The 114,360-nt window shown below is 70.8% G+C and carries 97 protein-coding genes, 2 tRNA genes and 2 pseudogenes (2 of these 101 cut by a window edge); 50 read left to right on the top strand and 51 right to left on the bottom strand.

The features are described 5' to 3' along the window. The 3 genes from AB0C82_RS11715 to AB0C82_RS11705 form a co-directional block, all read right to left on the bottom strand. Positions 1-1,263, bottom strand: the 5' portion of a protein-coding gene (locus AB0C82_RS11715; protein WP_362839260.1) for a cation acetate symporter. Its footprint begins 228 nt before the window's first position; 1,263 of the gene's 1,491 nt are visible here — the first part of the coding sequence; it begins with the start codon at positions 1,261-1,263; its stop codon lies beyond the left edge, outside the window. After that, complete coding sequence (locus tag AB0C82_RS11710) at positions 1,260-1,622, bottom strand: hypothetical protein (RefSeq protein ID WP_362839257.1); 363 nt, start codon at positions 1,620-1,622, stop codon at positions 1,260-1,262. Before AB0C82_RS11710 ends, AB0C82_RS11715 begins: the two co-directional genes overlap by 4 nt. 62 nt (positions 1,623-1,684) lie before the next feature. Further along, positions 1,685-2,437 (bottom strand): LytTR family DNA-binding domain-containing protein, encoded by a 753-nt coding sequence (locus tag AB0C82_RS11705; protein ID WP_362839255.1) that lies wholly within the window; start codon positions 2,435-2,437, stop codon positions 1,685-1,687. 81 nt (positions 2,438-2,518) lie between these two features. Here AB0C82_RS11705 and AB0C82_RS11700 point away from each other — a divergent pair, with 81 nt between their 5' ends. After that, positions 2,519-3,175 (top strand): zf-HC2 domain-containing protein, encoded by a 657-nt coding sequence (locus AB0C82_RS11700; protein ID WP_362839253.1) that lies wholly within the window; start codon positions 2,519-2,521, stop codon positions 3,173-3,175. An 18-nt stretch (positions 3,176-3,193) separates the two neighbouring features. On the opposite strand, the gene AB0C82_RS11695 is transcribed toward AB0C82_RS11700, so the two are convergent. From AB0C82_RS11695 to AB0C82_RS11670, 6 genes are all read right to left on the bottom strand, one after another. Then, positions 3,194-4,054, bottom strand: a complete 861-nt coding sequence (locus AB0C82_RS11695) for a DNA-formamidopyrimidine glycosylase family protein (RefSeq protein ID WP_362839251.1) — start codon at positions 4,052-4,054, stop codon at positions 3,194-3,196. Between the two features lie 53 nt (positions 4,055-4,107). After that, positions 4,108-4,971 (bottom strand): amidohydrolase family protein, encoded by an 864-nt coding sequence (locus AB0C82_RS11690; RefSeq protein ID WP_362839249.1) that lies wholly within the window; start codon positions 4,969-4,971, stop codon positions 4,108-4,110. A gap of 152 nt (positions 4,972-5,123) precedes the next feature. After that, positions 5,124-6,173 (bottom strand): aldo/keto reductase, encoded by a 1,050-nt coding sequence (locus AB0C82_RS11685; RefSeq protein WP_362839248.1) that lies wholly within the window; start codon positions 6,171-6,173, stop codon positions 5,124-5,126. 133 nt (positions 6,174-6,306) lie between these two features. Further along, on the bottom strand, positions 6,307-7,713 hold the full coding sequence (locus AB0C82_RS11680; RefSeq protein WP_362839246.1) for a wax ester/triacylglycerol synthase family O-acyltransferase: 1,407 nt from the start codon (positions 7,711-7,713) through the stop codon (positions 6,307-6,309). Positions 7,714-7,870: 157 nt separating this feature from the next. After that, entirely contained in the window at positions 7,871-9,940 is a 2,070-nt protein-coding gene (locus AB0C82_RS11675) for a SpoIIE family protein phosphatase (RefSeq protein ID WP_362839243.1), read from the bottom strand. Between the two features lie 96 nt (positions 9,941-10,036). Next, positions 10,037-11,173 (bottom strand): DUF6777 domain-containing protein, encoded by a 1,137-nt coding sequence (locus AB0C82_RS11670; protein WP_362839241.1) that lies wholly within the window; start codon positions 11,171-11,173, stop codon positions 10,037-10,039. Between the two features lie 248 nt (positions 11,174-11,421). Here AB0C82_RS11670 and AB0C82_RS11665 point away from each other — a divergent pair, with 248 nt between their 5' ends. Together AB0C82_RS11665 and AB0C82_RS11660 are read left to right on the top strand one after the other, a co-directional pair. Beyond that, positions 11,422-11,931 carry a DUF1990 domain-containing protein gene (locus AB0C82_RS11665; RefSeq protein ID WP_362839238.1) on the top strand — a complete coding sequence of 170 codons (510 nt, stop codon included), beginning with the start codon at positions 11,422-11,424 and terminating at the stop codon, positions 11,929-11,931. Between the two features lie 27 nt (positions 11,932-11,958). Further along, the gene (locus tag AB0C82_RS11660; RefSeq protein ID WP_362839235.1) at positions 11,959-13,389 is read left to right on the top strand and encodes a lipase maturation factor family protein; all 1,431 of its coding nucleotides are present in this window, start codon (positions 11,959-11,961) and stop codon (positions 13,387-13,389) included. A gap of 60 nt (positions 13,390-13,449) precedes the next feature. Here the strand turns inward: AB0C82_RS11660 and AB0C82_RS11655 are convergent, their stop codons facing one another. Both AB0C82_RS11655 and AB0C82_RS11650 read right to left on the bottom strand, forming a co-directional pair. Beyond that, positions 13,450-13,623 carry a hypothetical protein gene (locus AB0C82_RS11655; protein ID WP_362839233.1) on the bottom strand — a complete coding sequence of 58 codons (174 nt, stop codon included), beginning with the start codon at positions 13,621-13,623 and terminating at the stop codon, positions 13,450-13,452. Between the two features lie 387 nt (positions 13,624-14,010). Beyond that, positions 14,011-15,507 (bottom strand): SDR family NAD(P)-dependent oxidoreductase, encoded by a 1,497-nt coding sequence (locus tag AB0C82_RS11650; RefSeq protein ID WP_362839231.1) that lies wholly within the window; start codon positions 15,505-15,507, stop codon positions 14,011-14,013. Positions 15,508-15,711: 204 nt separating this feature from the next. On the opposite strand from AB0C82_RS11650, the gene AB0C82_RS11645 reads away from it, so the two are divergent. Together AB0C82_RS11645 and AB0C82_RS11640 are read left to right on the top strand one after the other, a co-directional pair. Then, complete coding sequence (locus AB0C82_RS11645; RefSeq protein ID WP_362839228.1) at positions 15,712-16,626, top strand: RNA polymerase sigma factor SigF; 915 nt, start codon at positions 15,712-15,714, stop codon at positions 16,624-16,626. A gap of 129 nt (positions 16,627-16,755) precedes the next feature. Then, the gene (locus AB0C82_RS11640) at positions 16,756-17,211 is read left to right on the top strand and encodes an ATP-binding protein (protein ID WP_362839225.1); all 456 of its coding nucleotides are present in this window, start codon (positions 16,756-16,758) and stop codon (positions 17,209-17,211) included. 1 nt (position 17,212) lies between these two features. On the opposite strand, the gene AB0C82_RS11635 is transcribed toward AB0C82_RS11640, so the two are convergent. Continuing rightward, positions 17,213-17,932 carry a (2Fe-2S)-binding protein gene (locus AB0C82_RS11635; RefSeq protein ID WP_362839223.1) on the bottom strand — a complete coding sequence of 240 codons (720 nt, stop codon included), beginning with the start codon at positions 17,930-17,932 and terminating at the stop codon, positions 17,213-17,215. 198 nt (positions 17,933-18,130) lie between these two features. Between AB0C82_RS11635 and AB0C82_RS11630 the strand changes: the two genes are divergently transcribed. Beyond that, positions 18,131-19,324 (top strand): DMT family transporter, encoded by a 1,194-nt coding sequence (locus tag AB0C82_RS11630; protein ID WP_362839220.1) that lies wholly within the window; start codon positions 18,131-18,133, stop codon positions 19,322-19,324. Here the strand turns inward: AB0C82_RS11630 and AB0C82_RS11625 are convergent. From AB0C82_RS11625 to AB0C82_RS11610, 4 genes are all read right to left on the bottom strand, one after another. Beyond that, on the bottom strand, positions 19,294-20,556 hold the full coding sequence (locus tag AB0C82_RS11625) for a transglycosylase family protein (protein WP_362839217.1): 1,263 nt from the start codon (positions 20,554-20,556) through the stop codon (positions 19,294-19,296). The genes AB0C82_RS11630 and AB0C82_RS11625 overlap by 31 nt on opposite strands. Positions 20,557-20,712: 156 nt before the next feature. After that, positions 20,713-22,221 carry a carboxylesterase family protein gene (locus AB0C82_RS11620; RefSeq protein ID WP_362839214.1) on the bottom strand — a complete coding sequence of 503 codons (1,509 nt, stop codon included), beginning with the start codon at positions 22,219-22,221 and terminating at the stop codon, positions 20,713-20,715. 147 nt (positions 22,222-22,368) lie between these two features. Beyond that, the gene (locus AB0C82_RS11615; RefSeq protein ID WP_362839211.1) at positions 22,369-23,844 is read right to left on the bottom strand and encodes a UDP-N-acetylmuramoyl-L-alanyl-D-glutamate--2,6-diaminopimelate ligase; all 1,476 of its coding nucleotides are present in this window, start codon (positions 23,842-23,844) and stop codon (positions 22,369-22,371) included. 239 nt (positions 23,845-24,083) lie between these two features. Further along, positions 24,084-24,236, bottom strand: coding sequence for a hypothetical protein (locus AB0C82_RS11610; protein WP_362839208.1), 153 nt, complete (start codon positions 24,234-24,236; stop codon positions 24,084-24,086). A gap of 163 nt (positions 24,237-24,399) precedes the next feature. Between AB0C82_RS11610 and AB0C82_RS11605 the strand changes: the two genes are divergently transcribed. The 6 genes from AB0C82_RS11605 to AB0C82_RS11580 all read left to right on the top strand — a co-directional run bounded on the left by AB0C82_RS11605 (position 24,400) and on the right by AB0C82_RS11580 (position 34,102). Beyond that, positions 24,400-24,909, top strand: coding sequence for a DUF5709 domain-containing protein (locus AB0C82_RS11605; protein WP_362839205.1), 510 nt, complete (start codon positions 24,400-24,402; stop codon positions 24,907-24,909). Positions 24,910-24,984: 75 nt separating this feature from the next. Beyond that, positions 24,985-26,478, top strand: a complete 1,494-nt coding sequence (gene gndA / locus AB0C82_RS11600) for an NADP-dependent phosphogluconate dehydrogenase (RefSeq protein WP_362839202.1) — start codon at positions 24,985-24,987, stop codon at positions 26,476-26,478. A gap of 925 nt (positions 26,479-27,403) precedes the next feature. Beyond that, positions 27,404-30,223 carry a PQQ-dependent sugar dehydrogenase gene (locus tag AB0C82_RS11595; protein ID WP_362839200.1) on the top strand — a complete coding sequence of 940 codons (2,820 nt, stop codon included), beginning with the start codon at positions 27,404-27,406 and terminating at the stop codon, positions 30,221-30,223. After that, entirely contained in the window at positions 30,220-31,974 is a 1,755-nt protein-coding gene (locus AB0C82_RS11590; RefSeq protein ID WP_362839198.1) for a ThuA domain-containing protein, read from the top strand. The genes AB0C82_RS11595 and AB0C82_RS11590 overlap by 4 nt, the downstream gene beginning before the upstream one ends. A gap of 260 nt (positions 31,975-32,234) precedes the next feature. Beyond that, complete coding sequence (locus AB0C82_RS11585; RefSeq protein WP_362839195.1) at positions 32,235-33,308, top strand: Dyp-type peroxidase; 1,074 nt, start codon at positions 32,235-32,237, stop codon at positions 33,306-33,308. Beyond that, complete coding sequence (locus AB0C82_RS11580) at positions 33,305-34,102, top strand: family 1 encapsulin nanocompartment shell protein (protein WP_362839192.1); 798 nt, start codon at positions 33,305-33,307, stop codon at positions 34,100-34,102. The genes AB0C82_RS11585 and AB0C82_RS11580 overlap by 4 nt, the downstream gene beginning before the upstream one ends. Before the next feature lie 22 nt (positions 34,103-34,124). Here the strand turns inward: AB0C82_RS11580 and AB0C82_RS11575 are convergent, their stop codons facing one another. Further along, on the bottom strand, positions 34,125-35,525 hold the full coding sequence (locus AB0C82_RS11575) for a M64 family metallopeptidase (RefSeq protein ID WP_362839190.1): 1,401 nt from the start codon (positions 35,523-35,525) through the stop codon (positions 34,125-34,127). A 201-nt stretch (positions 35,526-35,726) separates the two neighbouring features. Here AB0C82_RS11575 and AB0C82_RS11570 point away from each other — a divergent pair, with 201 nt between their 5' ends. The 5 genes from AB0C82_RS11570 (at position 35,727) to AB0C82_RS11550 (ending at position 41,320) form a co-directional block, all read left to right on the top strand. Continuing rightward, complete coding sequence (locus AB0C82_RS11570; RefSeq protein WP_362839188.1) at positions 35,727-37,130, top strand: tetratricopeptide repeat protein; 1,404 nt, start codon at positions 35,727-35,729, stop codon at positions 37,128-37,130. Next, the gene (locus AB0C82_RS11565; RefSeq protein ID WP_362839185.1) at positions 37,127-38,812 is read left to right on the top strand and encodes a helix-turn-helix domain-containing protein; all 1,686 of its coding nucleotides are present in this window, start codon (positions 37,127-37,129) and stop codon (positions 38,810-38,812) included. Before AB0C82_RS11570 ends, AB0C82_RS11565 begins: the two co-directional genes overlap by 4 nt. Positions 38,813-38,899: 87 nt before the next feature. Beyond that, positions 38,900-40,261: a diaminopimelate decarboxylase gene (locus tag AB0C82_RS11560; RefSeq protein ID WP_362839183.1), complete on the top strand. Its 1,362-nt coding sequence runs from the start codon at positions 38,900-38,902 to the stop codon at positions 40,259-40,261. Positions 40,262-40,450: 189 nt separating this feature from the next. Further along, positions 40,451-40,870 carry a MarR family transcriptional regulator gene (locus AB0C82_RS11555; RefSeq protein WP_362839854.1) on the top strand — a complete coding sequence of 140 codons (420 nt, stop codon included), beginning with the start codon at positions 40,451-40,453 and terminating at the stop codon, positions 40,868-40,870. 3 nt (positions 40,871-40,873) lie between these two features. After that, on the top strand, positions 40,874-41,320 hold the full coding sequence (locus tag AB0C82_RS11550; protein WP_362839180.1) for a hypothetical protein: 447 nt from the start codon (positions 40,874-40,876) through the stop codon (positions 41,318-41,320). A gap of 559 nt (positions 41,321-41,879) precedes the next feature. Here AB0C82_RS11550 and panD read toward each other — a convergent pair. Continuing rightward, positions 41,880-42,305, bottom strand: a complete 426-nt coding sequence (panD, locus tag AB0C82_RS11545) for an aspartate 1-decarboxylase (protein WP_362839177.1) — start codon at positions 42,303-42,305, stop codon at positions 41,880-41,882. 337 nt (positions 42,306-42,642) lie between these two features. Further along, positions 42,643-42,756 (bottom strand): annotated as a pseudogene (locus AB0C82_RS11540) (IS5/IS1182 family transposase); the annotation flags it as partial. Between the two features lie 650 nt (positions 42,757-43,406). Here AB0C82_RS11540 and AB0C82_RS11535 point away from each other — a divergent pair. The 5 genes from AB0C82_RS11535 to AB0C82_RS11515 all read left to right on the top strand — a co-directional run bounded on the left by AB0C82_RS11535 (position 43,407) and on the right by AB0C82_RS11515 (position 50,270). Continuing rightward, complete coding sequence (locus AB0C82_RS11535) at positions 43,407-43,739, top strand: alpha-amylase (RefSeq protein ID WP_362839174.1); 333 nt, start codon at positions 43,407-43,409, stop codon at positions 43,737-43,739. A gap of 501 nt (positions 43,740-44,240) precedes the next feature. Continuing rightward, positions 44,241-45,380 (top strand): substrate-binding domain-containing protein, encoded by a 1,140-nt coding sequence (locus AB0C82_RS11530; RefSeq protein WP_362839172.1) that lies wholly within the window; start codon positions 44,241-44,243, stop codon positions 45,378-45,380. 17 nt (positions 45,381-45,397) lie between these two features. After that, positions 45,398-46,186 carry an ATP-binding cassette domain-containing protein gene (locus AB0C82_RS11525; RefSeq protein WP_362839169.1) on the top strand — a complete coding sequence of 263 codons (789 nt, stop codon included), beginning with the start codon at positions 45,398-45,400 and terminating at the stop codon, positions 46,184-46,186. A gap of 157 nt (positions 46,187-46,343) precedes the next feature. Continuing rightward, positions 46,344-47,543 carry a sugar ABC transporter permease gene (locus tag AB0C82_RS11520; protein WP_362839166.1) on the top strand — a complete coding sequence of 400 codons (1,200 nt, stop codon included), beginning with the start codon at positions 46,344-46,346 and terminating at the stop codon, positions 47,541-47,543. A 225-nt stretch (positions 47,544-47,768) separates the two neighbouring features. Next, complete coding sequence (locus AB0C82_RS11515; RefSeq protein ID WP_362839163.1) at positions 47,769-50,270, top strand: SpoIIE family protein phosphatase; 2,502 nt, start codon at positions 47,769-47,771, stop codon at positions 50,268-50,270. A 182-nt stretch (positions 50,271-50,452) separates the two neighbouring features. Here AB0C82_RS11515 and AB0C82_RS11510 read toward each other — a convergent pair whose 3' ends face one another. Both AB0C82_RS11510 and AB0C82_RS11505 read right to left on the bottom strand, forming a co-directional pair. After that, on the bottom strand, positions 50,453-50,599 hold the full coding sequence (locus AB0C82_RS11510) for a hypothetical protein (RefSeq protein WP_362839160.1): 147 nt from the start codon (positions 50,597-50,599) through the stop codon (positions 50,453-50,455). Positions 50,600-50,741: 142 nt separating this feature from the next. Further along, positions 50,742-51,284: a DapH/DapD/GlmU-related protein gene (locus tag AB0C82_RS11505; RefSeq protein WP_362839157.1), complete on the bottom strand. Its 543-nt coding sequence runs from the start codon at positions 51,282-51,284 to the stop codon at positions 50,742-50,744. 433 nt (positions 51,285-51,717) lie between these two features. Between AB0C82_RS11505 and AB0C82_RS11500 the strand changes: the two genes are divergently transcribed. The 4 genes from AB0C82_RS11500 (at position 51,718) to AB0C82_RS11485 (ending at position 54,744) form a co-directional block, all read left to right on the top strand. Next, positions 51,718-52,164 carry a hypothetical protein gene (locus AB0C82_RS11500; protein ID WP_362839154.1) on the top strand — a complete coding sequence of 149 codons (447 nt, stop codon included), beginning with the start codon at positions 51,718-51,720 and terminating at the stop codon, positions 52,162-52,164. A gap of 144 nt (positions 52,165-52,308) precedes the next feature. Continuing rightward, positions 52,309-52,764 (top strand): DUF4383 domain-containing protein, encoded by a 456-nt coding sequence (locus AB0C82_RS11495; RefSeq protein WP_362839151.1) that lies wholly within the window; start codon positions 52,309-52,311, stop codon positions 52,762-52,764. A 92-nt stretch (positions 52,765-52,856) separates the two neighbouring features. Continuing rightward, positions 52,857-53,645, top strand: a complete 789-nt coding sequence (locus tag AB0C82_RS11490) for a VOC family protein (RefSeq protein WP_362839148.1) — start codon at positions 52,857-52,859, stop codon at positions 53,643-53,645. A 262-nt stretch (positions 53,646-53,907) separates the two neighbouring features. Next, positions 53,908-54,744, top strand: coding sequence for a class II fructose-bisphosphate aldolase (locus tag AB0C82_RS11485; protein ID WP_362839145.1), 837 nt, complete (start codon positions 53,908-53,910; stop codon positions 54,742-54,744). A 123-nt stretch (positions 54,745-54,867) separates the two neighbouring features. On the opposite strand, the gene AB0C82_RS11480 is transcribed toward AB0C82_RS11485, so the two are convergent. Further along, on the bottom strand, positions 54,868-55,392 hold the full coding sequence (locus AB0C82_RS11480) for a DoxX family protein (RefSeq protein WP_362839142.1): 525 nt from the start codon (positions 55,390-55,392) through the stop codon (positions 54,868-54,870). Between the two features lie 197 nt (positions 55,393-55,589). On the opposite strand from AB0C82_RS11480, the gene AB0C82_RS11475 reads away from it, so the two are divergent. Together AB0C82_RS11475 and AB0C82_RS11470 are read left to right on the top strand one after the other, a co-directional pair. Further along, complete coding sequence (locus tag AB0C82_RS11475; protein ID WP_362839139.1) at positions 55,590-57,605, top strand: NADPH-dependent 2,4-dienoyl-CoA reductase; 2,016 nt, start codon at positions 55,590-55,592, stop codon at positions 57,603-57,605. A 34-nt stretch (positions 57,606-57,639) separates the two neighbouring features. Beyond that, positions 57,640-58,203 (top strand): PadR family transcriptional regulator, encoded by a 564-nt coding sequence (locus tag AB0C82_RS11470; RefSeq protein ID WP_362839137.1) that lies wholly within the window; start codon positions 57,640-57,642, stop codon positions 58,201-58,203. A 208-nt stretch (positions 58,204-58,411) separates the two neighbouring features. Here AB0C82_RS11470 and AB0C82_RS11465 read toward each other — a convergent pair whose 3' ends face one another. Beyond that, positions 58,412-59,368 (bottom strand): hypothetical protein, encoded by a 957-nt coding sequence (locus AB0C82_RS11465; protein WP_362839134.1) that lies wholly within the window; start codon positions 59,366-59,368, stop codon positions 58,412-58,414. Beyond that, entirely contained in the window at positions 59,365-60,237 is an 873-nt protein-coding gene (locus AB0C82_RS11460; protein WP_362839132.1) for a phosphatase PAP2 family protein, read from the bottom strand. The genes AB0C82_RS11465 and AB0C82_RS11460 overlap by 4 nt, the downstream gene beginning before the upstream one ends. Positions 60,238-60,400: 163 nt before the next feature. On the opposite strand from AB0C82_RS11460, the gene AB0C82_RS11455 reads away from it, so the two are divergent. The 5 genes from AB0C82_RS11455 to AB0C82_RS11435 all read left to right on the top strand — a co-directional run bounded on the left by AB0C82_RS11455 (position 60,401) and on the right by AB0C82_RS11435 (position 64,737). Then, positions 60,401-61,036, top strand: coding sequence for a TetR/AcrR family transcriptional regulator (locus AB0C82_RS11455; RefSeq protein WP_362839129.1), 636 nt, complete (start codon positions 60,401-60,403; stop codon positions 61,034-61,036). 257 nt (positions 61,037-61,293) lie between these two features. Continuing rightward, positions 61,294-62,091 carry an SDR family oxidoreductase gene (locus AB0C82_RS11450; protein WP_362839126.1) on the top strand — a complete coding sequence of 266 codons (798 nt, stop codon included), beginning with the start codon at positions 61,294-61,296 and terminating at the stop codon, positions 62,089-62,091. 60 nt (positions 62,092-62,151) lie between these two features. After that, positions 62,152-63,165: an SPFH domain-containing protein gene (locus AB0C82_RS11445; RefSeq protein ID WP_362839851.1), complete on the top strand. Its 1,014-nt coding sequence runs from the start codon at positions 62,152-62,154 to the stop codon at positions 63,163-63,165. Further along, a complete protein-coding gene (locus tag AB0C82_RS11440; RefSeq protein WP_362839123.1) occupies positions 63,162-64,058 on the top strand; it encodes a hypothetical protein in 897 nt (298 codons plus the stop codon). The genes AB0C82_RS11445 and AB0C82_RS11440 overlap by 4 nt, the downstream gene beginning before the upstream one ends. Before the next feature lie 271 nt (positions 64,059-64,329). Next, a complete protein-coding gene (locus tag AB0C82_RS11435; RefSeq protein ID WP_362839120.1) occupies positions 64,330-64,737 on the top strand; it encodes an SHOCT domain-containing protein in 408 nt (135 codons plus the stop codon). Positions 64,738-64,928: 191 nt separating this feature from the next. On the opposite strand, the gene AB0C82_RS11430 is transcribed toward AB0C82_RS11435, so the two are convergent. From AB0C82_RS11430 to AB0C82_RS11420, 3 genes are all read right to left on the bottom strand, one after another. Continuing rightward, on the bottom strand, positions 64,929-65,783 hold the full coding sequence (locus tag AB0C82_RS11430) for a carbohydrate ABC transporter permease (RefSeq protein WP_362839117.1): 855 nt from the start codon (positions 65,781-65,783) through the stop codon (positions 64,929-64,931). Further along, entirely contained in the window at positions 65,780-66,772 is a 993-nt protein-coding gene (locus AB0C82_RS11425; protein ID WP_362839114.1) for a sugar ABC transporter permease, read from the bottom strand. The genes AB0C82_RS11430 and AB0C82_RS11425 overlap by 4 nt, the downstream gene beginning before the upstream one ends. An 83-nt stretch (positions 66,773-66,855) precedes the next feature. After that, positions 66,856-68,175 carry an ABC transporter substrate-binding protein gene (locus tag AB0C82_RS11420; protein WP_362839111.1) on the bottom strand — a complete coding sequence of 440 codons (1,320 nt, stop codon included), beginning with the start codon at positions 68,173-68,175 and terminating at the stop codon, positions 66,856-66,858. Between the two features lie 279 nt (positions 68,176-68,454). Here AB0C82_RS11420 and AB0C82_RS11415 point away from each other — a divergent pair, with 279 nt between their 5' ends. Then, a complete protein-coding gene (locus AB0C82_RS11415) occupies positions 68,455-70,860 on the top strand; it encodes a glycoside hydrolase family 2 protein (protein WP_362839108.1) in 2,406 nt (801 codons plus the stop codon). Then, the gene (locus AB0C82_RS11410) at positions 70,857-71,888 is read left to right on the top strand and encodes a LacI family DNA-binding transcriptional regulator (protein ID WP_362839106.1); all 1,032 of its coding nucleotides are present in this window, start codon (positions 70,857-70,859) and stop codon (positions 71,886-71,888) included. Before AB0C82_RS11415 ends, AB0C82_RS11410 begins: the two co-directional genes overlap by 4 nt. Before the next feature lie 56 nt (positions 71,889-71,944). On the opposite strand, the gene AB0C82_RS11405 is transcribed toward AB0C82_RS11410, so the two are convergent. Further along, a complete protein-coding gene (locus tag AB0C82_RS11405; protein WP_362839103.1) occupies positions 71,945-73,567 on the bottom strand; it encodes a cellulase family glycosylhydrolase in 1,623 nt (540 codons plus the stop codon). Positions 73,568-73,985: 418 nt separating this feature from the next. Beyond that, positions 73,986-74,963, bottom strand: a complete 978-nt coding sequence (locus AB0C82_RS11400; RefSeq protein WP_362839848.1) for an ROK family protein — start codon at positions 74,961-74,963, stop codon at positions 73,986-73,988. A 222-nt stretch (positions 74,964-75,185) separates the two neighbouring features. On the opposite strand from AB0C82_RS11400, the pseudogene AB0C82_RS11395 reads away from it, so the two are divergent. Beyond that, positions 75,186-76,580, top strand: a pseudogene (locus AB0C82_RS11395) (GH1 family beta-glucosidase). A gap of 201 nt (positions 76,581-76,781) precedes the next feature. Here AB0C82_RS11395 and AB0C82_RS11390 read toward each other — a convergent pair. Together AB0C82_RS11390 and AB0C82_RS11385 are read right to left on the bottom strand one after the other, a co-directional pair. Beyond that, a tRNA-Pro gene (locus AB0C82_RS11390) sits at positions 76,782-76,855 on the bottom strand. A gap of 50 nt (positions 76,856-76,905) precedes the next feature. Further along, positions 76,906-79,557, bottom strand: coding sequence for an AAA family ATPase (locus AB0C82_RS11385; protein ID WP_362839100.1), 2,652 nt, complete (start codon positions 79,555-79,557; stop codon positions 76,906-76,908). Positions 79,558-79,668: 111 nt separating this feature from the next. Between AB0C82_RS11385 and AB0C82_RS11380 the strand changes: the two genes are divergently transcribed. The 3 genes from AB0C82_RS11380 to AB0C82_RS11370 all read left to right on the top strand — a co-directional run bounded on the left by AB0C82_RS11380 (position 79,669) and on the right by AB0C82_RS11370 (position 82,142). After that, positions 79,669-80,154, top strand: a complete 486-nt coding sequence (locus AB0C82_RS11380; protein WP_362839098.1) for a DUF309 domain-containing protein — start codon at positions 79,669-79,671, stop codon at positions 80,152-80,154. 53 nt (positions 80,155-80,207) lie between these two features. Next, complete coding sequence (locus tag AB0C82_RS11375) at positions 80,208-80,600, top strand: hypothetical protein (RefSeq protein ID WP_362839095.1); 393 nt, start codon at positions 80,208-80,210, stop codon at positions 80,598-80,600. Positions 80,601-80,813: 213 nt separating this feature from the next. Continuing rightward, entirely contained in the window at positions 80,814-82,142 is a 1,329-nt protein-coding gene (locus AB0C82_RS11370; RefSeq protein ID WP_362839093.1) for a hypothetical protein, read from the top strand. Between the two features lie 315 nt (positions 82,143-82,457). On the opposite strand, the gene AB0C82_RS11365 is transcribed toward AB0C82_RS11370, so the two are convergent. Beyond that, entirely contained in the window at positions 82,458-83,189 is a 732-nt protein-coding gene (locus AB0C82_RS11365) for an NAD(P)H-binding protein (RefSeq protein ID WP_362839091.1), read from the bottom strand. A gap of 228 nt (positions 83,190-83,417) precedes the next feature. On the opposite strand from AB0C82_RS11365, the gene AB0C82_RS11360 reads away from it, so the two are divergent. Continuing rightward, positions 83,418-84,020, top strand: coding sequence for a TetR/AcrR family transcriptional regulator (locus AB0C82_RS11360; protein ID WP_362839845.1), 603 nt, complete (start codon positions 83,418-83,420; stop codon positions 84,018-84,020). On the opposite strand, the gene AB0C82_RS11355 is transcribed toward AB0C82_RS11360, so the two are convergent. The 3 genes from AB0C82_RS11355 to AB0C82_RS11345 are packed head-to-tail and all read right to left on the bottom strand — an operon-like array spanning position 84,007 to position 88,147. Continuing rightward, the gene (locus AB0C82_RS11355; RefSeq protein WP_362839088.1) at positions 84,007-85,272 is read right to left on the bottom strand and encodes an FAD-dependent oxidoreductase; all 1,266 of its coding nucleotides are present in this window, start codon (positions 85,270-85,272) and stop codon (positions 84,007-84,009) included. The genes AB0C82_RS11360 and AB0C82_RS11355 overlap by 14 nt on opposite strands. Beyond that, the gene (locus tag AB0C82_RS11350; protein WP_362839843.1) at positions 85,269-86,684 is read right to left on the bottom strand and encodes an NAD(P)/FAD-dependent oxidoreductase; all 1,416 of its coding nucleotides are present in this window, start codon (positions 86,682-86,684) and stop codon (positions 85,269-85,271) included. The genes AB0C82_RS11355 and AB0C82_RS11350 overlap by 4 nt, the downstream gene beginning before the upstream one ends. A gap of 29 nt (positions 86,685-86,713) precedes the next feature. After that, complete coding sequence (locus tag AB0C82_RS11345; RefSeq protein WP_362839085.1) at positions 86,714-88,147, bottom strand: FGGY family carbohydrate kinase; 1,434 nt, start codon at positions 88,145-88,147, stop codon at positions 86,714-86,716. A gap of 361 nt (positions 88,148-88,508) precedes the next feature. On the opposite strand from AB0C82_RS11345, the gene AB0C82_RS11340 reads away from it, so the two are divergent. Continuing rightward, on the top strand, positions 88,509-89,516 hold the full coding sequence (locus AB0C82_RS11340) for a hypothetical protein (protein WP_362839082.1): 1,008 nt from the start codon (positions 88,509-88,511) through the stop codon (positions 89,514-89,516). A gap of 97 nt (positions 89,517-89,613) precedes the next feature. Continuing rightward, positions 89,614-91,143 carry an amino acid permease gene (locus AB0C82_RS11335; protein WP_362839080.1) on the top strand — a complete coding sequence of 510 codons (1,530 nt, stop codon included), beginning with the start codon at positions 89,614-89,616 and terminating at the stop codon, positions 91,141-91,143. A 31-nt stretch (positions 91,144-91,174) separates the two neighbouring features. On the opposite strand, the gene AB0C82_RS11330 is transcribed toward AB0C82_RS11335, so the two are convergent. Next, entirely contained in the window at positions 91,175-91,948 is a 774-nt protein-coding gene (locus tag AB0C82_RS11330) for a sulfite exporter TauE/SafE family protein (protein WP_362839077.1), read from the bottom strand. Between the two features lie 228 nt (positions 91,949-92,176). On the opposite strand from AB0C82_RS11330, the gene AB0C82_RS11325 reads away from it, so the two are divergent. Next, positions 92,177-94,063: a DUF2264 domain-containing protein gene (locus tag AB0C82_RS11325; RefSeq protein WP_362839075.1), complete on the top strand. Its 1,887-nt coding sequence runs from the start codon at positions 92,177-92,179 to the stop codon at positions 94,061-94,063. Between the two features lie 58 nt (positions 94,064-94,121). Here AB0C82_RS11325 and AB0C82_RS11320 read toward each other — a convergent pair whose 3' ends face one another. The 4 genes from AB0C82_RS11320 to AB0C82_RS11305 form a co-directional block, all read right to left on the bottom strand. After that, positions 94,122-94,766, bottom strand: coding sequence for an LUD domain-containing protein (locus AB0C82_RS11320; protein WP_362839072.1), 645 nt, complete (start codon positions 94,764-94,766; stop codon positions 94,122-94,124). Next, on the bottom strand, positions 94,763-96,298 hold the full coding sequence (locus AB0C82_RS11315) for a LutB/LldF family L-lactate oxidation iron-sulfur protein (protein WP_362839070.1): 1,536 nt from the start codon (positions 96,296-96,298) through the stop codon (positions 94,763-94,765). Before AB0C82_RS11315 ends, AB0C82_RS11320 begins: the two co-directional genes overlap by 4 nt. After that, positions 96,295-97,062 (bottom strand): (Fe-S)-binding protein, encoded by a 768-nt coding sequence (locus AB0C82_RS11310; RefSeq protein WP_362839068.1) that lies wholly within the window; start codon positions 97,060-97,062, stop codon positions 96,295-96,297. The genes AB0C82_RS11315 and AB0C82_RS11310 overlap by 4 nt, the downstream gene beginning before the upstream one ends. Before the next feature lie 195 nt (positions 97,063-97,257). Then, a complete protein-coding gene (locus AB0C82_RS11305; protein WP_362839066.1) occupies positions 97,258-97,998 on the bottom strand; it encodes an FCD domain-containing protein in 741 nt (246 codons plus the stop codon). A gap of 187 nt (positions 97,999-98,185) precedes the next feature. On the opposite strand from AB0C82_RS11305, the gene AB0C82_RS11300 reads away from it, so the two are divergent. Further along, positions 98,186-99,079, top strand: coding sequence for a DUF2510 domain-containing protein (locus tag AB0C82_RS11300; protein ID WP_362839841.1), 894 nt, complete (start codon positions 98,186-98,188; stop codon positions 99,077-99,079). 87 nt (positions 99,080-99,166) lie between these two features. Here AB0C82_RS11300 and AB0C82_RS11295 read toward each other — a convergent pair whose 3' ends face one another. Together AB0C82_RS11295 and AB0C82_RS11290 are read right to left on the bottom strand one after the other, a co-directional pair. After that, positions 99,167-100,612 (bottom strand): glyceraldehyde-3-phosphate dehydrogenase, encoded by a 1,446-nt coding sequence (locus tag AB0C82_RS11295; protein ID WP_362839063.1) that lies wholly within the window; start codon positions 100,610-100,612, stop codon positions 99,167-99,169. 438 nt (positions 100,613-101,050) lie between these two features. Further along, the gene (locus AB0C82_RS11290; protein ID WP_362839060.1) at positions 101,051-102,559 is read right to left on the bottom strand and encodes a DUF4246 domain-containing protein; all 1,509 of its coding nucleotides are present in this window, start codon (positions 102,557-102,559) and stop codon (positions 101,051-101,053) included. Positions 102,560-102,804: 245 nt separating this feature from the next. Here AB0C82_RS11290 and AB0C82_RS11285 point away from each other — a divergent pair, with 245 nt between their 5' ends. Together AB0C82_RS11285 and AB0C82_RS11280 are read left to right on the top strand one after the other, a co-directional pair. Further along, a complete protein-coding gene (locus AB0C82_RS11285; protein WP_362839057.1) occupies positions 102,805-103,245 on the top strand; it encodes a hypothetical protein in 441 nt (146 codons plus the stop codon). A gap of 178 nt (positions 103,246-103,423) precedes the next feature. Next, positions 103,424-103,621 (top strand): hypothetical protein, encoded by a 198-nt coding sequence (locus AB0C82_RS11280; protein WP_362839054.1) that lies wholly within the window; start codon positions 103,424-103,426, stop codon positions 103,619-103,621. Positions 103,622-103,718: 97 nt separating this feature from the next. Here the strand turns inward: AB0C82_RS11280 and AB0C82_RS11275 are convergent. Then, positions 103,719-103,792: transfer RNA gene (locus AB0C82_RS11275), tRNA-Pro, on the bottom strand. A gap of 128 nt (positions 103,793-103,920) precedes the next feature. On the opposite strand from AB0C82_RS11275, the gene AB0C82_RS11270 reads away from it, so the two are divergent. Together AB0C82_RS11270 and AB0C82_RS11265 are read left to right on the top strand one after the other, a co-directional pair. After that, entirely contained in the window at positions 103,921-104,619 is a 699-nt protein-coding gene (locus tag AB0C82_RS11270) for a transketolase (protein WP_362839051.1), read from the top strand. A 53-nt stretch (positions 104,620-104,672) separates the two neighbouring features. After that, positions 104,673-105,572 carry a transketolase C-terminal domain-containing protein gene (locus AB0C82_RS11265; protein ID WP_362839049.1) on the top strand — a complete coding sequence of 300 codons (900 nt, stop codon included), beginning with the start codon at positions 104,673-104,675 and terminating at the stop codon, positions 105,570-105,572. A 29-nt stretch (positions 105,573-105,601) separates the two neighbouring features. Here the strand turns inward: AB0C82_RS11265 and AB0C82_RS11260 are convergent, their stop codons facing one another. The 8 genes from AB0C82_RS11260 to AB0C82_RS11225 all read right to left on the bottom strand — a co-directional run bounded on the left by AB0C82_RS11260 (position 105,602) and on the right by AB0C82_RS11225 (position 112,713). After that, positions 105,602-105,955 (bottom strand): MmcQ/YjbR family DNA-binding protein, encoded by a 354-nt coding sequence (locus tag AB0C82_RS11260; RefSeq protein WP_362839047.1) that lies wholly within the window; start codon positions 105,953-105,955, stop codon positions 105,602-105,604. 363 nt (positions 105,956-106,318) lie between these two features. Then, a complete protein-coding gene (locus AB0C82_RS11255; RefSeq protein WP_362839044.1) occupies positions 106,319-106,894 on the bottom strand; it encodes a GAF domain-containing protein in 576 nt (191 codons plus the stop codon). Continuing rightward, a complete protein-coding gene (locus tag AB0C82_RS11250; RefSeq protein WP_362839041.1) occupies positions 106,891-107,520 on the bottom strand; it encodes an ATP/GTP-binding protein in 630 nt (209 codons plus the stop codon). Before AB0C82_RS11250 ends, AB0C82_RS11255 begins: the two co-directional genes overlap by 4 nt. Then, positions 107,498-107,869, bottom strand: coding sequence for a DUF742 domain-containing protein (locus AB0C82_RS11245; RefSeq protein ID WP_362839838.1), 372 nt, complete (start codon positions 107,867-107,869; stop codon positions 107,498-107,500). The genes AB0C82_RS11250 and AB0C82_RS11245 overlap by 23 nt, the downstream gene beginning before the upstream one ends. Positions 107,870-107,871: 2 nt before the next feature. Next, the gene (locus AB0C82_RS11240) at positions 107,872-108,306 is read right to left on the bottom strand and encodes a roadblock/LC7 domain-containing protein (RefSeq protein ID WP_362839038.1); all 435 of its coding nucleotides are present in this window, start codon (positions 108,304-108,306) and stop codon (positions 107,872-107,874) included. 7 nt (positions 108,307-108,313) lie between these two features. Continuing rightward, positions 108,314-110,473, bottom strand: coding sequence for an ATP-binding protein (locus AB0C82_RS11235; protein WP_362839036.1), 2,160 nt, complete (start codon positions 110,471-110,473; stop codon positions 108,314-108,316). A gap of 446 nt (positions 110,474-110,919) precedes the next feature. Beyond that, positions 110,920-112,161: an MBL fold metallo-hydrolase gene (locus AB0C82_RS11230; protein ID WP_362839033.1), complete on the bottom strand. Its 1,242-nt coding sequence runs from the start codon at positions 112,159-112,161 to the stop codon at positions 110,920-110,922. A gap of 111 nt (positions 112,162-112,272) precedes the next feature. Beyond that, a complete protein-coding gene (locus AB0C82_RS11225) occupies positions 112,273-112,713 on the bottom strand; it encodes a PPOX class F420-dependent oxidoreductase (RefSeq protein WP_362839031.1) in 441 nt (146 codons plus the stop codon). Positions 112,714-112,818: 105 nt separating this feature from the next. On the opposite strand from AB0C82_RS11225, the gene AB0C82_RS11220 reads away from it, so the two are divergent. Next, entirely contained in the window at positions 112,819-113,070 is a 252-nt protein-coding gene (locus tag AB0C82_RS11220) for a hypothetical protein (RefSeq protein ID WP_362839028.1), read from the top strand. 144 nt (positions 113,071-113,214) lie between these two features. Next, positions 113,215-114,360, top strand: partial view of a Glu/Leu/Phe/Val dehydrogenase dimerization domain-containing protein gene (locus AB0C82_RS11215; protein WP_362839836.1) — the 5' portion only. It continues 42 nt past the right edge of the window; the window shows 1,146 of its 1,188 coding nt (coding positions 1-1,146); the start codon lies at positions 113,215-113,217; the stop codon falls past the right edge of the window.

The raw sequence follows: 114,360 nt of genomic DNA, 5'->3' as shown, positions 1-114,360 counted from the left end.
GCCGAGCAGCAGTCCGGCGATCGCACCGGGCGGGGTGAGCCGGCGCCACCAGATGCCGAGCACGAGCAGCGGGCAGAAGGAGGACGCGGAGACGGCGAACGCCATCCCCACCGCGTCCGCCACCGGCACCCGGCTGACCAGCAGCGAACCGGCCAGCGGCACGGCCATCGCGAGGAGGGTGGCCAGCCGGAAGTGGCGTACTCCGCGCGAGGGCAGCACATCCTGGGTGATCACTCCGGCGACGGCCATCGTGAGTCCGGAGGCGGTCGACAGGAAGGCCGCGAAGGCGCCACCGGCGATGAGCGCGCCGAGGAGGTCGCCGCCCAGGCCGCCGATGACCCGGGCGGGAAGGAGGAGTACGGCCGCGTCGGCGTCCCCGCCGTGCATGAGCTCGGGGGCGTACAGCCGGCCCAGGGCCCCGTACACGGGCGGCAGGAGGTAGAACCCGCCGACCAGGGCGAGGACGGCGACGGTGGTACGGCGGGCGTCGCGCCCGTTGGGGCTGGTGTAGAAGCGGACGACGACGTGGGGCAGCCCCATGGTGCCGAGGAAGGTGGCCACGATCAGCCCGTACGTCGCGTACAGCGGATGGTCGGCGCGGAAGACGGATAGCTGCTCGTCGAAGGAGACTCGGGGCTGTCCGTCGCCCCGCCAGGCCAGCACGAGGAAGATCGCGGGCACGAGGAGGGCGGTCAGCTTGAGCCAGTACTGGAAGACCTGGACGAAGGTGATGGAGCGCATTCCGCCCGCGGCGACGGCGATCACCACGACGGAGGCGACGAGCACGTCGCCGAGCCAGCCCGGCGCCCCGGTGAGGATCTTGAGGGTGAGTCCGGCGCCCTGGAGCTGCGGTACGAGGTACAGCCAGCCCGCGCCGACGACGAACACGCTGACGAGTCTGCGCACCTGACGGGATTCCAGCCGCCCCTCGGCGAAGTCTGGCAGGGTGTACGCCCCCGAGCGGCGCAGCGGCGCGGCGACGAACACCAGCAGGACCAGGTATCCGGCGGTGTATCCGACCGGGTACCAGAGCATGTCGGGACCGTGGACGAGGACGAGCCCCGCGATGCCCAGGAAGGAGGCGGCGGAGAGGTACTCGCCGCTGATCGCCGCCGCGTTGAGGCGGGGCCGTACGGTCCTGGAGGCGACGTAGAAGTCTGAGGTGGTCCGGGAGATCCGCAGCCCGAATCCGCCCACCAGGACGGTGGCGAGCACGACGAGCGCGACCGCCACCACCGACGCCGGATGGTCGGGTGTGCTCACTGTGCGGGGCGGCCTTCCACGAGCCTGGCGAAGTCCCGTTCGTTGCGCTCGGCGCGGCGTACGTACCACCAGGCGATCAGCGTGAGCGGCGGGCACGTGGCGAAGCCGAGCACCACCCAGACGACAGCGGCACTGTCCAGGGCCGCGAAGACCAGGGGCAGCGTGCCGGCGACCAGGGCGAGCACGCCGAACGCGGTCAGACCGGCGCGGAGCTGGCTGCGCATCAGCGAGCGCACGTAGGCGCCGCCGAGCGCCGTCTGCTCGTCGATCTCCGACTGGGCGCGGTAACGGGGCAGCGGGCGGACCCGCCTGGGCTCTCCCGTCACCACTTCGCGCCGGGGTGTGGGCTCTGCGGACATGGGCTCGGAGTGTAGGCGTCGCGGGAGTGCTCTGGGAAGGGTGGTCGCGGGGTCGGTGCTGGTCAGCGGCCGGTCTGGCGCATCAGGAGGTCCCTCAGGGAACGGCTGTGGCGGCGGCTCACGGCGAGCTCCGCCTCACCGACACGGACGCTCATGGTGCCCGCGTCGAGGCGGAGTTCGTCGATGCGGTTCAGGGCCACCAGGTGGCGGCGGTGGATGCGTACGAAGCCCCGGGCGCGCCAGCGTTCTTCGAGGGTGGTCAGCGGAATCCTGACGAGATGACTGCCGGAGACGGTGTGGAGCCGGGCGTAGTCGCCCTGGGCCTCGGCGTAGGTGATGTCGTCTATGGGGACGAATCGGGTGACTCCGCCCAGCTCGACGGGTATCTGGTCGGTGGCGGCGTCGTGGACGGGCCCGGACCGGTCACCGACCTGTTCGGCGACGCGGCGTACGGCCTCGGCGAGGCGCTCGCGGCGCACGGGCTTGAGCACGTAGTCCACCGCCTTCAGATCGAAGGCGTGGACGGCAAAGCCTTCGTGGGCGGTGACGAACACGATGAGCGGGGGCGCGGCGAACCCGGCCAGCAGCTGGGCGACGTCCAGTCCGGTGAGGCCCGCCATGTGGATGTCGAGGAAGACCACGTCGATGGCGGACGGGTCGTCGGGTCCCGCGTCGACGGCGGCCCCGATGCGGCGCAGTGCCTCGGTCGCCCCGGTGGCTCCTTCGGCGCTGCGGATACGGGGATCGGCGCGCAGGAGGTAGAGGAGTTCCTCCAGGGCGGGTTGTTCGTCGTCGACGGCGAGTACGCGCAGCATGAGGCCGGAGTTTAGGGCCCCGGGAGCGTGTCCGGGCGGGGCGGGATGAGTGATTCCCGCGCGGTTCCCGTACCTGAGTACATGCATTCCCCGGAACTCCGTCGCGCCTCGGGCGCCTATGCGCTCGGCGTGCTCGGTGCCGCGGGCGCCTTCCGTTTCGAGGAACACCTCGCGGAGTGCCCCGCGTGCCGGTGTCAGGTCCATGAGTTCCGGGCGGTGGCGGCCCTGATCGCGGAGCACGGCCGCCCGACGGCCGAGGACGTCGAGCCGGTGCGGGAGCCCGGACCCGGGCTGCTGCACCGGACGGTCGCCGCGGTGGCGGCCCTGCGCCGGAGGGCGCGGTGGCGGCGGGCGGCCCTGGTGACGGCCGCCGCCGTCCTCGCGGTGGGCGGCCCCTGGATGGCGGGAGGTCCGCCGGACGCCCCGGCGCAGGCGCGGGCCGAGCGATGGGGCGGGCGGGACCCGGCGTCGGGGGTGGTGGCCGCCGTGACGACCGGGGCACGGGAATGGGGGACGGACGTGGACCTGCGCGTGGAACGAGTTCCGGTGGCGGGGGTGTGTGCGCTGGTCGCGGTGGCACGGGACGGCAGCGAGCAGACGGTGAGCACCTGGTCGGCCGGCCGGGCGGGCGGGGAGCCGGTACATGTGAGCGGGGGCGCCGCCATCGACCCCGGCGCCATCGACCGGTTCGAGGTGCGGACCGAGCACGGGCAGCGCCTCGTCACGCTCACCCGCTGACCACGCGTCAGCGGGCGGTCACTTCAGCAGGCGTGAGAGGCGTCGGTCGGCGAGCGGCTTGCCACCGGTCTGGCAGGTGGGGCAGTACTGGAGCGAGGAGTCGCTGAAGGAGACCTCCAGGATCGTGTCGCCGCAGACGGGACACGGCAGGCCGGTGCGCCCGTGGACCCTCATGCCGCTCTTCTTCTCAGCCTTGAGCTTGCCCGCCTCCAGACCGCTGGAGCGTTCGACGGCGTCGGTGAGGGTGGTGCGCAGCGCGGTGTACAGCGTGGTGACGTCGTCCTCGCTCAGATTCGCGGTGAGTTTGAACGGGGACATCCTGGCCACGTGCAGGATCTCGTCGCTGTACGCGTTGCCGATGCCCGCGATGAGGGCCTGGTCACGCAGGGCGCCCTTGATCCGGCGGCGTTCCCCGGCGAGCAGGGCGGCGAACGCCTCGCGGCCGAAGGCCTCGTCGAGCGGATCGGGACCGAGGCGCGCCACGCCGGGCACCTCGGCGGGGTCCCGCACCAGGTGGACGGAGAGCCGTTTCGTCGTACCCATTTCGGTGAGGTCGAAGCCGTCGCCTGCGGCGAGGACCACGCGCAGCGCCAGGGGGCCCTTGCCGGGCCGTGGCGGGGTGGCGGGGAAGCTCTCCTTCCACTGCAGCCAGCCGGCCCGTGCCAGGTGCGTGACCAGATGGAGGTCACCCGCGCCGATGTCCAGGAACTTGCCGTGCCGGGTCACGCCTGTGACGGTCGCGCCTTCGAGGGCGGACACCGGCGGGTCGTACGTCTTGAGGACACTGATCGCGAGCGGCAGGACACGGGCGATCTCCTTGCCGACCAGGTGGTCGTCGAGGAAGACCCGCAGAGCTTGGACCTCCGGCAGTTCGGGCATGACTCCAGCCTGCCGCAGCACCGCGGCGAATGCCTCCCCTGGCGCCGGAGCCGTCAGCGCAGGCCGTACACGCGAGTGGCGGTGCCCGCGAAGACGGCCCGTTGTTCCGGTCCCGAGAGGGCGGCGGTCAGCGTGCGCGCGGCGTCGACGACCTCGGCGTAGCTCGCCGCCAGCCGGCACACCGGCCAGTCCGAGCCGAACATCAGCCGGTCGGGGCCGAATGCCTCGATGACCGTCTCCGCGTACGGCCGCAGGTCCTCGACGCTCCAGTGGCGCGGATCGGCCTCCGTGACCAGGCCGGAGAGCTTGCAGACGGTGTTGGGGCGGGCCGCCAGCTGCCGCAGACCGTCCGCCCAGGGCTGCGTGCGCCCCTCGGCGACGGGTGGTTTGCCGGCGTGGTCGAGTACGAAGGTGAGGCCGGGGAGCAGCGCGGCGGCCTTCGCCGCGGCGGGCAGCTGGTGCGGCCGGACGATCAGGTCGTAGACCAGTCCGGCGTCGGCGAGGGCGGTCAGACCGCGTCGGACCTCGGGGCGCAGGAGCCACTCGGGGTCGGGCTCGCCCTGCACCTGGTGCCGGATGCCGACGAGCCGGTCGCCGCCGGGCAGGGCGCGGAGAGCGGCGAGGGTGTCGGTGATGCCGGGGGCGGTGAGGTCGGTCCAGCCGACGACTCCGGCCACCAGGCCGCTGTCCCGGGCGAGTGCGAGGAATTCGGGGGTCTCCTCGGCGACGGTGACCGTCTGGACGAGGACGGTGGAGGTCACACCGGCCGCCCGGGCTTCGGGCCGCAGGTCGGCAAGGGTGAAATCACGCCTGAGCGGTGCCAGTTCCTCGCCGGTGATCCAGTCCTGGTCCCGCATGGAGAGGTCCCATACGTGGTGGTGGGCGTCGACCACGCCCGCCGGGGCGGAAGGTGTCACGTCACACCTCCCGGGCGATCGGCAGTCCCGCCGAGGCCCCCCGTACGGTCGGCGCGGACCTTGGTGTCCAGGCCGGCCTCGGTGTGCGGGCCGATCCTCATGTCAGCAGTGCCCTTCCCGCTGCCCCGTGTCCGTCCTCTCCCCCCGCAGCATCACGACCGTTCCCTCCGCTCAGCCTCATGCCGGTTCCCTTCGCGGCGGCCGTCGCCCTTCTCGTCGGTCAGGAGTCCCTCGGCGCGCAGCTCGTCCCAGAGGGCGTCCGGGATCTCCGCGCGCAGCAGGGCGGCCGCGTCCCGTACCTCGTCCGGGGAGCGGGCGCCGACGAGCACTCCGGCGACGGCCGGGTGGGCGAGCGGGTAGTGCAGGGCGGCGGCGCGCAGCGGGACGCCGTAGCCCTCGACCACGGCCTTCATGCGCAGGGCACGATCGAGGAGCCTGAGCGGGGCTGCCGCGTAGTCGTACGTCGCGCCTGGTCGCGGGTCGGCGAGGAGGCCCGAGTTGAAGACACCGCCGACGACGACGCTCCGGCCGCGCGCGGCGGCCTCCGGAAGGAGAGCGGTCAGGGCGCTGTGGTCGAGCAGCGTGTAGCGCCCCGCGCAGAGCACGGCGTCGACGTCGGTGTCACGCAGGAAGCGGGTCAGCATGGCCGTCTGGTTCATGCCCGCGCCGATGGCTCCGACGACGCCTTCGGCCCGGAGCCTCTCCAGGGCCGGGTAGGCCTCACGGAAGGCGGCTTCCTCGTGGTCGTCGGGGTCGTGGAGGTAGGCGATGTCGATGCGGTCGAGACCGAGGCGCCCGAGGCTGTCCTCGATGGAACGGCGTACGCCGTCGGCGCTGAAGTCCCAGCGGCGCCTGTGCGTGGCGCGCACCGCGAATCCTTCGGACAGCCCGTCGGCGGCCGGGAAGCCGACGTCGGGAACGGGGTCGAGCAGTCGTCCGACCTTGGTGGACACGACGTAGGTGTCGCGGAGCCGGGGGCGCAGCGCCTCGCCGAGCCGCCGCTCGGAGAGGCCGAGGCCGTAGTGCGGTGCGGTGTCGAAGTACCGGATGCCCTCGTCCCACGCCGCGTCCACGGCCGCGGCCGCCTGTGCGGGGTCCACGGCGGTGAAGAGGTTGCCGAGGGCCGCTGCCCCGAAGGACAGCCGGGTGATCTCGACCGCGCTGCGTCCGAGTGCGTTCCGTTCGATGTCCCTGCCGTGCATGTGTCTGCCGTCCCTGCCGGTGATCGCTGGGCATTCACAGCGAATATTCATCGGATCACTGGGCCGCGTCAACATCTGGAACACGACAGGAACAGGGCGGACAGCCCGCGTTCCCGGGAATCAGTCCGACCTATCAGGCCGTGACGGTGGCCTTCCGGTCGAGGAGACCCTCCGGAGCCGCGACCGGGGAAGTGATCAGCGACCGCAGTTCCGCCAGCTCCTCCTCGATCGCGGACGCCAGCCGGTCGAGGTCTGGCAGCGCCTTGCCGTCGGCGACCAGGCCGACCTGGACCCGCCCGCCGTAGGTGGACAGGGCCACGGCGAGGGCCTGTCCGCGGGCCAGGGGCGCCATGGGGTAGACAGCGCTCAGGGGGCAGCCGCCGAGCGACAGCGCCGAACGCGGCAGGGGCACGCTGGTGACCAGGACATCGAACAGGATCCGGGCCGCGCTCCCCGCCAGTGGTGCGCCGAACCGGTGGACCAGTGGCGGCAGTTGATCGGCCAGTACGGCGACGGCTCCGGCGCCTCGCATGGGCCCCGCCGCCTTGTTGCGGTCCATGGCGGTCCGTACGGCCCACAGGCGCGCGCGGGCGTCCGGTTCGCCGACCGGGAGACCGAGCAGATACGCGGACAGCCTGTTCCCGTTGTTCGCCGTCGCGCGCGGCCTGCGACGGGAGACGGGGACCAACGCGCGGGGGTCCGCCCCCGGCAGTTCGTCGCCGCGTTCGAGCATCCACCGGCGCAGGCCCCCGGCGACGACGGCGAGCAGCACGTCGTTGGCGGTCCCGCCCTCGGACCGGCGGACGTCCTGCACCACGTCTGCGTCCAGTTCCGCCGTGGCCAGCCGGCGGGTGCCGCTGGAGCCCGCGGTGAGCGCGGACGAGACGTGCAGGTCCAGACGGCTGTTGCGGACGACAGACGCACCCACCCCCAGCGCCCGCCCGACCTCGCCGATCCGGTCCAGTGCCATCCCCGCGACCTGGCGCGGTCCCGGCATCCAGGAGCGTGGCGGCACGGGCACGCGCCGCCGTACCGCGCCCCGCCCGGCCGCGGCGCCGGCGGCCGCGGCGATCTGGTCGAAGATCCCGGCGCCGATGGCGACGGCACGCATCCCGTCGGCGAGGGCGTGGTGCAGTTTCACGAGGACGGCGAACTGCCCGTCGTCGGCGCCGCTCAGCAGGTACATCTGCCAGGGCGGCAGTCCGCGTTCGAGCGGCTGCTCCATCAGCTCCCCGGCGAGCCGGGTCGCCCCGGCCATGAAGTCGCCCTCGTCCAGGACCACGCGCACGACGTGGCGGTGCACGTCGAACTCCTTGTGCGCCGACCAGGCCGAGCCGCCGACGGGCAGCAGGACGTCCCGTACGCGCATCCGCAGCCGGGGAATGGCGGCGGCGCGTGCGCCGAGGAGATCCAGGATGTCGTCCGGGCCGACGCCGGGCACCGGGGAGAACACGGCGAGTGCGCCGAGGTGCATCGGGTGCGCGTCGGATTCGAGGTGCCAGAAGGCGAGGTCAAGCGGTGCCAGGAGCTCGGTTCCCAAGGGGTCCTCATGTCGTGGAAGCAGAAGAGCAGGACCGGGAGGCGGTACGGAGCGGGGCGGTTGACCCGTGCTCTCCGCCGCACCCCCGCAGTCAATCGCCGACGCGTGGTTACGGTCAAGCACAGACATGTTACGTAACGTTACTTTCAGGTAGGGGCTACCTTCGATCAGGGACGAGGAACTCGCACCACACGCACTTGCCGGTGCCGCGGGACTCCACACCCCAGACATCGGCCAGCCGGTCGACCAGCATGAGCCCGCGCCCCGAGACTCCCGACTCCCCCGCGTCCCTGCGCCGGGGCAGCGCGCTGGACCGGTCCTCGACATCGACCCGCAGCCGCCGCTCGGGCGCCGCGAGGACCCGGATCGTCACGATCGCCCCGCCGTCGGTGTGCATCAGCGCGTTGGTGATCAGTTCGTCGGCCGCGAGTTCGATCTCGTCGGCCCGCTCCGCGGCGCCCCAGGCCCGCACCGCGGCCCTGATCATGTGACGGGCGGAGCTCAGCGCCTCCGGGTCGTTCTGCGCGACGTGCTGCCGGAGCCGGCCGCCGGGCTGCGGCGCGTGGACGGCGTTGCGGCGGAGCAGGAGGATCGCCACGTCGTCCTCGCCGCCCCGCTCGTCGACGGCCTCGCACAGGCGGTCGGCCAGGGAGTCGAGGTCCCGGGGCCCGTTGGTCACGAGGTCGACCACGAGCTGCATGCCCTCGTCGAGATCGGAACCCGGTAGTTCCACCAGGCCGTCCGTGTACAGCACCATCGTCTGGCCGGGGTCCAGCTCGACGGTGCTGACCGGGTAGTCGAGCCGTCCGAACTCGGCGGAGAGGCCCAGCGGAAGACCGCCTTCGACCGGCAGCCGGCGGCAGCTCCCGTCGACGTCCCGGACGAGCGGGTCGACGTGGCCGGCACGGACCAGCTGCACGACCCCGGTCCGCAGGTCGACCTCGGCGTAGCTGCACGTCGCGAAGCGGTCGGTGTCCAGCTCGTGCAGGAAGACGGAGGCCCGCGCCATGACCGTGGCGGGGCTGTGGCCTTCGGCGGCGTAGGCGCGCAGCACGATCCTGAGCTGCCCCATGACCGCGGCGGCGTGTGTGTCGTGGCCCTGGACGTCCCCGATGACGGCGCCGACCCGGCCGCCCGGCAACGCGATGACGTCGTACCAGTCCCCGCCGATGTCACGGCCGAGCCGCGCGGAACGGTAGCGGACGGCCACCTGGGCCCCCGGCACGTCGGGGATCCTGCGGGGCAGCATCGCCTGCTGGAGGCCTTCGGCGAGGTCGTGCTCCTGCTCGTACAGCATGGCGCGCTGGAGGCTCTGGGCGATCGAGCTGCCCAGGGCCACCAGCAGATTCCGCTCGTCGGCGGTGAAGCCCGCCTTGTCGCTGTAGAGGAGCCCGAGCGCCCCGATGGGCCGGGCCTGCGCGATCAGGGGGAGGTAGGCCGCCGCGGTGATGCCGAGGTCGCTGATGTGCGGCCAGAGGATGGGGTACGAGGTGGCGAAGTCGGCGGCCGACTCGATGAAGCGGGGCGCGAGCGTACGGATGACCTCACTCATCGGGTACGGCTCGTCCGTGCGGGTGTACCGGGTGCCCGGGACGAAGGCACCCTCCGGCCCGTCGGCCACCAGGTGGATGCGCCCGGACTCCAGCAGACCCATGACGAGGCTGGCGGCGCCGAGGTTCGCCAGGCCGCCCTGGGAGTTCTTCAGTACGTCCGTGACGTCCCTGACCGTCCGGGCGTGGGCGAGGGCGGCGGTGGTGCCCTCCACGATGCTGGTCCGCTTCCGGCGCTCCTCGTCCAGCTCCCTGCGGGCCGTGGACTCGGAGAGCTCCTGGGTGGCGTCGCGGACGATCCCGATGATGCGGCGGGGCCGGCCGGTGCCGTCCCGGCGGATGAAGCCCTGGGTGTGGGTCCAGCGCAGCGTCCCGTCGCGCCGCAGGATGCGGAAGTACGCGCCGTAGTTGCTGAGCCCGCTCTTGAGGGCCTGGGAAACCATCCCGTCGAGCCGTACGCCCTCGTCCGTCGGCACCCGGACGGAAAGGGTGACGGGCCGGTTGTCGTACTCCTCGGCGGACATGTCGAACACGTCGAGTGCGGGCTGGTCCATATGCATGAGTCCGCTGTCCAGATCCCAGTCGAAGCTACCCATCCGGTTCAGGGCCAGGCTGAGGTCCGGGTGGGCGGGCCAGTCTTCCGGGAGTGACAGGGCACCCGCTACCCGATCATCCATATGGGCCACTCTGTCATCAATTGTCAGATTCTTCGAGCGATTCGGCCGCCGTCGCCCCATCGCTCCTCCTCACCTCTCCACACCTCTCCACGGCCCTCATCCCGCGGGGAGCTCGGCGGCACCGGGCTCCCCGGACACCGGCGGCGCCGCCCCGTCGGGGTACGGCCCTTCCCCGGAGGTCTCGTCCACCGGACCGCCGGAGCCGCCCGGATCACCCTCGGGCCCCGCGTCGCCGGACAGTACGGGCGGGTCCGCGGGGGCCTCGTACACCTCGTCGGCGGGCGCTTCCATGACCTCTTCCCGCGGCACGTCCGCGGGAGCTTCCCCGACCTCATCCGTCGGCTCACGGGTGGGCACGGAAGAGGGAGGAGCGGGAGCGGTGGGCTCCGAAGGATCCGGGGCGGCCGTCGAGGCACCCGGCGAGGGCATGATGCCGTCACCGGGCTCGAAGGGGGGCGGGTTCTCGGGTGCCCTGTCCCCCGCCCCGTCGTCGCCGGCCGAGCGCTCGATCCAGGTCTCGTCCGCGACGTCGACGATGACGAAGCTCGTGACCGCCCGGATGCTGGGCTCGATGACCAGGACGCGGTTCGGGTCGTAGCCCTCCCACTCCTTGCCGCGGTACACCAGGGAGCCCTTCATGACGACCGGCGCGCCGAGCGGACTGCCGCTCACGCAGCGGACCCGGGGAGTGCCCTGGGTGTCGGCCAGGACGGCGGTGCCCGCCTGGAGCAGGGCCTGGAAGGCAGTGGGCGCCGCCGCCCCCTTCTCGTACCCGTGGCCGGTCACGCGGATGTCGGTCCTGAGCAGGACAGGGGTGAGCCCGCGCAGGAACGCGGGGATCTCCTTCTGCCGGATCCCCGCGGCTTCGGCGAAGACGCGGGCCTTGTCCGGCTCCTGGGCCAGGAATCCGGCCTGCTCCTCGACGTCGCAGCTCGCCACGGACCTGACGCCGCCGTAGAGGCCAGGGGTGGCCCCGGAGACGGCGCGCGCGGTCACTCCGGCGATGACGGCGGGCGACGCGGTGGCCGCGGGGGGCGGGGAACCCGCGGTCGACGCGGTGAACGGATCGGGGCCGGGCGCGACCGCCGACTGGAGGAGGAGCTCCTTGACCCCCGATGTGCCCGGGGTGCCGTTCTCACCGCCCCCCGCACCCTGGGAGCAGCCGGCGACGAAGAGGACACCGGCGGACAGGACGACGGATGCGGTACGCCGCGGACGCTGGGGTGAGCGCACTGAGCTCTCCTGCTTCACCTCGAACCGATGGGTCCCCCTCATCTGTGCCGCACGTCGCGCCGCTCCGCAAGCCGAACGATCGGCCGCACGGCGCACACCCGAACGAGCTTGAACGTGTTCAAGAAACGCTCTACGCTCGGCGTGCTGGTTGAACGTGTTCAAGGGCGGGGTGCAGTCGCCGGGCTTCGCACCCCATCCGTCACCCGGCACCGGCTCCAGGACCGCACCGCTCCGGAAAGCAGGACCGCATGAGCACCTTCACCTATCCCGAGGTCGGCGCCACACTCCTCGGCCCCCTCCCCGAGGGCTACCACCACCTGCACCACCGCACCCGGGTCGGCAGGGGCCGGGAGGACTTCGAGGCGGCGGGCGCCGCCGTCACGGACTGGCGTATGCACCGTGCGGCGGGAGCTGGGGTCGACGCCACATCGGCACGGGCCGAGGCCGGAACGGGCGTCACGGTCTCGCTGGGCATCGGCCCGCTGCGGGTCAGCGCCCCGTGCGAGGTGGTCTGGGCGGCGTACGGGAACGAGCGCACCGGCTTCGCCTACGGCACCCGGGACCGGCACCCCGAGCGCGGCGAGGAGTGTTTCGTCGTGGACCTCGCCGACGACGGGACCGTGTGGTTCACGGTCATGGCCTTCTCCCGCCCGGCCAGCTGGTACGCCCGCCTCGCGGGGCCGCTCGTGCCACCCGTCCAGCTCTGGTACGCGCGCCGCCTCGGCCGGACCCTGGGCAGGATCGTCGCAGCCCGCTGAGCGCGGCCGTGGCCGATACTGGAAGCGATGGAGTGGTTCACCGCAGAGGGCTACTGGCTGGGCCGGCTGATCTTCCAGCGGGCCCTCGCCGTCCTGTATCTGGTCGCGTTCATCGCCGCGGCGCTCCAGTTCAGGGCGCTGATCGGCGAACGCGGGATGCAGCCCGTTCCCACTCTCCTGCGCCACACCTCCTGGCGCGCCGCCCCCGGTCTCTTCCGGCTCCACTACTCGGACCGCTTCTTCGCCCTCGTCGCCTGGTCCGGCTGCGCCGTCGCACTGGCGCTGGTCGCGGGCCTGGACGCGCACCTCCCGCTCTGGGCGGCGATGCTCCTGTGGGCGCTGCCCTGGGTGCTCTACCTGTCGATCGTCCAGGTGGGTCAGGTCTGGTACGGGTTCGGCTGGGAGTCGCTGCTCCTGGAGACGGGATTCCTGGCGGTCTTCCTCGGCAGCGGCGAGACGGCGCCGCCCGTACTCGTTCTCTGGCTGCTGCGCTGGCTCCTGTTCCGCGTGGAGTTCGGAGCGGGGCTCATCAAGATCCGCGGCGACTCCTGCTGGCGGCGGCTCACCTGTCTGGACTTCCATCACGAGACCCAGCCCATGCCGGGCCCGCTGAGCTGGTTCTTCCACCGGCTGCCGAAGCCGGTGCACCGCGTGGAGGTGGCCGCGAACCACGTCACGCAGCTGCTCGTCCCGTTCCTGCTCTTCACCCCGCAGCCGGTGGCGAGCGCGGCGGCGGGCCTGATGATCGTCACCCAGCTGTGGCTGGTGCTGTCGGGCAACTTCGCCTGGCTGAACTGGCTCACCATCGCGCTCGCCGTGCCGGCCGTCGACTGGTCCTTCGTCGCCGGGGAGCCGCCGGCACAGTCCGCGGCGCCCCTCTGGTACGAGGTGGTGGTCATCGCCGTCACGGCCCTGGTCCTGACCCTCAGCTACCGGCCCGCCCGCAATCTGCTCTCCCGCCGCCAGGTGATGAACCGGTCCTTCGACCCGCTCCACCTCGTGAACACCTACGGGGCGTTCGGGAGCATCAGCCGGGTGCGCCTGGAAGTGGTCGTCGAGGGGACCGCCGAACCGGTGATCCACCCGGGCACGCACTGGCAGGAGTACGGCTTCCACGGCAAACCCGGCGACGTGCGGCGGCTGCCACGCCAGTTCGCCCCGTACCACCTGCGGCTCGACTGGATGATGTGGTTCGCCGCGCTCTCCCCCGCGTACGCCCGCTCGTGGTTCGGGCCGTTCGTCGAACGGCTCCTGGAGAACGACCGCGACACCCTGCGACTGCTGCGGCACAACCCGTTCCCCGACACTCCGCCCGCGCACATCCGGGCCCGCGTGTACCGCTACCGGTTCACCTCGTGGCGTGAGCTGCGGGAGACCGGATGCTGGTGGCACCGCGACCACGTGCGCGAGTTCATGCGGCCCACCTCACCGGCTCGCGGGCCGGGGGCGCAGCACTGAGTCCCGCCCTTCCGCCTGTGCGGAGGGGCGGGACCCGCGGAGCGAGAACCGTGCGAGAGGTCAGTCGATCCCGGGCAGGATGTGCGGCTCGGCGAGGTCGTCCTCGTAGCCGGCCAGCCGGATCGGTGCGGACCTGGCCCAGACTTCCAGGTTCCGGAGCGCTTCGGGCTTGCGGGCCCGCTCTCCGTACCGTTCGTCCGGTCGCTTCTCGTACTTCGTCAGTTCTGGTGTCACCGCGCACTCCTTTGTGTCGCGTAACCCCGGGCAATGGCGAGGCAACGGCCGAAACCGTGCGTCGACCGCCAGGGGCGCAGGGGCAGGAACAGCTCGGTCGCGGTGGCGCCCGTAGGGGGCGGGACGGCGGCCCGGTTGCAGACCTGTCCCAGGACGGCCGAGGGATCTTTGTGGATCCCTCGGTGGCGTCCGTTCCCCACAGCCTAACCAAATGAGCGCCCCTGCGCTCGACAGAACGTATGGCCTGGGTCACTTTCAGCCAGCGATGTCACCCAACCGGGGCGAAACGGATGGGGTCCGCGGGTGTAGCGGGCATGGAGGGGCACGAAAAACGGCGACCCGTGGATGCGCGGGCCGCCGTCTTTCGTAGTCGCTGTGTGCCGGGGATTACCAGTTCGCGGGGGCGTAGTCCTTGAGGAAGCAGCCGAACAGGTCCTCGCCGTCCTCGCCGCGCACGATCGGGTCGTAGACCCTTGCTGCGCCGTCGACCAGGTCGAGCGGGGCGTGGAAGCCCTCCTCGGCGAGCCGCAGCTTGTCGAAGTGCGGCCGCTCGTCGGTGATCCAGCCGGTGTCGACCGAGGTCATCAGAATGCCGTCGGTCTGGAACATCTCCTGGGCGCTGGTCCGCGTCACCATGTTCATCGCCGCCTTGGCGGCGTTCGTGTTCGGGTGCCCGGCACCCTTGTAACCGCGGCCGAAAACGCCCTCCATCGCGGAGACGTTGACGACGTACGCGCGACCGCTCGCCGACTTCTTGGCCGCGTCGGCCATCGCCGGCCGGAGCTTGCTGATCAGGATGAACGGGGCCGTGTAGTTGCACAGCTGGGTTTCGAGCAGCTCCACCGGGGAGATCTGCTCGATGGTCTGCACCCAGGTGTTGGTGTCGACGACGTCGGGGACCAGGCCGCCCGCGTCGATGGCGCTGCCGTCCCGGTGCCGGGCGACGCTGGCGTTGCCCGCGACCAGCGCGAGATCGGCGACCTGCTGCGCGTCGATGCCGGAGATTCCGGCGGGCAGCGTGGCGAGACCGTCCACCGCGCCCGATCCGAAGGCGCCGATCACATGGTGGGCGGGCAGCTCGCCCGCGGGGAGCGGCGCGCTCTCGCCCTCGACCAGCGCGGCGTAGGCGGAGGGCAGGCGGCGCACGGTCTGCGTCGCGTTGTTGATGAGGATGTCCAGCGGACCCTGCTCGGCCACCTGGTCCGCCACGGCGACAGCCTGCGCGGGGTCGCGCAGGTCCATGCCGACGACCTCCAGGCGGTGCAGCCAGTCCGCCGAGTCCTCCATGGCCTTGAAGCGGCGGACGGCGTCCTTGGGGAAGCGGGTGGTGATGGTCGTGTGCGCACCGTCGCGCAGCAGCCGCAGCGCGATGTACATGCCGATCTTGGCCCGGCCGCCGGTGAGCAGGGCGCGCTTGCCCGTGAGGTCCGCGCGGGCGTCGCGCTTGGCGCGGTTCTCGGCGGCGCACCTCTGGCAGAGCTGGTGGTAGAAGTAGTCGACCTCGACGTACCGCGTCTTGCAGATGTAGCAGGACCGGGGGCGCTCGAGTATCCCTGCGATCCTGCCCGCCTCGGTGACCGACGAGGGCAGGATGCCCTCGGTCTCGTCGTCGATGCGCACGGCCGAGCCGGTCGCGGTGGCCTCCGTGACCGCCTTGTCGTTGGCGGTCTTCGCGGCACGGCGCTCCTGGCGGCGGCGCTGCTTCACGGTGCGGTAGACACCCGCGGTGGCCCGGCGCACGGCGATCGCGTCCGGGTGGTCGACGTCGATGGTGTCGAGCTCGTCGAGCACGCTCAGGCAGACGGCGAGCCGCTCCGGGTCGATTCCGGGACCGAACTCACCGGCTCCGGAATCGAGCTCCGGGCTGTCTACTGTCACCGTCATGGCCGTTCCTCTGTTACTCGAAGATGCCGGCCACAGGCTGCGCCAGGCCGCGTTACTACGGGCCGAACGCCCCGATCAAGTTTGCCATGGTCCGGCGCGGGTCCGTTTCGCCCTCAATGGGACGCCGCCGAAATCAGTAGGCATGACTTCATCGAGGCCGGGCATACGAGCTTCCACGTAATCGGCAACTCAGGAGGCGACACCATGAAGGCGATGTCAGTGCGAACCACCGGAGCGGTCGGCACGGTCACGCCGACGCCTCACCAGGTAGGTACGCGGACATATGCCTCAACGGCCGACGGGACGGCCGGACTTCCCTGGATCGAGGACGCCGGGAAGGTGGCGCCGCAGGATGCCCGGGCGCTGTCCCGGATGTTCTTCGACGAGCTGCAGACGCTCGAGGAGGGGACGCGCGGCCACCAGTACGCGCGCAACACCCTCATCGAGATGAATCTCTCCCTGGTGCGCTATGCCGCGTCCCGTTTCCGCAATCGCGGCGGTGACGACGCCGAGGACATCATCCAGGTGGGCACGATCGGCCTGATCAAGGCGATCGACCGGTTCGACCTCTCCCGGGAGGTCGAGTTCGCGACGTTCGCCGTGCCGTACATCGTGGGCGAGATCAAGCGGTTCTTCCGTGACACGACGTGGGCCGTCCATGTGCCGCGCCGCCTGCAGGAGCTTCGCGTCGACCTGGCGAAGGCCAAGGAGCACCTCTCGGCGGAGCTGGACCGCGACCCCACGGTCGCCGAGCTCGCCGCGCATCTGGATCTCCCCGAGGAGGAGATCATCGAAGGACTCGTGGCGGCCAACGGCTACTCCGCCGGTTCCCTCGACACCCCCTCGGCGGAGAGCGAGTCCGGTCAGGACCAGCGCGCGTACGCCGATCTGCTGGGCGAGGCGGACCCCGGCATGGAGACCGTGGAGAACCTCCACACGCTGGCACCGCTGCTGGAGAAGCTCGACGACCGGGAGCGCAAGATCGTGGAAATGCGCTTCGGCCAGGAGATGACCCAGTCCCAGATCGGTGCCCGTCTCGGGGTTTCGCAGATGCACGTCTCGCGCCTGCTGAACCGGATCGTGCAGCGGCTTCGGACCGGAATGTGCGTGGAGGCCTGAACAGCCTCCCGGACGGAGTGAGAAGCGTCTAGGATCTGGGGAACATCCCCCGGAGTGGGATCTCTCGACGCGGGTAGACGAACGGCGAGAAAAGGTCTCCGACCTCCCTGCGGCGCCTTGGCTGGAGCTATGAATGAACAGGCAACCTCACGGCCGGACGACCCCGGTCAGGGGTTCCGGTGCACGGAGGTACTGCACGCGGCCGAGGTGTTCGCGGGCGAGCCGGGCTGCATAGCCCAGGCTCGCGCACTGGCAGACCGTTTCCTGACCCGGCTCGTGGCGGAGTGGCTCGCGGTCCTGCGCGAGCACACCCGCAGCGATCTGATGCTGGCGGTCAGCGAGCTGATCACCAACGCGGAACGCTACAGCCACGGTCCGTACCTCCTGGAGCTGGAAGGCACCGCGGAGAGCATCAGCGTCACCGTGTACGACAGCAGCACGGCGCTCCCCGTCCTCTACGCGCCGGACCCCGCCCGCCTCGGCGGTCACGGCATGGAGATCGTCGTCGCCCTGTGCGACCGGCTCACCGCCGAGCGCGTCCCCGTCGGCAAGCGCATCCGCGCCGAGTTCCAGCTCAGCACCTGATTCATCGCCTGCCGGATCCTTCCGGCAGGTGTTCGAGGACGCAGTCGCCGCAGAGGCCGCCGCCCGGACACCGGTAGTACAGACAGCAGCTGCGCCGCCGGAACGCCGGGCCGTGCGGGGCGCCCGTGGAGCACAGGTCAGGGTGGCCGAAGAGTTCGGCTGCCAGGGAGCGCGCCCGGCTCGCCGCATCGGGGCGCCCGTGGACGCGCGCCCACCCGACGAGCTCCCGTACGGCGCCGGCCAGCGCGGAGCCCGCGTTGCCCCAGAGCAGCCGCGGGGAGATCGCCACCTCGGCGCGCAGCGCGTCGGCGAGCGGCACGAGGTGTCCGAACTGGACGACTTCCCGGATCCGTTCGGCGGTGGCCTCCGGTGTTCCGGTGCTCCATGTCGTCGGCGTGTCCGGCAGCCGGAGGTCGTCGGGCGCGCTGTGCGCGGGATCCCAGAGGAGCCGGCCGGGCGAGAGGTCCGGCAACCGGCCGGACAGAGCGGCCGGGCCGAGCGCGACGGACCAGAGCCGGGCGGCAAGACCCAGGTGCGCGATGGACGCGGCGACCCTGCGCTCAGGGGTGCGCAGCCGGGCGGCGACCGTGTCGACACGAGCGGTCAGCGGGGCGAGGTCCCCCGCGTAGAGGTCGGCCAGCGGTCGGTGCGCACCTCCGGGCAGGGGCGCGGAACGCAGGGTGAAGAAGCCACCGGGGACGGTCTCGTCGATCCGGTCCATCGTGCGCTCCCCCGTCCGTCCGGCCACGCCCTGTGCCGGATCCGGGGCTCACCGTACCCGTCCGGGCCCAACTTCTGAGGTCCTGAGCAAGGAGGACTACCGTCGGGAGGAGGACCCTGGACACACGTCCGTACTACTAGAGCAGTACGTCGAATCGCCGCCTCTGGGACGACGACTCGGCGGCCCCGACAGGACATCGTGGTCTACATGAGTTCCCTCGCGCTGTCTGTGCTGCTGTCACTGATCTCCGCGGTCGCCTACGCGGCCGGGGCGATCGTCCAGGAGCGCGTCGCCGCGGGCCGGGACGGCCGCTCGTACGCAGCCCTCCTGGGCAATGCCGCGTGGTGGGCCGCCGTCGCGCTGAACGGTGTGGGCGCGGTGCTGCACGTCGTGGCCCTCGCCTACGGCCCCCTCAGCCTCGTCCAGCCCCTCGGTGCCCTCACGATCGTGTTCGCCCTGCCCATGGCCGCTCTGTTCGTGCGCCGCAGGGCCGGGTCGACGGCCTGGCGCGGGGCCGTCATGGCCACGGTCGGCCTCGCCGGCCTGCTGGCCCTGGCGGGAAGCGCCGATTCGCGCGCGCTGGGCGGGCCCGAGCAGATGGTGCTGGCCGCGGCGACGTTCGGCGGGGTGGCGGCGCTCTTCCTCGTCGCCAAGGGGCTGCGTGGGCCGATGGTGCGCAGTGTCCTGCTGGCCACCGGCGCGGGGGTCGCCTTCGGTATGGCTTCGGTGTTCACCAAGACGGTCGCCGTGGAGTGGACTTCGGGTTCGGTGGTTTCGGGGCTGCCGACCCTGCTGGTGATCGCCGGGCTCGCGACCGCGGGGCTCCTCCTGTCGCAGTCCGCGTACCGGGGCGCCGGTCTGACCGCTCCGCTGGCGATCGTGACGGTGGTGAACCCGGTGGTCGCGGCGGCGGTGGGAATCACGCTGTTCGGCGAGCAGTTCCGCTACGGCGTGACGGGCACCCTGCTCGCGCTGGTCTGCGGTGCGGTGACGGCCGGCGGCCTGATCCTGCTGACGACGGAGCGCCTCGGCGCGGAGCGCACGGATACGGCACGGGAGGCGGAAGGTGTCACTGCACCGGAAGCTGCACGGGGCGCGGTGCCGGACGACGCGGGCGAGGCCGCGCCCCGGAGCCGCACCGGCCGCCTGCCCGGCCCTGTGAGCCCGCGCGGGCCCTCGTCCCCCGTCGGCGCACTCGCCGCCGCCGCTTCCGACCGTACGTCTGGGGTGGCCGTCACGGCTTCCTTTCCGGCGCCTGGCTCACTGCCGCCGACCCTGACCGTGGCGCAGGGGCGCGGTGGGGGCAGCGTGCAGTTCGGCACCGCTCCGTCGGAGGCCGGTACCCGTCGGACCGGCTCTGTTCAGATCTTGACGCCCCCGGCCCTGAGGTAGGCCAGCGGGTCGACGTCGGAGCCGTAGCCCGCGCCCGTACGGATCTCGAAGTGCAGGTGCGGGCCGGTGCTGTTGCCCGTGGAACCCGATCGGGCGACCCGCTGGCCGGTGCTCACCTGCTGTCCGGCACGCACGTGCAGTGCCGAGAGATGTGCGTACTGGCTGTACCGGCCGTCGTTGTGCCGGATGACGACCTCGTAGCCGTACGCCCCCGCCCAGCCGGCCGAGACGACCTTCCCCGCGGACACCGCCTTCACCGACGTACCGGTGGGAACGGGGAAGTCGACCCCGGTGTGGTAGCCGCTGGCCCATGAGCCGGACTGGCGGTACGGCGTGCCGGTGCGTGCCGCTACCGGGGCCGTGAGGCCGGTCGCCTTCTCGGCGCGCTCCGTCGACCGGTCCGAACGCTCGCTCTTCTTCGGCGCGGGCTTCGCCGCAGGCTTCGGTGTGGACTTCTGCGCGGGTGCGGCCTTCCGCTTCGGTTCCGGTTCGGCTGCCCGCTTCGGCTGCGGCTTCGCTTCCGGCTTCGGCTGCGCCGCCGATCTCTTCGGGGCGGTGCCCGGCGCTGCGGCCACGTCCAGGCTGAGCCGCTGCCCGGGGAGGATGAGGTCGGGGTCGTCGCCGACGACCTGCCGGTTCGCCGCGTAGAGGCGCTGCCAGCCACCCCGGACCTGCTGGGCGGTGGCGATGCCGGACAGCGAGTCACCGCCGGCGACCGTGTAGGACTCCCGCTGCCCGGGCACCGTCGTCGGTGACGCGGGGGCGGCCTTGGGCTGGGCGCGGGGGGTGGTCTTCCTCTGCGCCTCGACCGGCTTGGTGCCCTGCGACTGCGGGGAGATGTCCGGGGCGTCGCCCCCGCGGGTCAGCCCCGCGCGTACGGAACAGGTCGGCCAGGCACCCGGCCCCTGCCCGTCCAGCACCTTCTCGGCGATCGCGATCTGCTGGTCCTTGGTCGCGAGGTCGGCGCGCGGCGCGTAGGCCGTGCCGCCGTACGCGGCCCAGGTGGAACCGGTGAACTGCAGGCCGCCGTAATAGCCGTTGCCCGTGTTGATGTGCCAGTTGCCGGTCGACTCGCAGGCGGCGACCTTCTCCCACACATCGGTCGGCGCGGCACCCGCCGACGCGGCGGTGATCAGCGGGAGCGCGATCCCCGCGCCGCCGGCCGTCACCGTTAACGAGGCACGGTTGATCCGGCTTGGCTGATATCTGCGGTGTCGTCCGTTCGCGGCCATGACGTGGCTCCCCCACTGCAGTAGGACATGTCGCAATCGGTCAACTTAGGCGCAGCGGGCGGGTGATGACAAGGGAGCCAGGGGCGCGCGGCGGCCTGTGCGCCGCACGCCCGGCTCGTGATCACACATACGGCGGGTGACCGCTCGCGAGGGTGCTCACGGCTCCAGCAGCGGATACCCCGCCGTGCGCCACAGCTCACGGAACGCTTCGGCGGGTGCTTCGGCACCTTCCTCGGCGCCCCAGACCATCACCGCGCCGGCGGAGGTGCCGAGCGGCGGCCAGCCGGGATCTCCGGTGGCGGCGAAGTCGGTCCAGGCCCGTGTCATCCGCGCGGACAGGACGCGATCAGCCGGTCCGGGAGGGCCGCCGATCAGGAAGTGGACGCTTTCCTCGTCGAGGGTTCCGAAGGCGAAGGGGACGTCCGCGCAGTGCCAGGCGCGGACCGGCTGACCCTGGCCGCCACTGCGGCGGTCGAAGCGGGCCAGGTAGGCCGTACCGCCCGCGCGGCCGTGGGACCCGGCGAGCCTGCTGCTGTACTCGGCGAACAGCAGATCTCCGTACACCGCGAGGAAGACGTCGAGGACCGGGGCGCCCGGCATGAGCGCGCGGTAGCCGTCGACGAACTCGGCCGACAGTCCGAAGTCGGCCGCGAAGGAACTGAGTTGTTCGTCTGTGGTGATCTTGGCGCTGCCGCCCACGGCGTCGAGCAGCCAGTACTCCTCCGTGGCATGACAGACCATCAGGTCCACCTCGCGGCCGGCCCCCTCGGCAATCGCGGTGAGAGGGTCCGTACGCAGGGTGTCACCGTCCACCACCGGCCCGTAGACCGCGGGGTCGTAGTGGCGCTGCCCGGACCGGGGATCGCGCCGGTAGGCGTCGACGACCCGGTCGGATGCGGCGACGAGTTCCTCCGGGGACGCGGAGAGGAGCCCCGCGCGGGAGGGGGATACGCCTGCCTCGGCGGCGACCTCGGCAGTGGTCCGGGCGGCAGCCGCCGACGAAGCGCAGGCGTTGACGGCGCTGTGGGCGACGGCCCGGTGGAAGAGCCCGCGCGCCCGCTCCGTCACCATCAGACAGGCGACCGCTGTCGCGCCCGAGGACTGACCGGCCACCGTGACCCGGCCGGGGTCTCCGCCGAACGCGGCGATGTTGTCGCGTACCCACTCCAGTGCCGCGATCTGGTCGAGCAGCCCCCGGTTGTCCGGGCAGATGTCCTCGCCATCGGCGGCGGGGACGTGGCCGAACCCCTCGAAGCCCAGGCGGTAGTTGAGGGTGACGACGACCAGGCCCTGCCCGGCGAGGGCGGCACCGTCGAAGTCCGGCTGGGCGGAGGAGCCGAAGACGTAGGAGCCGCCATGTATCCAGACGATGACCGGGAGAGCGTCGCGCGCGCCTTCGGGGGTCCAGATGTTGAGGGTGAGGATGTCCTCGTCGCCGGGCGACCAGGTGGGCGCGCCGGGGAGCTCTGCCGACTGCGGCGCGACGGGGCCGAAAGCCGTGCAGTCCCGTACGCCGCCCCAGGCTGCCGCGGGGCGCGGCGCCCGGAAGCGGCCGGCGCCGAACGGCGGTGCGGCGTAGGGGATGCCGAGCACGGCGACGATGCCGCTTTCAGCGGTGGCGCGCCTGCCCCGTACCGGCCCGGACCCCGTCGTGTACACCGTCATCGCCACTCCCCCGCTCGCCGCCGCGCGCCTCCCCGGGCGCGGTTTCAGCATGTCAGGGGGCCGGCCACGACGGCCAACACCTTGATCGTCGCGATTGACGCGTCCGGGATGTGAGTGGGACAGCCCTCAGAGGCATCAGACGCGCTCTCAGACGTCGGTCAGTGCGCGCACGGTCGCCATGTCGCTGAAGGGCAGCAGCGCGTCGCCGACGATCTGGTGCGGCTCGCTTCCCTTGCCCGCGATCAGGACGATGTCGTCCGGCTCCGCGGCGGAGAGGGCGAACGCGATCGCCTCACGCCGGTCCACGAAGCGCCGGAACGGTGTCCCGGTCGCCGTGAGCGCAGGGGCGATCTGGTCGAGGATCCCCTCGGGGTCCTCGTGCCGGGGGTTGTCCGAGGTGAGGACACAGAGGTCGGAGCCGGTCCCGGCGATCGTTCCCATCTCGGCCCGCTTGGTGGTGTCCCGGTCGCCTCCGCAGCCGAAGACGGTGATGACCCGTGCACCGGCGAATCCGCGGATGGTCGTCAGGACCTTGCTCAGGGAGTCCGGCGAGTGGGCGTAGTCCACGATCACCGAGGTACCGGAGGGGGTGGTGACCCGCTCGAAACGGCCCGGGATCTGCGGCATCTTTTCGAGCGCGGCGACCAGTCCGGCCAGGTCGTGGCCGAGGACGTGGCAGGCGGCCACGGTGGCGAGCGCGTTGGACACCGAGAAGCGGCCGGGCGAGGGAATTGCGGCCGGATACTTGCGGCCGTCGTGGTGGAGGGTGAAGCGCGTACCGGAGGCGTCGACCGTCAGGTCGGTGGCGCGGAAGTCCGCTTCGGCGTCGAGGGCGTACGTGGTCACGGGGCCGGACGCCGCGTCCCGGATCGCGGCGCCGACCGGGTCGTCGACGTTGATCACGGCGTGGCGGCACAGTCCCTGGAACAGCCGCAGCTTGGCGTCCCGGTAGTTCTCCATCGTCCCGTGGTCGTCCAGGTGGTCCTGGGTCAGGTTCGTGAAGACCCCGACATCGACGAACGTGCGGTCCACCCGGTGCGTCAGCAGACCCATCGAGGTGGCCTCCAGCACCACCGTACCGACCCCGCGGTCGCGCATGGCGCCCAGCAGGTACTGGAGGTCCGGGGTCTCCGGTGTGCTCAGGGCCGACTGGGGCATCGGGATCAGCTCGTCACCGATCCGGCTGCCCGCCGTGCCGATGACCCCGGCCTTCGCCCCTTCGGCGATGCGCAGCACGGACTCGACCATGTACGAGACCGACGTCTTGCCGTTGGTTCCGGTGATGGCGATCATGTCCATCTGGCGGCCGGGCTCACCGAAGTAGCGTGAGGCGACGACGGCCGCCGCGGCCCGGATGTCGGGCACCCTCACCACGCACACGTCCGCGGCGGGAGCCGGGTGCTCCGGTACGCCGGGGCCTACGAGTACGGCCGCCGCACCTCGGGCGACCGCCGGCGCGACGGCTTCGGGGCCCCCGCCCTGATAACCGGGTACGGCGACGAACAGCGAGCCGGGCAAGGCCAGTTCGGCGTCGAACGTGGTACCCGCCGTGATCGGCGTCCGCTCGGGGTCGCCCTGGAGAATCTGGTGTTCCTGTCCGTCCAGCAGCTCGCTCAGCTTCACAGTGATCCCTTCTAGGTGGCTCGGACCGGTGGTGCGGCCGTCGCCGGACAGCAGCACCGGGCGAGTGCCGGGGGCCGCGTGGTGATGTGGAGCCGTGGTGGATCGCACGTCCGGACGAACGGGACGCGGAAGTTCAGCGGGACAGGAGACCCGCCGTGTTCGGGAAAAGGCAGCGGTCAGGGGCGGAGCCCCTGCCAGAACCGCTGGCGGTCACTGACCGTGACCGATGAAGAAGATCGCTAGCCGTGACCGTGCAGAGCGGTACGGCCGGTCCCGGGTGTACCGGCGCCGATGGCGGGCACCGGTTCGGTGGACACCGGACGGGCCGGGGCCGGGAGCAGCACGGAGGCGGCCTGCGGCAGGCTCTCCCTCGTGGCACGTGTACGACCCATGGGCCGATTGTACGTCCGGTCGGGCCCTTCCGGTTCCGCCCGCGGTCGCCGTCCTCGCACCCCCGAAAGCGGCGGCGCCGGGCGCTTCCGTTGGCGACTCCTCGCAGACCGGAGTGGAATTGCATACAGGGGACGTCGCCGACCCGGAGCGAAAGGACACGACATGACTGACACCGAACGGGGGGACGATGTCTACCAGCCCCAGGAACCTGAGGCCTCCGACCCCAACGAGCTCCTGAACGTCGAGGACACCCTGGACAACTCCGGCGTCACCGACCTGCTCGACGCGGGGTACTCCCCGCCGGAGCGCCCGTGGGCCGTGGACGACGAGGGCACCACCGCGGCGGAACAGCATGACGGGGAGTCCCTGGACCGGCGGCTCACCCGGGAGGTGCCCGACATCGCCGTGGCGGACGAGGGCCCCGGCGATCTCGCGGAGGGTGACGGAGAGCTCTGGGACGCCGAGGTCGGCGTCATCCGGGCCGGCCGGCTCACCCAGCAGGCCGACGGCAGCACGCCGTACACCCTGACCGCCCAGGACGTGGGAATCGACGGCGCGGCCGCGTCGGCCGAGGAAGCCGCGATGCATGTCGTCAGCGACGAGGAGGAGCCGCTCGAGGGGACACCTCTCGACGACGAGTCCCCGCCCGCGGGAGAAGTGTCGAGGCGCTGAACCCGTCGGTCCCGCCACACGTATCCATCCCGCGACCCACCGCACAGTCCCCTACAGCTCAGGAGCACCCCACATATGACCGGCACCGCGCAGATCGGCGTCACAGGGCTCGCGGTCATGGGCCGCAACCTCGCCAGGAACTTCGCACGCAACGGATACACCGTCGCGGTGCACAACCGCACGGCCGCTCGCACCCACGAGCTCGTCGAACAGTTCGGCGACGAAGGTGATTTCATCGCGGCCGGGAGTGCCGAGGAATTCGTGGCGGCCCTGGAGAGGCCACGACGCCTGGTCGTCATGGTGAAGGCCGGAGAGGCCACGGACGCGGTGATCGCGGAGTTCGCGCCTCTCCTGGAACCCGGCGATGTGATCATCGACGGCGGCAACGCGCACTTCGCGGACACGCGCCGCCGGGAGCGCGAGCTGCGCGAGCGGGATATCCACTTCGTCGGCGCCGGCGTCTCCGGCGGCGAGGAAGGCGCGCTCAACGGACCGAGCATCATGCCGGGCGGCAGCAAGGAGTCCTACGACTCACTCGGGCCGATGCTGGAAAAGATCTCCGCGAAGGCCAAGGACGGCGCCCCGTGCGTCACGCACATCGGCCCCGACGGCGCCGGACACTTCGTGAAGATGACGCACAACGGCATCGAGTACGCGGACATGCAGCTCATCGGCGAGGCGTACCAGCTGCTCCGCGACGTGGCCGGATACTCCCCCACGCAGATCGCGGACATCTTCCGCACCTGGAACACCGGGCGCCTCGACTCCTACCTCATCGAGATCACCGCGGAAGTGCTCTCGCACGTCGATGCGGCGACCGGCAAGCCCTTCGTGGACGTCGTGCTCGACCAGGCGGAGCAGAAGGGCACCGGCCGCTGGACCGTGCAGATCGCCCTCGACCTGGGAGTTCCCGTCTCCGGAATCGCCGAGGCCGTGTTCGCCCGCTCCGTCTCCGGCCACGCCGCCCTCCGTGATGCCTCACGCCACCTCGCGGGACCGACCGCCCGCAAGCTCGGCGAGGACGAGGCCGCGGCGTTCGCCGACCAGGTCGAGCAGGCCCTGTACGCCTCGAAGATCGTCGCCTACACCCAGGGCTTCCACGAGATCGCGGCCGGCAGCGAGCAGTACGACTGGGACATCGACCTCGGCAGGGTCGCCGCGATCTGGCGCGGCGGATGCATCATCCGGGCCGCGTTCCTCGACAGGATCACCGGCGCCTACGAGGCCCAGCCTCAGATGCCGAGCCTCCTGGCCGACAAGGGCTTCGCCGAAGAGATCGCCGCCGCGCAGGACGACTGGCGCACCGTGATCGCCGGCGCCGTCACCCAGGGCGTCCCCACCCCCGCCTTCGCCGCCACCCTCGCCTACTACGACTCCCTGCGCGCCGAACGCCTCCCCGCCGCCCTCACCCAGGGCCAGCGCGACTACTTCGGCGCACACACGTACCACCGCGTCGACCGCGACGGTGTCTTCCACACCCTCTGGGGCGGCGACAAGTCCGAAGTGGAAAGCTGCCCGACGCCCACAGAAGCCGGTAGCGGGGTGGATTCGCCCCCGATGCGACCGTGACGTCGGACGGATCAGAGGTGGTGGACGGGCAGCAGTCCCGTCCACCACTTCGTGGTGTCCGGTGCGACTCGTCACCGTCGAGTCCTGCGTCCGCCCGCTTCAGCCCCGTCGCCGGAGGTCGAGCGAACGGGACACATCGACGCGCCCGAGAGTGGCCGGCTGCGGGACGAGAAACGGCCGGCCCAGGGCGACGGCCGGCCCAGGCACCCCTCGGTAACAGGGCAGTAGCCGGCGCTTAGGCCCCCTCCGTCCCGATGCCGCGCGAAGACGGCCTCCGCTCCCTCCTGTGCCCCTGAAACCGCGGCATCACGACCTGCGGCAACGCAGGGCTGGGTTGGGTTGGACGCGTATGAGCCCGACTGGGCGACTGACCCAGGCGAGCCATCAGGCGGACGCTCAACAACGCTTCCGCGAGCGCTGGTTGATCGAGCATCAGTCACCTACTCCGTGGGTGCGCCACTCCCAGAGGAGAAGCACACCTCCGGTGGCTACCGGGGCGTGCGCCCCTTCGGCAGCGCTTGGCAGCCCACGTACAACTCGGGCCTGTCGACGGGCAGTTCGGATGGTGGCGGGCCGGACACGTCGTGGGTGGACCACTGTGACGGCCCCGGAGAAGCTGTTCGGCCACCGGCAGGGCCGAACAGCGCTTCCACCCGCCGCCTCCCACTGCCGCCCCCGGCGTGACGTCGCAATGTCGTCTGCCGACCCAGGCCACCACCCAGCTGCTTTGTCTCCCCGAAGGAGAAAGTTAAATCCCTTTGCGTCAAAGGGGTTTCTGGCGGAAGCAAAACCCATTACCTTCCTGATCTGAACCGGACAACCAGGACCGAGTGCCCTCTCCTCCCCCCGGCGGGCGCCCATCCCCCCGGCGCGACGGCGCGCGCCTGTGCTCCACCCCGACCCCGTCACCCCACGGAGGATTCGCGTGCACAGGAGATTCACCCGGCCCCTCGCGGCGCTCGCCTGCACCTTGCTCGCCGCCGCGGGCGCCCTCACGGCCCATCAGAGACCGGCCGAAGCCGCGCCCGCGGCGGCCGAGGAGTTCCAACAGGTCACCCTCGCCAAAGGAGTCGCCGAGACCGGCGAGCCGATGACGCTCGCCGTCCTGCCGGACAGGTCCGTCCTGCACACCTCCCGGGACGGCACCCTGCGTCTCACCGACGCCGCCGGGACCACCAAGGTCGCCGGCCGCCTCGACGTCTACTCGCACGACGAGGAAGGTCTTCAGGGCGTCGGCGTCGACCCGGGGTTCGCCGGCAACCGGTTCATCTACCTGTACTACGCACCGAAACTCGCGACCCCCGCCGGCGACGCTCCCGCGACCGGTACGGCAGCCGACTTCACACCGTTCGACGGCGTCAACCGGCTCTCGCGATTCGTCCTCAGGACCGACGGCACGCTGGACACCGCCACCGAGAAGAAGGTCCTCGACGTCCCCGCGAGCCGCGGCCTCTGCTGCCACGTGGGCGGCGACATCGACTTCGACGCGCAGGGCAACCTCTACCTCTCCACAGGCGACGACTCCAACCCCTTCGCCTCCGACGGCTACACGCCCATCGACGAGCGGGCGAACCGCAACCCGGCGTACGACGCCCAGCGTTCCGCGGGCAACACCAACGACCTGCGCGGCAAGGTCCTGCGCATCAAGGTGAACGCGGACGCCACCTACTCCGTCCCGGCGGGCAACCTCTTCGCTCCCGGCACCGCGAAGACCCGTCCCGAGATCTACGCAATGGGCTTCCGCAACCCCTTCCGGATGAGCGTCGACAAGCCGACCGGCATCGTCTACCTCGGTGACTACGGTCCCGACGCCGGCAGCGCGAGCGCGAGCCGCGGACCGGCCGGACAGGTCGAGTTCAACCGGATCACCAAGGCGGGCAACTACGGCTGGCCCTACTGCACCGGAAAGAACAACGCCTACGTCGACTACAACTTCGCCACCTCGGCCTCCGGCGCCGCCTTCTCCTGCGCCGCCCCGAAGAACACCTCGCCGAACAACACCGGGCTGACCGACCTGCCCGCCGCCCAGCCCGCCTGGGTCCCCTACGACGGCGGCTCGGTCCCGGAGTTCGGCAGCGGCTCCGAGTCCCCCATGGCCGGCCCCGTCTACCGCTACAACGCGGCGTCCACATCCGCGGTCAAGTTCCCCGAGAGCTACGACGGCGACTTCTTCGCCGGCGAGTTCGGCCGCAAGTGGATCAAGCGCATCGAGCAGGGCACCGACGGAACCGTCCAGTCGATCAACGCCTTCCCCTGGCAGGGCACCCAGATCATGGACATGGCCTTCGGTCCGGACGGCGCGCTCTACGTCCTCGACTACGGCACCGGCTACTTCAACGGCGACGCCAACAGCGCGGTCTACCGCATCGAGAACGTCAGCGGCGGCCGCTCCCCGCTGGCCAAGGCCTCGGCCGACCGCACCTCGGGCAAGGCCCCGCTCGCCGTCCAGTTCTCCTCGGCCGGCACGTCCGACCCCGACGGCGACCCGCTCACGTACGCCTGGAAGTTCGGTGACGGTGGCACCTCGACCGCCGCCAACCCGTCGCACACGTACACCGTCAACGGCAGTTACACCGCCGAGCTGACGGTCTCCGACGGCACCGGCCGGACCGCCACCGCCTCGGTGACCATCACCGTCGGCAACACCGCGCCCACGGTCACCCTCGAACTGCCCGGTGACGGAGCCATCATCGACCCGGGTGCCGCCGTGCCCTTCAAGGTGACCGTCACCGACCCCGAGGACGGGGCGATCGACTGCTCCAAGGTCAAGATCACGTTCATCGTCGGCCACGACAGCCACGGCCACCCGCAGACCTCCGCCACCGGATGCTCGGGCACCGTGCAGACCATCGCCGACGGCGAGCACGACCCGAACGCGAACATCTTCGGCGTCTGGGACGCCGAGTACACCGACAAGGGCGCGAACGGGCAGCCCGCCCTGACCACCCACGCACAGCGCATCAGCCAGGGCAGCCAGCGCCAGGCCGAGCACTACGGCGGCTCCGCGGGCGTGCAGGTCGTCGACCACGCGGCCGCGCACGGCGGGAAGACCGTCGGCCACATCGAGAACGGCGACTGGATCTCCTTCAAGCCCTACCTGCTCTCCAATGCCACCAAGCTGACCGCCCGCATCTCCTCCGCGGGATCGGGAGGCACTCTGGAGGTACGGGCGGGGTCGCCCACCGGCACCCTGCTGGGATCGACCGCCGTGCCCGTCACCGGCGGCTGGGAGACCTTCCAGAACGTGACGACGAACCTCGCCGGCGCACCGGCCGGGACCACCACGCTCCACCTCGTCTTCAAGGGTGGCAGCGGCTCGCTGTTCGACCTGGACGACTTCACCTTCACCACCACGGCCGCGTCCCAGGGCGGGCCGATCAAGGGCATCGGAGGCAAGTGCGTCGACGTCGCGGGCGGGGCGAGCGCCGACGGCACGCAGATCCAGCTCTGGACGTGCAACCAGACGGCCGCCCAGCACTGGACGGCAGCCGCCGACAGCACGCTGCGCGCGCTCGGCAAGTGCATGGACATCAGTGGCGGCGGCACCGCCGACGGCACCAAGGTGCAGCTGTACGGCTGCAACAACACCGGCGCCCAGAAGTGGGTGCCCCAGGCCGACGGCACGCTGAGGAACCCGGTGTCCGGCAAGTGCCTGGACGCGGCCGAGGCCGCCTCCGCCGACGGCACCAAGCTCCACCTGTGGACCTGTAACGCCGCAGCCAACCAGAAGTGGACCCTGTCATGAGCCGAAGAATCGGGCGCATCGCCGCACTGGCCGCCTGCGGCCTGCTCGGAGCCGCCGCCCTGCCCGCCGCCGTGTCCACGGCCGCCGTCCCCGCCTCCCCCGCCTCCGTCCGCGCGGCGGCGGCCGCCGACCCGGCGTACGACGTCCTGGTCTTCTCCAAGACCGCCGGCTACCGCCACTCGTCCATCGACGAAGGCGTCACCGCCCTGCGCGAACTGGGCGCAGCCAACAACTTCACCGTCACCGCGACCGAGGACGCCGCCGCCTTCACCTCCGCCAACCTGGCGGGCTACGAGGCCGTCGTCTTCCTCTCCACCACCGGTGACGTCCTCAACCCCACCCAGCAGACCGCCTTCGAGGGGTACATGGCGGCGGGGGGCGGGTACGTCGGCGTCCACGCGGCCGCCGACACCGAGTACGACTGGGCCTGGTACGGCGGCCTGGCAGGTGCGCTCTTCAAGTCCCACCCGCAGATCCAGCCGGCCACGGTGAAGGTGGAGGACCGCGCCCACGACGCCACCGCGCACCTGGGCACGAGCTGGCAGCGGACCGACGAGTGGTACGACTACCGCACCAACCCGCGGACCACAGCGCACGTCCTGGCCTCGCTCGACGAGTCCACCTACAGCGGCGGCACCATGGGCGCCGACCACCCCATCGCCTGGTGCAAGGACTACCAGGGCGGGCGCGCCTTCTACACCGGCGGCGGCCACACCGAGGACTCCTACACCGACCCCGCGTTCCGCCGGCACCTGCTCGGCGGCATCCGCTGGGCCGCGGAGCTGACGGAGGCCGACTGCCGCCCGGAGACCGGTTACACCACGCTCTTCGGCTCCTCGGGCACCACCGGCTGGAAGCAGGCCGGCCCCGGATCCTTCGCGCACACGAACGCGACCCTCACCTCCCAGGGCGGCCTCGGCCTGTTCTGGTACCAGGCCAAGGAGTACACGTCCTACTCCCTGAAGCTCGACTGGCGTCAGGCCGGTGACGACAACAGCGGCGTCTTCGTGGGCTTCCCTGCCTCCGACGACCCCTGGTCGGCCGTGAACAACGGCTACGAGATCCAGATCGACGCCACGGACACCCCGGACCGCACCACCGGCTCCGTCTACGGCTACAAGTCCGCCGACCTCGCCGCCCGCGACGCGGCCCTGAATCCACCGGGAGAGTGGAACACCTACGAGATCCGCGTCGAGGGCGAGCGCCTCCAGCTCTTCCTCAACGGCCGGAAGATCAACGACTTCACCAATGCCGACCCCGCCCGCAGCCTCCAGCAGGGCCACATCGGCCTGCAGAACCACGGGGACGGCGACGACGTGGCCTTCCGCAACATCCGGATCAAGGAGCTCGGCACCACGCCGGGTCCCCGGGAGGGCGCGATCACCGGGATCGGCGGCAAGTGCGTCGACGTGTCCAACGGGTCGAGCGCGGACGGTACGCAGATCCAGCTGTGGACGTGCAATCAGTCGGCCGCCCAGAAGTGGACAGTCGGCACCGACAGCACCCTGCGGTCGCTGGGCAAGTGCATGGACATCAGCGGCGGCGGCTCGGCCGACGGCACGAAGATCCAGCTCTACGGGTGCAACAGCACGGGCGCCCAGAAGTGGGTGCCGCAGGCCGACGGCACGCTGAAGAACCCCCAGTCGGGCAAGTGCCTGGACGCGGCCGGGGTCTCCTCGGCGGACGGCACCAAGCTCCACCTCTGGGCGTGCCACACGGGCGCCAACCAGAAGTGGGCCCTGCCCGGCTGAACAGCACCCTGACTCCGGCGTGACCGCGGGAGGCGGTGACGCCGGAACCGGCCGCTGGACCGGGCCGGTGACGGCGGCGGGGCGCGACGCCGAAGCGCCCTGCCGCCGTTCTCCCCGAGAGGTGACACGAGTGGGTCCGGCGGCGCGGCCGGGCGGTTCGCCCGGGCGGCCCGGCCGGAGTGCGGGCGGGCCGCGCGCGTGCGTTAGTAGCGGTGAGTGCCTGTCGTCCCGCACCGCCGACACCCCCATGGAGTGCGCGCATGCCCGCCGTCCCGGACCCGGTCGCGGTCCAGCCCGTCGTAGCACCGCTGACCGACGCCGCGCTGATTCTGGTGGGAACGATCGAGCCGGGCGGCGAAGGCGCCGTACGCGACATGCTGCCGGATCTCCCGTCGGTGGCCCGCTCGCTCGGTTTCCGGTACCCGGACGCGGGGCTGGCGTGTGTGATGGGGTTCGGATCCGAGGCGTGGGACCGGCTGTTCTCGGGCCCCCGACCCGCGCAGCTGCGTCCGTTCGTCGAGCTGCGGGGGCCCCGTCACCACGCGCCCGCCACTCCGGGCGACGTCATCCTCCACATCCGGGCCGAGCGGATGGACGTCTGTTTCGCGTGGGCGGCGCAGTTGCTCGACCGGCTGGGCGGGGCGGTGCGGATCGTCGACGAGACACAGGGGTTCCGCTACTTCGACCATCGCGACCTGCTGGGCTTCGTGGACGGCACCGAGAACCCGGTCGGGGACGACGCGCGGTCGGCGGCCATCGTCGGTGACAGCGATCCGGAGTTCGCGGGCGGCAGCTACATCACCGTGCAGAAGTACGTGCACGACCTCGCGTCCTGGAACGCGCTGACCACCGAGCAACAGGAAATGGTCATCGGACGAAGGAAGATCACCGACGTCGAGCTGGCTGACGACGTCAAGCCGGCCGACTCGCATCTCGCCCTGAACACCATCACAGGTCCGGACGGGTCCGAGCGCGACATCCTGCGTGCCAACATGCCGTTCGGCAGCTTCGAGGAAGGCGCCTTCGGGACGTACTTCATCGCGTACGCGGCCGATCCCGGGATCACCGAGCAGATGCTCCGCAACATGTTCCTGGGGAGCCCGCCCGCCACACACGACCGGATCCTGGACTTCTCGACCGCGATCACCGGTTCCAGTTTCTACGCCCCCGGCGCCGACTTCTTCGACGCCCCGCCGCCCCCGCCCGCCCCCGCCGGAACCGAGGCCCTGCCGGAACCGGCGTACGCGCCGGCCCCGGAGGCCGCGGACCCGTCGGTCGTGGCGGACGTGGGCTCGCTGCGAATCGGCAGCCTGCGAGAAAGCGCCCCGCGATGAACAACCTCCACCGCGAACTGGCCCCCGTCACGGAAGCCGCCTGGCAACAGATCGAGGAGGAGGCCCGGCGCACCTTCAGCCGTCATGTGGCCGGGCGTCGCGTCGTCGACGTCACCGGCCCCGACGGCCCGGAACTGGCCGCCGTCGGCGACGGTCATCTGCGCGACATCGACCCGCCCGCTCCCGATGTGCTGGCCAGGGCCCGCACCTCGACCCCGGTCATCGAGTGGCGGGTGCCGTTCACGGTGACCCGGGCCGCCGTCGACGACGTCGAGCGCGGTTCCGAGGACAGCGACTGGCAGCCGGTCAAGGACGCCGCGCGCACCTGCGCGTTCGCCGAGGACATGGCCGTCATCGACGGGTACGGGGCGGCCGGGATCACCGGGCTGCGCGGCGGTTCCTCGCACGACCCGCAACCGCTGCCCGCCGACGCGCGCGACTACCCGGCGGCGGTGAGTCACGCCCTCACCCGGCTGCGGCTCGCGGGCGTCGACGGTCCGTACCGGCTGCTGCTGGGCGCGGACGCGTTCACCGAGGCCACGGAGACCTCCGACCACGGGTACCCGGTCGCGACACACCTGGGCCGGCTGCTCGACGACCAGATCCTCTGGGCGCCCGCGGTGACCGGCGGGGTGCTCCTGTCGACCCGGGGCGGCGACTTCGAACTGCGCCTGGCCCAGGACCTGTCGATCGGTTACCAGGACCACGACGCGACCAGCGTCCGCCTCTACTTCCACCAGGCCTTCACCTTCCGCATGCTGACGCCGGAGGCCGTGGTCCCCCTCATCGCGTGAGGACCACGGCCGCGGGACGGGCTCAGCTGCGGCGGGCGCCCGGTGCGACGGTCCAGCTCAGCCGGTCGGTGGCCAGTTCCCGGACCGCCGGGTCGCGGACCGCGTCCGTGCGGTCGCTCAGGATCGCGGTCACCCGATGGCCGCGGCCGCCCTTGGGCAGGCCGAGCGATGCGGGGGTGACGGTCGTACGGCCCCGTGCCCAGGCCCTCTCGACGCCGTCGACGTACCAGCGCAGTTCGGGCGCGGCCAGTGTGCCGAGCCGGGCCGGTTCCACCGTGATCAGCTGGGCGGAGCGGATGACGGAGTCCGTGGCGAGGGTGCTGCTCAGCGCGTTGCCCGCGCGGTAGAAGCCCGCGATCATCGCCTCACGCCCGGGCAGGTTGAACTCGGTGCTGCTCAGCTCGCGCATGATCGAGGTTCCGGTGGGCCGGAAGATGCCGTACGGGTAGTAGGAGCTGCCCTCGTAGGTGCCGACCGTGCCACCGGCCGGGTCGGCGGTGCCCAGCCAGCGGTACCACTTGGCACGCTTGGCGACGAGCTGCGCCGGGGTGTAGGTGGTGGAGTTGATGCCGGCCGGTTCGCGGCCGGTCCAGGTGCCGTAGGACTCGTACGTGTACTCGTCGTCGAGCAGGCCGACGGAGTGGCCGATCTCGTGGGCGGCGATCAGGCTGGACGAGGCGTGGTCGGAGGAGAGGGTGGAGACGCCGTCGAAGGGGTAGCCCTCCTCCGTCAGGCCGGAGTAGCCCGCGCCGCCGTACTTGGTGGAGTTGGAGACGACGACCACGAGTTCGGCGGCCGGGGCCTTGGCTGCGTAGGACGCCACCTTGTCGATGTCGGCGCAGATCAGCCGTTCGATGTCCTCGCACCAGAAGTAGCTGCCGAGCGCGGTGTCCCTGACCTGGTCCGCGGTCGGGTCGCCGGTGATTCCCGACTCGTTGGAGACCGCGTCCACGGTCCAGACGTTGAAGAGTCCCTGGTAGCTCCGGTACGGCTCGACGGCGGTGATGTCGGACCACTTGGCCGCGGCGTCCGCGTGGAAGTCGCTCTGCTGGGCGGCGGTGTATCCGTCCCCGACGATGACGATGTCGAGTCGGTCCTCCGTGGGTCCGGTCACCGCGAGTTCGCCCGTCGCGCCGTCGAGGGCCGCCTCGGCGGCGGAGAGTGGCGCCATGCCGCGCGCGCCCTGCCGGTCCTGTCCGCGGCCGTCCGCCGGGACCTGTACGGTGCGGCCCTCGCCGCCGGGGTCGGGGAAGAACTCGGCCTCGATCCGTTCCGGCTCCTCGGCGGCGGCCGGGGCCGCGTGGCCGGCCTGGGTCGCCGAGGCGGCGGGTACGGCCGTGACGGCCGCCGTGACCAGCAGGCCGGCAAGGGCGAAACCCGTCATGAATCCGGAGGTTCGGCGCGTGCCGAAGCGTATCCGCATGTACAACTCCTTCAAGTCCTCGCGACGACTTCACGTCCGGCAGAGCCCGGAACGTAAGGTCGGAGTTAAATCGAGTTAATGTGCCGCTTAACCTAGGGCGCGCCGCGGGGCGGAACAAGACCCGGGGGTATGGGAGTTGACGCCGCAGGGGTGTCCCCGGCCCGGGGCGGGGACGCGGCGCAGGGCGGAAAGGGTGACACAGTGGGCGAGAATCCAGTGGCGGGAAAGAGCGTCGGACGCAAGCGGCCCGACGATCCCGGAGCCATCGGCCGTCGGGTCCAGCGTCTGCGCGCGGAACGGGGACTGACCCAGCGTCAGCTTGCGGAGCCCTCGTACACACCGGCGTACATCTCGACCCTTGAGGCCGGCCGGGTACGCCCGTCGGAGGCGGCCGTCCGTCATATCGCCGAGCGCCTCGGCGTCACGTACGAGGAGCTGGCCACCGGGCGCCCCGCCCATCTGGCCACCGGCCTCCGGCTGAGGCTCGTCGAGGCGCAGCGCACCCTGGCCACCGGGGACGCCGAGGACGCGGCGGAGCAGTACACGGAGCTGCTGGGCGAGGCCGCACGCCAGGGCTTCGGCCCCGAACGCGCCACCGCCCTTCTGGGACTCGGACAGTGCGCACTGGAGACCGGGGATCTGCCGGCGGCCCGCAGGCACTTCGAGGCGGCCGAGAAGGCGCTCGCCGACGCGCCGCTCCCGCAGCGGGCCCCGGCCGTCCGGGGCCGGGCGGTCGCCCACCTGCTGGCGGGGGAGCTCCGTTACGCCTGCTATCTGCTGGAGAGCGCCATCGACGAGCTCAACCACTCCGGCCTGCAGGACCCCGGGGCCCTCCTGCTGCTCTACACGGCGGCGATCGCGCCGTACATGGACATGGGCGCCCACGCACGCGCCGCCCAGGCGGGCGAACTGGCGCTGGCACTCGCTCCGCGGGTGTCCGACCCGGAGCTGGTCGCGGGGCTCCACCGCGGAGTCGCCCGGACACTCATCGCGGCCGGCCGCATCGCGGAGGCCGACGCCTCCCTGGCCAAGGCGGCCGATATCTACCAACAGCTGCAGATCCGCACGGAGATGGCGCACTGCCACTGGATGCGAGGTTACGTCCGCGCGCAGGACGGCGACCTGAACGGCGCGGAGAGCGAACTGCGCGCCGCCCGCGACATGCTGGCGTCGAAGCGCGCCGCGCTGTACACCGCGCAGGTAGAGGTGGAGCTGGCCGATGTACTGCGCAGGCAGGGCAGACCTCAGGACGCGGAGGAACTGCTGGAGCGCCTCATCGGCGAGCTCCACCCGGACCGCGGATCCGTCCACGCGGCGGGAGCTCATCGGCTGCTCGGGCTGATCTGCGAGGAGAGGGGCGCGCTCGAAGCCGCCGAGGAGCGCTACGTCAGCGCGCTGGCCCTGCTGGAACGGGCGGGGGCGGCGGGTGATCTCGCCGACGTCTGCCGCCTGCTGGGTGACCTCCTGCGCAGAACGGGCCGTACGGAGGCGGCACTTGACGCCTATCGGACAGGGCTCGGCCACCGGGCATCGCCGGGCAGCACCACCCTGGGTCCCGCACCCGTACGCCCCCAGCAGCCCCGGCCCCAAGGCGCCGCCACGTGACGGCAGTCCCGTCCCACGACGTGCCCGCCCGGGGCTGCACGCTGCGCGACCTTCTCGCGTTCGACGACAGCGGGACACTGCGGCTCCTCCTCGCACCCGCCGGACAGGACGCCGCGGTGCGGGGTGTCGTGTTCGGCGACGAGGAGGGCACACCGGCCGAGGCGTGTGCCGTGCTCGCGGTGGGCCCGCCGGTCTCCTCGGGCGAGGCCGTGGCAGCGGTACGCGATGCGGCCGCGCGAGGGGCGGGCGCCGTGGTGCTGCGCGAGACCGAGGGAGTGCCCCCGGCGCCCGAAGTACTGGCGGCGGCCGAGGAGTCGGGGCTCGCCGTGCTGAGCCGGGCGGCGTGGGCGGACTGGACCGACACCGCGGCACTGCTGCGCTCCGCCCTGTCGTACGCGGGCACGGACCGCGCCGGGGAGTCCAAGGAGGAGCCGACGGGTTCCGACGCCACGGCGGGCGGTCTGAGCGCACTGGCCTCGGCCATCGCCGAGTACACGGGCGGCGCCATCACCATCGAGGACACCCGGTTCCGCGTACTGGCCCATTCCGCCACCCGGCCCGAGGCCGACGGCGTCCGCCGCTCCACGATCCTCGGCGGCCGGGTCCCCGAGTGGCGGGTGGCCGAACTGCGCCGCAGCGGGATCCTGCACACGCTGTGGACGTCCCGGGACGTCATCCACCGCCCCGCACACGGCGACAGCCCCGAACGCCTGATCATCGCCGTCCGCAACGGTCCGGAGGTGCTCGGCTCGATCTGGGTGGCCGCCGACGGCCGCCCCCTCTCCCCGCAGGCACCGGACGCCCTGCGCCGGGCGGCGGAGGTCGCGGCCCCGCACCTGGTCGGGCACCGGCTGCGGGAGAGCGCGGCCGTACGGCGTCGCGACCACGCCCTGCGCGGACTGCTGTACGGGGAGGGGGACCGGCGCACCCACGCCTGGTCGCTGGGCCTCTCCGCCGACGCGCCCTGTGCGGTGCTGGTCGTCGAGCGGGCCGAGGGCACACGGCCGTCCGCCGGGCGCACCCTGGACGTGCTGGCCCTGCAGGCGGCCTCGTACCGTTCCACGGTGCTCGTCCTGCGCGAACGGGACCGGCTGCTGGTCCTGCTGCCGGTCAGTGACGCCCAGGACCGCGACGTCGTGCGCCTGACCAGGGAACTCGACGCCCTCGCGGTGTCCCTGCCCGGTGGCTCGCCCGTCCGGGTGGCAGCGGGCCGGGTCGTCGCCTCGGTGCTCGGCGCCGCCGCCTCCTGCGAAGAGGCGGTCCTCGTGCAGCGGGTGCTGCGCGAGCGCGCGAACCGCGGCCGGCCGGAGGAGGCGGTTCGCCGCCTCACGGCGGCCGAGGCCGGCCCCTCACTCGACGTCCTGCGGGTCCTGGACGCCGTCCAGCCCCTGTGGGAGGCGGGCAGCGGGCCGGTGCACGATCTCGTACGGACCGACCTGGCGGCAGGTGGCGAGCTCGTCCGCTCACTCGCCGCCTACCTCGACACCTCCGGCGACGTCGCCCGCGCGGCCCATCGGCTCGTCCTGCACCCGAACACCCTGCGTTACCGACTGAGACGTGCGAGGGAACGCTTCGGCGTGGACATCGACGACCCCGACACCCGGCTCCTCCTCACCCTCGCGGTCCGCCTCACAGACGGCTCACCAGGGGCGGAATCTTCTGGTTTGGGTACGATTCAGTAGGGCCGTTGCCCATACGGCCAAGATTCCCCGTGACTCTTGGCCCGCTCGCCAAAGACCTGTGGGGCCGCCATCAACGACTCTCGCGGTATGACACAGATGACTTCTCCGGCTCCCCTCGCTCCCGCCGGTCCGGCCCGCGTCGCCGCCGCCGTCCGCCAGGCCGTGGCGGAGGGCCTCCTGGGTGCACAGCAGCCCGTCGCCGGCTTCGTCGACACCGACGGGGTACGGGAATCCGTGGCGGCACTGTGGGACGCCTTCCCCGTCCTGCCCGGCACCCTCCACACCTTCGCCGCGAAGGCCGCCTCCCTCATCCCCGTACTGCGCCTGCTCGCCGACTGCGGCATGGGCTGCGAGGTCGCGAGCCCAGGCGAACTGCGGCTCGCGCTGGACGCGGGATTCGCCGCGGCGGACATCGTGCTCGACTCCCCCGCCAAGACGCGCGAGGAGATCAGGCTGGCACTCGACCTCGGCGTGGCCGTGAACGCCGACAGCCTCGACGAACTGCGCCGCATCGACGCACTGCGCACCCCGGACTCGGTGTCCGTCCTGGGGCTGAGGGTCAATCCGCAGGTGGGCAGCGGTTCGATCGGGGCGATGAGCACCGCGACGGCGACCTCGAAGTTCGGTGTCGCGCTCCGCGACGAGGGCGCCCGTGAAGCCGTCGTGCGGGCCTTCGCCGCACGGCCGTGGCTGACCCGGCTGCACGCCCATGTCGGCTCCCAGGGCTGCTCGTTGGAGCTCATCGCCCGGGGCGTCGCCGAGACGTACGAGCTCGCCGAGGAGATCAACGGTCTGCTGCGTACCCAGCAGATCACCAGCATCGACATCGGCGGCGGTCTGCCGGTCAACTTCACCGACGACACGGTCCGGCCCTCGTACGCCGCGTACGTGGCCGCGCTGAGGAACGCGGCACCCGGCCTCCTCGACGGCCGCTACGCGCTGGTCACCGAGTTCGGACGGTCGCTGCTCGCCAAGAACGGATTCATCGGGGCTCTCGTGGAGTACACGAAGGACGCGGGCGGGCGCAGGATCGCCCTCACCCACGCGGGCGCGCAGACCGCCACCCGTACGGTCTTCATGCCCGACGCGTGGCCTCTGCGCGTCGGCGCGTTCGACGCCCAGGGGCGCCCGGGCACCGGTCCGCTCGTCGTGCAGGACATCGCGGGCCCCTGCTGTTTCGCGGGAGACGTCGTCGCGCACGGCCGGAAGCTGCCGGAGCTGCGGGAGGGCGACTTCGTCGTGCTGTACGACACCGGGGCGTACTACTTCTCCACCCCATGGGCGTACAACAGCCTGCCCAGGCCGGCCGTGTACGGCTTCAGCGGCGGGGCGGACGGCGAGCGGGTGCGCTTCGCCCCGGTGCGCGACGCGCAGTCCCTGGACTCGATCGCCGAGGAGAGCGGCCTCGCGCACGCCGATGCCCTGACCCGGCTCGGCGGGACAATTTAGTAGCCATGTACATAGTATCCATGTACTCTATTTGCCATGAGCAGCACTCACGGCAGCGGGACTGAAGGCAGTCGCACCGGCGACGGCGGCAGGGCCTCCCATGGCGGCGGCACCGACGCCGACAGCAACGGCGGCGCGGGCCGGTCGTCCGGGGGGCCGACCCCGGGGTTCCTCGTCTGGCGCCTCTCGATGAAGTGGCGCGTCGCCGTGGACCGCGCACTGGCGCCGCTGGGACTGACCCACGCGCAGTACTCGCTCCTGGGGTCCCTGATGGATCTCCAGCGGGACGGAACCCGGCCCAGCCAGCGCCGGCTGGCCGACCACACAGGCCTCGAACCGCTCTACGTCTCCAAGCTGGCCCGGGCACTGGAGGCCGCCGGTCTCCTGGAGCGCACACCGGACCCGTCCGACACCCGGGCGGTGCGGCTGTCACTGACCGACGAGGGCCGCACGGTCACCGCCCGCGCGGTCGCACTCGTACGGACCCTGATGGAACGGCTCCTGGAGCCGCTGGGCGGGCTCGACGGCCCGGACACCGCCGCCTTCACCCGCGAGCTGACCGCACTGCTCGACGTACCCCTGCACGCGCCACCGACGAACGAGGAGTAAGCCATGTCCAGCACACCCACCGTCAACGGACAGATCATCGGTCAGGCCCACTACGCCACCCGGGCCGTTCTCGAACGCCTGCTGGCCGAGTCCGGGACGACGTTCCACCAGTGCGTGGCGCTCAACGCGACCGCGGGCGAGGGCGGCACGACCGGACGCACGGCACTCGCTGCCCGGATGACCGACACACTCAAGATCGACCGGGCGTCGGCCGAGGCCGTCCTCGCGGAGCTGACCGGCGCCGGGCTGCTCGAGGAAGCGCCGGGCGACGGGACCCGTCTCGCGCTCACCGAGTCCGGCCGCGAACGCCAGGCGGGCATCCGGTCGGGGACCGCCGCCATCACGGAGCGCCTCTACACCGGTCTACCGGCGGAGGAACTGGCGGCGGCGGGCCGCGTACTCACCGCACTGACGGCCCGGGCGAACGCAGTCCTCGCGGAAGCCGCCTGACCGGCGCCGCGACCCGCATCCTCCCGTGAAGGGCGCCTGCCGCTCTGTGCCCTTCCGTGCCTTCTCGTCAGCGGGTGGGCTCCGGCGAGGGCTCGGGGTCCGGCACCGGGTCGGGATTCGGCGACGGCGGCTGCGGAATCGGGTCCGGCGACGGGCCAGGCGGTACGGGACCGGGCGGTACCGGGCCGGGCGCCGGCGGTCCGGGAACCGGTCGCGGCGGCGGCTCCGGCAGCGGCCCGGGCGGCCCCGGTACGGGGTTGGGCGTCGGCGGGGGCGGCAGCGGGTCGGGGTAGGGGTGTGTCATCTCGGTCCTCCAGCCTCCGAAGTCGTACGGGTGGAACGCATCTCCACCGTCTCCCGGAGCGACTGCCCGCGCCCGCCGAGCCCACACACCCGAACCGGCGATTTCAGAACATTTCGGAGTGCGATCCGGACCGCAGCCCGGCCTCCCGCTCCAGCTCCGCCGACGCCTCGGGTGCTGGTGGGGGGGCGCAGCCGGGGGCGCCGCAGCACCCGCCTGGCCGCGTACGGACGGACGGTACGGATCAGGTGTGCACCGTCAGGACTGCACGGGGACGGCGTGCGGGCTGCGCTCCGTACGGGTACCCGGCACGGGCGCCGAGGCGTCCACCCCGAGCGCGACGATCCGGTTGTCCGCGTCCACATGGACGATGCTCGGGGTCAACGAACGGGCCTCCGCGTCGTCGACCTGGGCATAGCTGATGAGTATGACCAGGTCGCCGGGGTGGACGAGGTGGGCGGCGGCACCGTTGATACCGATGACACCGGAGCCCCGCTCGCCCTCGATGACGTACGTCTCCAGGCGGGCACCGTTGTCGATGTCCACGATGTGTACGAGCTCGCCGGGCAGCAGATCGGCGGCCTCCATCAGCGCGGCATCGACCGTCACGGAACCGACGTAGTGCAGGTCGGCCTGGGTGACGGTGGCACGGTGGATCTTCGACTTGAACATCGTACGCATCATCGAGGTACTCCTGGAGCTAGGCTCCCTGCCTGCGTTTTTGCAGGTCAAGGGCGGTTTCCCTACCTTACAACGAGTCGCATGTCCGGTCAGCTTTCACCAGGTTCTTGAGGACTGATGCTGACCAATTGCCGACTTTACTGACGCACCGTCAGGCAGGTTTCGAGGGGCTCAGCCGGCTCACTCACTCCCCCGCCGCGACGACGACGACGTCAGCCTACGCAACGACCGTCGACAGTCGTCCGGGGACCACCTCCCTGTGAGCGGATCCACGGCGGCGGGTCGACGGTCGGCGCGCGTCGGCGCTTGCACACGGATCAACCCGCCCAGGCTGCGGCACGGAGCTGCAGCGGAGCTTCCGCAGGAGGCGCCACCCCTTGAGGGTGGCCATGGCCTGCCCACTGAGACAGCAAATCTTTGCGTGGGTGGTGTTGTGGCGGCGCTCACCGCTTGAGGCGCCGGCCGGATGAACGTGGCGGAACTGGGTGAGATCCGGAGAGCCGGTGATGGTGGTTCGTCGTAGCAGGTGGGCAGGCTGCGGAGCGTGTGGATCTCCACCACCGGCGTCTTCACTGCGGCCACGACCTGCCCGGTCAGGGCCGGTCATCTACTCACGCCGTCTTTCCGGCAGCTACCGGCCGAGCTCCACCGGCCCCGATGACTGCAGGTCGACTTCCGGAACGGCCTGCCGGGTGAAGCCGTGCCCTTCCACCGGCGACCCCGTCGCGCGAAGCGACAGCCGCGGACCAGTGCTCGGCGTCGTCGGCACCGGTGTCCCGCTCCGCGTGCCGCGCCTCCCTCGGTGGCCGCGAGGCGGGGCACCTGAGAACGACCGGCTGCCGGGAGCCCTCGAATCTCAGCCACTGTGAATCCGGCGGCCGTCCGCGAGACCGGCCCGTGGCCGATGCCGCCGAGCAGGTGATGGCAGGCAGGTGTCCGGCTTCGTCACATCTCCGGCATACGCACTGAGTGCAAGATCTTTCAAACCATGAAAGTGGGATTGACCTGCAACTTAACACGGTCGGCGAAGTGCTGGCTGAAAATCTTTGCAGAAAGTTGCAGGAACTCTGCCTGTGCCTCAAGGATGCGGATATGACAAGACACATGAAGCGCATATCTCGTCCCGTTGCTCTCGCCGCCACTACCGCGGCGGGTCTCCTGATGGCCTTGGCCACTGCCCCGTCCGCTGCGGCTGTCACTGGATCACCGGCGCTGGACTGCGTGGAGTACTTCCAGAGCTGGCGCTACACCGACGTCCACAACGGCTGCGGCGACACGGTCTCGGTCACGGTCGAGTACACGAACGGCCAGTGGGCTCCGTGCCGTGTCATCGAGCCCGGCGGCTGGGCGACCTTCGCCGGCTACGGGACGAACGGCAACTACGTCACGGCGCTGCGGACGTGCGACCCCGCCCTCGTCACCACCGGCGGCGCCTGAGGCTCGGACGTTCCCATGGCCGGCGTGGTGCAGGTCAGAGGTCATGCCGCCGCCCCTGCACCACCGTCCCCCTGCGCCTGCGGACGCCGTCGTGTAGCCGCCCCAGGGGCCTCTCCCGACTGGCGGACACGCTGACACGGGATCTGCATGATCCGGAGAACGCGAGACCGCCGCCGATGGTCATGAAGGGCCACTCGGGCGAGTTCAAGGCCGGTTCCGCAGCCCTGTACGAGTTCACGCCTGAAGCCGGCGCACAAGAGCACAGGCGTCGGCCTGGGCATCCGGGTCACCTTGCGTGAGTGGGTGCCGCGGGACAGCAGCCGCTTCCAAAACGGGGTCACCCGGGCGATGCGGGCCTTCTCCATCACCGGTATCCGTCTCCGGACGCGTCCCCCGCCTCGATATGAGGCTGGCAGAAGCCTCCAGTGGGTCAGCGGGAAGCGTCGCAGGACGCCTCGTCGGCGGGTCGTCGCGCTCCCCGGATAGCCAATCAGAATAAAATTGGAGATAACGTTCAGGCGAGAGCGTTTATGGTCAGAACGATGGCGACGGATGGCGGAGGTCCCGCGTATGAGGCCATGGACGGTCGCCATCGCCGCCGCTCTCGTTCTGGCAAGCACCGCCTGCGGCACGGCCGGCGCCCCGAGGGAAAGCGGTGCCGGCAGAGACGGCCTCACCATCGGCGTGTTGCTCCCGGAGACCGAGACCAGCCGCTATGAGACCTTCGACCGGCCTCTGATCGAGCAAGCGGTCAAAGACCGGTGCGAGAAGTGCGTCGTTCGTTATGCCAATGCGGAGAATGACGTTCAGATCCAGCACCGTCAGATGAACGCCATGCTCACTCAGGGCGTTGATGCGCTGATCCTCGACCCCGTACAGGAGACGTCCCTTCGCGGCCTGATCACCGAGGCGGCGGAGATGAACGTCCCGGTGGTTTCCTACGACCGGCTCGTCGAGGGTCCGATCTCGGGTTATGTCTCCTTCGACTCGGACGCCATCGGCGTCCTCCAAGGCGAAGGGCTGCTCGACGGTCTCGGTGACCGGGCCGACGGGGCGCGGGTCGTCCGGGTGGAGGGGCCTCTGTGGAACCCCGAACATGTGGCGGTCTCCATACTTGAACGGGCGGGGGCACACATCAGCAGGACGTATGTGACATCAGGCTGGACCCCGGAGAACGCGTACGCCATCATGGCCGGCGCCATCGCCGACCTAGGGGCCGACAAGATCGATGCCGTCTGGGCCGCCAACGACGCGCTCGCCGCCGGAGTCATCTCCGCACTCAAGGGCGCACGCATCAACCCACTGCCGCTTGTCAGCGGCCAGGACGCTGACCTCTCGGCAGTGCAGCGCATCGTCAGCGGTGAGCAGTACATGACCATCTACAAGCCCTACGGGCTCCAGGCGGACGCCGCCGTGGATATGGCACTTGCCCTCGCCCGCGGCGAATCTCTCCGTTCCATAGCCACCAGCAGGATCAGCACCGACACGGCCCGAAACGTCCCCAGTGTGGAGCTCGCGCCGACCTTGTTGACCGTGGACGACATCAAGGAGACCGTGGTCCGGGACGGCATGTACACCATCAACGAGATCTGCACCCCGAAATATCGGCCCGCCTGCGAGAAGGCCGGGCTCATCGGCTGACGGCGAGGGAGGTCGAGATGACCCAGGCATCGGATCCACCCCTGCTCGCTCTGCGCGGCGTCGTCAAGTCCTTCGGCGCCGTCCGTGCGCTGACCGACGTCGACCTGGAAATCCGCGCGGGCGAAGTGGTGGCGGTGATGGGCGACAGCGGCGCGGGCAAGTCCACCCTGGTCAAGGTGATCGCCGGCGTCGAGCCCGCCGACGGGGGCGCGTTCGCCTGGAAAGGCCACGCGGTCCAGCTCACCAGGCCCCAAGATTCCCAGAACCTGGGCATCTCCACCGTCTATCAGAACCTCTCACTGTGCGACAACCTCGATGTCGTCGGCAACCTCTTCCTCGGCGGTGAGCTCCGACGGTTCGGCCTCCTCGACGAGATGGAGATGGGGCGCCGCACCCGCGCCCTGCTGGACTCGCTGTCGATCCGCATCCCGGACGCCCGGGTCCCGGTCGCCTCGCTCCCCTCCGACCAGCGGCAGATCGTGGCGATCGCCCGCGCACTTCTCAGGGAACCCGACCTCCTTCTCCTGGACGAACCCACCCAGGCCATGAGCACCCAGCAGACCAACAAGTTCCTCGACATGGTGGAAAGGCTGCGTGACCGCGGTCTCGGCATCCTGTTCATCAGCCACACCATGGGCGACATCAAGGCCGTCGCGGACCGAGTCGCGGTCCTCCGCCTGGGCCACAACAACGGCGTCTTCAATGTGCACACCGCCTCCCAGGAAATGATCATCTCCGCCATCACCGGTGCCACGGACCACGCCGTGGCTCATCGCGCCACGGAGCGGAAGGACGACGGAACATGAGCGACGCACGCATCGCAGCCAGACCGCAGATGCTCCCAATCCGCCAAGCGCGCCGCGCGGGCGGGCTTGGCGGCACCCCCCAGAGCGGAGCCCTGGAAGAGAACGAGGGGGCGTGGTGAGCACGCCTGTGCCCACTCTCGTCGGCAGACTCCGAACCTTGCGCGAGCAGGGCATGCGAAACCTCGACCCCCGGCGGAGCAGACTGCTCACGGGCGGCCTCGGCCCGGTGCCCGCGATTGTCGCCCTGATGCTCATCTGGACCATCTTCCAGATCCTCGACCCCAGCTTCCTCTCCCCACGCAACCTCTCCAACCTCAGCGTGGACATCGTCGGCACCGGACTGATCGCCGCCGGCCTCATCTTCGTGCTGCTGCTCGGCGAGATCGACCTCTCGATCGGCGCGCTCAGCGGCTTCACTGCCGCCCTGTTCGCCGTGCTGAACGTCCACCACGGCATGCCGGAAGTGCTTGCCGCGCTCCTGGCCGTCGCGACCGGCTGCGCAGCGGGAGCCCTGAACGGTGTCATCTTCGCCCGGCTGGGCGTGGCATCCTTCGCGGTGACTCTCGCCGCAGCACTCGGCTGGAGCGGCATGCTGTCCATTCTTCTGGGCGGCAGCGGCACCATCATCTTCGACGACGAGGGCTTCGTCGCGACGCTGACCCGCCACTACTTCGGCCGCCCCGCCGCAGCCTACGGCCTCGCCGCGCTGGTCACCGGCATCTATTTCCTTACCGCCCACCAGCGGTCGCGCTATCACCGGGCCTCCGGAGCGGCGTTCTCATCCATCCGCAAGATCGCTGCCCGTACGGCTGTGCTGGGCCTTTTCGCCTTCGCCGGTGCCGCAGTCCTCAACCAGTACCGGGGGCTGCCGCTGGCCCTGCTGATCTTTCTCCTCGTCGTCGCCGGACTCGACTACGGTCTGCGCCGTACCTCGTACGGCCGTGCGGTCTACGCCCAGGGGGGCAGCGTCGAGGCAGCCCGCCGCGCCGGACTCCACGTGATGGCAGTGCGGATCTCGGTATTCATGGTCTCCGGGACAATGGCAGCGCTCGGCGGCCTGTTCCTGGCCTCACGGACCAGCACGGTCGGCGCGGGCTCGCCCACCCTCAACCTGCTGGTCAACGCGGTCGCCGCCGCCGTCATCGGCGGTACCAGCCTCTTTGGCGGCCGCGGTCGCACCTGGTCCGCGCTGCTCGGCATCCTGGTCATCCAGTCGGTCGCCTCCGGCATGGCGCTGCTGGGCCTGCGGGGCGCCATCCAGATCACCATCACCGCGGGCATCCTCATGATCGCCGTCATCACCGATTCCCTCTCACGCCACCCCCGCCATGCCTTCCGCAGGGATGCCAGAGCCTGACCCAGCCGTGGTCGGCCTTGCGGCTATCCAGCGTCCAGGTGTAGGAATTCAGGGCTCACTCCCCAGCGGTACGGCCCCTCTCCCTCCGCGTCGCCGGCTTCGCCTTGCCGCGGTGACCGCCCTGACTGGCTGCAACCACCTGGCAGGTAGCAGCATGGAGTGAAGCCGTCGAGCAACGGTGAACTCTGACGGACCTGGGCTTACGGACGGAGGCGGTGCGAGTCCTTGGACAGGCAGATCCTTACGTCCTGTGGGGTCGGGCTGGCCGCTGTCTACGTGCTGGCAAAGAGCGATCGCGAGCTGCGCCTGACGGAGGTGCTCGAAGACGCCGGCGGACGGCACCAGACGGCGACGGCGGCGTACGCCCTCACCGGCCGCTCACCCGTCGCCGACGCCTGCCGCAACGGCCGTCCCCTGTGGCTGACCACTGAGGACGTCGTCGGGTACGGCTTGCAAGGCTACGCATTCGCGCCCGTTCCCACGCCCGTCGAGAGCCTGGATGGCACTGCCCCGGGCGGCATCGTCTCGGTGGGCGCGCTGCCCCTGGGCGGGGAAGCCAGCTGGATGGGTTGCCTGCTCGTGGTGAGCAGGGCCGGGGGCGGCTTCAGCACCGACCAGCGCACGCTGCTGGCTCTCTACGCGGATCAGGCGGCTTCGGGCCCTGAGGCGGCCGCGGCCCGCGACACGGTCCGGACCGAGACAGCACCCCAGTTCGGTCATGTGCTGCTGCCAACGCGTGGCGGCTGTTTCACGCTCACCCTCAGCACCGGACACATAGACCTGGACACGGCGGTGCTGGACCTGTTCGACATCCCTCCAGAGGACTTCGACGGTGACGTTTCGGCCCTGCTCGAACGCACCGCTCCGGACGACGTCCCCGCACTGATGTCGGTCGTGGATCCTCAGCAGACCGACTCCGACCGGCATCTCGCCTTCCGGATTCGCCGCCGCGACGGTGAGCTGCGATGGATCGGTCTGCGATGCCGCGTGATGGCCGACCCCGACGGCAAACCACGGCGTGTGCTGGGTGTGGCCGGTGACATCGCATATCTGCGCCCCACCGCTGACGACGTGTCGCTCATACAACGGCTGTCTGCCGCGCTGTCGGGCGCGACCACCACCCGCGACGTCAGCAGGATGGTGGTCGAGTCTCTGCGCGCCCCGCTCAACGCCGACCGAGTGGCGGTAGCCGAGCTGGAGGGCGACCATCTCGTGGTGACCGTCCTCGACCCGCCTGAACCGGACGCATGGCCCCAGTCATGGCGCTCGGAGTGGCGCTCGGAGTGGCCCGACGCGTCCTGCCACACCCTTCCGACCCTTCAGAAGGCCCTGCGGGAGGGACACGTCAGCCTCTGGCCGGCCCGCGCCGAACTCGAACCCGGCCTCGAGGGCGTCGGACCCGGCGGCCTCGCTGTCCTGCCGCTCCCCGCGGACGGCCGGATGATCGGGGTGTGCCTCGTGGGGTGGGACAGCGAGCATCGCTTCGCCGCTGGGCACCGCTCCCTGTTCACCGCGACCGCAGGCATAGTGGGCCAGGCCCTGGCTCGCACCCACGCACTGGACGCCGGTCACGAACTCGCCACGATGCTGCAACGCAGTCTGCTGCCCCGCAAGCTGCCGGAACTGCCCGGAGGGGTGGCAGTCGCCCGGTACCTGCCCGCAACCGCGGGCCTCGAAGTGGGCGGCGACTGGTACGACGTAATTCCGCTCTCCGACAGTCGTGTGGCGCTGGTCATCGGCGATGTGCAGGGGCACAGCGCCGCAGCCGCCACCATCATGGGCCAGATGCGTACCGCCATCCGCGCCTACGCGATCGAGGGCCATCCGCCCGATGTCGTGATGGCTCACGCCAACCAGTTGCTCGTCAGTATGGACACCGACCTCTTCGCCACCTGTACCTATGTCGACCTGGATATGGAGCAGGGAACCGCCTGGGCCGTCCGGGCGGGGCATCTGCCGCCATTGCTGCGGCTGCCCGACGCCACCAGCGAGGAACCGGAGATCGAGGGCGGCCCTCCGCTCGGCGTGATCACCGACGGCGAGTTCCCGATGACCCAGGTCAGCCTCGTCCCAGGCACCCTCATCACGCTCCTGACGGACGGCCTGGTGGAATCGGCGTCCCTCGACCTGGAGGACGGTATGCGGGCTGTGCGCGAACTGCTCGCCGCCGCCGACCCGGCCGATCCCGAACGGGTAGCTGACCTCCTCGTCGCCAGCACGCGCCAAAGACACGACGACGTGGCTGTGCTGATCCTGCGCTACGACGGCATGCGGGTCCTGCCGACCCGGGCCCGGTGGGCGGTTTGGCGACTCCCTGACGCGGTCATGCACGCGCGCCGTTTCACCGCTCGTACCCTGCGCGACTGGGCCGTGACGGAGGAGGACGACGCCGTCCTGCTGGTCGTCTCCGAACTGGTCACCAACGCCATCGCGCACACCTCGGGCGAGGTGGGGCTTCAACTGACGCTGACAGGTAACCGGCTCCGCATCGCCGTGAACGACGCCTCACCCCGTGCACCGGTCAAGACCGCGAGCGTCGACTGGGAGGCGACCGGCGGGCGTGGCCTGCTGCTCGTCACAGCGATGTCCACGGCCTGGGGCTCAGTACCCCTCAGCGGCGGCAAACAGGTGTGGTGCGACATCACGCTCTCGCCACGCGACGAGCCCACTCCCGGCACGACGTCGACACCCGAGCCCAGCACCACGCCGCCTATGGACAGCAGGTGACCGCAGTGCCGCCCTCCTTCGCCGGGCCACCCCCCTCTCCCCGGCGGCCGCCCTCGCGGCCTGTGGAAAGGCCGCGTATCCCGAACCGCGAGCCGACGATCTCAGGCCCTTACCCACGAAGTTGCACCAGCAGGCTGCGCTACCCCCTTCACGTCAGACCCTGGTTCCTCGGCATCAGGCAACTAGTCGGGTGCTCCCGGGCCGCACTCCCCCAGGTACGAGCGCACGGTGTCCTGCCCCACGTCCCAGAAGAACACGTGCGGCAGCACACCGTTCTCGTTGAAGACGTGGCACTCGTACCCCTCCTCGAATCCGGGCACTTGAGCCACCAGGTCCTCCACGAGCACTCGGCCGCGCCGGCGTCCCTGGCGTCCCCGGCCCGCTTCCCCTGCGGCTCGTCGTCGGTCGTATACGCCGGACGCTACCCGCGGCTCCAGGCGGCGGTGCGGGTTGCCCGGCTCCCGGGGTCCGTCACCACCGCCGGTTCACGGTTGCCTTGCTGCCGGTCACCAGGCTGGCAGGCGGGACGTCATCGGTCACGACCGCGCCTGCGGCGACCACGGCGTCCCGGCCGATGCTGACGCCGGGGAGGATCGTCGCACCGGCGCCGATCCACACGTTCTCCGCCACATCGATGGGCCCTCCGCTCAGCCACCCCCGTCGCTCCTCGGGGTCGACAGGGTGGCCGACGGTGATGAACGTGACCTTCGGTCCGACCATCACTCGCTCGCCGAGCCGGATGCCGGCGTAGTCCAGGAACGTGCAGTTCTGGTTGATGAACACGCGCTCCGCGAGGTCCAGGTGCAGGCCGTGGTCCGTGTAGAACGGCGGATAGATCGTGACCTTCGGGGACAGCGGCCTGCCGAGGATCTGCTCGTACAGTTCCGCCTTGCCCGCTTCGTCCTCGAATGACAGGACGTTCAGGCGGGAGGTGAGCTCGGTGACCCGCAGGACCCTCGCGGCCATGGCCTTGAACTCGGCGCTGTTGATGCGCATGAGGTGGTCGTTGGACATGCCACGATCCTTGTCTGGTCTACCGGTGGCTGGTGTGCCGGCGCTGGGCGACTGCGCGATCGGCCTCCTCGCGAAAGCCGACGCACCAGCCTACGGACCGCCGCGACCGCCGGCGGACTCGGTACGATCCGCACGTACGGATCGCGGGGCCGGAGCGCCGGTCCATGATCCTCGTCCGCCCGTCGGCGCCCCCGATCGCGGACCTCCTGGGCCAGTCGTTCGTCCAGCGTCTCGCCCCCTTGTGCTGCTCAGCCGCGGTCATACGGTGCTCCGTGACGCCCTGAACCGTAAAAAGCGGCGCCTCCCAGGGGTTCTTCCCGGCAGAGCGGGAACCCCGGACAGTGTGCAAGCGGCGCCCACGCAGGCCGAGCGGTCGGCCGACCACGGCAGGGCAGGAAGCAGAGCGCGGGCATGGGCGACGCCGGCAGGAGTGATGCGGACCTGCGTACTCGCGCACCGGGCCGCGACCGTACGGAGGGAAGCGTTCACCGTGGCACGCCTTTTGGTTGAGAACAGGGACGTGGTCGTGCGCCTGTCCTGGCGTGAGGCGCTTCTCGCCAGGCGGAAGCAGGTACGCGTGCCCCTCGTCGCCGTACAGGCGGCGAAGATCGAGTACGACTGGTGGCGCAGCCTGCGAGGAGCCGCCGAGCGCGGGAAGTGGCGGCCGGAACGCTTCTGCATGGGTACGTGGCGGCATCCCGGCGGCCTCGACTTCGTAGCCGTACACGCTCCCGGCCCGGTGGCCGTGGTCGATCTGTTCCCGGGCCACCGCTTCGCCCGCCTCTCCGTCTCCGCCGCGGCCCCCGAAGGCACGGTGCAGGCGGTCCGCCTCGCCGCGCGGAGCGCCCGAGCAGGGACGGGGCAGCCGCGGACGGGCTGAGGGGACGGGCACGGACCACCCTCGACGCGTCACACCCCTACGGGAGGCGTCGTCCGGACGGGGGCGCAGCACGCGACTGAACCGCCTGCTCGTGGGTACCTGGCGAGGTGATTCGGAAGCCCTTGCCGAAAGGTGGTTTCGATCATGACGGAGATACACCGCACGGCGGGCGCCGCACGCTCCCGGTTGCAGCAGGCCTCACTCATCGTGGGAGCGGTGTTCCTCCTCGTGGGCGTCCTGGGCTTCATACCGGGCATCACCACCGGCTACGGCGCGATGGAGTTCGCGGAGCACCACTCCGAGGCCATGCTCCTCGGTGTCTTCCAGGTATCGGTCCTGCACAACCTCGTGCATCTGCTCTTCGGCATCACGGGCATCGTCGCGGCGCAGGCCCCGTCCACCGCCCGGACGTTCCTGATCGGCGGAGGTGTCGTCTACCTGGCCCTGTGGGTGTACGGCCTCGCCATCGACCTCGACAGCGACGCCAACTTCGTTCCGGTGAACACCGCTGACAACTGGCTGCACCTGGCCCTGGGCCTCGGGATGACCGCCCTGGGCATCCTGCTGACCCGCCGTGTCCGCCCGGGGACGACACCGTGACCGGGGGAGACCGGCGGCGGCCCGGTCGAACGACGAACGGCCCACCGGCGCGCCGCCTCACGCACGGGCGTGGCCGGCCATGAGGAGAGTCGATGTCCGCGTCTCCTGCCAAGCGCGTGACCCCGGTGCCGGGGATCCCCTGCTGGGTGAACCTGATCGTCGGTGACCTGTCCGCCTGCTGCGCCTTCTACGCGGCCGTACTCGGATGGGAGTTCACGGCGAGTTCGCTCGGCGACCAGTTCGTCATCGCGACGTCCCGTGGCGATCCGGTCGCGGGAATCGGAGTGCACCGCCCGGGGTTCGCTCCGGCTTCGGTCTGGACGCCGTACTTCGCGGTGCGTGACGCCGATGTGACCGCGGCCAGGATCCAGGAGCGAAGCGCCACCCTTGCCGTGGGTCCGATGGCGGTGGGTGAGGGACGTGCCGGTGTGGGCGCCGACCGGGACGGCGCGACCTTCGGGTTCTGGAAGGGGCCCTCTCCTGCCTGGTCGGCCGGCGAGGGCAGTGCGCCCACTAGCCTCGACCTGCAGACACGCGACGTGTTCGACGCCGCGGTCTTCTACGGGGAAGTCTTCGACTGGGCGACGGAACCGGGCATGGACATCGTCTACCGGGACGATCACGTCCTCGTCGAACGGAACGGCCGTGCGGTCCTCTCCCTGCGCGGCGGTGGCCTGGAGGCCTCGGAGCAGCCACATCTCCGGCCGCGCTGGCTCGTCAACTTCACCGTCGACGACGTCGAACACGCCGTAGTCGCCGCGTTGCGGGCAGGCGGCGGCAGACCTCATCCACCGGCCGCCACGTGGGCCTCGCAAGGGTTCTCACGCACCCTGCAGGACCCGGAGGGCGGCCTGTTCACGCTCACCCACCGAACGGACTGAGCTCATCGGCGCTGCGATGGCGTAGTACCTCCGCTCCATGGCCGCTCCGGGACGGTCGGTCCCCGATCGTCAGCCGGATTCGGTCAACTCCCTCAGCGGTGGGACACCGGGACGGGACACCGCGGGGGCCAAACTGCTCAGAGTTGCGCGAAACTTGCTGCAATCGAGCAGTTATTGACATCAGGAGAGCAGTACGACACCGTACTGAGCAGGCAGCCGGCCCGTACGAAGAGAGCCGCTCACGCTCCCGTGGAGAAGACCTGTGCCCCTCAGTCCGACCGACGCGATCACCGGCTCCGCCTACACGCGGCGGTCAGGCGTCGGCGCCTTCAACGTCGTGCAGATCGAACACGCCGAGGCCATCGTCGCCGGGGCCGAGCGCGCGGGCCTGCCCGTCGTGCTCCAGATCAGCGAGAACACGGCCCGCTACCACGGCGCCCTGGCCCCGATCGGCCTCGCGTCCCTCGCTCTGGCCAGGGCCGCGCACGTTCCCGTGGCGGTCCATCTCGACCACGCCGAATCGACCGCGCTGGTGCGCGAGGCGGTCCAACTCGGCTTCAGCTCAGTCATGTTCGATGCCTCCAAGCTGCCGTACGAGCAGAACGTCGCCGCCACCCGGGAGATCACGGACCACTGCCACGGCGCGGGCGTCTGGGTCGAGGCCGAGCTGGGCGAGGTCGGGGGCAAGGACGGCGCCCACGCCCCCGGGGTACGCACCGACCCGGACGAGGCACGGGCGTTCGTGGCCGCGACGGGCGTCGACGCCCTCGCTGTCGCGGTCGGCAGCTCGCACGCCATGCTCACCCGGGACGCCGTTCTCGATTTCCCGCTCATCGAGCGGCTTCGGGCAGCCGTCGGGGTTCCGTTGGTGCTCCACGGCTCGTCGGGTGTCGGTGACACGGACCTGGCGAAGGCGGTGACGGCGGGGATGACGAAGGTGAACATATCCACGCACCTCAACAAGCTCTTCACCCGGACCGTGCGCGAACAGCTGGCCGCGGCGCCCGACGTGGCCGACCCGCGGAAGTACATCGGCCCGGCCCGGCAGGCCGTGGAGTGCGAGGTGGCCAGGCTGCTGGACGTGCTCGCGGCGCGGTAGCGGGGCAACAGGAGCACCGCCGCGCGCTCAGAGCTCCCCGTCCTCACGGCGACGCGCGGCCGGCCGGACCACGGCTCCGTGCCGTGGTCCGGCCGCGCGACAACGCCGTTCCGGGGCCCGGAGTTACTCCTCCTCGGCCTGATCCGCCTGCCCCTTGGCCCGCTTGCCGACCACCGCCGCGGCGGCCAGCGCACTGCCCGCGAAGGCGAGGGCCACCACCCACGGCCGGTCGAGTACGTGGCAGGTCACCTCGTCGAGGGAGTAGCGGCCGGGGCCGGTGAGCCCGATCGCCGCCGCGGTGAAACCGAGGAACGCCGGGTACTCGTAACCCCCGCCCTGGGCGAAGAAGCCGGCGGGGGCGTGCACGGCGACGGCGCCCGCCATCGCGCCGGCAGCCGCGGCGCCGGCCGCGGGGGTGGCGAGGCCGAGGGCGAGCAGAACACCGCCGCCCGCCTCGCCCAGCCCGGCGGCGACGGCGCTGTGCTTGGGCGGATGGAAGCCCATGGCCTCCATGGCCGCCGTGGTGCCCTGGATGCCACCACCACCGAACCAGCCGGCCAGCTTCTGCGTGCCATGGGCGGCGAGGACGGCGCCCGTACCGACGCGCAGGACGAGCAGGCCGAGGTCCTGTCGGCTGACGCAAACCATGGGTTTCTCCCGGAGGTGGAGGGCTGAATCAGTACACCCCCACTGTCACCGGCCCCGGCCGCCGATGTGCGGTCGTGCTACGCCGTACGAGCACCGCGCCCGCCACGAGTGCGACGTACGTCATTATGCAACTTGTTGCACAATGCCCTGCGACTGGTCTACAACTGGCTCGACGACACTGTGCGAGGAGACGCCGGATGAGCCCGTACCCCAACCTGCTGAGCCCCCTGGACCTCGGGTTCACCACCCTCCCCAACCGGGTGCTCATGGGATCGATGCATATCGGTCTGGAGGAGGTGGAGCGCGGTTTCGAGCGCATGGCCGCCTTCTACGCGGCCCGTGCCCGGGGCGGGGTCGGCCTCATGGTGACCGGCGGCATCGCACCCAGTGCGCGCGCCTGTTCGTTCCCCGGCGGCGCGAAGATGACCACCGAGGCGGAAGCCGAGCAGCACCGGCAGGTGACGGACGCCGTGCACGAGGCCGGCGGCCGGATCGCGATGCAGATCCTCCACTTCGGGCGGTACGCCCACCACCCGGAACTCGTCGCGCCGAGTGCCCTCAAGGCTCCCATCAGCGGTTTCACCCCGCATGCGCTCACCGACGACGAGGTCGAGGAGACCATCGAGGAGTTCGTCCGGGCCGCCGAGCTGGCGCAGCTCGCGGGATACGACGGTGTCGAGATCATGGGCTCCGAGGGATACCTGATCAACGAGTTCATCGTCGCAGCCACCAACCACCGCACCGACCGCTGGGGCGGAAGCTACGAGAACCGCATCCGGCTGCCCCTGGAGATCGTGCGCCGCGTCCGCGAGCGCGTCGGCACCGACTTCATCCTCATCTACCGGCTCTCGATGCTGGACCTGGTGCCCGGCGGTTCCACGCTGGACGAGGTGGTCCAGCTCGCCCGCGAGATCGAGGCGGCCGGCGCCACGATCATCAACACCGGAATCGGCTGGCACGAGGCACGCATCCCCACCATCGCCACGTCGGTGCCGCGCGGTGCCTTCACCTGGGTGACCGAGAAGGTGCGCGGCGCCGTCTCCGTACCCCTGGTGACCAGCAACCGCATCAACACCCCCGAGGTCGCCGAGGAGATCCTGGCCGCCGGCCGGGCGGACATGGTGTCGATGGCACGCCCGTTCCTGGCGGACCCTGACTTCGTCGCCAAGGCGGCGGCGGACCGGGCCGACGCGATCAACACCTGCATCGGCTGCAACCAGGCGTGCCTGGACCACATCTTCAGCCTCAAGATCACCTCCTGCCTGGTCAATCCCCGTGCCTGTCACGAGACGGAGCTGGAACTCCTGCCGACCCGGACCCGTAAGCACGTCGCCGTCGTCGGCGCCGGTCCCGCCGGACTGGCGTGTGCGGTCACGGCGTCGGAGCGCGGACACGACGTGACGCTGTTCGACCTCGCCGACGAGATAGGCGGCCAGCTCAACGTGGCGCGCCGCGTCCCCGGCAAGGAGGAGTTCAACGAGACCCTGCGCTACTTCCGTACGCGGCTGAGGGAGCAGGGCATCGAGGTCAGGCTCGGCACCCGCGCCACGACGGAGCTGCTGGAGGGCTTCGACGAGGTCGTCGTCGCGACCGGGGTGGAGCCCCGCTCCCCCGCGATCCCGGGCGTCGACCACCCGAGCGTCGTCAGCTATCTGGACGTGCTGCGCGACGGGGCTCCCGTCGGCGACCGGGTCGCGATCGTGGGGGCGGGCGGTATCGGTTTCGATGTCGCCGAGTTCCTGACGGACGGTGGCGACGCGGCCTCGCTGGACGCCGAGGTGTTCTTCCGTCAGTGGGGTGTCGACACCTCGTACGCGGACCGCGGCGGGCTTCGCGCCCCCGAGCGGCCGAAGCCGCCGCGCACCGTGCACCTGGTCCAGCGCAAGGCGAGCAAGGTCGGGGCCGGTCTCGGCAAGACGACGGGGTGGATCCACCGCACCGAGCTGCGCCACCGCGGGGTCTCGATGATCGCGGGCGCGTCCTACGACCTCATCGACGACGAGGGTCTCCACCTGACCGTGGACGGCGAGCAGCACGTGCTGGCCGTCGACACCGTGGTCCTGTGCGCGGGCCAGGAACCGCGTCGCGGGCTGTACGAGGAGCTGGTCGCGGCGGGCCGTCCGGTGCATCTGATCGGCGGCGCCGACGTGGCGGCCGAGCTGGACGCCAAGCGGGCGATCCGGCAGGGCACGGAGCTCGCCGCAGCCCTCTGACCGGCCGGGCCCGCCCCTCCCTAGGATGCACTCCATGTCACTCCCGCACGCGATCCTCACCGCCCTGCTCGAGAAGCCGTCGTCGGGGCTGGAGCTGACGCGCAGGTTCGACCGGTCGATCGGCTACTTCTGGTCGTCCACGCACCAGCAGATCTATCGCGAGCTGGGGAAGCTGGAGCAGTCCGGGCAGATCAGGGCCCTGCCGTCGGCCCAGCCGGCTCGTGGGCAGAAGAAGGAGTACGAGGTCCTGCCCGCGGGCCGCGAGGAGCTGGCGGCCTGGGTCGCGCTCCCTGAGGACCCGCGGCCGGTCCGCGATCCGCTGCTGCTGCGTATGCGGGCGGCAGCGGTGGTGGGGTCGGAGGGGCTGGGTGCCGAGCTGCGCCGGCATCTCGCGCTGCACCGGCGCCAGTTGGATGAGTACCTGCGGATCGAGGAGCGGGACTTCCCGCCCGAGCGGACCGCCGACGAGGACCGCCTGCGGCATCTCGTCCTGCGCGGCGGAATCGACATGGAGACCTTCTGGATCGGCTGGCTGACCAGAGCCCTCACCGACGAGCCGGCCCTTTCGAAGGGCAGTGGCCTGCCGGAAGGGATCTGAGACCTCCAGCGGACCCGGACCGGACCGGACCTTGACGGATCAAGGGGGACCGGGACGGGCTCCGGCAGTACCGGAACGGCCGGCGCGGGACCGGAACGGGCTCGCAAGCCCGGCGCGACCCGGTCCGACCGGTCCAGCCGGGTCCAGCCCGATCCGGTCCGGGTCCGACCCCGTCCAGCCCGACCCAGTCGGGTCCGCACGGGAGCCTCTAGGCACCGCCGACCGAAGAGGTCATCGGTTCGGCGGCCAGCGGCCGGGGCTCCACGGGGCGGGGGCTGCCGATGATCACCCTGGACGGTGTGGGAGCCGGCACCGCGTCGCTGACCGCCGTCGTCGCGGCCTCCTGGGTGGCCCGGCCGAGCAGGATCACCCCGCGTACGGCGGCAGCGGAGCCGAGCAGCGCCGGGATCAGGCTGACCGCCCCACCCTGGAGGCGTTCTCCCAGGAGAGCCATGCCGACGGCTGCCGCAGCCACCGGGTTGGCCAGGGTGACGACCGCAAGCGGGGCGCCGAGGCCGCCCCGGAACGCGATCTGGGCCAGCAGCAGACCGCCCATCGCGAAGGCCGAGACGAACAGCGCGACCGTCACGAGCCGCCAGCTGATCAGCGGCCCCGTGGTGTGATCGGTGACGGCGACGGTGAGCGTCTGGGTGAGCGCCGAGGCGACACCGGACGTGATGCCTGCCGCCGTCGCGTGCCGCAGGCCGGGCCGGGTTCCGGGCCTGCCGAGGAACGCGACGATCGCCATCGTCGCCCCGCCCACAGCGAGCGCCTCCGGCAGGGTCAGCGTCTGGTGCACCTCGCCGCCGCCCGCGGCGAGCAGCAGCGCGCCGAGACCCAGCAGGGTGAGCAGCGTGCCGCGCCATTCGGTCCGGGTGACCCGGCGCCCGGCGGAGCGCGCCCCGAGCGGGACCGCGGCGACGAGGGTGAGCGCGCCGAGCGGCTGGACCAGGGTCAGCGGACCGTACTTCAGCGCGACGACGTGCAGCAGGGCGCCTCCGGCGTTCAGACCGACCGCCGACCACCAGGCGCCCCGGCCCAGCATTCGCAGTACCCCGTCGGACGGGGCGGAGCGTCCGGCGAGCCGTGCCTGTGCGACGGCGGCCAGGGCGTAGGCGGCTGCGGAGACCAGGGACAGCGCGATCGCTATGAGCGTGGCGTTCATCGAAGGCCTCCGGACCGGGCGAGCGCCCTTGCCGTACGGGGTGCAGCGGCAGCGGCTGCGACGCTTCCCGCCGTGGCGGGCGCGGGCATCGCGGATGCCGTTCCGGTGGAGGAGGGCCACGGGAGGTGAACCCCGCCGAGGGTGACGTGCGGCAGCCGGATCGCGGCGAGGGCGACGGCGAGCAGGGCCGACACGACGATCGCGTCCAGCCAGTAGTGGTTGGCGGTGCCCACGATGACGAACAGCGTGATGGCGGGATGGAGCAGCCACAGCCAGCGCCGGCGGGAGCGGGTGGCGACGATCAGGCCGACGGCGACCATCACGGCCCAGCCGAAGTGGAGCGAGGGCATCGCGGCGAACTGGTTGGCCATGGAGTCGGTGGCGGGCGTGTCCCCGTACACCGTCGGGCCGTACACCTGGCCGGTGTCGACGAGCGCCGCGGCGTCCAGCATCCGCGGCGGGGCGAGCGGGAACAGCAGGTGGAGCGCGAGAGCGGCGCCGGTGAGTGCGGCGAGTATGCGGCGCGACCAGACGTAGTGGCGCGGGCGCCGCCAGTACATCCACACCAGGAACAACAGCGTGGCGGGGAAGTGGACGGCCGCGTAGTACGTGTTCGCCAGATGGACCAGCGTGTCGCTGCGCAGCAGCAGACCCTGCACCGCTCCTTCGCCGGGGAGACCCACGAGGCGCTCGAAGTCCCAGACGTGCCCGGCGTTGTGGAACGCCTCGTCGACGTGCCCGTTCGCACCCTGGCGACCGAGTTTGTAGACGAGGAAGAGTCCCGCGACGAGAAGAAGTTCGCGGACGAGGGGCGGTCGGGCAGAAGTGTCCGGCTGCCGTGCTGCAGGCTCGCTGCGGGCGTACATCACCCGGTGCCCCTTTGCTGACGAAGCGCTGTTTACGGCGGCGTGGTCCAGTCCACGCCGTATCGATACGCCAGTGTACCGATACGTTCGCGTATCGGTACACCGGCGTATCGGTACACTGGCGTATCGAAGGACCTCGTCGCACGGACGCTGAGAGGGAAAGCCCATGTCGTCGCAGGACGCCGCACAGGAGTCAGCAGCCACATCCCGCCGGTCGAAGATCACACCGGAGCGGGCGCAGGAGCTCTACGCGGCGGTGCTGGACCTGATCCGGGAGAGCGGTTACGAAGCGCTGACCATGGAGGGGGTCGCCTCCCGCACCCGGTGCGGGAAGTCGACGCTCTACCGGCAGTGGGGCTCCAAGCCGGAGCTGGTCGTAGCCGCTCTGCACGGCACCCGGCGCATGCTGCTTCCCCCCATCGACACGGGTTCCCTGGCCGGTGACCTGCGGGAGGCCGCGCGGGCCATCGGCGCCGCCTCGGGGCACGACACCCCGCTGTCGCACGCACTGAGCCATGCGGCACTGCAGAGCCCCGAGCTGCTGTGCGCCCTGCGCGAGGCGTTGATCCTGCCGCAGATCGCCGCTATCGAGGACATGGTCCGGCGCGGCGGGGAGCGCGGCGAGATCGCGGCCGACGCCCCCGCAGCCGAGTTCGTGGCGGCGCAGCTCCTGGGCGTCATGCGGGCCCGGCCCCTGCTGGAGGGGCGGTACGCCGACGAGGCGTATCTCACCCGCTTCGTGGACAGCTCGATCCTTCCCGCACTGGGGATCGACGCCGAGGCAGCTCCGCCAGGGGCATGAGGTCGAGCCCCACCAGGGGCTCGATGAACAGCCCCGCCAGGGGCCCGATGAACGTGGGCCGTCGCCCCCAGCGGAGGACGACGGCCCGCCTGCGCCGCACCGTGGGGACGGGGGCGGCGCACCGTCCGGTCGGCCGGCGCCCTCGTTCGAGGGCGCCGGCCGACCGCGTCTCCGCGTCCCGCCTCTCCCATACCTAACAAACAGTTGGTAGATTCATCGCGCCCGGCAGCCCCGCACCCGAGGCAGAGGAAGGCGTCATGGACATCGGCGATCCACTCGACTTCACCGGACGCGCGGTCGTCGTCACCGGCGGGACGAGAGGCATCGGTGCCGCCATCGCCGAGGCGTTCCTCACCGCGGGCGCCGACGTCCTCGTGTGCGGGCGGAGCGCACCGGCCACACTTCCCGGCAGCGGCGGACGACCGTGCGCGTTCCGGGCCACCGACGTACGCGACCCGGAGGCGGCGGCGGCGCTCGTGGACGCCGCCGTCGCGCGGTTCGGACGGCTGGACGTGCTGGTCAACAACGCCGGCGGGTCGCCGGCCGTGGACGCGGCCACCGCTTCCCCACGCTTCGTCGAGAAGGTCGTCGCCCTCAACCTCCTCGCCCCGTTCTACGTGGCGCAGGCCGCGAACCGCGTCATGCAGACCCAGGACGAGGGCGGCAGCGTGATCAACATCGGCAGCGTCGCCGCCCGCACCCCGCAGCCAGGCACCGCCGCCTACACCGCAGCGAAGGCCGGCCTTCTGGGGCTGACCCGGGCCCTGGCCCTGGAATGGGCCCCCCTGGTGCGCGTCAACCACATCACCACCGGCCTGATCCACACCGAGAGCGCGGCGGAGGTGTACGGCGAGGACGGCGGGAAGGCCGTCGCCGGCATCGTCCCCATGCGACGGATGGCCGTCCCCGACGACGTCGCCCACGCCTGCCTGTACCTGGCGAGCACCCTGTCGGCCTACGTCAGCGGCGCCGACCTGGCGGTGCACGGCGGCGGCGAGGTGCCCGCCCGCCACCTCGTGGCCGATCCCGCCCGAAACCCCTTCTCGTCCTCTTGACGATATGAAGCTCCCTCCGTTATCGTCCGGATGACGACAATAAAGGGGAACGGGATACAGATGGCCGACATCACCAGGCGCTTCGGCTGGCGTCACCTGCGCTCCGCGCCGACGGCGCACATCCGCCACCACAAGCGCGGCAAGCTCAGCCACGACGGCACCGGGCTCAGCTTCTGGTACCGCTCCCTGACCGCCGCGCTCTCCGAGGTGCCGGTCGACGACCGTGAGCTCGCCATGGCCTTCCACGCCCGCACGGCCGACTTCCAGGACGTCACCGTGCAGGCCACCGTGACGTACCGGATCAGCGACCCCGCAGGGGCGGCGGCCCGTCTGGATTTCTCCGTGGACCCGGACACCGGTGCCTGGCGCAGCGCGCCCCTGGAGCAGATCGGCACCCTGCTCACCGAGACCGCTCAGCAGCACACCCTGGACGCCCTGGCCCGTACGCCGCTGGCGGCAGCTCTCGTGGACGGTGTCGCGGCGGTACGGGAACGGGTGGCGGCGGGCCTCGCCGCCGAACCGCGCCTGCCCGACACCGGCATCGACGTGGTGGCCGTGCGCGTGGTGGCGATCCGGCCCGAGGCGGAGGTCGAGCGGGCGCTGCGAACCCCTGCCCGGGAACAGATCCAGCAGGAGGCCGACCGGGCGACCTACGAACGCCGGGCCGTCGCGGTCGAGCGCGAGCGGACCATCGCCGAGAACGAGCTCGCAAGCCAGATCGAACTTGCGCGCAGGGAAGAGCAGTTGGTGGACCAGCGCGGCACCAACGCGCGGCGGGAGGCCGAGGAGAAGGCGGCCGCGGACGGAGTGCGCACGGAGGCGGAGGCCGCCCGCAAGGTGCGGCTCGCCCGCGCGGAGGCGGAGGCCGCCCGCGATCTCGGCGCCGCCCGCGCCGAGGCCCAGGCGGCCTGGCTTCGGGTGCACGCCGACGTCGACGCCACCACACTGCACGCCCTGGCAGCAACCCGGCTGGCGGAGAACCTGCCGCGCATCGACAGCCTCACCCTCTCCCCCGACGTCCTCACCGGTCTGCTCTCGAAGCTCGGCCGCCCGGAACCCGGGACCCGGGCGTGAGCCTCGCCCCGCGGGCCGTGCTCGTCCACCGCACCACGGAGTACGAGGAGTTGCTGGCCCGCCACGGCACACACGGCCAGGCCGCCTTCTTCCTCGCCGGGCGCGGACGGTCCATCGACGAGGTGGCCCTGCGCCACCACCGCACCCAGCAGGCGCTCACGGACGTGGCCGCGGCCGTTCCGCTCCAGTGGCGGCGGTCACGGGTGGAACGCAGGGATCTCGACCGCTTCCTCTTCGGCCCGGAGGACGTGGTGATCGTGGTCGGCCAGGACGGGCTGGTGGCCAATGCCGCCAAGTACCTGTCCGGCCAGCCAGTGGTGGGGATCGACACCGATCCCGGCCGCAACCCGGGAGTCCTCGTCCGCCACCGTGCGCGGGATGCCGCGGCCCTGCTCCGGTCCGCGGCGGCGCCGGGCGCGCAGGTGGACTCCCTCACCATGGTCGAGGCCGTGGCGGACGACACCCAGCGGCTGATCGCGCTGAACGAGATCTACCTCGGGCCGCCCGGCCATCAGACCGCCCGCTACCACCTGACCGCCGACGGAGCCCCGCGCGCGGAGGCCCAGGCCTCTTCGGGCGTGCTCGTCGGCACCGGCACGGGCGCGACGGGCTGGCTGCGCTCGCTCTGGCTGGAACGCGGCAGCGAACTCAGCCTGCCCGCCCCGTCCGATCCCCGGCTGCTCTGGTTCGTACGCGAGGCCTGGCCGTCGCCCGCCACCGGCACCTCGCTCGTGGCGGGTGAACTGGGGCGCGGGCAGGGCCTGGAGCTCACCGTCGAGTCGGACCGCCTGGTGGTGTTCGGGGACGGAATGGAATCCGACGCCCTGGAACTGACCTGGGGCCAGACCGTTCGCCTCGGCGTCTGCGCCACGTCGCTGCGGCTCGCCGTCTGACCACGATATCCGGGGCGCGTACTCCCCCGGACCGGGTCGTCCGGAGCGGCCGTCCGCGCATCACCGCCCGGCCGTGCGGAGAATCCGGCCGTCCGTCCTGAAGGGGCGTTCCCTCGGCGCTTCACAGAGGTGACCGAAGTGACCCGTCCCTCGTCGATCCCGTCAACGCCGATCAAGCCCACCGTCGCGGTCCGCCGAGCATCGCCCCGGAATGCGGGACGGCGAGCACGGATGTATGAATAGGTGACAAATCGGGCGAACGGAGCACCTCGTGGACGACTATCCGCTGCTGAACGTCTTCCTGACCATGCTGTACCTGTTCCTCTGGGTCATGTGGTTCTTCCTGCTGTTCAAGGTCGTCACGGACATCTTCCGGGACCACTCACTGAGCGGCTGGGCCAAGGCCGGCTGGCTCGTGGTCGTCATCCTGCTGCCCTATCTCGGCGTCCTCATCTACCTCATCGCCAGGGGCCGCAGCATGGGCGAGCGCGATGTGAAACAGATCAGGGACCAGGAAGCCGCCTTCAAGCAGTACGTGCGGCAGGCCGCCGCCGAAGAGGGCGCGGGCGGAGGCGGCACCAGCCATGTGACGGAACTGGCGAAGCTCGCCCAGCTCAAGGACAAGGGCGATCTGACTCCGGAGGAGTACGAGAAGGCGAAGGCGAAGCTGCTCGTCTGATCCGCTTCCCGCATCAGGAGAGGCCGCACCGGAAGTCTTCCGGTGCGGCCTCTCCGTGCGTACGGCCTCCGTCGGCGCGCGGCCCTCCCCGTACAGCCGGAACTCCTGCCGGCGAGCCGGAGTCGGGGCCGCGGCGCGAGCCGTTCCCAGCCCTGTCACCACCGGCCCCCGACCGCCACAAGGGCGTCCGGCTACTTCGTCGAGCCCTGCGCGAATCCGTTGTAGATCCAGCGCTGGAGGCAGAGGAAGACGATCAGCGTGGGGACGATCACCAGGATGGCGCCCGCCGAGATGTTCTCCCAGTGCGCCCCGAAAGGCCCCTTGAAGCGGAAGAGTGCCGTCGACATGGTGCCGAGGTCTTCCGAGGGCATGTAGAGGAAGGGGATGTAGAAGTCGTTGTAGACGGTGATGCCCTTGATGATCACGACCGTGGCGATCGCGGGCTTCAGCAGCGGAAAGATGATCTTCCGGTAGATGGTGAAGGCATTGGCACCGTCCAGCCGGGCGGCTTCGTCCAGGGAGGTCGGGATGCCCCGGATGAACTGCAGGAAGACGTAGATCGAGACGATGTCCGTGCCCATGTACAGCAGGATCGGGGCCCAGCGCGTGTCGAAGAGCCCGAAGCTGTTGATGACCTGGAAGGTCGCGACCTGCGTGGTGACGCCCGGCACGAGCGTGGCGACGAGGAACAGCGCCACGACGAGCTTCTTGGCCCGGAAGTCGAACCGGTCGATCGCGTAGGCGGTCATGGAGCCGATGACGATGGTGCCACCGATGGAGAAGAACAGGATGAAGGCCGTGTTCCCGAAGGCGGTGACCATCTTGCCGTCGTTGAACGCGGTGACGTAGTTGCTGAAGTTCAGCCAGTCTCCGGGCAGCGAGAGCGCGCTCCCGCCGGAGACCTCGTCGGACGTCTTGAGCGACGTCAGGAAGACGACGACGAGCGGGAGGAGCACGAGCAGGCAGGCCGAGATGAGCGAGAGGTAGGTCAGGGTCGGCCCGATCCACCGGCGTCGGCTGCGGCGGGCGTGCACGGCCGTGGTCATACGAGGTCCACCTTGTCGTCGGGCACGAGACGGCGCTGGATCCAGGTGATCAGGAGAATGATCAGGAGCAGCACGACCGCGGCTGCCGAGGCCAGACCGGTCTTGTTGAACTGGAAGGCGAGCTTCACCGTCTGGATGACGAAGGTCGACGTACCGGTCGCACCGCCCGTCATGATGTACGGGATCTCGAACACGGCCAGGGAGCCGGAGATCGCCAGGATCACGCCGAGTGTGACCACGGGCTTGATGCCCGGGGCGATGATGTGACTGAACTGCTGCCACTTGCCGGCGCCGTCCAGATCGGCGGCTTCGTACAGCTCAGCCGGTATGGACTGGATCGCGCCCAGGAACAGCACGAAGTTCAGGCCGGTGAAACGCCACACGGAGACTCCGGCGAGCGAGGTGTTCGCCGAGGCGGGGTCGCCGAGCCAGGCATGGCCGGTGTCCGCGCCGAACCAGGACAGTACGGAGTCGAGGGTGCCGCCGTCCTGGAAGAAGTAGAGGAAGACGAAGCCGATGGCGACACCGTTGACCAGGTAGGGGAAGAAGAGGAGCCCCTTGAAGAGGTTGCGGAATCGCAGGTTGAAGCTCAGCACCGTCGCGAAGTACAGCGCCACGACAATCTGCACGGCGGATGCGGCGAGGTAGTAGCCGCTCACGAGGAAGACCTTGAAGAGTTCCGGCCGGGTGAAGACCTGGCGGTAGTTCTCGAGCCCGGTGAAGTCGCGGTCCGGGCTGATGCCGTCCCAGTCGGTGAAGCTGAAGAAGACCATGTTCGCCACGGGGACGTACGTGAACGTGATCAGCAGGGCCAGGGGCACCAGCAGGAACATCCAGGGCGTCGCGCGCCGGAGCGGGCTGCTGCGCCAGGAACGGCCCGGGGGGCCGCCGCGCGCGCCTCGTCTCCCGGGCCCGCGAGGCGACTTGTGCGTCATGGGGACCGCTCCTGCGGAGGACGGCGCGGGCGCGGTGTCGATCGATTCGGTCATGTCGGCCTTTCTGTCCGCTGATGCGGTACGACGCGAACCCCGACCGGTGTGGTGCGGTGGCCGGGGCCCGCGTCCGCGTTCCGTCAGGAGCCGGCGGCCTTCGCCGCCTCGTCCCACTTCTTGTTCAGGTCGGAGAAGAAGTCCTCGAGGCTGCCCTTCTGGGCGCCGCGCGCGGTGTCGATCAGCTTCTGGCGGTAGTCGGGCTTGGCCAGTCCGATCTCGGCCGCGTTGTCGATGACGTTGACCTTCTCCGTCCCCGCCTCGGAGCGCTCCACGAGGGTGACATCGTTGTCAGCGTAATCCTTGAGGGTGCTCGGGAGAGCTACCGAGCTCTGCGTGGGGACCGCGCCCTCCTTCTGCGAGTAGCCGGACTTCGTGGTGAACCAGTCGATCCACGCCCGGGAGGCGGTCTTGTGCTCGGAGTGGATACTGACGGCCTGCTGGTAGTCCGACACGAGGGTGGCGCAGAACGCTCCGTCCTTCTGCACGGGGAAGGGCATGAATCCGATGTCGTCGGGGTCCGCACCCGCCGACTCGGCCGCGGCACGCATCTGTGTGATGGCCCAGGAGCCGAGCTGCATCGTCGCCACCTCACCCTTGGCGATGAGCCCCTTCGAGCTCTCCCAGTTCGTGGTCGTCGGGTCCTTCTCGGCCAGCCCGCCGTGGACGATGTCGTACAGGAGCGTGTCGATGACGTTGAGCTCGCTGCCCTCCTTCCAGGGGGAGACGGCGCCGGCGAGCAGGTCGTTGGCCTTGGCGTCGCAGGTGACGGATCCGATGCTGTTGCTCCACGCCGTGAGCGGCCAGCCGTCCTTGAAGTTGGTGTAGTAGGGGACCGCGCCCGTCCTGTCCTTGATCGCCTTCAAACCGGCCAGGAACTCCTCCGGCGTGGTCGGCCACTCGGTGACACCCGCCTCCTCCCAGACGGCCTTGTTGTAGACGAAGCCGTTGGCCGTCCCGAACTGGGCGATGCCGTAGACCTTGCCGCCGACGTCGGTCTTGTCGCTGAAGCGGTACGTGTCCGCGAGTTCGGACGTGGAACCCAGCGGGGCGAAGAACTTCGGGTAGTCGCCCTTGGAGACCGCTCCGGGGATCATCAGGACATCGCCGTACTGCTTGGTGTTCATGCGGATCCTGACCTCCCCCTCGTAGTCGGTGAGCCCCTCGAAGGTGACCTTCACATCGGGGTAGACCTTGTTGAACTCAGCGGCGTACGCCTTCATCGCGCCGCTCTGCACGAGGTCGGTGCGGCCCGTCAGCACCTTGATCTCACCCGACACGCCGGCCGGGTCGGTGGGAGCTGCCGCCGTCTCGGTGGAGGGTGCGCCTCCACCGCTGCACCCCGCGACCGCCAGCATCGCGACGGCCAGTAGCGCGCCCGTGAGCGACTTCGTCTTCCCCATGTGCCCAGCTCCTTCAAAGTTGCGGCTCAGGTGGTGCAGGTGGGATGACGGCACTATGCCAGTCAGTGATGAACCGGTAAAGCTTCGATTTCCAGCATGATGCCTAATCGTTACCGGAGTTACGGAATCGACCCCTTGAGGCGCCAAATTCGGCACACTGAGTGACCACTCGGCGCCTGGATCGAGCTTTACCGGTTTATGGACAGCGGGTTGGGTCCGGGTTAGGTTGTGCGGCGTCGTACATCCACCTGGCCTGAGTCAGGCGATTGGAGCCGCACCATGAAGGACGTCACCCAGCTGACCGATGACTGGAGCCTGCGCCACGAAGGGGCTCTGCTCCCCGCGCAGGTCCCGGGCTGCGTACACACCGATCTGCTGGCCGCTCGGCTCATCCCCGATCCGTTCATCGGCCGCAACGAGACGGAGGTCGCCTGGGTCGGCGCCCGGGCGTGGACGTACGTCACCCGGCTGTCCCACGCCGGCGCCCATGAGCGGAGCGACCTGGTCTTCGACGGCCTGGACACCGCCGCGGAGATCACGCTCGCCGGTGAAGTCCTCGGCACGACACGCAACATGCACCGCGGTTACCGCTTCGACGTCACCGGGCGCACCGGACTGCTGGAGGTCGCCTTCACCTCCGCCTACGACGAGGCGGCAAGGGTCAGGAAGCTGACCGGGGACCGGCCCAACGTGTATCCCGAGCCGTTCCAGTACATCCGCAAGATGGCGGCCAACTTCGGCTGGGACTGGGGTCCCACTGTCGTGACCGCGGGCATGTGGCGTCCCGTACGGGTGGAGCACTGGTCGACCGCGAGGATCGCGCAGGTGCGCCCGCTCGTCACGGTGGCCCAGGACGGCACGGGGCAGGTGGAGATACACCTCCGGATCGAGCGCACGGAGCGCGGCGCAGGACGCCCGCTCCTCGCACGGGCCCGCGTGGCCGGCGCGCGGACCGAGGCCGTGCTGGACGGCGAGGAGACGGTCCTGCGGCTGGAGGTACCCGACGCGCGGCTCTGGTGGCCCCGCGGATACGGCGAGCAGCCCCTCTACGATCTCGACGTCACCCTGCTCGACGGATCGGGCGGCGGCCTCGACACCTGGCACCGCCGGATCGGGTTCCGCACGGTCGAGCTGGACCGCTCCCCCGACGAGCACGGCACGGGATGCACCTTCGTCGTCAACGGCGTACGTGTCTTCGCCCGGGGGGTCAACTGGATCCCGGACGACGTCCTGCCGAGCCGCGTCACTCCGGAGCGGTACCGGACGCGCCTGACCCAGGCCGCCGAGGCCAACATCGACCTCGTACGGATCTGGGGCGGCGGGATCTACGAGGACGACGCCTTCTACGACGTCTGCGACGAGCTGGGCCTGATGGTCTGGCAGGACTTCCTCTTCGCCTGCGCCGCGTACCCGGAGGAGCAGCCGCTGCGCGGCGAGGTCGAGGCGGAGGCCCGGGACAACGTTGTCCGGCTGATGCCGCACGCGAGCCTCGTGCTCTGGAACGGCAACAACGAGAACCTGTGGGGCTTCAGGGACTGGGAATGGGAGCCGGCCCTCGCCGGTGACTCCTGGGGTGAGGGGTACTTTCTCGGGCTGCTCCCCCGCATCGTCGCCGAACTCGATCCCACCCGTCCCTACACCGCGGGGAGCCCCTGGTCCGGTTCGTGGGACCACCACCCGAACGACCCGCGGCACGGCACCCACCACTCGTGGGAGGTCTGGAACCGGCAGGACTACGCCGAGTACCGGTCGAGCGTGCCCCGGTTCGTGGCCGAGTTCGGCTGGCAGGCACCGCCCGCGATGGCGACCCTCCGCAGGGCGCTGCCCGGTGAGGACCTCGCCCCCGACTCCCCCGGAATGCTGCATCACCAGAAGGCCGAGGACGGCAACGGGAAGCTCAACCGTGGGGTGGCGCGCCACTTCGTCCTCCCCGAGGGGGACTTCGACCGGTGGCACTATCTCACCCAGGTCGTTCAGGCGCGCGCGGTCGCCGCGGGCATCGAGCACTGGCGGGCGCAGTGGCCGGTCTGCGCGGGGACGGTGGTCTGGCAGCTCAACGACTGCTGGCCGGTCAGCTCCTGGGCGGCGATCGACGGTGACGGGCGGCTGAAGCCCCTCTACCACGAGCTGCGCCGGGTGTACGCGGACCGCTTGCTGACCCTCCAGCCCGAAGCCGGAGGACTCGTCGTCGCCGTCGTCAACCAGTCCGCGACCCCCTGGCGGACGTCCGTCGCCCTCCGGCGCTGGGAAGCGGACGGCACGGTGGTGCGCGAGTCGGTGCTCGATGTCGTGGCGGAGCCGCGTTCCGTGGTGCGTCTGCCGGTCCCGGCGGACCTTCTGCCGGCCGAGCACTCCTCCAAGGAGTTCCTCGTCGCCGACGCGGACGGCCTGCGCGCGGTCCACTTCCCCGTCCCGGACAAGGAGTTCGCCTACCCGGCAGCCCGGTTCGACGTCCGGCTGGAACCGGTGGCGGGCCGGAGCGATAGGGTCGACGTCGTGGTGACTGCCCATACCTTGGTGAGAGACCTCCTCCTACAGGCTGACCGCCTCGGCCCGGAGGCGAGCACGGACTGCGGACTGCGGACGCTGCTGCCCGGCGAGGAGACACGTATCGGCATCAGCGGTCACGCCTCGACGGACGCCGACGCCGTCCGGGCCGCGCTGTTCAGTGCGGATACGGCATGAAGCCCCCCTCCGGACGCATCACGATCAACGACGTCGCCTCCCGGGCGGGTGTGTCCAAGGGCGCGGTCTCCATGGCGTTCAACAACAGGCCGGGTGTCTCGCAGACCACCAAGGAGCGCATCTTCGAGGCCGCGCGCGACCTCGGCTGGGCGCCCCACCAGACGGCGCGCAGCCTCTCCAACCAGCGCATCGACATCGTCGGGCTCGCGATCTGCCGTCCCGCCCGCCTGCTGGGCCTGGAACCGTTCTACATGGAGTTCATCTCCGGCATCGAGAGCGTCCTCGCCGACCGCTCGTGCTCGCTCCTGCTGCGTCTGGTGCGTGACCTCGACGAGGAGATCGCCCTGTACGAGAACTGGTGGCGCAGCAAGATGATCGGCGGCGCCATCCTCGTGGACTTCCACCAGGACGATCCGCGTGTGCCGGCGCTGCAGGCCATCGGTCTGCCCGCTGTCGCGGTGGGGCACCCCTCCCTGACGGGACCGTTCCCCTCCGTCTGGACGGACGACGCCACGGCGGTGGCCGAGGCCGTCCGCTATCTGGCCGCCCTGGGCCACCGCCGCATCGCGCGGGTCGGCGGGCCGACGGGTCTCGGGCACAGTGGCATCCGGGCGACCGCGTTCGAGTCGACGACGCGTGAGCTCGGCCTGGAGCAGCACCGCCAGGTGGCCACGGGCTTCGCCGGCGAGGACGGTGCCCGGGCGACCCGCGGTCTGCTGCTGTCCCCGGACCGGCCGACGGCGATTCTGTACGACAACGACATCATGGCCGTCGCGGGTGCCGGTGTGGCCGCCGAGATGGGTCTCGTCGTGCCCGACGACCTGTCGCTGCTCGCGTGGGACGACTCGCAGCTGTGCCGGCTGACGCACCCGACGCTGTCGGCGATGAGTCACGACGTGCACCACTTCGGCGAGGAGGTCGCGCGCACCCTGTTCGGTGTGATCGCCGGTACGCACAGCGGTTCGCTCCAGGCGCCCACGCCTTCCCTCACGCCCCGCGGCTCCACCGGTCCGCCGCCGCGCGGATAGCACGTGCGGCTCAGGGCCGTGTCTCGGTCGTCGAGGCACGGCCCTGAGCTGTTTCATCAACTGGTGGCGCAGAGCGTGCTGTTGAGGCTGAACGCCGACGGGATGCCGTTGGTGCCGGTGGAGGAGCCGCTCATTCCGAAGCTCACCGTGCCACCGGCGGGGATGGTCTCGGTCCACGACTCGTGCGTCGCGCGCAGCTGCTTGCCGTCCTGGACGACCTTCGCGTTCCAGGAGGAGGTCAGCGTCTGGCTGCCCGGGAAGGCGAAGTCGAGCCGCCAGCCCTTGATCGCCTCGGTTCCGGTGTTGCGGATGGTGACGTCGGCGTTGAACACGCTGCCCCAGTCGCTGAGGCGGTAGGTGACCGCGCACTTCCCCGTGGCGGGCCCTGCCTGGGTGGTGACGCGCACGGTGGCGGAGCGCGGGGAGCGGTTGCCGGCCGCGTCACGCGCGTACACGGCGAAGGTGTGCGCCGTGGCGGGGGTCAGACCGCTGAGACCGGCGCTCGTGGTGGTCGTGGTGGTGACGCGGGACTCCTGGGTGCCGTCGACGCGTACGACGTCGTAGGCGGTGACCCCGGTGTTGTCCGTGGCCGCGGGCCAGCTGAGGCGGACGCTGCCGGATGTCACGTCCGCAGCGGACGGGGTACCGGGCGCGGTGGGTGCCACGGTGTCCCCGGTGGCCGCTCCGAAGACGCTTGCCTCCTCGGCGGTCTGCTTGATGCCGTTGGAACCGTCGAAGATGCGCCGGCCCCAGGGCGACAGCCGGCTCGCGTCGAAGCCGGTCGCCATGTCGAGGTATTCGACGCCGCCGCCGTTTCCGCTCCACGACCATCCGAGGTAACCGAGACCGAGCTGCTCGCTGGTGGCGAGGATGGCGTCCTCGTCCGGGTTTCCGTCGGAGTGCGCGTCACCGAACTCGCCCACGACGATGGGCAGACCGCGTGACACGAACCGGTGCAGGTAATCGCTGACCTCGGGTGCCGTGTCGAATACGCCGTACATGTGAATGGAGAAGACGGTGTTTCGCCTCGGGTCCGCGGCGAAGACACTCGGCGCGTTGTCACGCATGGTGAAGGACCAGTCCTGGCCCCAGTTCGGGGCGTCCGCCATGAGCGTGTGCTCGAATCCGGCGGTACGCATACGCCCGATCGCATTCGACGTGTCGGCGGTCCAGGAGGCGTATCCGGAGTTTCCGTGCGGCTCGTTCCCGAGGTTCAGGATGACGTACTTCTCCTGCCCCTTCACCGCGTCCTGGACGTCCACCCAGTAGTCGACCGCCCGGTCCAGGGAAACCGCTCCGTCCTGCTCCCCGTAGCCCGTGGTGTCATGGGGTTCGAGGACGCAGACCAGTCGGTTCGCCCGGCACTGCGCGACGACCGCCTTGACGTCGTCCGTGCCGTTCTTCGTCCAGCGGTCGCCCGTACTCAGCACCACGCGGACGGAGTTGGCCCCCAGTGCCTTCACGTCGGCGAGTGCCTGCTGGGTACGCCCGGGGTACCAGGTGTGGGCGTGGTTGACGCCCCTGAGGACGAAGTCGTTGCCGTTCGCGTCCAGCAGCCTGCCGGCTGCGACGTGGAACCCACTCGCCGCGTCCGCGGCCTGAGCGGCGGGCGGAGCGGCGAACATCGAGGCGGCGACGGCCAGCAGCGCTCCCGCCGCGGTGGCCAGTTTCTTTCTCATTCCTGCTCCCAACTCGGTGCGCGCACAGCCGGGCCCTATGGCACGGGTGTGCGGCATTTCCTGTACGGAGGGATGTGCTCCCCGGCGCCTACGGAGTCGGTGTTCTCCACATGAGGCACGAGCCGGGTCGAATCCCGCTGTCCGGCCATGGAATGCGACTCACGCCGAACAGCGGGAAGAGCGCCCGCCTTGCCGACAGCTGCGCATATGCGCGCTCAACTAATCTGAAAGCAGAGCTAGTTGACTGTTCGGCCTGGCGGCTGAGAGAGAGGTTATGGGCTCTTCCCTACCCGCACAACACTTCGAACCGAACCGGTTAAGTTCAGAAACCGTTTAGCTGTACGGAAGTACCGGCGCGGCCCGCGACCGAAGGATCCCGAGACGGAGTGGCGGTCAACTTCCCTGCCCGCCACGGGAGTTACCAGCGCAGAGCGTGCGCCCGGGTCATACCGGCGGTCCGGGACAGCCCCGCTGCCGCCGCCGCGGCGGCGGCAGCGCCGATCAGCCCGGCGTCCAGGGCGAGTCCTGCCGGAACGATCGGCACGTTGCGTGTGAAGTCGAGGACCGCGTACTCCTCCATACGGCGGCGGAGCGGCCCGAAAAGGGTCTCGCCGGCCTGGGAGACGCCTCCGCCGATCACCACCAGATCGAGTTCCACGAGGGCGATGGTCGCCGCGATGGCGGCTGCCAGCGCCTGCCCCGCCCGCTCGTAGGCGTCCAGAGCACGCTCGTCCCCGCCACGCGCCGACACGTCGACCGCCGCCGCGGTCGGCGGGTGCCCCGCCGGAGGAACCCAGCCGGCCGCCAGCGCGTGGGCGGCGATGGCGGTGCCGCTGGCGAAGCCCTCCACACAGCCCCGCGCGCCGCACGGACACAGGGGCCCGTTCATGTCGACGCAGATGTGACCGATGTGACCGGCGTTCCCCGAAATCCCGGCGTGGAGACTGCCGTTGAGGATCAGTCCGCCACCCACCCCGGTGGAGACCACCATGCAGAGCGCGTTGTCGACACCCCTGGCGGCGCCCGTCCAGTGTTCGGCGGCGGCCATCGCCACCGCGTCGCCCACCAGCAGCGGCTTCATACCCAGCGGCATACGCGGGTGGGCGCGCACCTCGTCCACCAGTGGATAGCCGCGCCAGCCGGGGATGTTGACCGGACTCACGGTCCCCGCGGCCGTGTCGACCGGCCCCGCACTCGCGATGCCCATACAGGCGAGGTCCGGCCATTCGGGGAACTGCGACAGATCGTCGAGCACGGCGGCCACCGCACCCATCAGCACGTCGCCCGGCTCCCGCGCCGGGGTGGCCCGCCGCGCGCGCGCCAACAGGCGCCCTTCAGCGTCGACGAGCGCCCCGGAGATCTTCGTCCCGCCGATGTCGAGTGCCCCGTACACCATCACGTTCAGCCCTTCCGTCAGCACGAGTCCGTGGTCAGCAGACACTCTGCACAGGGCTGACAACGTTGTCCAGTAAACGAGTTCAGTTAAGTCATCGTTTAGTCAAACATGATCTCGCTTCGCCTGTATCCCCTGTACAGATCAACTGAAGCGCTCCATCATCTGGCGTGTTCCGACCCCGGATGAGCCACTGTCGAAGGAACTAGCGAAGGACAAAAGAGTGTGACCCAGTTCCCTGTGCTTCCACCCGGTTTCGTCCTCGGTGCCGCCACAGCTGCCTACCAGATCGAGGGGGCCGCGCGGGAGGACGGCCGCGGGCCGTCGATCTGGGACACGTTCTCCCGGCGCCCCGGAGCCGTGCGGGGTGGCGACACCGGCGATGTGGCCTGCGACCACTACCACCGCCACCGCGAGGACGTCGCCCTGCTGAAGGAACTGGGAGTGACCTCGTACCGGTTCTCCGTCGCCTAGCCCCGCGTGCAGCCCACCGGGACGGGACCTGCCCACGCCAAAGGTCTCGACTTCTACGCGCGCCTGGTGGACGACCTCCTGGAAGCGGGTATCGAGCCGGCTGCCACGCTCTACCACTGGGATCTCCCCCAGGCCCTGGAGGATGACGGCGGATGGCGCTCCCGGGACACCGCAGAGCGCTTCGCCGCGTACGCGCACGCCGTCGCCGGGAGACTCTCCGACCGCGTTCCCCGGTGGATCACCCTCAACGAGCCCTGGTGCAGCGCCTTCCTCGGATATGCGAACGGTCACCACGCTCCCGGTGCCACCGAGGGGACACCGGCCCTCGCCGCGGCCCACCACCTGCTCGTCGGACACGGTCTCGCGATGGGCGCGCTGCGCGCCGCCGGTGTCCGCGAAGCCGGCGTCACCCTCAACCTGGACCAGGTCTCGCCCGCTTCGGCACGGCCCGAGGACCGGGCGGCGGCAATCCGTGCCGAGACCCAGCGCAACCTGATCTGGACCGAACCGCTGCTGCGCGGCCGCTATCCCGGCGAAGAAACGGACACCTGGGGCGAACTGATCGAACGGCAGACCTTCCGCAGGCCGGGCGACCTGGAACTCATCGCGGCTCCCCTGGACTTCCTCGGCGTCAACTACTACACGCCCTCGGTCGTCCGCTCCGCTCCGTACCGTCAGGCCGACCCGGATCTCCGCGACGCCATGGACAACCGTTTCGAAGCGGTACCCGTCCCGGACGTCCGCCACACGGCGATGGGCTGGCCCGTCGCCCCCGACACCCTGCGCCTGCTCCTGGTGTCGCTGCGCGAACGCTACGGAGACCGTCTCCCGCCGATCCACATCACCGAGAACGGCTCCGCCGAACACGACACCCTCGCCGTGGACGGAACGGTGCACGACGACGAGCGCGTCGCCTACCTCCAGGGCCACCTGAACGCGGTCGCGGAGGCGGTCGCGCAGGGCGTCGACGTGAGGGGCTACTACGTGTGGTCCCTCCTCGACAACTTCGAGTGGGCCCACGGATACAGCAAGCGCTTCGGGATCGTCCACGTCGACTACGAGACCCAGCAGCGCACCCCCAAGACGAGCTACCGCTGGTACAAGGACCTCATCACGTCACAGCCGCCGCTGCCTGGACCGCACTGAAACGGCGATGCCCGACCGGGCCCCGGGGGGCTTCCGGTGCTCCCCGGCCCATCCGGACGCCCAGGCCGGTCAGCATCGGATCCGGTCGCCGCCACCCGCTGACACCGGTCAGGGCCCGCTCGCCCCCGGCCGGTCCCGGGAACAGCGGAGGGCCGGTTTCGGATTTCTCCGAAACCGGCCCTGACCTGCGACTGTCTCCAGTCGGGACGACAGGATTTGAACCTGCGACCCCTTGACCCCCAGTCAAGTGCGCTACCAAGCTGCGCCACGTCCCGATGCGTTTCCTCCCGGTTGCCCCGGGTGGCCGCGCATGGGAAACATTACCTCACTCCGAGGACCGCAACGACGCCCGAGCCTGCTGGGCGCGGGTCGCGAGACCTTCGGCTCCGCAGTTCGTGGCCATCTTCTGGGCTCGGGCCAGCTCCCGCGGCGAGCGGATCGCGAGGCCGTAGTCGAACCGGGCCATGGCGTGCTCGTACGCCGAGGTCGTCGGGTTCGCCTCCAGGTGACGGACGGCTTCGGACAGCAGGTGCTCCGCCTCCTCCGCCGGTGCGAAGAGGGCGACGCAGCGAAGGGCCTCGCCGATCGCCGTGTCCGTCCCGAACCGCTCGGCATGGACGCGGGCGGTGGCGGCGAGCTGGGCGCCTCGCACCGGGTCCACGTCCACCAGGGCGCGGGCCAGGTCACAGGCCCAGGGCGCCCAGACGACGTTGTAACGGGCGCGTGCCTCCATCGCGGCGCCCGCGGCTTCGAGTTCGGCGATGGCCTCCTTGGTACGGCCTTCGGCGAGCAGAAGCCTGCCCCGGACGCACGGGCCGTCGGGCAGCACCATGGCGCTCGGGTAGGGCGCGGCGAAGTCGTACCGGTCGGCGACCAGCCGGGCCTCTGATATCCGGCCCCGGGCGAGCAGCGTGTCGATCAGCAGGCAGGCCGCGTCCCAGTGGACGGGCAGCCCGCTGCCGACACGGTCGGCGAGGCGCAGCCCCTCGCGCAGGAAGCCCTCGGCCTCCGCGAGGCGTCCGCGGCGGCGGTGGACGAGTCCGAGGAGCGTGTGGGCGAAGGCGAGGTGCGCCCCGCTCCAGCCGGAGATCTCGAAAGCCCGCACGGCCTCGCCGAACAGTTCTTCCGCCCGGTCGAGCTCGTCCGTGAACGCGTACGTGATGCCGACCAGGGTGGGGAGCTCGAAGCCCCACTCCGTGTCGGTCCAGCCGAGCCCACGGGCCGGGCGCCCGTCCACGAGGGCCCGTTCGCAGAGGTCGACGACGAGCTGGGCGTTCTCGCCCCGGACCATGGCGTCGAAGGCGCGCAGGATCAGCAGGGCCCGCTCGGCGTTGTCCCGGCCGGTGAGATGGTCGGCGTTGCGCGAGAGCCTGCGCGAGCGGGCGGGCCCGTCGTCCTCGACGGCCTGCATCCCCTCCCACAGGAAGTGCCCGGCCTGCAGTCGCATCAGACCCGGGCCCGGGGCGGTCCGGGACGCCTCGGCGGCGAGTGAGATCGCCGCCTCCTTCAGCTGGTTGTTGTGGGCGAGCGCCGCCGCGAGCCGGAACGTGGCGTCGATCCGCAGGTCGTCGCCGAGCCCCGGCATGTCGAGGGCCGCGCGCAGGTGCTGCACCGTGGTGGGCGGCGAACTGAGCAGCGTGGCGCAGCCCAGTTCGTACAGCAGGGCGGCCTTGTCCTGTGGCCGTGGCGGCTCCTCCAGGGCCCGTTCGAGGCAGCGCCTGGCAGCCTCGGGGGCGCCTACCGCGAGGTGCTGACCGGCGGCTTCGCGGAGCTGGGCGACCAGTTCCTGATCGTCGTCCGGGTGCACTTCGAGCAGGTGGCGGGAGGCCGCGGCGGCGCCGAGACCGGCCCGGGTGATGGCCCAGGCCGCTCTGCCGTGGAAGGCGGTGCGCGTGGCCGGCGGGATCGAGCGGTACACGGCGGTCGCGATCAGCGGATGGACGAACTCCAGCGGATCGAAGCCGCTGACGATACGGGCGTCGCGCAGCCGTGCGGTGCAGTCGGCGGCCTCGGCCGAGCTCATGCCGGCGAGGGTTGCGGCCACCTCCTGGGAGATGTCGGTGCCGAGGACGGCGGCGGCCCAGGCGAACCGGTTGGCGTTGGTGCCCAGCCGTTCCAGCCGGGCGACGAGACCGCTGCCGCGCGCCGAGGCGCCCAGCTCGCGGAGCATTCCCGCGGACTCCTCGACCGGGGGCAGCTCGCGGTCCTGCACCTTGGCGACGAGCTCGACGGCCTCGTACGGGTTGCCTCCGGTGACGGCCCAGACCTCGCGGCAGAAGGGGTCGTCGGCGTGCTCACCGAGTCCCGCGCGGACGAGTTCGGCCGTGGCGTCCGGGGTGAGCGCGCGCAGGGCGACCCTGACGAGGGCGTTGTGCCCGGAGGGCTCGGTCTGCGCGGCGGTCAGGGCCGCGTTGCGTTCCGCCAGTTCCTGCGGGCGGTGGGCCTGGACCACGAGGACCGGCAGTTCACCCAGGCGAGCGGTGAACGAGGCCAGCCAGGCGAGGGATTCGCCGTCCGCCCAGTGCGCGTCGTCCACCATGAGCAGTAACGGCCGGTGGCTGAGCCGCGAGGCCAGCCGGCCGACGACGAAGTCGAGTCCGTCGCGGACACCCTGCGGGTCGGGCTGCGGGCCGGTCGGCTCGGCGAGGCCGAGGGCGGGCGCGGTGGTCTCGTACCAGTCGCCGAACAGGGCGCGCGTCTCGTCCTCGGGGAACTGGTCCAGCGCGGGCTGCAGCAGTTGGCGTACGACGTGGAACGGTACGGAGGTGACGGTCTCTCCGCCGCGTGCGGACCAGATGGTGCAACGGCCGGTGGCCATGGTCCGGACTTCGGCGAGCAGTGCTGTCTTGCCGATACCGGCTTCACCGCTGAACACCAGCAGTCCGCCGGATGCCTGGGCGCCGCACAGGGCGTCCACGGCTTGTGCGGCGGCGGCGAGTTCCGGTTCGCGCTCGTACAACGGCCGGGACGGCTTCATGCCTACCCTTCCCCAAAGTCCGGCAATGACGACTGCCGAGACTAGTCGCGCCGAGGGCCTCGCGGACAGGGTTCCGAGGAGTTCCTCGCAGGTGCGAGGCACAATTGGACCGTGGACGAGACTCGCAGGGACCGTGATTCGGAAGGCCGGGCACGCAGTGCGCGCCCCAGGGACGGGCTCGGGCGCCCCCTGCCCTACGGTGCCGCGGGGGTGGAGCGACAGCCCGAGGGCGTGGTGCGCACCCCGGCGGAAACGGTGCGGGAGGCTCAGCGGCTGCTGGACGCGGGAATGCCGTTCCATGCCCACGAGGTGTTCGAGGACGCGTGGAAATCGGGCCCGGACGCGGAACGTGAGCTGTGGCGGGGCCTGGCTCAGATCGCGGTGGGGCTGACGCACTCCGCCCGTGGCAACGCGTCCGGCGGAGCACGGCTGCTGCGCCGTGGAGCGGCCGCGATCTCCGCCTACCGGGAGGCGCCTCCGCACGGCCTCGCCGTGGACGGCCTGCTCACGTGGGCCGACGAGCTGGCGGGCCGGGTCGAGGCGCGGAGCCCCGAGGCCGTGGACGCGGCGGCGGAGGCGCCCCGGCTGCTGCCGTAGACCACCGCGGTGCCGTCCCCGGGCGAACCGGTGAACGATTACGATCCGTCGTCATGAGCACTTCTGACGGGGACCAGCACCGAAATCAGGACCGGGACACGGAGACGGACACCGACACGGGCACGGACACGGTTACCGACGCCGACGCCGACGCCGACGCACTGATACCCGAACAGGACGGCGGGGACGGCAGACTGACACCGCGCCAGGCCCGCCACCTCCGTATCGCGCTGTCATCGGTGGGCATGGCGGCGATGGCCGTGGTCCTTGCCCTGCGCATCGCGAGCCGCTCCTCGGTGCTGGTCGTAGGCGTGTACGGCCTGGCGCTCATCCTCTGCGGAATAGTGATCGAACTGAGCAGGAACGGCCGCACCCGCCTGGCCACCTGGCTCCTGGGCACGGGCCTCGCGGCGGCGGTGGGCGCGGACTGGCTCCTGATCCCCTGACCGCCGCGATCGTGCGCGCGTCTGCGCCCGGGGCGTGCCGCAAGCTGGTCCCCGTCCGTCGAGGGTTGCACCCTCATCCCGGCCACCCTCCGTGGCGCAAACTCACGAGCCCGATGTCAGAGCCATGGGATAGAAATGCCGTGCAGCTGCACCATCCACCGCAGAAATGTGGGGAGAGCGCAGCACGGTTTTCGACTTGTCCCTGGGGGATTGATGTTCAGAAGGCGAGCGGCTTGGGCCGCCATCGGCGCCGCCGCACTCCTGGTGAGCGGCACACCGGCAGCGAACGCCGTGGACGGGGTGGCTCCTGATGTCCGGTGGGCGAACAGCGTCTCGGACGACCTTGGCACCCTGGCCGTCGGGGTCAGCTCCGACAGCGATGTCACGGAGATCAGGGCACACATCATCTCCGGCGCCACGCAGCAGGAGGTGGCCGTCGTGGAGAATGACGCGTTCGTTCTGGTCTCCGGCACGCCGGACAACGGCGTGTGGCACACGAAGCAGCCGTTGCGCCTTGCCGACCTGGGCAGTTACACCGTTGCTGTCGAAGCGACGGACAGCGGCGGAGACCGTACGGACGACAGCTCTGCCGGCACTCTCGCCTACTACGTCGCGTCGGTGTTCGAGAACGTGCGCGCCGACCGCTCGGAAGTCGACATCGACCACCGTCAGGTGCGTGTTGACGGCACCCTGAAAGGGCGATGGCCGGATACCCGCGAGCTGAAACCCCTGCCGGATCACCCGGTGGATCTCGATGTGAACTACTGGACAGAGAACACCGTCCGCACAGACGCGGACGGAAACTTCTCCGGCACGGTCACCGTCGACGATGCTGTTCCGCTCCAGGCCGTGTTCAGGCACTCCGGCCAGCACCCGTACGTTCTGTACGGCGAGTCCGCGTCGACTCAGATCGGTGTCCGGCAGGTAGCCACGCGCTGGACCCTCCAGTCCCCGGCGGAGGCTCGGACGATCGACTTCGGACAACAGGTCACGCTCACCGCGACACTGGAACGCGAGACCGCTCAGGGGTGGGCGCCGTTCGAAGGCCAGAGCGGTGGAGTGCTCTTCGAGCCCTCCGGCAGCGGTCAGTTCGCCAGCGTCGGCTACTTCACGACGGGCGAGGACGGCAAGGTCAGCTTCGACCACGCCCCGTGGGAAACGGGAAGCTTCCGCGTGACATCGCACAGTGACGACCCGTTCCTCGCCTCCGCCTCCGCGAACGGCGCCCAGATCACCGTTCTGCGGGCGTCGGTCTTCAGTTCGCTCTCTGCCACGCGTACACAGGGCACCGGCGTGCACGTCGAGGGTGCGATGGACTTCCCCGACGGCTGGACACCCGCCACCATCCCGGTGCACATCCAGTACTCGAGTGATGGCAGGACGTGGGCGAACCTGCTCACGACAGAGGCCAGCTGGTCCGGAAGTGGCTACGCATTCGCAGCCGACTTCCGCCATGCGGGACGCGGTTACTTCCGGGCGCATTTCGAGGCGACCGACTCGTTCCGCGCAGCGTTTTCGGAGGCTGTGAAGGCGAGTCGCTGACAGCTTCGGCTGACTCCACCGACGCTGACAGCGAGGACATAAGGCAACCTTGCAGGCTTCGACAGCAACTGAACGCCGGAGTGCCGGCCGAACCCCCTGACGCGGACACCGCACCTGCCGGGGCGTAGCACCAGGGCCGGCTCGGAGGCTTGACCTTCGAGCCGGCCCTTCGCGTACACCTCTGCCCCCGCTCACGTGCCGGGTCTCGGCGAATACTGCTGTGCCGAGAGGCGTGTTGCAGATCAGAGGGCTGCGGCCAGGTCTTGTGGCCGTCACAGCCTCGCTCGGCGAGGGCCACCCGGCGCGGGTGTCAGGTCATCGTGTCGTGGTGTGCGTGCGTGCCGAGGCCGTTCGGCAGCTGACGATCGCCGGGGCCTCGCGGACGAGTTCCTCGTCGGTGAGGGCCTCCACCATGAACAGGGCGAAGTCGATCCGGCGCGTGACGTTGTCCGCGAGGAGCGGGTCGCCCACGCGGCGGCTCCAGACCGGCAGTCCTTGGCTCGGGCCCTCTTCGAGGTTGCTGCCCCGTACGACCGTCCAGCGGGTGTCGCTGGCGAACACCCGGCGGCACGCCTCCACTTGGTCGTCGATGTCTCCCACGCGAAGCAGTCGTGCCAGCGGGCCGAAGATCTTGAGGAAGGCGCGGAGCTTCAGGGAGTACACGTCCTTGCCGTCGCGGGTGATGTGCCAGCCGCAGGAGAACACCAGCCGTGCCCCCGCCGGAGCGTGGTCGAGCACGGCCTGGGCCGTTCCGGTCGAGTAGCCGTGGACGCCCCACGGGGCGAGCACCGTGAGGACCGCGTCGCAGCCGGCGACCGCGCGCGCGATGACCTCCCGGTCGTCCGTGGCACCCGCGAGGACCGTGATGCGGCCGTCGTAGTCCGCCAGCTTGCCGACACTCTGCTCCCGGCACACCCCTACGACCTCGTACCCCCGGTCCAGGGCGTGCTGGACCATGTAGCGCCCGAGCTTGCCCGAGGCCCCGACGACGCAGACCTTCAACCGTCTCCGGTCGCCGGAGTTCTCCTGTGCCCGTACTGCGTCCACGCGTGCCCCCTTCGAGCGGCTGCCGGATGCTCCGGCAGTCCGTCACGCCACACCCTTACACCTGTAAGGGAGCGCTGAGAGCTATTATCCTTACGGTTGTAAGGCCGTCAAGTGGCAGCGGCGGCGGGAGTCCCGGAGAGACGTGGGAGATGACAGGTGGCGTCGGCCCCCAGGAGAGATCAGAAGCAGCGTCGCGGGCTGAGCAGGGAACTCGTTCTGGAGGCAGCCGTGCGCGTGGCCGACGAGCGCGGAGTGAGCTCGGTGAGTATGAGGAAGGTGGCCGAGCAGCTCGGGGTGGAGGCGATGTCGCTCTACCACCACGTGGCCAACAAGGACGAGATCCTCGACGGCATCGTCAACGTGGTCTTCGCCGAGATCGAGCTGCCGGATGACGCGCCGGACTGGAAGAGCGCCATGCGGCTGCGCGCCTCCTCCGCCCGTACGGTGCTCTCACGCCACACCTGGGCGCTTGGGCTGCTGGAGTCCCGGCGAAACCCGGGCCCCGCGACGCTGCGGCACCACGACTGGGTGATCGGGCGGCTGCGTGGTGCGGGGTTCTCGATCGGGGAGGCGGCCCATGCGTTCTCCACGCTGGACAGTTACGTCTACGGTTTCGTGCTGCAGGAGTCGAGCCTGCCGTTCGACACGTCCGAGGATCTGGAGGACGTGGCCGAGACCATCATCGAGCAGCTGCCCGCCGACACGTATCCCCACCTCACCGAGATGATCACCGACCATGCCCTCCGCCCTGGCTACGCCTACGCGAACGAGTTCATGCCCGGGCTCGACCTGATTCTCGACGGGCTGGAGAGGTCCCTCACAGCACGGTGAGATGCACCGTCCCTCCCAGCGGGTCGACGCGTTCCAGCCACCCCGCGCCCAGGGGGAAGGGGCGGCCCGGCAGGACGGGCAGCAGGAGGCGCTGCCGGTGCAGTTCGCGGCCGTCCTGACCGACCACGAGGTGCTGACGCGCCAGGCGGCGTCCGGTGCGCAGGAGAAAGCGCCCGTCGAGAGGGAGGGCGCTTGTGTCGTGCGCGGGGACGCGGTTCGGTGCCACCCAGAGGAGTGGGGTCTCGGCCTCGATGCGGACGGGGTGACCGGCCGGCCGGTCGAGGCCCGACAGGTGGCGCAGGACGGGCGCGGCCGCGGCGCGGCCCTCGGCTGCGGCTGTCGCCGCGCTCCCGGCGGCGTGCAGCAGGTTCCCGACGGCGAACACCCCGCTCCGGGACGTGCGGTATCCGGTGTCGTACGCGGGGCCCCGGGTGCCCTGGTCGAGTACGAGCCCTCCGCGCCTGGCCAGTTCGTGTTCCGGCACGAAGTCTCCGGTGAAGACGACGGTGTCGCAGAACAGGGTGGTGGTGCGGCCGTCCGCGTGCCGCAGTTCCACCCCGGACAGCCGGGGCCTGCCGGTGAGGCCGGTGACGGTCGCGCGGGTGAGGAGCGGGAAACCGGCCCGCGCATGCACGACGGCGGGCAACGGGGACGCGGGCTGGTCGGTCACCATGGCGACGACCTCCAGTCCGGCGGTCCGCAGGGTGTCCACGGCGGCGTGAGCGACGGGTTCGTTGCCGACGACGACCGCGCGGGTGCCGATGGTCTGGCCGTGGACGTGGACGGCCCGCTGGAGCTCGCCCGTGGTGTAGACGCCGGACGGGCGGCTGCCGGGGATCAGGCGTGCGGTGCGCGGGCGTTCACGGGCGCCGGTGGCGAGGACGAGTGCGCGGGCGGTGATCCGTTCGAGGCCGGTGGGGGCCGTGGTCTCGACGGTGAGTGGTCCGTCCCAGCCGGTGACGGTGACGGCGGTGCGGACGAGGGCTCCGGCCCCGACGGCCGCCGACACGCAGGCTCGGGCGAACGCGGGGCCGGTCGTCCCGCCTCTCAGCCCGGTCGCCGGACCTCTTCCCGCGTCGCGTCCGCCGAATCCGCCGTGGTGGCAGTGTCGGGGCATTCCGCCGGCATCCTGTTCACGTTCCAGGACCTCCACGTGACCGGCGCCGGAGGCGGCGAGTTCGGCCGCCGCGCCGAGACCGGCGGGGCCACCGCCGATGACGAGCACGTCGACGGACCGTTCGGGCCGAGTCACGGCCGGGCCTCCTCGTACAGCGCGCGGACGGCGGGCCCGCACGTGAAGCCCTGGCAGCGGCCGTTCCCGGCACGGGTGCGGCGGCGCAGGCCGTCCGGGGAGCCGGGCGGGATCGTGGAGTGCAGCGCGTCGCGGATCTCGCCGAGCGTGACCTGTTCGCAGTGGCAGACGAGGGTGCCGTAGGCCGGATCCTCGGCGATCAGGTCCGCGCGCCGGTAGGGGCGGGGGAAGGCTTCGCCCAGGTTGGGCAGCGTGACGGGCGGAAGCTCGCGCGGTGCGCCGAGTTCGAGTCCGGCCTCGGCGAGGAGTCCGGTGATGTGCGCGCCGATCGCCATCGACGCGGTGAGGCCGGTGGACCGGATACCGCCGGCGGTGACGTACCGCAGGGCCGGGTGGGCCTGGATGCGGTAGTCCTCGCTTCCGGTGGCGGCCCGCAGTCCGGCGTAGACGGCGGTGACTTCCTCGTCGAGCAGGGCGGGCAGGATCCGTCGGCCCTTCTCCCTGAGGAAGGCGGTGCCGTCCGCGGTGGAGTCGGTGGCGCTCTTGTCGCCGGTCTCCTCGGAGGTCGGGCCGAGCAGCACGTTCCCGAAGACGGTGGGCGCCACCAGGACTCCCTTGCCCGCCGCGGTGGGAACGGGCAGGAGGATGTGGCGGACCAGTTCGCGGGCGAGCTTGTCGTGGACGATGAGCTCGCCGCGCCGCGGGGTCACGGTGAAGGAGTCGAATCCGAGATGCCGGTCGATCTCGTCGGCGTACAGTCCGGCCGCGTTCACCAGGTACCGGGTGCGCAGGGCGCCTCGGGAGGTGGTGAGGAGATGGGTGCCGCCTTCGTTCACCAACTGCTCTACGCGGCAGTCGAGGTGGAGGTGGACGCCCGCCCGGACGGCCTGCGTGGCGTACGCGAGCGGTGTCGACCAGGGGTCGATGATGCTCTCGTCGGGGATCTCCAGTGCTCCGAGCGCACCGGGGCCGAGGTGCGGTTCGCGTGCCGCCAGTTCCTCGGCACCGAGTGCCCGTGCGGCGTCGTAGCCGTTGCGCTCCGCCTTGGCCAACAGCGTCGGCAACAGGTCGAGTTGCTCCTCGTCCCAGGCGACGAGGAGGGCGCCGACGCGCTCGACGGGAATGCCGGACTCCGCCGCGTAGGCGGTCAGCAGGTGCCGGCCCTCGCGGACCAGGCGGGCTTCCAGCGAGCCGGGGACGGCGTCGAATCCGGTGTGCAGGATGGCGGTGTTGGCCTTGGAGGTGCCGTTGCCGATGTCGTCGGATGCCTCGACGAGCGCGATACGCAGGTGGTGGCGGGCCAGCTCACGGGCGATGGCCGCACCGGCGACTCCGGCCCCGATGACGATGACGTCGTACGGCCCCTCGGCCGCACCGGGCCCGGTCGGCTCACCGGCACGGGTGATCGTCACGTCGTACGCGTCGGCCGTGCTTCCGGCCGTCACGAGTGATCCATCAGGGAGTTCACCGCCGTGCGGAAACGGGCGCGGCGTGCGGCCGCCTCGTCCGCGCCGATCGCGGGTTCGTAGAGCGCCGACGGTTCCCACGCCGGCAGTGCGTCCCTGACCGACAGGCCGGGGTCGAGACCGAGGCGGGCGACGGCACCGGCGCCGAGCGCGGTGGCATCCGGCCGGGCGGACACCTCCACGGGCCGTTGCAGCAGGTCGGCCTGGGTCTGCATGAGCAGGGCCGAGCGGGTGAGGCCGCCGTCGACGCGCAGCACCGACAGAGGGGAACCGAGGTCGGTGGCGGCGGCGTCGGCGAGTTCGGCGACCTGGGCGGCGATGCCCTCGCACAGGGCGCGCACCAGATGTCCGGCGGTGGTCTCCAGGCCGAGGCCGGTCACCGAGCCGCGCAGGTCGCCGCGCCACCAGGGGGCGGCGAGACCCGCGAGCGCCGGTACGAACGTGACGCCACCGGCGTCGGGAACGGACAGGCCGACCGGGTCGAGGTCGCCGGCGCCGGTGATCACTCCGAGATCGGTGAGCCAGCGCACGGCCGAGGCGGCGGTGTACACCTGCCCGTCGAGGCAGTAGCTCGTGCGGCCGGCGAGCCGCCAGGCGACGCAGCTGACCAGGCCGGATGTGCCGCGGCGCGGTGTGGTCCCGGTCTGGGCGAGGAGGAAGGCACCGGTGCCGTACGTGCACTTGGCGGTGCCCGGGTCCAGGGCGTGCTGGGCCAGGAGGGCGGCCTGCTGGTCGACGAGGAGGCCGGTGAGGGGGATGCCGGCACCGAACGCGGTGGTGGTGCCGACGTACCGGTCGGCGTCGACGACGGCCGGGAGCCGTTCACCGGCGAGGCCGAAGATCTCCAGCGCGGAGGGCGACCAGTCGACGCGGTCCAGGTCGAGGAGCTGGGTGCGTCCGGCGGTGGACGCGTCCGTGACGAAGGCTCCGGTCAGCTGGTGGACGAGCCAGGAGTCGCTCGTGGTGACGACTCCTTCGCGGGTCAGCTCACGCCGTATCCAGGCCATCTTGGGAGCGGCGAAATAGGGGTCGAGCGGCAGACCGGTGAGATGACGTAACTCAGGTCCGTGCACGTCGAGTTCGTCGCAGATCGATTGAGCGCGCCGGTCCTGCCAGACGACGGCTCCGGTCAGCGGGCCACCGGTGGCGGGATCCCAGGCGAGAACGGTTTCGCCCTGGTTGGCGAGTCCTACGCCGTAGACCGGCTCGGCGGCCTCGTGCAGGGCCTGACGACCGGCGTCGAGGACCGAGCCCAGCAGCTGCGCGGGATCGACCTCGACCATTCCGCCGGCTCCGTAGCGGGGCCGCACGGGAGCCGAACCGGAACCGATCACGCCACGCTCCGGGCAGATCACCAGAGCCTTGGTGCCGGAGGTCCCCTGGTCGACGGCGAGTACCGGCCCTGTCATCACCACTCCAGTCGTACGCAATCCGCCGCAATCGTGATCACTGGCCGTCCGCACACAGAATTGTGCAGACCACCGCTCACGTCAACCCTGGAACGAAGGACCATGATCTCGGACAACTTCCCTGTCCCGGACGCGACTTGGGCACGGTACCCCTTAAGATCCGGAAGTCCGCCCCAGGAGTGCTCAGCAGGCTCCACGCTCGGCGTGCCGAGCAGCAAGCGGACGCTCCCGGGCAGGTCACTGCCCGGACCAGGCCGACCCCCCACGCCTTGAGGATCCATGACGCCCAGACGCTGCCCCTTACCCCGATGCGCGGCGCATCGCCTCACCCAGTCAGGCCGTACGGGGGCGGGGCGAGCCGATGGCTCCCACTGACTTCCGGCCGGTCTATCACCCCGCGGGGCACGACCACGGTCTGCGCGGGGCGTTACAGGAACTGCGGACCGGGCGCTGGCTCTCGATGCGCGATCTGCTGGAGAGCACGCCCGACTGGGCGCTGTGGACCCAGCGGACCCAGGTGCTCGCGACGGCGGCCGCGGGTTCGGACACCGTCGACGCGTGGCAGGCCGAGGAGCCGCTGAGTGTCGCCGCCACCGTCATGCACGCCCGGGTCGTCGTGGAACGGGCGGTACGCGCCCACCGCGAAGGACACTCCCGGGCCAGGGAGTTGTGGCAGGAGGCGTGGGAGGGCTGCCGGTCGGCCGCACACGCCAGTCCTCCGGATCCGGTGCCGTGGGTCTGCCTGCTCGCCCTCTCCCAGCTCGACGAACGGCAGCGACTGAAGGAACACCGGCTGCCACCGCCCGGGCCGATGCTCTTCCCCGGCCCCTGGGGCCTGCTCGCGGAGGCTGACCGGCGTGATCCGCACAATCGCGAGACGTACCACCGGATGCTCCAGTTCGTCTACGCGAGACGCGCGGGCGGAACACTGTCGGAAGCGGTCGACTTCGCGCAGTGGGCGGCCTCCTCGGCCCCCGACGGCTCCGCGCTCCACGTCCTGCCGCTGTACGTGAGGGTGGAGCGCTACCGCCGCGAGCACGGCCACGAGAAGGCGCTCGATCTCCACTGGGTCACCGAGGACGGCGAACGGGACGCGCAGCGGGCGCTGCATCTCTGGTTCCACCGCACGGAGCCCGCCGCCCGGTCCCTCCTCGACCTCAACCACCTGGCGCACGCGCTGTGGGGATCGCTCCAGTTCACCGACGCCGCTCCCGTGTTCCAGGCCCTCGGCCCGTACTACACGCCGGTCCCCTGGGCGTACCGCACCCGGACGCCCGGTGATCCAGCGGGGGCGGAGGAGGTCTTCCTGCGCGCCCGCGGCAGATGCCTCACCGCCGCGGACGATCCGGCCGGCGGCCGGTACCGCTGAGGCACGGACGGGCCGCCGGACCGGTCCGCTCACCCGAACCGCCCGTCCCGTACGACCCGTTCACGTCCCGACCCGTCCCCCACCGGAGGATCGCTCCATGTCCATACCCGCCCAGACCCGGTCGAGCGCACCCGCACAACCACCCAAGGACGAGGAGCAGCGCCTGCGCGAACTGGGCTACCAGCCCGTGCTGGCCCGCCGCATGGGCGGCTTCGGCAACTTCGCGATCAGCTTCTCCGTCATCTCCATCCTGTCCGGCTGCATGACGCTGTACGGCTTCGGCATGTCCACGGGCGGCCCTGCCGTGATGCTCTGGGGCTGGGTCGGCGTGGGTGTCTTCGTCCTGTGCGTCGGCATGGCCCTGGCCGAGGTCACGAGCGCCTACCCGACGTCCGGGGCGCTGTACTACATGGCCGACCGGCTCGGCGGCCGCAAGTGGGGCTGGTACACCGGCTGGCTGAATCTGCTCGGTCTGCTGGGCGCCATCGCCGGCATCGACTACGGCGCCGCCCTGTTCACGGGGGCGCTGCTCAACCTCCAGTGGGGCTTCGATCCGACACCCGGCTCCACGATGGTCATCTTCCTCTGCATCCTGCTGCTGCACGCCGTGCTGAACCTGTTCGGTGTGCGTCTCGTGAGCGTGCTGAACTCGATCAGCGTGTGGTGGCACCTGGGAGGTGTGGCAGTGATCGTGAGCGTGCTGGCGATCGTGCCGTCCGACCACCAGTCGCCCTCGTTCGTCTTCACCGAGTTCGTGAACGGCACCGGCTGGGAGAACCCGCTGTACGTGGCGGCGATCGGCCTGCTGCTGGCCCAGTACACGTTCAGTGGGTACGACGCCTCCGCCCACCTGTCCGAGGAGACGTCCAACGCCTCGGTCTCCGCGGCCAAGGGCATCGTCCGGGCGATCTGGGTGTCCTGGGCGGCCGGTTTCGTGCTGCTCGCCGGTCTGACGTTCGCCATCCAGGACTACGCGGGCACACAGGACAGTGCGACCGGTGTGCCACCCGCGCAGATCCTGATCGACGCGCTCGGCACGGCGGGGGCGACGGTCATGCTGCTCATCGTGATCGCCGCCCAGCTGTTCTGCGGAAACGCCGAAGTCGCCGCCGCCAGCCGGATGGTCTTCGCGTTCAGCCGTGACAACGCGCTGCCGGGCTCCGCCCTGTGGCGCAAGGTGAGCGCGCGCACCCAGACGCCCGTCCCCGCCGTGTGGCTGTCCGTCTGTGTCGCCGCGCTCCTCGCCCTGCCCTCGCTGTACTCCGCGACCGCGTACGGCGCGGTGACGGCGATCAACGTCATCGGCATCACGCCCGCCTACGCCATTCCCATCTACCTGAAGCTGCGGGCCGGGGACCGTTTCGAGCGCGGCCCGTGGCATCTGGGCCGCTGGTCCAAGCCGATCGGCTGGATCGCCGTGGTCTGGGTCGGCGTCGTGTCCGTACTGTTCCTGCTGCCGCAGTCGGCGCCGGTGACGATGGAGTCGATGAACTACGCGTCGATCGCCCTCGTCAGCGTGCTGGTCCTGGCCACCGTGTGGTGGTTCGTCGCCCGCCGTTCGTACGGCACTCCGAAGGCGTACGGGAACGCCCGCGAGCAGGCGGAGATCGCGGAGGGCATCGTCTGACCCGGGCGTCCACTCCGGCGGGCGGGCTCCCTCAGCGCAGCAGCAGGTGGAGCCCGCCCAGCACGGTCGCCCCGATGACGAGCCGCTCGAAGAGCGTCTGGTTGATCCTGTCGACGCATCGGCGGCCGATGTAGGCGCCCGGAACGACGAAGAGCACCAGACAGGCGTCCAGCAGCAGCGACTGCGCGTCGATGAGACCGAGACCCACGCTGAACGGCACCTTGGTCACGTTGACGATCAGGAAGAACCAGGCCGAGGTGCCCAGGAAGCCGAGCTTGCGGAACCCGGCGGAGAGCAGGTAGAGCGACATGACGGGGCCGCCCGCGTTGGCGACCATGGTGGTGAAGCCGCCGAGCGCGCCATAGCTCCGGGCCTTGAACCGTGCGGCGCGCGAGAGGTTCCCGCCCGGCTCGTCCCCCGGTGCGGGCGCACCGCCCGCCGCGGTGCGCCGACGCCAGACGGTGACGCCCGACATGAAGAGCAGGATCGCGCCGATGGAGGTGCGCACCACCCCGTCGCCCGCCCACATCATGAAGAGGGTCCCCGCCACCACGCCCACGGCGACGGCGGGGAAGAGCCGTAGCAGTGTGGGCCAGTGGGCATGGCGCCGGTAGACGGCGACGGCGAGGAGGTCACCCGCGATCAGGATCGGAAGCAGCACCCCGGTCGATTCGCGGGCCGGCAGCACGGCCGCGAAGACCGCGAGGCTGATCGTGTTGGCTCCGCTGACAGCCGTCTTGGAGAAGCCGACGAGGGTGGATGCCGCCGCCAGGGCGGCCAGTTGCCACAGGGTGAGAGTGTCCATGCCGGATCAGATGGTAGACATCACCCCTCTCCGGCGGGCAGCCGTGTCACTCCGTGGTCGCTCACGAGAGGCCGGCGAGCACGGAGGCGCCGCCGGGCAGCGCACCGCACGACGCCCCACCCACCCTATGATCGATTGATCGATTCGATCTTCTTCTGAGCGTTCTCTTGACCCTTCGCCGATCGACCGATCAGGATTCGGGTGTCCCGAGAAAGGCTGCGCCTTCTGATGAGCCATCCCTTTGCACTTCCCGACGAAGACCGCGAAGCAAGCCCGTACACCGGCTATACCCGGGCGCACTGGGAAGCCACTGCGGACGGTCTGCTCGAAGCGGCCTGGCGGTGGGCCACGCCCGGAAGCGCCCTCCTCGACCTCCCGGGCCGGCCGTCCGCTTCCGGTGTCCGCTCCGACGGACTGGAGGGATACGCCCGTACGTTCCTCGCGGCAGGCTTCCGCGTCGCGGGCGCGGAGGGCGGGGATCCGCACGGCTGGCTCGACCGGTACGCGGACGGGCTGGCCGCCGGGACGCTTACGCCCGGCCGCGACGACACCGAGTCCTGGCCGCTGATCCTGGACCACCACGTGCGGGGACAGCCGATGGTGGAGTCGGCGTCCGTCGCCATCGGGCTGCGGCTCACCACACCCTGGCTCTGGGACCGGCTGGAATCCGGGGTGCAGGACCGTACCGAGGAGTGGCTGCGCGGGGCGCTGCGGCACACGCCTGCCCCCAACAACTGGTACCTCTTCCCCCAGGCGGTGGCAGGCTTCCTGGAGTCGGTCGGCCGCGGCGACGCGGAGACGGCGCGCGCGCTGGACCGGGCGGAGGAGCTGATGGAGGGCTGGTACCGCGGCGACGGCTGGTACGCCGACGGTGACGGCCGGGCCTTCGACCACTACAACGGCTGGGCCCTGCACCTGTACCCGATGCTGCACGCCCACCTGGCGGGCGACAAGGAACAGTCCGCGCGCTACGGCGGGCGACTGCGCGAGCATCTCGGCGGGCTGTCGCTGCTGTTCGGCTCGGACGGGGCGCCGATCCACTTCGGCCGGTCGCTCACCTACCGCTTCGCGGCCGGTTCCGCCGTCGCGCTCGGCGCCCTCACCGGACACACCCCGCTCTCGCCCGGCACCTCGCGCCGGCTGATCAGCGGGACGCTGCGCTACTTCCTGGACCGGGGGGCGGTGGGTGAGGACGGGCTCCTCGGTCTGGGCTGGCACGGCCCGCACGAGGCGACGCTCCAGACGTACTCGGGACCCGCCTCGCCGTACTGGGCGTCCAAGGGCTTCGTCTCCCTGCTCGCCCCGGCCGGTCATCCGCTGTGGACCGCGACGGAGGAAGCGGCACCGGGCGAGGGACCCGACCAGGTGCTCGCCCTGCCCGCTCCCGGGTTCCTCGTGCAGTCCACGCGGGCGGACGGCATCGTCCGGCTGCACAACCACGGAAGTGACCATGTCCGGCCGCACGAGGGCGAGTCGGCGGCCCAGGAGGACCCGCTCTACAGCCGCCAGGCGTACTCGACCGTCACCGGTCCCACGGCGAGGGCGAATCACGCGGACAACCACCTGGCCGTGGTCGTCGCGGGGGTGCGCAGCCATCGGCGCCGCATCCACCCGCTCGGTGCGGGCGGTGGCGGCGGCTGGGGCTGGGCCGGCTCCTGGCATCTGCCGCTGTTCGCCTCGGGCCCGCCGACGGTGCCGGGGATGCGGGTCGAGAGCGTGACCGTGGCCAGGGGCCGCTACGAGCTCCGGGCCCACCGCGCCCTCGGTGTCCCTGCGGGGTCACGGGTCGAGCAGACGGGGTGGGCGACGGGCCGCGACGACGCGTTGACGTCCGCGCTGCACGGCCTGCACGGCTGGGAGGAGCACGAGGAGGTACGGGCTCCGCAGGGCACGGCGTACACGAACTGGGCGGTGATGCCACGGCTCTCAGGGGCGGCGGAGGGCACGGTGATCCTGCTGTCGCTCGCCTCGCTCACCGGGCGGAGCGACCCGGTTCCGCTGCCCGAGGTGCTGAGCGGGGTACGGGTCGACGGCTGCCGGATCGAGGTCGGCTGGACGGACGACGGGTCCACGACACGTATCGACTTCGAACCGCTCACGGTCACGCACGGCTGAACGGCCGTCGAGCCCGCCCGGTGACCGGTTTCCCGGGCCGCCGGGCGGGCTCGGCTTCCTACACGTCCGTGCGGATCACGACCACCAGCGTGCGGGGGCCGTGCACCCCCTCGACCCGCTCCAGCTCGATGTCCGAGGTCGCCGAAGGGCCGCTGACCAGCGTCGTCGGCCGTTCCGGCACCAGCCTGGCGACGGCCTCCGGCACTCCGGCCTCGACCGTCGACAGGTCGACGACGCACACATGGACGTCGGGGACGAGCGAGAGCGCCCTGCGGCCCTGGCCGGGCGAACCGTCGAGGAAGATCGTGCCGGTCTCGGCGCAGCTGACGGCCGAGGCCGTGATCACCCCGTCCAGCGCGTCGAGGCTCGGCGCGGGGATGTCGGCGGAGTCCCGCTGGACCTCCCCGTCGTAGCGGCCGAGCCATCCCTCGTCGAGCCCGTCAGGTACACCGATCCGCCGTGCGCCGAGCGCGCGCAGCACGTCGGCGACGACCTCGGCGGTCTGGTCGGCGGTGCAGGTGCGCACCTGCGCCCTGTAGTCGACGAGCCGGTGGGTCAGCAGGGCGAGCCGCTCGTCGTCGGGCAGGGTGCGTCCGGTGCGGTAGGCGCGCGGGATGGTGGTCGCGGGCGTCGGGGCCAGAGCGAGGGCGTCGCGGACACGGCCGAGCACGGTCTCCCTGGCACCCGCCTGAGGGGTGGTCATTTCTTTTTCTCCTCGACGGAGTCGGTGTACTCGTCGGCGGCGGCGCGCATCGTGGCGGCGCCTTCTTCGGATGCCAGCCAGGAGCGGAAGGTCTGCCTGGGCGGGGCGGGGGTGTCCCGGCTGTCGCTCCAGCCGTCGAAGGGGGCCGGCAGCCGGGAGATCGTGCCGCTCCGCCCGGCGACGGCCCGGCCGACCCCGGATGCCTTCTGCGCGGCCTTGTACAGCTTCGGCCGCTTCATCACGCCCGCGGCGGCCTTCATGGCGAGCTTCTCCGCGGTCGTACCGGACTGTTCGGTGTTCTGGTGGCGCAGTTCGACGAGCATCGAGGGAATGTCGATCTTCACGGGGCAGGCGTCGAAACATGCACCGCAGAGGCTGGAGGCGTACGGGAGCGAGCTGTTGGGGTCGTCCTTGGCCGCGTGCATCCCGGCGAGCTGCGGGGTGAGGACCGCGCCGATCGGTCCGGGGTAGGTGGATCCGTAGGCGTGCCCGCCCGCCCTCTCGTACACCGGACAGACGTTGAGACAGGCCGAGCAGCGGATGCAGTTGAGCGCCTCGCGGCCGATCCTGTCGGCGAGCGCGGCCGTGCGTCCGTTGTCGAGGAGGATCAGGTGGAAGTCCTGCGGGCCGTCGCCGGGAGTCACGCCGGTCCACAGGGAGGTGTAGGGGTTCATGCGCTCACCCGTCGATGAGCGGGGCAGCAACTGGAGGAAGACTTCCAGGTCCTGGAAGCGCGGCAGCACCTTCTCGATGCCCATGAGGGTGATGAGGGTGTCGGGCAGGGTCAGGCACATCCGCCCGTTGCCCTCGGACTCGACCACGGACAGGGTGCCGGTCTCCGCGATACCGAAGTTGGCGCCCGAGACGGCCACCTTCGTCGTCATGAACTTCTCGCGGAGATAGGCGCGGGCGGCTGCCGCGAGGTGCGCGGGCACGTTGTCGAGGTCCGGGTCGACGCCCGGGATCTCGTCGAGGAAGATCTGCCGGATCTCGTCGCGGTTGCGGTGGATCGCGGGCACCAGGATGTGCGAGGGCTTGTCGTGGGCGAGCTGCACGATGAGTTCGGCCAGGTCGGTCTCGTACGGGGTGATGCCGAGCGATTCCAGGTGTTCGTTGAGGCCGGTCTCCTGGGTCGCCATGGACTTGACCTTGATGACGTCACTGCTGCCGGTCTCCTTGATCAGCTGGGCGACGATCTCGTTGGCCTCGTCGCCGTCCCGCGCCCAGTGGACGGTTCCGCCGCTCTCGGTGACCTTGCGCTCCAGCTGCTCCAGGAGCTCGGGCAGCCGGTTCATGGTGTCGGTCTTGATGGCGGCGCCCGCGTCGCGCAGTTCCTCCCAGTCGGGGAGTTCGCCGGTGACGTGGAGGCGCTTGCCCCGGATGGTGTGGGTGGCCCTGCCGAGGTTGCGGCGCAGTTGTCCGTTGCGCAGTTCGTCACGGGCGGCCTCGGGGAACTTCCGCTCGCCGCGCAGGTTGCCCGTGCCGTACGGGGAGCGGGGCGGGGTGGCGGGCATACCGAGGAACGTACTCATGCGGCGGCCTCCGTCAGGACGTACGGCGAGGTGCGGGTGGAGGCGAGGATCTGCGCGAGGTGCAGGGTGCGCGCGCCCGCCTTGATGCGGGAGAGTCCGCCGCCGATGTGCATCAGGCAGGAGGAGTCTCCCGCGGTGCATACGTCGGCCGCCGTGGTGGCGATGTTGCGCATCTTGTCCTGGAGCATCGCCGTGGACGTCTCCGCGTTCTTGACGGCGAAGGTGCCGCCGAAGCCGCAGCAGGAGTCCGCTTCGGGGAGCTCGACGAGATCGATGGAGTCGACGGCGCGGAGCAGCCGCAGCGGCTTGTCACCGACACGGAGCATCCGCAGGGAGTGGCAGGTGGGGTGGTAGGTGACGCGGTACGGGAAGTGGGCGCCGACCGACGAGACGTCGAGGACGTCGACGAGGAACTCGGAGAGTTCGTACGTCTTGGCCTTGACGACGGCGACTCCGGCACGGAGCGAGGCGTCGCCGTACCGCTCGGCGATGAGCTCGTGCTGGTGGCGGACCGATCCCGCGCACGACCCGGAGGGCATGACGACCGCTTCGATGGAGGAGTCGCCGAACTGGTCGGCGAAGTTGCGCACCAGTGGGACGGGCTCGCGCTGGTAGCCGGTGTTGACGTGCATCTGGCCGCAGCAGGTCTGCTCCGGCGGGAACACCACGTCGTGTCCCAGGCGGGCGAGCAGGATCGCGGTGCTTTTCACCGCCTCGGGGAAGAGCGTGTCTCCCAGACAGGTGGCGAAGAGTCCGATGCGCATGGGGCCTCCCCGGTCGTTATATGGTCGGACCATACTAGCCTCGGTCCTAATGAGGAAGCCGTGAACACACGAAAGCGGGGACGGCGCGTCGTGCGCCGTCCCCGCCCAGTCGCGGTCCTGCTCCGCCCGGCCCGCTCCACCGGGTACGTCCTGCGGGTCCGGTCCCGCCCGCTGTGCCCGGCCTCCGGGTGCGTCTCAGTCGCGTGGATCCCGGGAGATCTCGTCGACGAGCGTTCCGTGGAGGCCACGGATGTGCTGCTCGACCAGATCGGCAGCCTCGCCGCCTCGCCCTTCACGCACCAGCCGCAGCAGTTCCAGATGATGGGCGTTGAGTGCGGTGGCGGTGGCGGGCCAGTCCTCGGCCTCCTCCAGTGCGCGCAGGATCAGCGGTCGTACCGACTCACGCACCGCGGACGTGAGCGTGGAGGTCAGTTCGTTGCCCGAGCCGCGGGCGATCAGGACGTGGAAGCGGGTGTCCAGATCGTTGAACTCGGTCACGCCGACGTCCCGCTCCCCCATCCGTACGACCAACCGTTCGGCCTCGTCGAGGACTTCGGCCGAGGCATGCCGGGCGGCGGCCTCGAAGCTTGACCGCTCAAGAACGACGCGGGCCTCCAGCACGTCGTGCAGGCTGTAGCTGCCGAGCGCGAAGTGCAGGCGCAGCAGCCGCCCGAGCGCGTCGTCGGGATGGCGCACGATGCGCGCCCCGGAATCGGGACCTCTGCCGGGCTGGGCCACCAGCACGCCGATGGTCTCCAGGACCCGCAGCGCCTCCCGCAGCGCCGACCGGCTGACGCCGAGGACCGGCGCCAGTTCCCGCTCGGGGGGCAGCCGGTCCCCCGCCTTCAGCTCGCCCGCGAAGACCCGCTCCTCGATGCTCTGGAGCACGAGTTCATGGGTGCGGGACTGCCGTACGGGTTGCCACTCGACAGGCATCCGCTACTCCCTGGTCCGCGCGATACGCATGATCCGACTATGTCACACAGGTTTTGTGGTAGGACCAAAGCATCCCGGTCGGCCCGACGGCTCGGAGAGCCGACACGCGACCGTCCGGCGCCCCACGCCGCCACCCCGCTTCATGTGATTCTCACGCTGTCCAATTAATGTGCACACCGTGACCCAGATGACCCCGCCCGGCTGGCATCCAGACCCCGGGCACTCAGGAATCGGCCCCGCCCAGGAACGCTGGTGGGACGGGAGCCGCTGGACGGACCAACTCCGCCTGCCACCCGCGGCCGTCCGCCGGCGCCGGATGCGTATCGGCGCGGGAGTCGCCGCAGGCGTGGTGCTGCTCGCCGCCGTCGGAGGCGGGGCGTTCCTGCTGGGGCAGGACTCCGGCGACCGGACGGACAGCGCCGCCGCCACCGCTCCCCCTTCCGGACCGTCCACCGGCGCACCCGGCGATCCAGGTGTGCCCGAGGACCGTGACGAGGGCGGCGGTCAGGCCCCCGGGCAGCAGGGACCGCCGACCGAGGAGGGGTACGCGACCGACCTGGCGAGCGGGATCAGTATCCCGGTGCCCGACGGCTGGACCGGTTCGTCGGGCGTCATGGGCGCCGGGCTGACCACGGGCGAGCACCCCTGCCCGGGGGACGCCGACGAGAACTGCGTACGCGGCGGGGTGTTCTCCGCACCGGCGGCCGTCCTCAAGCTGAAGGCGACCACGGCGGAGGCGGCGGCGAAGGAGGACATCGCGGCCAACGCGGAGGAGTCGTACGGCGAGAAGATCTACGAAGGGATCACCTCGCACCGGACACTCAAGTCCGAGGCAGTCACCGTGGCCGGCCAGAAGGGCTACCTGGTGCGCTGGGAAGTGGTGACGAAGAAGGGCGACGACGGGTACGTCGAATCGCTGGCGTTCCCCTCACCCACCGCCAAGGGCCAACTGGTCGTCGTGCGTTCCGGCTTCGACATCAACGACGAGGCGCCGAAGCTCTCCGTCCTGGACGACATCACGAAGGGCATCAAGGCCGCTTCGAACGCCGGCTCAGGCCCGGGCTCGGGCGAGACCACCTGAGTCACGCCCGTACTGCCGGCACACGAAGGAGGCCGTACCGGATCGCTCCGGTACGGCCTCCTCTTCAGCGCGCTGCTGCCGTCCTGATCAGACGACCGGGACCGGGAAGGTCGGGTACTCCACGCCGGAGACGTGCTGGACGACCCGGATGACCTGGCACGAGTAGCCGAACTCGTTGTCGTACCAGAGGTAGAGGATCGCGTCGTCGCCCTCGACCTTGGTGGCTCCGGCGTCGACGATCGAGGCGTGGCGCGAACCGATGAAGTCGCTCGACACCGCGTCGGGAGCGGTCGTGAAGTCGATCTGGCGCTTCAGCGGCGAGGTCAGCGACACGTTACGGAGGTAGTTGAGGACCTCCTCGCGGGTCGTCTCTCGGCCGAGCCGCAGGCTCAGGATCGCGATCGAGACGTCCGGCACCGGAACACGGATCGAGCTGCCGGTGATCCGCGCGTCGAGCTCGGGGAGGGCCTTGGCCACGGCGGCCGCGGCACCCGTCTCGGTGATGACCATGTTCAGCGGCGCCGAACGGCCACGGCGGTCGGAGCTGTGGTAATTGTCCAGCAGGTTCTGGTCGTTGGTGAACGAGTGCACCGTCTCCACGTGACCGCGGAGAACGCCGTACTCCTCCGCCATCGCCTTGAGCGGCGGAACGATCGCGTTCGTGGTGCACGAGGCGCAGGACAGGATCTGCTCGTCCGGCTTGATCGTGTCGTGGTTGACGCCGTGGACGATGTTGGGGACGTCGCCCTTGCCCGGAGCGGTCAGGACGACCTTGTCGATCCCGGGACGCAGGTGCTTCGACAGCCCCTCGCGGTCACGCCACTTGCCGGTGTTGTCGATCAGGATGGCGTCCTTGATGCCGTACGCCGTGTAGTCGACCTCGGACGGGTCGTTGGCGTAGATCACCTTGATCTCGTTGCCGTTGGCGATGATCGTGCTGGTCGCCTCGTCAACGGTGATCGTGCCCTGGAACTGACCGTGGATCGAGTCGCGCCGCAGCAGCGAGGCGCGCTTGACGATGTCCTGCTTGCCGCCCTGACGGACGACGATGGCGCGCAGCCGCAGACCGTTGCCGGAACCGGCCTTCTCGATGAGCAGCCGGGCGACGAGACGGCCGATGCGGCCGAAGCCGTACAGGACGACGTCGCGGCCCTCACGGCGCTCTGCCTTGTTGGCACCGGTGGCGCCGGCGACGGCCTCCGCGGTGAACTCCGCGACCGAGAGACCTCGGCCGTCGGCCTTGTACGTCACGGCGAGCATGCCGATGTCGATCTGCGAAGGACCGAGGTCCAGCGTGGTGAGCGCCTGGAGGAACGGCAGCGTCTCGGTGACCGAGAGCTCCTCGCCGTCGATCTGGCGGGCGAACCGGTGGGTCTTCAGGATGCTGACCACCGACTTGTTCACCAGGGAGCGGCTGTGGAGAAGGACCGTGACGTCCCGCTCCCGGTGCAGCTTCCCGATGACGGGGATCATCGACTCCGCGATCTCTTCGCGGATCATCCAGTTGGTGAACGAGTCGTCATTGACAGTCACAGGTTTATCTTTCGAGCTAGGCGGCGCTCATATGCTAACCCCATGCCACTTTGATCATTCAATGGGTGCCACCCGAGCGGCCACGAAACCGCCGAACGGCATCCACGGCGCAGGCGCGGGCTGCTTGCGCCCACCTCTCGCACAGGCCCCGGAAACGACTCGGGGCCCGTCCGAAGACGGGCCCCGAGCTGTTGAGACGCCCGACATCACGGCCCGGGAACGGCACGCCGCCCTTCGGCACCGGCGCACCCGACGCCATCGCCTGCCGCGTCACGTCCGAAGGATCCGATCCACGCCCTGCGCGCGGGGCCCGTCCTCAACGGTGACGGCGACGCGCGATGTCCCCGCCGGACTCCGCCGGGAGGGGCGCCGCGCCGGCACCTCGTCGAGCCAGCAGCCCATACCCTCCTGAACTACGCCTTTCAGGACAGAAGGGGTTCAATGCTCGCAGAGGGAGAACTCTCGCTCGTAGAGCTGCTCGTTGTGTTCGTCGACGAAGAACTTGCGTTCCCGCATGAGTTGCTCGCGGTAGTCCTTCGCCTGCTCAAGTGTCATGGTCGAGGTGTCGGACCACGGTTGCTGCGGTGGCACTTCGGATGTCGAGACGATCTTTTCCGACGGGTCCACCAGGAAGAACGCGAGAATCTTGCGGTGCCCGGGACGGGTGGGATCGATGAGACGGAATGCGCCGACGCGGTGTTGCAGGACGTTCGGGAACGCCAGGCAGCGACCTGCCGGCGTCGATGCCGATCCCAGCATCTGGTTCAGCGCGTCTTCGTCCTCCAGGCCGTAGACCTCGCGCAGACCGTTGTCGTCGTTCTGTTCGTAGTGCGGGTCGTCGAGTGCCGCCCGGAAGCTCAGCCGGCTCTCGGTGATGTTCTCGCTGTCCCAGTAGTAGATGCCGGTCGAGACGATCCGCTCGTTCAGCATCCCCTCGACGTGCCAGGACCCGCCTGCGTACTCGGGCTTGTCCGGGGTGAGATGAACGGTGGCGAGCTTGACGATGACCTGCAGGCGGCGGCCGCGCAGGTCGACTCGGGCGGATCCGTCGGGCAACTCGGGCGGGGTGAAGGCCGGGGCGTCCGGGATGACCGGGCTGCGATTTTCCCACCAGTCGTCCTGGGCCGCTTCCCATGCGCGGATGGCTTCGTCGTGGGCCCCGTCATCACCGTAGGAGGACTTGTCCGGATACTCCGGCTCCGAGTCGTACCACCCGAAGGGATCGGCCTGGATCCGCGGGGGGCGCGGATGGCGCAGATCGGTGAGCACGTTCTCCAGCAGCGGGCGCATGCGCGCGAACAAGTCCGGCAGGACGGAAGCCAGTTCGTGATGAGTCACGGGGTGGACGTTGTTCACGTACGAACGGAAGGCGACATCGCCGTCGTCACTGATGTCGACGTCCGTCGGCAGCCACTGGAACTTCTCCGAGAACTCGTACTTCGAGTAGCGGTCCGTCGAGTTCCGCCAAGCCCGCTCGGGCGCGCCGCTCACCTCTCTTACCAGGCAGAACAGTGAGGGATGAACAATATCCAGTACCTGGCCGCCGGATCCGGGATGCCAGTCCCGCTCTGCTTCGGGGACCTGTTCGAGAACCCGGACCGCCTCGCGCAGCCGGGACCCGAGCTTGTCGTCGACCAGGGTGTCCGACTGCCACACCCCGTCGACGGCGGACACCTCGACGCCCGTTCGCCCGTCCCGCAGCGCGGCATAGTGCTCAAGTTCGGCAAGCACGTAACGAACCTGCGCCTCGGTGAGGCCCTGGTCGAGCGCTTCTCGCGTCCACCTGGCGACGATGTCGGCGTCGTTCATCTTGTCGAACCACCCCGGCTTCGCCCGGATATGGGCGCTGCACTGCGTCATCTGAAGTTCCCGCAGCGTTCGGGGAGTCGCGAACGACACGGAACGAGAAGCGCGAAAGGGCAGCGGGAAAGCAGACAGGCCGGTCAAGTCTCTTGGTCCCTCGAATCGGTGAGCGGTGGCGGGAAGACTAGCTCAGCGGACCGACACCGCAGCCGTGGTCCCTTTCCGCCGGTGCGGCGTTGCGGAGGCCCAGCGGACGGAGTCGCTCCCGCCCTGACGCGCGAGGTGGTTCCTCTCTCGCCGAGCGGCGGGCTCGTTCGTGCCCGCGCCTGAATCCGGAAGGCCAGGGCCCTGGTGCGCGGGGCAGCGGCCGGGCAGGCTAGTTTGCTCGGGTGAGTCTCCTTGATGATGTGGCAGAGCGCGACGGCTGGCTGTGCTGGGTGTGTGACGAACCGGTCGACCCCCACGAGTCGGTGAACGACCCCCGAGGACCCAGCGTCGACAGCCGGACCGCCGACCGGAAGGCCAAGGTCGCCGAACGGCTCGCGCACCGTGGGTGCAACACCCGCAAGGGCGCGGTCAAGGTGGTCATCGCCTGGCCGGACCATCTGTACGTGGCCGAACCCGCGCCCCTGATCACGGTCGCCGGAAGGCTGGAGCGCAAGGGCGGCCGCGAGATGGTGGGCCGCTGTCCGAACAGGCGGGACGCCCAAGAGGCGGCGGACTGGCTGGTGGACCGGTTCTCCCGACTCGTACCGGGGCTGCCGGTCACCGCCGACATCGAGGCGGGCGGCGGCCAGTTCCTCGTCATCCTGGCAACCGGCCGCCGCTGACCGGGGATCACCGGAGACCACTCCCGCCGAGCCGACCCGCCGGCCCGCATCGACCCGTCCTCGCGCGCACGGCCCTCTCCGACGTCCGCGGTTACTCTCCGTGGTTCGGCGCCGGTTGTGGCGGGCCGGTCGTCGGTGGGGTCGCCCGGTGAAGCCCTCGGGCACACCGGTTCACCGCGTGGAATACGCGATCCGCAACCGCGACGCCCACGGCACCGTCCGGGCGAGGGCCGAAAGCCGTCCGGGCGAGGGCCGAAAGCAGGTCTTGCGCGCCGTGCCGTTTCTGGATCTGGGTCCGGACCCGGGAAGCGCGCTGACCCGGTGCTCGGCGGTGGACAACGACGCCGCGCACGGCCCGGTCGCGCCGACCCGCTGACGCCGACCGAGGAACGCCAGTCCCCCATGCTCCGCAAAATGATCGAGGGCCGGTCTCGGATTGCTCCGAAACCGGCCCTGACCTCGACTCTCTCGAGTCGGGACGACAGGATTTGAACCTGCGACCCCTTGACCCCCAGTCAAGTGCGCTACCAAGCTGCGCCACGTCCCGATGCCCGTCTGACCTGGGGTTTCCCCTGGGCCGAACGCGCATGAGAACAATACCGCACTTGAACCGGTGGTTACGAACGGCTTTGCAGGCTTGACCTCAACCGAACTTGATGTCGGACGCTCGTCCCCATGACGACCACCACCGTCGGGCCGGCGCCCGACCACCGCGAGCTGGACCGGCTGATGAGCCTCATGACGGGGGACGAGAAGCACGGGCCCGCCGCCACCTCGACCCTGGACGCCTTGTGGGTCCTCTACAACCGCGTGCTGCGCGTCACACCCGCGACCGCGGACGACCAGGAGCGCGACCGGTTCCTGCTGTCCAAGGGGCACGGGCCGATGGCGTACTACGCGGTGCTCGCCGCGCACGGATTCCTCGACGAGGCCCTGCTCCCGGGCTTCGGTTCGTACGACTCGCCTCTCGGGCACCACCCGGACCGGCTCCTCGTACCCGGGGCCGAGATCGGCAGCGGGTCGCTGGGGCACGGGCTGCCGCTCGCCGTGGGAAGCGTGCTGGGCCTGCGGGCGCAGGGCCTCACCGATCCGCGGGTCTGGGTGCTGATCGGGGACGCCGAGCTGGACGAGGGCAGCAACCACGAGGCGATCGCGTACGCCGGACCCGCGGGGCTGGAGCAGCTGCACACCCTCGTGATCGACAACGCCTCCGCCACCTACGGCCGGCCCGGGGGCATCGCGTCCAGGTTCGAGAGCGCCGGCTGGTCCGTCGGAACCGTGGACGGACGGAACCACGAGGCGCTGTACGCGGCGTTCACCGCGCCGCATCCCGGCCGGCCCCGGGCCGTGGTGGCCACGGTCGCCCCCAAGTAGGCCGCTCCGAGCAGTGCGCACATCAGACACCGAGCGACGGAGAAGGACTTCTCATGGACACGATGCGTGACCGCTTCATCGCCACCACGGCGCGGCTCCTCGACGAGGACCCCAGGCTCGCGGTCGTACTGGCCGAGATCAGCCGGGACGGCTTCGAGCGGGCGGAGCGCGCCCATCCGGACCGGGTGGTCAACGTGGGCATCCGAGAGCAGCTGCTGATCGGCGCGGGAGCGGGGATGGCGCTGACGGGGATGCGGCCGATCATGCACACCTTCGCCAGTTTCCTGGTGGAGCGGCCCTTCGAGCAGGTGAAGCTGGACCTCGGCCATCAGGGCGTCGGAGGAGTCCTGGTCAGCGCCGGGGCTTCGTACGACTGGCCGGCCGGGGGCTTCACGCACATGTCGCCGGGTGATGTCGCGCTCCTCGACACGCTCGACGGCTGGACGGTCCACGTGCCCGGCCACCCGGACGAGGCCGAGGCGCTGCTGCGGCTCGCGGCCGGCGGGGACGACCGGGTGTACGTCAGGCTCTCCCTCCAGTCGAACCGGGCCGGGCGGCCTGTGGGCGGGGGCGGTTTCGCTACCGTGCGCGAGGGGCGTGATGGTGTCGTGATCGCGGTCGGCCCGATGCTCGACAACGTCCTCACCGCGACCGAGGACCTGGACGTGACGGTGCTGTACGCGACCACGGTGCGCCCCTTCGACGCGGCGGGGCTGCACCGGGCGGTGGGGGCCACCGAGGGTGCGGACGTGGTGGTCGTCGAGCCCTACCTGGCCGGCACGTCCACGGCCGCGGCCAATGACGCGCTCGCCGATCTCCCCCACCGCGTGCTCGGCCTGGGTGTGGGCCGGGCGGAACTGCGCCGGTACGGGCACATGGACGAACACCTCGTGGCGCACGGGCTGGACCCGCGGGGGCTGCGGGAGCGGATCAGCGGGTTCGTCCGGCGCTGAACGACCGCGTGCGACACACCGACCGAGCGCTAGGGCTTCAACTCCGGGTAGGCGTCGAGCAGTTTGCGTGGGGCCGCCTGACACCAGGAGTCGGCGAGGATGGTCCTCAGTTCGTCGTTGTCCTCCAGGGCGGCCAGCCGCACGCGCACCCAGGCGTAGTTGTCGTCGTGACCCTCGCGGGTGAAGAACTTCTCCGGTTCGGAGGCGATCAGCTCGGCCCGGTCCTCCATGGGGCACTTCACCCCCATCGTGGTGTCGTCGTCACCGAGGCCGGCGAAGATCTTCCCGGCCACCCGGAACGTGGGCTGTCCCCAGGCCAGTTTCTCGGCCGTGTCCGGGAGGGACAGGGCGATGGTGCGGACGTCATCGGCGGTGGTCGTCATCCACGGTCTCCGATCCGGTGGCCCCGGCGGCTGCGAGGCGGGTCGGCTCCGACCGTAGCGCCCGGCACCGACAACGACGGGGAGCCACCGGACACGCAAGCGTCCGCCCGCGCTCTCGCGGGGGCGGTGCTCGCGTGGACGCGGTCGCACGGGTCGGTGGTTCTCGAATCCGCCGGTCAGTTCGCGGGCATGGGGCATCGCGGCGACACGCCGCCGACCACGCAGAGGGACATGCCGGCGGACGCGTTCGCCCTGGCCTGAGCCCAGGAGCGGGCCGGGCGTGCCATGCCGCTGCGCCGCGCTGTCACCCGGGCGCCCGGGTGACGCCGCGGCCACGCTTCCACGCCTCGGTCGCGTTCAGCGTCAGCGGCGCTCCCTGCGGTTGAGGTGCCCGACGAGCTCCTGGGCCAGCGACTTGATCGTGGCGAGTCCGGCACGTCCCCAGGGGCGCGGCACGGTATCGACCGCGCACACCGTGCCGAGGGCGATGCCCGTACGGTCGATGAGCGGCGCCCCGAGATAGGAGCGGATGCCTATCTCGTCGACGACCGGGTTGCCGGCGAAGCGCGGGTAGTCGCAGACGTCGTCCAGCACGAGGGCCTTGCGGCGCAGGAGCACGTGCGGGCAGTAGCCGTGGTCGCGGGCCATGTGGCGCCCGCTCCGGCCACTGCCCGCGGCGGCGGTGCTGAGGTCCGAGCCTCCTTGCGTCCCCGAAGGGGTGTGGAGCCCCGCGAAGAACTGCCGGTTCTCGTCGATGAAGTTGACCATCGAGTAGGGCGTCTCCGTCACTTCGGCCACCTTGTCGGCGAAGGCGTCGAAGCTCTCGAACGAGGTGTCGTCCCGCTCCCCGAGATCCAGTCTGCGCAACCGCCCGGCCCGCGTCGGCGCTTCCGGGTCGACCGGGGTGAGCAGAAGGCGACCGGTCGCGTAACGGGTCACGGATGAGCTCCGAAGCCCGCGACCGGAGCTGCCGTCCGGGCGTCGGTGGCGTTGATGAGGTGCTGGACCAAGGTGACCAGCGCACCGGTGCCCGAACTGGCGATCCGGGCGTCGCACAGGACGACGGGCACCTCCGGACCGAGGTCGAGTGCGGCCCGGACCTCGTCGGGCTCGTACCTGTAGGCCCCGTCGAACTCGTTGACCGCGACGATGAACCCGATGCCGCGCCGCTCGAAGAAGTCGACGGCGGCGAAGCACTCGGCGAGCCGCCGCGTGTCGGCGATCACGACGGCGCCCAGCGCTCCCTTGGAGAGTTCGTCCCACATGAACCAGAACCGTTCCTGGCCGGGGGTCCCGAAGAGGTACAGGACGTGCTGCTCGGAGAGGGTGATGCGGCCGAAGTCCATGGCGACGGTGGTGGCCGTCTTGGACTCGATGCCTTCGAGGCTGTCGGTCGCCACACTGACCTGCGTCAGCAGTTCCTCGGTGCTCAGCGGCGCGATTTCACTGACCGCGCCCACGAACGTCGTCTTGCCGACGCCGAACCCGCCCGCGACCAGGACCTTGAGGGCCACGGGAAAGAAGCCGGAGCTTCCGGTGCTGTCAGAGCTGTCGTCGTAGACCATCGAGCACTGCCTCCAGCAGGGATCGGTCGGTGGGCGTGTCATGGAAAGCGGGGGCGTGCGCGGTGACCGCGCCGCAGTCGACCAGGTCGGACAGGAGGACCTTGGTGACGACTGCGGGCAGCCGGAGATGTGCGGCGATCTCGGCCACGGATGTGGGGCCGTCGCACAGCCCCAGCGCCACGGAGTGCTCGGGCCCCAGATGGATCTGGGGTGTGCTCCCGGTGGCCATCACCAGCGACAGCAGGTCGAGCACTGTGGTCGGCCGCGTACGGCCGTTGCTCACGGTGTACGGGCGGATGAGCCGGCCGGCCGCGTCGTCGAGCAGGGGCCCGTCCTGCGGGGCCGGCACCCTCACAGCCCCGGGGTGTACGGTGCCCCGGCCGCTTGCCGCACCGGGGTCATCAGATAGGGCCGGACGCTCTTGATCAGCATGGCCATCTCGTACCCGAGGACCGCCGCGTCCGCCTCACGTCCCGCCAGTACGGCCAGACAGGTGCCGGATCCGGCGGTGGAGACGAAGAGCAGCGTCGAGTCGAGTTCGACGACCACCTGCCGTACGTCACCGTTGTCTCCGAAGCGGGCCCCGGCGCTGCGGCCGAGGGAGTACAGGCCGGCGGCCAGGGCCGCCATGTGGTCGGCGCTGTCGGGGTCCATGCCATGGACGGATTTCACGAGTCCGTCGGCGGAGAGCAGGACCGCGCTGCGCGTGTAGGGGACGCGCTGTACCAGCCCGCTCAACAGCCAGTCCAGGTCGGCGACCTGACCGGACGGCATTTCGCTCGCCATGGTGCATCTACTCCTTGGGGGTGCTTTGCGTGGGGGCGTTCTGCGTGGGGGTGTTCAGGAAGGAGGTGTTCTGTTCGACGGTGTGGCCCGGCGCATAGGTGTCCGCCGGGTGCGCGTCGGACGGGCGCGGGTCGGGCACGTACGGGTCGGAGGTGTGGAGACCGGCCCTGTACGGGTCGGCCCCGTAGCCCGTGGCGGGCTGCCGGTCCGGCACGAGTGCGTCGGACAGATGCGGGTCGAGGAGGTGCGGCTCGGGATGTGCGGGTCCGTCAGGCTCGGGCCGACGCGGGTCGGGCAGTGGCGCGTCCGGGCTGCGCCTGCCGGGCACCTGCGGGCCCGGATACGTCTGCTGGAGCGGCTCCGGTCCCTTTCGCGGACCCGGACCACGGACCGGGAGCGGCACCGGGCCGGCGGCCGGCCGCGGGGCCTGGGCGACTGCCGTGACGTCGTCCCGGTCCGCTCCGTACGCGGTTTCTGGGGCCGGGTCCTCGGCCGACCGTGCCTCCGCGAGGTCGACACCGCGCCGGAACGCGGCCATGAGACCGGGGTCGTGCACGGCGTGTTCGTCCTCGACGCGGGGAACGGGGGCCTCCCGCAGCTGCGGGACGAGGTGCTCCTGGTTGCTGCGCCGGGGAAGCTGCGGGCGCCCGGTACCTCCGCCGCCGGTGGAGGAGGCCGTTCCGGTGGCGGCTCCGAGCCGCCCCCGGTCGTCCGGTGGCCGTACGTCGCGGCTGCTCGCCACCTCCGGACGGTCGATCCGCTCGGCGCGGAGCGGCTGGAGCGGGGGCTCCTCCGGCTGCGGCGTGCGCGGTGGGGGTGTGTGCGGATGCGCCTGCCGCACCTGACCGGCGCTGTCGTCGGCGGGCGGCCGGTGCACGGCCCCGGGCGGCGGGACGGGGGCGGCGCCGGGCTGCACGACCCCGTCGGGATCGCCTTCGACGCCCAGCAGGGCCTGCGGCAGGATGAGTACGGCCTGCGTGCCGCCGTAGATGTTGCTCTGCAGGCGTACGGCGATGCCGTGGCGCCTGGCGAGCGCGGAGACGACGAAGAGCCCGATCCTGCCGTCCTGCAGCAGGTGACCGACATTGACCTGGTCGGGGTCGGCGAGCAGGGCGTTCATACGTTTCTGTTCGGCCGCGGGCATTCCGAGCCCACGGTCCTCCACCTCCAGGGCGAGGCCCGCCGTGACGTGCTGGGCGCGCAGCAGCACCTGGGTGTGCGGGGCGGAGAACACCGTGGCGTTCTCGACGAGTTCGGCCAGCAGGTGGATCACGTCGGCGACGGCGTGGCCGCGCAGTGTGCCGTCGATCGGCGGCACGAGCTTGACCCTCGGGTACTGCTCGACCTCGGCGATCGCCGAGCGCAGCACCTCCGTCATGGTGACCGGACTGCTCCACTGCCGTCGCGAGACGGCCCCGCCCAGCACGGCGAGGTTCTCGGCGTGGCGACGGATGCGGGTGGCCAGGTGGTCGACGTGGAAGAGGCCCTTGAGCAGGTCCGGATCCTCGACCTCGTGTTCCAGCTCGTCCAGGATCTGGATCTCACGGTGGACGAGGGACTGGAGACGCCGGGCGAGGTTGACGAAGACCTCGACCTTCTGTTCGTTTCCGTTGCCGCTGAACAGCCGGGACGCCTGTACGACGGCCGCCACGGCCGCGTCCTGCGAGCGGCCGAGTTCCTGGGCGAGCAGGTCGAAGGCGTCGGCCCCCGGTTCGCCGCGCTGCGGGGTGCGGCGGGCAGGCACGGGTTCGCCGTTGCGGAGCTGCTCCACCACGCGCTGCAGGTCGGCCTGCCCCTGGGCGCTGGACCGCCGCAGTGCCTGACAGCGGTCGAGCACCCCGGAGGCGACCCGGCTCGCGCCGAGGAACGCCGCGGCCACGGCGGCGACAGCCAGCGCGCCCGATCCGCCGAGCGCGGCCCACAGGCTGGGCGAGGGCGGTTCACCGGAGGACCGGATGGTGAAGATGACGGCTGCGGCGCCGCTCAGCACGGCGGCGATCGTCGGCAGGAGCGCGGTGCGGAGCAGCTGAGGGCGTATACGGGCGTCAGGTGGCGGCTGAACAGCGCGCGGCCTGGCCGTGGCCGAGTGGGAGCGGGCGCCGGGGCGGCCGTGTCGCCCGCCCTCTCGGCGTTCCGGTCGCGCGGTGGGTGCGCGAAGTTGAGACATCAGCGTCCTCGGTACGTGGGGCACCAGGAATCGGCGTTCAGTGGTGACACCTACGGCAGTCGGTCAGGCTCGGGTCAACGGCTGGGCAGGCTCGAAAGATATGAGCCCACCGTTGATCGCCGAGCACACACGGTAGTCGTCAACCGCGTACGCGCGGCGTGCAGTTGTCGAACTTGCCCGCCATGCGTCCCGCTCTGGTATGACCTCTCGTACGCGCGGACGAATATGCACAATTGACCCCGCCCCGGCGGAACCGGTGCGGGGTCATGCTGTACGGGGTGACGGTTGCGCGGCTCGGGCCGTACGAGGAGGGCCGCACCGCCGTCGGCCGGAACACGTCGAACGTCCGTCGAGCACACGGGACGACGGCGGGAGCACGTCAAGCCCAGGAGCCGCACGCCGACCGCGGGGCCGGGCACGTCACGCGCCGGAAACGCGCCGTACGGTCAGCGGCCGCCCGCCAGGTCGAGGTCACCGCGCGGGGCCGCCTCGGTCGTCTCCGCGGGTTCGGGGCGCCGCCACGGATGCGCGAGCGGGGTGGACACGGCTCGCCACCAGGGGTCGACGGGCAGGGCTCCGGCGGGCTCGAACGACTCTCCGGGCCGGGGGAACGCGGCCGGCTGGCCCGCGTCCTCGGCGGCGTCCTTCGTCCACTCCGCGGGCTCCGCCCACGCGTGCGGGGCGAGATTGAACGTGCCCCAGTGGATCGGCATCAGCACACCGTGCGGCGCGCTCCCCTGCAGGTCGAGGTGGGCCCGGACCCCTTGCTCCGGCGTCATGTGGATGTCCGGCCACGCGCCGGGAAGGGGCGTCACGCCCGTGTGCAGCTTGGACCAGTGCTGGGAGTAGGCACCGATCTGGATCATCGTCGCGTCGAAGGGGCCGTGCTCGGCGCCGATGTCCGCGAAACCCGGGAAATAACCGGTGTCACCGCTGTGGTAGATCCGGTGCTCGGGGCCCGCGACCGCCCAGGACGCCCAGAGCGTGTGCTGCTGGTTGCGCAGGCCCCGGCCGCAGAAGTGCCGCGCGGGCGTGGCCGTGAGGCTGATTCCGGCCACCTCGGTGGTCTCGTTCCAGTCCAGCTCGCGCGTCCGGTCGGGCGACACGCCCCATCGCTCCAGGTGGGCACCGACGCCGAGCGGAACCGCGAAGACCGTGTCCGTGCCGGCCAGCGCGCGGATCGTCGGCAGGTCGAGGTGGTCATAGTGGTCATGGGAGATCACGACCACGTCGACGGGTCCCAGCGCGGTGAGCGGCAGTGGCACCGGATGCAGTCTCCTGGGGCCGGCGAAGGCGAAGGGCGAACAGCGCTCGCCCCAGACGGGGTCGAAGAGCACGCGGCGGCCGTCGATGTCCGCCAGGACGCTCGAATGCCCCATCCAGGTGAGCCGGAGACCGGTGACGGGCGGCTTCGCGAGATCGGCGGCGGTCGCGGTGTGCATGGGCACGGCACCCGCCGGCGATCTGTGGACCCGCTCCTCCTTGGTGAAGTATCCCTTCACGAACTCCAGCTTGGAACCGGACGTGGGTGTTCTGACCCCCTCGGGGTTCCGGAACACTCCGTCCACGAAATTGGGTGAGCGGAGAATGCGTTCCATGCGCGCCCCGGCCGGATCGGCCCCGAATGCCGCGGAGCGCATGGAACGGAGTCTTGCACGGAGCGAGGGCTGGTGATCGGCGCCGGTCACAACGTCTCCCGAGGGGCTGGATGTCATCTCATTATGTGCGCGCCGCCCGTCTCGGCGAGATCAGGGCGGTGAACGGAGCAGTACGAACCGCCTCAGGCAGTTCGTGTCAGGTCAAGGACGCCGTTGCCCGTATGCGTGTTCGATACGCAGGGTCAGGAGGACTCGCCGGTCACGGACCATGGCCTGCCGGTAGTCGTCCCAGTCGGGATGCTCTCCCCTGACGTCCCGGTAGAGCGCGATCAGCGCTTCCACGGTCGTGTCGTGCGGGTCGGCCGCCGCCGGGGTCAGCTCGGCCGTCGCGTCCGCGACCGTCCACGCCCAGCGGTCCTCACTCGTGACGTGATAGCTCGCCCGCGGGTCTCTGCGCAGATTGCGGGTCTTGGCCCGCCCCTCGGTGATGGAGACGCGGATCAGCCCCTCCGCGGGGTAGTACGCGTGATTGACGTTCGACAGTTGTGGCCTGCCGTCCCGCTTGAGCGTCACCAGCACCCCGGAATCGTGCTCACCGAAGAGCCGCAGAAGCGCGTCGTGCCCCGTTTCGAGTCCAGTCATGTGGACTCCAACGTCCCCGGACCTCAAGGGATTCCGCGCGCGTACGAGCAGAAGCGACATCCGGCCATCTCGGATGCCACATCCGATGGGGTCCCATACGTACCTGTGTGGCGCTCCAGCGAGGCGTTCACCCCGCTGGAGCGCGATGTCATGAAGTACGCGGAGTCCATGACCGTGACTCCGCCGCAGGTCGAGGACGTGCTCGTGGAGCGGCTGCGCGCAGCGCTCGGCGACGCGGCGCTGGTGGAGCTCACCACCATGATCTCCGTCGAGAACATGCGGGCGCGGACCAATCCCGCACTATGCCTGACGAGCCAGGGCTTCAAGGACCACTGCGAGGCCGAGCGGGCCGGCTGAGGACGAGGCGGAACACCCAGACCCTTTGACACGGGACGCTCCCGCTCCGGATACTGACTGGTGATTCAGTAACGCGGCCGACGGGGCGCCCCGGGGCCCGACCGAGGAGAACGCCCCATGCCCGCGCCGAACCCGCCTCTCCCGCTGCCCGAACCGCTGGTCTCGCTGACCTGGACGGACCACGTCACCGGCCGCCGCGGGTACCTGGTCGTCGACCGGCTGGTGCGCGGCGTCTCCAGCGGCGGCCTGCGGATGCGGGAGGGCTGCACGCTCGACGAGGTGACCGGCCTGGCCCGTGGCATGACGATGAAGGAAGCCCTGCACTTCGACGCCGACGACGAGCACGCCAGGTACATCCCGCTGGGCGGAGCCAAGGGCGGGATCGACTGCGACCCGCGTGACCCGGAGGCGTACGGCGTCCTGGTCCGGTATCTGCGCGCGGTGCGCCCGTACGTCGAGAGCGTCTGGACGACCGGCGAGGATCTCGGGCTCACGCAGGACCTGGTCGACCGGGCGGCGGCCGAGGCAGGTCTCGTGTCGTCGGTCCAGGCCGTCTATCCGCTGCTGGACGACGAGCCGGCGGCGCGGCGGCGCCTGGCGGACGCGTTCGCCGTGACGGTGGACGGCATCGGGCTCGACGAGCTGGTCGGCGGCTGCGGGGTGGCCGAGTCGGCACTCGCGGCGCTGGACCGGGCGGGCGTGGCCCGTCAAGGGGCGCGCGTCTCGGTGCAGGGCCTCGGCACCATGGGCGGAGCCACGGCGCGCTTCCTGTCCCGGGCCGGGCTGAAGGTCGTCGCCGTCGCCGACATCAAGGGCACCCTGGCCAATCCGGCCGGCCTGGACGTCGACGCACTGCTCGCCGCACGGGACGCGTACGGGACGGTGGACCGTTCCGCGCTGCGCGAGGGCGACCAGGAGCTCCCGGCCGAAGCCTGGCTGGCCGTGGACGCCGAGATCCTGGTCCCGGCGGCGGTCTCGTACGCGATCGACGCCTCGAACCAGGCCCGGGTCACCGCACGTTGGATCGTCGAAGCGGCGAACATGCCCGTGCTCCCCGATGCCGAGCTTCTGCTCGCGGAACGCGGAGTCACGGTACTGCCCGACGTGGTCGTCAACTCCGGTACGAACGCGTGGTGGTGGTGGACCCTGTTCGGCGACATCGGTGCCGACGCCGACGAGGCGTTCGCGCACACCCGCCGCTCGATGCGCGCGCTGATCGAACTCATGCTGGCCCGCGCCGAGGCCGACGGCTCCACCCCGCGCGCCGCGGCCCACGCCCTCGTCGCCGAC

The sequence above is a fragment of the Streptomyces sp. NPDC048560 genome (assembly GCF_040650955.1).
In the GTDB taxonomy this organism is placed as follows: domain Bacteria; phylum Actinomycetota; class Actinomycetes; order Streptomycetales; family Streptomycetaceae; genus Streptomyces.
Note: the sequence above shows the minus strand (reverse complement) of the source record. Positions and strands in the feature narration are given on the sequence as shown.

What these genes read in the sequence shown, in the direction of transcription:
- panD (WP_362839177.1), bottom strand. Translation starts at nt 42,305, where the DNA reads ATGATGCGTACGATGTTCAAGTCGAAGATCCACCGTGCCACCGTCACC.
- AB0C82_RS11315 (WP_362839070.1), bottom strand. Translation starts at nt 96,298, where the DNA reads ATGAGTACGTTCCTCGGTATGCCCGCCACCCCGCCCCGCTCCCCGTAC.
- AB0C82_RS11370 (WP_362839093.1), top strand. Translation starts at nt 80,814, where the DNA reads ATGTTCAGAAGGCGAGCGGCTTGGGCCGCCATCGGCGCCGCCGCACTC.
- AB0C82_RS11625 (WP_362839217.1), bottom strand. Translation starts at nt 20,556, where the DNA reads ATGGCCGCGAACGGACGACACCGCAGATATCAGCCAAGCCGGATCAAC.
- AB0C82_RS11560 (WP_362839183.1), top strand. Translation starts at nt 38,900, where the DNA reads ATGACACAGATGACTTCTCCGGCTCCCCTCGCTCCCGCCGGTCCGGCC.
- AB0C82_RS11705 (WP_362839255.1), bottom strand. Translation starts at nt 2,437, where the DNA reads ATGCTGCGCGTACTCGCCGTCGACGACGAACAACCCGCCCTGGAGGAA.
- AB0C82_RS11445 (WP_362839851.1), top strand. Translation starts at nt 62,152, where the DNA reads ATGGCCGACATCACCAGGCGCTTCGGCTGGCGTCACCTGCGCTCCGCG.
- AB0C82_RS11270 (WP_362839051.1), top strand. Translation starts at nt 103,921, where the DNA reads ATGACGACCACCACCGTCGGGCCGGCGCCCGACCACCGCGAGCTGGAC.
- AB0C82_RS11470 (WP_362839137.1), top strand. Translation starts at nt 57,640, where the DNA reads ATGTCACTCCCGCACGCGATCCTCACCGCCCTGCTCGAGAAGCCGTCG.
- AB0C82_RS11305 (WP_362839066.1), bottom strand. Translation starts at nt 97,998, where the DNA reads ATGCCTGTCGAGTGGCAACCCGTACGGCAGTCCCGCACCCATGAACTC.
- AB0C82_RS11225 (WP_362839031.1), bottom strand. Translation starts at nt 112,713, where the DNA reads ATGACTGGACTCGAAACGGGGCACGACGCGCTTCTGCGGCTCTTCGGT.
- AB0C82_RS11455 (WP_362839129.1), top strand. Translation starts at nt 60,401, where the DNA reads ATGTCGTCGCAGGACGCCGCACAGGAGTCAGCAGCCACATCCCGCCGG.
- AB0C82_RS11575 (WP_362839190.1), bottom strand. Translation starts at nt 35,525, where the DNA reads ATGCGGATACGCTTCGGCACGCGCCGAACCTCCGGATTCATGACGGGT.
- AB0C82_RS11310 (WP_362839068.1), bottom strand. Translation starts at nt 97,062, where the DNA reads ATGCGCATCGGACTCTTCGCCACCTGTCTGGGAGACACGCTCTTCCCC.
- AB0C82_RS11235 (WP_362839036.1), bottom strand. Translation starts at nt 110,473, where the DNA reads ATGTCTCAACTTCGCGCACCCACCGCGCGACCGGAACGCCGAGAGGGC.
- AB0C82_RS11585 (WP_362839195.1), top strand. Translation starts at nt 32,235, where the DNA reads ATGCCCGCCGTCCCGGACCCGGTCGCGGTCCAGCCCGTCGTAGCACCG.
- AB0C82_RS11505 (WP_362839157.1), bottom strand. Translation starts at nt 51,284, where the DNA reads ATGTCCAACGACCACCTCATGCGCATCAACAGCGCCGAGTTCAAGGCC.
- AB0C82_RS11430 (WP_362839117.1), bottom strand. Translation starts at nt 65,783, where the DNA reads ATGACCACGGCCGTGCACGCCCGCCGCAGCCGACGCCGGTGGATCGGG.
- AB0C82_RS11665 (WP_362839238.1), top strand. Translation starts at nt 11,422, where the DNA reads ATGAGCACCTTCACCTATCCCGAGGTCGGCGCCACACTCCTCGGCCCC.
- AB0C82_RS11660 (WP_362839235.1), top strand. Translation starts at nt 11,959, where the DNA reads ATGGAGTGGTTCACCGCAGAGGGCTACTGGCTGGGCCGGCTGATCTTC.
- AB0C82_RS11495 (WP_362839151.1), top strand. Translation starts at nt 52,309, where the DNA reads ATGACGGAGATACACCGCACGGCGGGCGCCGCACGCTCCCGGTTGCAG.
- AB0C82_RS11555 (WP_362839854.1), top strand. Translation starts at nt 40,451, where the DNA reads ATGAAGTGGCGCGTCGCCGTGGACCGCGCACTGGCGCCGCTGGGACTG.
- AB0C82_RS11490 (WP_362839148.1), top strand. Translation starts at nt 52,857, where the DNA reads ATGTCCGCGTCTCCTGCCAAGCGCGTGACCCCGGTGCCGGGGATCCCC.
- AB0C82_RS11340 (WP_362839082.1), top strand. Translation starts at nt 88,509, where the DNA reads ATGGCTCCCACTGACTTCCGGCCGGTCTATCACCCCGCGGGGCACGAC.
- AB0C82_RS11550 (WP_362839180.1), top strand. Translation starts at nt 40,874, where the DNA reads ATGTCCAGCACACCCACCGTCAACGGACAGATCATCGGTCAGGCCCAC.
- AB0C82_RS11410 (WP_362839106.1), top strand. Translation starts at nt 70,857, where the DNA reads ATGAAGCCCCCCTCCGGACGCATCACGATCAACGACGTCGCCTCCCGG.
- AB0C82_RS11425 (WP_362839114.1), bottom strand. Translation starts at nt 66,772, where the DNA reads ATGACCGAATCGATCGACACCGCGCCCGCGCCGTCCTCCGCAGGAGCG.
- AB0C82_RS11500 (WP_362839154.1), top strand. Translation starts at nt 51,718, where the DNA reads ATGCGGACCTGCGTACTCGCGCACCGGGCCGCGACCGTACGGAGGGAA.
- AB0C82_RS11345 (WP_362839085.1), bottom strand. Translation starts at nt 88,147, where the DNA reads ATGACAGGGCCGGTACTCGCCGTCGACCAGGGGACCTCCGGCACCAAG.
- AB0C82_RS11685 (WP_362839248.1), bottom strand. Translation starts at nt 6,173, where the DNA reads ATGCACGGCAGGGACATCGAACGGAACGCACTCGGACGCAGCGCGGTC.
- AB0C82_RS11635 (WP_362839223.1), bottom strand. Translation starts at nt 17,932, where the DNA reads ATGGACCGGATCGACGAGACCGTCCCCGGTGGCTTCTTCACCCTGCGT.
- AB0C82_RS11535 (WP_362839174.1), top strand. Translation starts at nt 43,407, where the DNA reads ATGAAGCGCATATCTCGTCCCGTTGCTCTCGCCGCCACTACCGCGGCG.
- AB0C82_RS11400 (WP_362839848.1), bottom strand. Translation starts at nt 74,963, where the DNA reads ATGGTGTACGGGGCACTCGACATCGGCGGGACGAAGATCTCCGGGGCG.
- AB0C82_RS11420 (WP_362839111.1), bottom strand. Translation starts at nt 68,175, where the DNA reads ATGGGGAAGACGAAGTCGCTCACGGGCGCGCTACTGGCCGTCGCGATG.
- AB0C82_RS11405 (WP_362839103.1), bottom strand. Translation starts at nt 73,567, where the DNA reads ATGAGAAAGAAACTGGCCACCGCGGCGGGAGCGCTGCTGGCCGTCGCC.
- AB0C82_RS11480 (WP_362839142.1), bottom strand. Translation starts at nt 55,392, where the DNA reads ATGGTTTGCGTCAGCCGACAGGACCTCGGCCTGCTCGTCCTGCGCGTC.
- AB0C82_RS11695 (WP_362839251.1), bottom strand. Translation starts at nt 4,054, where the DNA reads ATGCCCGAACTGCCGGAGGTCCAAGCTCTGCGGGTCTTCCTCGACGAC.
- AB0C82_RS11325 (WP_362839075.1), top strand. Translation starts at nt 92,177, where the DNA reads ATGAGCCATCCCTTTGCACTTCCCGACGAAGACCGCGAAGCAAGCCCG.
- AB0C82_RS11335 (WP_362839080.1), top strand. Translation starts at nt 89,614, where the DNA reads ATGTCCATACCCGCCCAGACCCGGTCGAGCGCACCCGCACAACCACCC.
- AB0C82_RS11450 (WP_362839126.1), top strand. Translation starts at nt 61,294, where the DNA reads ATGGACATCGGCGATCCACTCGACTTCACCGGACGCGCGGTCGTCGTC.
- AB0C82_RS11610 (WP_362839208.1), bottom strand. Translation starts at nt 24,236, where the DNA reads ATGGGTCGTACACGTGCCACGAGGGAGAGCCTGCCGCAGGCCGCCTCC.
- AB0C82_RS11675 (WP_362839243.1), bottom strand. Translation starts at nt 9,940, where the DNA reads ATGGATGATCGGGTAGCGGGTGCCCTGTCACTCCCGGAAGACTGGCCC.
- AB0C82_RS11240 (WP_362839038.1), bottom strand. Translation starts at nt 108,306, where the DNA reads ATGGCGAGCGAAATGCCGTCCGGTCAGGTCGCCGACCTGGACTGGCTG.
- gndA (WP_362839202.1), top strand. Translation starts at nt 24,985, where the DNA reads ATGACCGGCACCGCGCAGATCGGCGTCACAGGGCTCGCGGTCATGGGC.
- AB0C82_RS11320 (WP_362839072.1), bottom strand. Translation starts at nt 94,766, where the DNA reads ATGACCACCCCTCAGGCGGGTGCCAGGGAGACCGTGCTCGGCCGTGTC.
- AB0C82_RS11700 (WP_362839253.1), top strand. Translation starts at nt 2,519, where the DNA reads ATGCATTCCCCGGAACTCCGTCGCGCCTCGGGCGCCTATGCGCTCGGC.
- AB0C82_RS11475 (WP_362839139.1), top strand. Translation starts at nt 55,590, where the DNA reads ATGAGCCCGTACCCCAACCTGCTGAGCCCCCTGGACCTCGGGTTCACC.
- AB0C82_RS11580 (WP_362839192.1), top strand. Translation starts at nt 33,305, where the DNA reads ATGAACAACCTCCACCGCGAACTGGCCCCCGTCACGGAAGCCGCCTGG.
- AB0C82_RS11385 (WP_362839100.1), bottom strand. Translation starts at nt 79,557, where the DNA reads ATGAAGCCGTCCCGGCCGTTGTACGAGCGCGAACCGGAACTCGCCGCC.
- AB0C82_RS11640 (WP_362839225.1), top strand. Translation starts at nt 16,756, where the DNA reads ATGAATGAACAGGCAACCTCACGGCCGGACGACCCCGGTCAGGGGTTC.
- AB0C82_RS11645 (WP_362839228.1), top strand. Translation starts at nt 15,712, where the DNA reads ATGAAGGCGATGTCAGTGCGAACCACCGGAGCGGTCGGCACGGTCACG.
- AB0C82_RS11250 (WP_362839041.1), bottom strand. Translation starts at nt 107,520, where the DNA reads ATGGTCTACGACGACAGCTCTGACAGCACCGGAAGCTCCGGCTTCTTT.
- AB0C82_RS11605 (WP_362839205.1), top strand. Translation starts at nt 24,400, where the DNA reads ATGACTGACACCGAACGGGGGGACGATGTCTACCAGCCCCAGGAACCT.
- AB0C82_RS11650 (WP_362839231.1), bottom strand. Translation starts at nt 15,507, where the DNA reads ATGACGGTGACAGTAGACAGCCCGGAGCTCGATTCCGGAGCCGGTGAG.
- AB0C82_RS11415 (WP_362839108.1), top strand. Translation starts at nt 68,455, where the DNA reads ATGAAGGACGTCACCCAGCTGACCGATGACTGGAGCCTGCGCCACGAA.
- AB0C82_RS11260 (WP_362839047.1), bottom strand. Translation starts at nt 105,955, where the DNA reads ATGACGACCACCGCCGATGACGTCCGCACCATCGCCCTGTCCCTCCCG.
- AB0C82_RS11330 (WP_362839077.1), bottom strand. Translation starts at nt 91,948, where the DNA reads ATGGACACTCTCACCCTGTGGCAACTGGCCGCCCTGGCGGCGGCATCC.
- AB0C82_RS11465 (WP_362839134.1), bottom strand. Translation starts at nt 59,368, where the DNA reads ATGAACGCCACGCTCATAGCGATCGCGCTGTCCCTGGTCTCCGCAGCC.
- AB0C82_RS11525 (WP_362839169.1), top strand. Translation starts at nt 45,398, where the DNA reads ATGACCCAGGCATCGGATCCACCCCTGCTCGCTCTGCGCGGCGTCGTC.
- AB0C82_RS11300 (WP_362839841.1), top strand. Translation starts at nt 98,186, where the DNA reads ATGACCCCGCCCGGCTGGCATCCAGACCCCGGGCACTCAGGAATCGGC.
- AB0C82_RS11710 (WP_362839257.1), bottom strand. Translation starts at nt 1,622, where the DNA reads ATGTCCGCAGAGCCCACACCCCGGCGCGAAGTGGTGACGGGAGAGCCC.
- AB0C82_RS11590 (WP_362839198.1), top strand. Translation starts at nt 30,220, where the DNA reads ATGAGCCGAAGAATCGGGCGCATCGCCGCACTGGCCGCCTGCGGCCTG.
- AB0C82_RS11375 (WP_362839095.1), top strand. Translation starts at nt 80,208, where the DNA reads ATGAGCACTTCTGACGGGGACCAGCACCGAAATCAGGACCGGGACACG.
- AB0C82_RS11265 (WP_362839049.1), top strand. Translation starts at nt 104,673, where the DNA reads ATGGACACGATGCGTGACCGCTTCATCGCCACCACGGCGCGGCTCCTC.
- AB0C82_RS11620 (WP_362839214.1), bottom strand. Translation starts at nt 22,221, where the DNA reads ATGACGGTGTACACGACGGGGTCCGGGCCGGTACGGGGCAGGCGCGCC.